Annotated in this window: 117 protein-coding genes, 1 tRNA gene and 5 pseudogenes (1 of these 123 cut by a window edge); 56 read left to right on the top strand and 67 right to left on the bottom strand. The window is 71.6% G+C overall.

All coding sequences use genetic code 11. From position 1 onward, the window contains the following. Both ABD374_RS11545 and ABD374_RS11540 read right to left on the bottom strand, forming a co-directional pair. Nucleotides 1-1160, bottom strand: partial view of a family 43 glycosylhydrolase gene (locus ABD374_RS11545; RefSeq protein ID WP_344494173.1) — the 5' portion only. 235 nt of this gene lie to the left of the window's left edge; the window shows 1160 of its 1395 coding nt (coding positions 1-1160); it begins with the start codon at nt 1158-1160; its stop codon lies off the left edge, out of view. Beyond that, entirely contained in the window at nt 1160-2656 is a 1497-nt protein-coding gene (locus tag ABD374_RS11540; protein ID WP_344494171.1) for a family 43 glycosylhydrolase, read from the bottom strand. Before ABD374_RS11540 ends, ABD374_RS11545 begins: the two co-directional genes overlap by 1 nt. A gap of 329 nt (nt 2657-2985) precedes the next feature. Here ABD374_RS11540 and ABD374_RS11535 point away from each other — a divergent pair, with 329 nt between their 5' ends. The 4 genes and pseudogenes from ABD374_RS11535 to ABD374_RS11520 all read left to right on the top strand — a co-directional run. Next, a complete protein-coding gene (locus ABD374_RS11535) occupies nt 2986-3729 on the top strand; it encodes an SIR2 family NAD-dependent protein deacylase (RefSeq protein WP_344494169.1) in 744 nt (247 codons plus the stop codon). Nucleotides 3730-4079: 350 nt separating this feature from the next. Next, entirely contained in the window at nt 4080-4415 is a 336-nt protein-coding gene (locus tag ABD374_RS11530; protein WP_344494167.1) for an ArsR/SmtB family transcription factor, read from the top strand. Then, a complete protein-coding gene (locus ABD374_RS11525; RefSeq protein ID WP_344494165.1) occupies nt 4416-5129 on the top strand; it encodes a cation efflux transmembrane domain-containing protein in 714 nt (237 codons plus the stop codon). A gap of 348 nt (nt 5130-5477) precedes the next feature. After that, a pseudogene (locus ABD374_RS11520) lies at nt 5478-5690 on the top strand (LysR family transcriptional regulator); the annotation flags it as partial. Between the two features lie 130 nt (nt 5691-5820). Here the strand turns inward: ABD374_RS11520 and ABD374_RS11515 are convergent. Next, complete coding sequence (locus tag ABD374_RS11515; protein ID WP_344494163.1) at nt 5821-6000, bottom strand: hypothetical protein; 180 nt, start codon at nt 5998-6000, stop codon at nt 5821-5823. A 239-nt stretch (nt 6001-6239) separates the two neighbouring features. Between ABD374_RS11515 and ABD374_RS11510 the strand changes: the two genes are divergently transcribed. Continuing rightward, nucleotides 6240-6881: a gamma carbonic anhydrase family protein gene (locus ABD374_RS11510; RefSeq protein WP_344494161.1), complete on the top strand. Its 642-nt coding sequence runs from the start codon at nt 6240-6242 to the stop codon at nt 6879-6881. Nucleotides 6882-6969: 88 nt separating this feature from the next. Then, nucleotides 6970-8103: an IS630 family transposase gene (locus ABD374_RS11505; RefSeq protein WP_344494159.1), complete on the top strand. Its 1134-nt coding sequence runs from the start codon at nt 6970-6972 to the stop codon at nt 8101-8103. 7 nt (nt 8104-8110) lie between these two features. On the opposite strand, the gene ABD374_RS11500 is transcribed toward ABD374_RS11505, so the two are convergent. Next, nucleotides 8111-9316: an erythromycin esterase family protein gene (locus ABD374_RS11500; RefSeq protein WP_344494157.1), complete on the bottom strand. Its 1206-nt coding sequence runs from the start codon at nt 9314-9316 to the stop codon at nt 8111-8113. Nucleotides 9317-9374: 58 nt separating this feature from the next. Here ABD374_RS11500 and ABD374_RS11495 point away from each other — a divergent pair, with 58 nt between their 5' ends. Further along, nucleotides 9375-10124, top strand: coding sequence for a TioE family transcriptional regulator (locus ABD374_RS11495; RefSeq protein WP_344494155.1), 750 nt, complete (start codon nt 9375-9377; stop codon nt 10122-10124). A gap of 119 nt (nt 10125-10243) precedes the next feature. Beyond that, nucleotides 10244-10503: pseudogene (locus ABD374_RS11490) on the top strand (SDR family oxidoreductase); the annotation flags it as partial. A gap of 66 nt (nt 10504-10569) precedes the next feature. Here ABD374_RS11490 and ABD374_RS11485 read toward each other — a convergent pair. Beyond that, nucleotides 10570-10842, bottom strand: coding sequence for a hypothetical protein (locus ABD374_RS11485; RefSeq protein ID WP_344494153.1), 273 nt, complete (start codon nt 10840-10842; stop codon nt 10570-10572). A 150-nt stretch (nt 10843-10992) separates the two neighbouring features. Beyond that, on the bottom strand, nt 10993-11328 hold the full coding sequence (locus ABD374_RS11480) for a hypothetical protein (RefSeq protein ID WP_344494151.1): 336 nt from the start codon (nt 11326-11328) through the stop codon (nt 10993-10995). Between the two features lie 220 nt (nt 11329-11548). Between ABD374_RS11480 and ABD374_RS11475 the strand changes: the two genes are divergently transcribed. Beyond that, the gene (locus ABD374_RS11475; protein ID WP_344494149.1) at nt 11549-12304 is read left to right on the top strand and encodes an aquaporin; all 756 of its coding nucleotides are present in this window, start codon (nt 11549-11551) and stop codon (nt 12302-12304) included. Between the two features lie 22 nt (nt 12305-12326). Here the strand turns inward: ABD374_RS11475 and ABD374_RS11470 are convergent, their stop codons facing one another. Continuing rightward, on the bottom strand, nt 12327-12653 hold the full coding sequence (locus ABD374_RS11470) for an STAS domain-containing protein (protein ID WP_344494147.1): 327 nt from the start codon (nt 12651-12653) through the stop codon (nt 12327-12329). 417 nt (nt 12654-13070) lie between these two features. Here ABD374_RS11470 and ABD374_RS11465 point away from each other — a divergent pair, with 417 nt between their 5' ends. Then, nucleotides 13071-13352 carry a hypothetical protein gene (locus tag ABD374_RS11465; RefSeq protein ID WP_344494146.1) on the top strand — a complete coding sequence of 94 codons (282 nt, stop codon included), beginning with the start codon at nt 13071-13073 and terminating at the stop codon, nt 13350-13352. Nucleotides 13353-13472: 120 nt separating this feature from the next. Then, nucleotides 13473-13748: a GlsB/YeaQ/YmgE family stress response membrane protein gene (locus tag ABD374_RS11460; protein WP_344494144.1), complete on the top strand. Its 276-nt coding sequence runs from the start codon at nt 13473-13475 to the stop codon at nt 13746-13748. Between the two features lie 74 nt (nt 13749-13822). On the opposite strand, the gene ABD374_RS11455 is transcribed toward ABD374_RS11460, so the two are convergent. Next, entirely contained in the window at nt 13823-14251 is a 429-nt protein-coding gene (locus ABD374_RS11455; protein WP_344494142.1) for a DUF5709 domain-containing protein, read from the bottom strand. Between the two features lie 669 nt (nt 14252-14920). Between ABD374_RS11455 and ABD374_RS11450 the strand changes: the two genes are divergently transcribed. Beyond that, nucleotides 14921-15391, top strand: coding sequence for a hypothetical protein (locus ABD374_RS11450; protein ID WP_344494141.1), 471 nt, complete (start codon nt 14921-14923; stop codon nt 15389-15391). An 18-nt stretch (nt 15392-15409) separates the two neighbouring features. On the opposite strand, the gene ABD374_RS11445 is transcribed toward ABD374_RS11450, so the two are convergent. The 4 genes from ABD374_RS11445 to ABD374_RS11430 form a co-directional block, all read right to left on the bottom strand. Next, nucleotides 15410-15814, bottom strand: a complete 405-nt coding sequence (locus ABD374_RS11445; RefSeq protein ID WP_344494139.1) for an MMPL family transporter — start codon at nt 15812-15814, stop codon at nt 15410-15412. Beyond that, nucleotides 15811-16242 carry an MMPL family transporter gene (locus ABD374_RS11440; RefSeq protein WP_344494137.1) on the bottom strand — a complete coding sequence of 144 codons (432 nt, stop codon included), beginning with the start codon at nt 16240-16242 and terminating at the stop codon, nt 15811-15813. The genes ABD374_RS11445 and ABD374_RS11440 overlap by 4 nt, the downstream gene beginning before the upstream one ends. A 46-nt stretch (nt 16243-16288) precedes the next feature. Beyond that, the gene (locus ABD374_RS11435; protein ID WP_344494135.1) at nt 16289-16480 is read right to left on the bottom strand and encodes a DUF6381 family protein; all 192 of its coding nucleotides are present in this window, start codon (nt 16478-16480) and stop codon (nt 16289-16291) included. 223 nt (nt 16481-16703) lie between these two features. Continuing rightward, nucleotides 16704-16779 (bottom strand) — tRNA-Trp (locus tag ABD374_RS11430). A 177-nt stretch (nt 16780-16956) separates the two neighbouring features. On the opposite strand from ABD374_RS11430, the gene ABD374_RS11425 reads away from it, so the two are divergent. Both ABD374_RS11425 and ABD374_RS11420 read left to right on the top strand, forming a co-directional pair. Continuing rightward, a complete protein-coding gene (locus ABD374_RS11425) occupies nt 16957-17460 on the top strand; it encodes a metallophosphoesterase family protein (RefSeq protein WP_344494133.1) in 504 nt (167 codons plus the stop codon). Between the two features lie 290 nt (nt 17461-17750). After that, the gene (locus ABD374_RS11420) at nt 17751-18848 is read left to right on the top strand and encodes a sialidase family protein (RefSeq protein ID WP_344494131.1); all 1098 of its coding nucleotides are present in this window, start codon (nt 17751-17753) and stop codon (nt 18846-18848) included. Between the two features lie 94 nt (nt 18849-18942). On the opposite strand, the gene ABD374_RS11415 is transcribed toward ABD374_RS11420, so the two are convergent. Then, nucleotides 18943-19698 carry a ZIP family metal transporter gene (locus tag ABD374_RS11415; RefSeq protein ID WP_344494129.1) on the bottom strand — a complete coding sequence of 252 codons (756 nt, stop codon included), beginning with the start codon at nt 19696-19698 and terminating at the stop codon, nt 18943-18945. Nucleotides 19699-19834: 136 nt separating this feature from the next. On the opposite strand from ABD374_RS11415, the gene ABD374_RS11410 reads away from it, so the two are divergent. Further along, a complete protein-coding gene (locus ABD374_RS11410; RefSeq protein ID WP_344494127.1) occupies nt 19835-20329 on the top strand; it encodes an NUDIX hydrolase in 495 nt (164 codons plus the stop codon). A 606-nt stretch (nt 20330-20935) separates the two neighbouring features. Further along, nucleotides 20936-22000 (top strand): fatty acid desaturase family protein, encoded by a 1065-nt coding sequence (locus tag ABD374_RS11405; protein WP_344494125.1) that lies wholly within the window; start codon nt 20936-20938, stop codon nt 21998-22000. Between the two features lie 429 nt (nt 22001-22429). On the opposite strand, the gene ABD374_RS11400 is transcribed toward ABD374_RS11405, so the two are convergent. Together ABD374_RS11400 and ABD374_RS11395 are read right to left on the bottom strand one after the other, a co-directional pair. Further along, on the bottom strand, nt 22430-23890 hold the full coding sequence (locus tag ABD374_RS11400) for an FGGY family carbohydrate kinase (protein WP_344494123.1): 1461 nt from the start codon (nt 23888-23890) through the stop codon (nt 22430-22432). After that, complete coding sequence (locus ABD374_RS11395) at nt 23887-24930, bottom strand: 2-hydroxyacid dehydrogenase (protein ID WP_344494121.1); 1044 nt, start codon at nt 24928-24930, stop codon at nt 23887-23889. Before ABD374_RS11395 ends, ABD374_RS11400 begins: the two co-directional genes overlap by 4 nt. A 179-nt stretch (nt 24931-25109) precedes the next feature. Here ABD374_RS11395 and ABD374_RS11390 point away from each other — a divergent pair, with 179 nt between their 5' ends. From ABD374_RS11390 to ABD374_RS11370, 5 genes are all read left to right on the top strand, one after another. Next, nucleotides 25110-25754 (top strand): histidine phosphatase family protein, encoded by a 645-nt coding sequence (locus ABD374_RS11390; protein WP_344494267.1) that lies wholly within the window; start codon nt 25110-25112, stop codon nt 25752-25754. Beyond that, nucleotides 25751-26524 carry a DeoR/GlpR family DNA-binding transcription regulator gene (locus ABD374_RS11385; RefSeq protein WP_344494119.1) on the top strand — a complete coding sequence of 258 codons (774 nt, stop codon included), beginning with the start codon at nt 25751-25753 and terminating at the stop codon, nt 26522-26524. The genes ABD374_RS11390 and ABD374_RS11385 overlap by 4 nt, the downstream gene beginning before the upstream one ends. 110 nt (nt 26525-26634) lie before the next feature. Beyond that, nucleotides 26635-28005 carry an MFS transporter gene (locus ABD374_RS11380; protein ID WP_344494117.1) on the top strand — a complete coding sequence of 457 codons (1371 nt, stop codon included), beginning with the start codon at nt 26635-26637 and terminating at the stop codon, nt 28003-28005. Between the two features lie 71 nt (nt 28006-28076). Further along, entirely contained in the window at nt 28077-29633 is a 1557-nt protein-coding gene (locus tag ABD374_RS11375) for an FGGY-family carbohydrate kinase (RefSeq protein WP_344494115.1), read from the top strand. A 3-nt stretch (nt 29634-29636) separates the two neighbouring features. Next, a complete protein-coding gene (locus ABD374_RS11370; protein ID WP_344494113.1) occupies nt 29637-29837 on the top strand; it encodes an antitoxin in 201 nt (66 codons plus the stop codon). A 245-nt stretch (nt 29838-30082) separates the two neighbouring features. On the opposite strand, the pseudogene ABD374_RS11365 reads toward ABD374_RS11370, so the two are convergent. Together ABD374_RS11365 and ABD374_RS11360 are read right to left on the bottom strand one after the other, a co-directional pair. Continuing rightward, nucleotides 30083-30316: pseudogene (locus tag ABD374_RS11365) on the bottom strand (TauD/TfdA family dioxygenase); the annotation flags it as partial. After that, nucleotides 30244-30507, bottom strand: a complete 264-nt coding sequence (locus ABD374_RS11360) for a hypothetical protein (RefSeq protein WP_344494111.1) — start codon at nt 30505-30507, stop codon at nt 30244-30246. The pseudogene ABD374_RS11365 and the gene ABD374_RS11360, both read right to left, overlap by 73 nt. Nucleotides 30508-30971: 464 nt before the next feature. On the opposite strand from ABD374_RS11360, the gene ABD374_RS11355 reads away from it, so the two are divergent. The 8 genes and pseudogenes from ABD374_RS11355 to ABD374_RS11320 all read left to right on the top strand — a co-directional run bounded on the left by ABD374_RS11355 (nt 30972) and on the right by ABD374_RS11320 (nt 37560). Further along, the gene (locus ABD374_RS11355; RefSeq protein WP_344494109.1) at nt 30972-31142 is read left to right on the top strand and encodes a hypothetical protein; all 171 of its coding nucleotides are present in this window, start codon (nt 30972-30974) and stop codon (nt 31140-31142) included. Nucleotides 31143-31204: 62 nt separating this feature from the next. Next, nucleotides 31205-32659 carry a glycosyltransferase family 2 protein gene (locus ABD374_RS11350; protein ID WP_344494107.1) on the top strand — a complete coding sequence of 485 codons (1455 nt, stop codon included), beginning with the start codon at nt 31205-31207 and terminating at the stop codon, nt 32657-32659. Between the two features lie 157 nt (nt 32660-32816). Then, complete coding sequence (locus tag ABD374_RS11345; protein ID WP_344494105.1) at nt 32817-33053, top strand: hypothetical protein; 237 nt, start codon at nt 32817-32819, stop codon at nt 33051-33053. A gap of 187 nt (nt 33054-33240) precedes the next feature. Continuing rightward, a complete protein-coding gene (locus tag ABD374_RS11340; protein ID WP_344494103.1) occupies nt 33241-34362 on the top strand; it encodes a hypothetical protein in 1122 nt (373 codons plus the stop codon). A 122-nt stretch (nt 34363-34484) separates the two neighbouring features. Then, a pseudogene (locus ABD374_RS11335) lies at nt 34485-35225 on the top strand (alkaline phosphatase D family protein); the annotation flags it as partial. Between the two features lie 408 nt (nt 35226-35633). After that, a complete protein-coding gene (locus ABD374_RS11330; protein WP_344494101.1) occupies nt 35634-35882 on the top strand; it encodes a hypothetical protein in 249 nt (82 codons plus the stop codon). A 242-nt stretch (nt 35883-36124) separates the two neighbouring features. After that, nucleotides 36125-37108: a glycosyltransferase family 2 protein gene (locus ABD374_RS11325; protein ID WP_344494099.1), complete on the top strand. Its 984-nt coding sequence runs from the start codon at nt 36125-36127 to the stop codon at nt 37106-37108. Continuing rightward, entirely contained in the window at nt 37105-37560 is a 456-nt protein-coding gene (locus ABD374_RS11320; protein WP_344494097.1) for a GtrA family protein, read from the top strand. Before ABD374_RS11325 ends, ABD374_RS11320 begins: the two co-directional genes overlap by 4 nt. Here ABD374_RS11320 and ABD374_RS11315 read toward each other — a convergent pair. Further along, entirely contained in the window at nt 37535-39046 is a 1512-nt protein-coding gene (locus tag ABD374_RS11315; RefSeq protein WP_425577187.1) for a DUF6056 family protein, read from the bottom strand. The genes ABD374_RS11320 and ABD374_RS11315 overlap by 26 nt on opposite strands. 287 nt (nt 39047-39333) lie before the next feature. On the opposite strand from ABD374_RS11315, the gene ABD374_RS11310 reads away from it, so the two are divergent. Continuing rightward, entirely contained in the window at nt 39334-40407 is a 1074-nt protein-coding gene (locus tag ABD374_RS11310) for a LacI family DNA-binding transcriptional regulator (RefSeq protein ID WP_344494095.1), read from the top strand. On the opposite strand, the gene ABD374_RS11305 is transcribed toward ABD374_RS11310, so the two are convergent. Genes ABD374_RS11305 through ABD374_RS11295 form a run of 3 tightly spaced genes read right to left on the bottom strand, consistent with a single transcriptional unit; the run spans nt 40391 to nt 43945 of the window. After that, a complete protein-coding gene (locus tag ABD374_RS11305) occupies nt 40391-41101 on the bottom strand; it encodes a sulfite exporter TauE/SafE family protein (RefSeq protein WP_344494093.1) in 711 nt (236 codons plus the stop codon). The two genes, ABD374_RS11310 and ABD374_RS11305, sit on opposite strands and share 17 nt — an antisense overlap. Beyond that, entirely contained in the window at nt 41098-42549 is a 1452-nt protein-coding gene (locus tag ABD374_RS11300) for an amidohydrolase family protein (protein WP_344494091.1), read from the bottom strand. The genes ABD374_RS11305 and ABD374_RS11300 overlap by 4 nt, the downstream gene beginning before the upstream one ends. Nucleotides 42550-42574: 25 nt before the next feature. Further along, the gene (locus ABD374_RS11295) at nt 42575-43945 is read right to left on the bottom strand and encodes a uracil-xanthine permease family protein (protein ID WP_344494088.1); all 1371 of its coding nucleotides are present in this window, start codon (nt 43943-43945) and stop codon (nt 42575-42577) included. A gap of 397 nt (nt 43946-44342) precedes the next feature. On the opposite strand from ABD374_RS11295, the gene ABD374_RS11290 reads away from it, so the two are divergent. The 3 genes from ABD374_RS11290 (at nt 44343) to ABD374_RS11280 (ending at nt 46861) form a co-directional block, all read left to right on the top strand. After that, nucleotides 44343-44756, top strand: a complete 414-nt coding sequence (locus tag ABD374_RS11290; RefSeq protein ID WP_344494086.1) for an SRPBCC family protein — start codon at nt 44343-44345, stop codon at nt 44754-44756. Between the two features lie 623 nt (nt 44757-45379). Further along, complete coding sequence (locus ABD374_RS11285) at nt 45380-45532, top strand: hypothetical protein (protein ID WP_344494084.1); 153 nt, start codon at nt 45380-45382, stop codon at nt 45530-45532. A gap of 99 nt (nt 45533-45631) precedes the next feature. Further along, a complete protein-coding gene (locus tag ABD374_RS11280; RefSeq protein WP_344494083.1) occupies nt 45632-46861 on the top strand; it encodes an NsdA family TPR-like regulatory protein in 1230 nt (409 codons plus the stop codon). Between the two features lie 60 nt (nt 46862-46921). On the opposite strand, the gene ABD374_RS11275 is transcribed toward ABD374_RS11280, so the two are convergent. From ABD374_RS11275 to ABD374_RS11230, 10 genes are all read right to left on the bottom strand, one after another. Then, nucleotides 46922-47389, bottom strand: a complete 468-nt coding sequence (locus tag ABD374_RS11275; RefSeq protein ID WP_425577193.1) for a YidB family protein — start codon at nt 47387-47389, stop codon at nt 46922-46924. 99 nt (nt 47390-47488) lie between these two features. Further along, the gene (locus tag ABD374_RS11270) at nt 47489-47884 is read right to left on the bottom strand and encodes a hypothetical protein (protein ID WP_093797362.1); all 396 of its coding nucleotides are present in this window, start codon (nt 47882-47884) and stop codon (nt 47489-47491) included. Continuing rightward, entirely contained in the window at nt 47881-48150 is a 270-nt protein-coding gene (locus tag ABD374_RS11265) for a hypothetical protein (RefSeq protein ID WP_344494078.1), read from the bottom strand. The genes ABD374_RS11270 and ABD374_RS11265 overlap by 4 nt, the downstream gene beginning before the upstream one ends. A 74-nt stretch (nt 48151-48224) precedes the next feature. Continuing rightward, on the bottom strand, nt 48225-48623 hold the full coding sequence (locus ABD374_RS11260) for a DUF2267 domain-containing protein (RefSeq protein WP_344494077.1): 399 nt from the start codon (nt 48621-48623) through the stop codon (nt 48225-48227). Between the two features lie 212 nt (nt 48624-48835). Then, complete coding sequence (locus tag ABD374_RS11255; protein WP_344494075.1) at nt 48836-49231, bottom strand: DUF2267 domain-containing protein; 396 nt, start codon at nt 49229-49231, stop codon at nt 48836-48838. 95 nt (nt 49232-49326) lie between these two features. Next, nucleotides 49327-49752: an Hsp20/alpha crystallin family protein gene (locus tag ABD374_RS11250; protein ID WP_344494073.1), complete on the bottom strand. Its 426-nt coding sequence runs from the start codon at nt 49750-49752 to the stop codon at nt 49327-49329. 206 nt (nt 49753-49958) lie between these two features. Next, on the bottom strand, nt 49959-50420 hold the full coding sequence (locus ABD374_RS11245; RefSeq protein WP_344494071.1) for an SRPBCC family protein: 462 nt from the start codon (nt 50418-50420) through the stop codon (nt 49959-49961). A 179-nt stretch (nt 50421-50599) separates the two neighbouring features. Further along, nucleotides 50600-51829 carry an FUSC family protein gene (locus ABD374_RS11240; protein ID WP_344494069.1) on the bottom strand — a complete coding sequence of 410 codons (1230 nt, stop codon included), beginning with the start codon at nt 51827-51829 and terminating at the stop codon, nt 50600-50602. Nucleotides 51830-51987: 158 nt separating this feature from the next. Next, a complete protein-coding gene (locus ABD374_RS11235) occupies nt 51988-52497 on the bottom strand; it encodes a hypothetical protein (protein WP_344494067.1) in 510 nt (169 codons plus the stop codon). A 446-nt stretch (nt 52498-52943) separates the two neighbouring features. Further along, nucleotides 52944-54728 (bottom strand): PP2C family protein-serine/threonine phosphatase, encoded by a 1785-nt coding sequence (locus ABD374_RS11230; RefSeq protein ID WP_344494065.1) that lies wholly within the window; start codon nt 54726-54728, stop codon nt 52944-52946. 287 nt (nt 54729-55015) lie between these two features. Between ABD374_RS11230 and ABD374_RS11225 the strand changes: the two genes are divergently transcribed. Together ABD374_RS11225 and ABD374_RS11220 are read left to right on the top strand one after the other, a co-directional pair. After that, on the top strand, nt 55016-55501 hold the full coding sequence (locus ABD374_RS11225) for a hypothetical protein (protein WP_344494063.1): 486 nt from the start codon (nt 55016-55018) through the stop codon (nt 55499-55501). A 249-nt stretch (nt 55502-55750) separates the two neighbouring features. Next, the gene (locus ABD374_RS11220) at nt 55751-56170 is read left to right on the top strand and encodes a DUF1348 family protein (RefSeq protein WP_344494061.1); all 420 of its coding nucleotides are present in this window, start codon (nt 55751-55753) and stop codon (nt 56168-56170) included. 40 nt (nt 56171-56210) lie between these two features. On the opposite strand, the gene ABD374_RS11215 is transcribed toward ABD374_RS11220, so the two are convergent. From ABD374_RS11215 to ABD374_RS11195, 5 genes are all read right to left on the bottom strand, one after another. Then, nucleotides 56211-56477 carry a DUF4235 domain-containing protein gene (locus tag ABD374_RS11215; protein WP_344494059.1) on the bottom strand — a complete coding sequence of 89 codons (267 nt, stop codon included), beginning with the start codon at nt 56475-56477 and terminating at the stop codon, nt 56211-56213. After that, nucleotides 56477-56857 (bottom strand): DUF3618 domain-containing protein, encoded by a 381-nt coding sequence (locus tag ABD374_RS11210; RefSeq protein ID WP_344494057.1) that lies wholly within the window; start codon nt 56855-56857, stop codon nt 56477-56479. Before ABD374_RS11210 ends, ABD374_RS11215 begins: the two co-directional genes overlap by 1 nt. After that, the gene (locus tag ABD374_RS11205) at nt 56854-57273 is read right to left on the bottom strand and encodes a phage holin family protein (protein ID WP_344494055.1); all 420 of its coding nucleotides are present in this window, start codon (nt 57271-57273) and stop codon (nt 56854-56856) included. Before ABD374_RS11205 ends, ABD374_RS11210 begins: the two co-directional genes overlap by 4 nt. Nucleotides 57274-57437: 164 nt before the next feature. Further along, nucleotides 57438-57986, bottom strand: a complete 549-nt coding sequence (locus tag ABD374_RS11200) for a phosphatase PAP2 family protein (RefSeq protein WP_344494053.1) — start codon at nt 57984-57986, stop codon at nt 57438-57440. Nucleotides 57987-58042: 56 nt separating this feature from the next. Further along, nucleotides 58043-59107, bottom strand: coding sequence for a YihY/virulence factor BrkB family protein (locus tag ABD374_RS11195; protein ID WP_344494051.1), 1065 nt, complete (start codon nt 59105-59107; stop codon nt 58043-58045). 154 nt (nt 59108-59261) lie between these two features. Between ABD374_RS11195 and ABD374_RS11190 the strand changes: the two genes are divergently transcribed. Next, nucleotides 59262-60110 (top strand): DUF2382 domain-containing protein, encoded by an 849-nt coding sequence (locus ABD374_RS11190; RefSeq protein ID WP_344494049.1) that lies wholly within the window; start codon nt 59262-59264, stop codon nt 60108-60110. A gap of 336 nt (nt 60111-60446) precedes the next feature. Continuing rightward, on the top strand, nt 60447-61208 hold the full coding sequence (locus tag ABD374_RS11185) for a class I SAM-dependent methyltransferase (RefSeq protein WP_344494047.1): 762 nt from the start codon (nt 60447-60449) through the stop codon (nt 61206-61208). Between the two features lie 124 nt (nt 61209-61332). Here ABD374_RS11185 and ABD374_RS11180 read toward each other — a convergent pair whose 3' ends face one another. After that, a complete protein-coding gene (locus ABD374_RS11180; RefSeq protein WP_344494045.1) occupies nt 61333-61833 on the bottom strand; it encodes a hypothetical protein in 501 nt (166 codons plus the stop codon). 185 nt (nt 61834-62018) lie between these two features. Continuing rightward, on the bottom strand, nt 62019-62498 hold the full coding sequence (locus ABD374_RS11175; protein WP_344494043.1) for a DUF2000 family protein: 480 nt from the start codon (nt 62496-62498) through the stop codon (nt 62019-62021). A gap of 49 nt (nt 62499-62547) precedes the next feature. On the opposite strand from ABD374_RS11175, the gene ABD374_RS11170 reads away from it, so the two are divergent. Beyond that, entirely contained in the window at nt 62548-63351 is an 804-nt protein-coding gene (locus ABD374_RS11170; protein ID WP_344494041.1) for a helix-turn-helix transcriptional regulator, read from the top strand. Nucleotides 63352-63877: 526 nt separating this feature from the next. Here the strand turns inward: ABD374_RS11170 and ABD374_RS11165 are convergent. The 3 genes and pseudogenes from ABD374_RS11165 to ABD374_RS34560 form a co-directional block, all read right to left on the bottom strand. Continuing rightward, a complete protein-coding gene (locus tag ABD374_RS11165) occupies nt 63878-64831 on the bottom strand; it encodes a DUF6397 family protein (protein WP_344494039.1) in 954 nt (317 codons plus the stop codon). Between the two features lie 107 nt (nt 64832-64938). After that, entirely contained in the window at nt 64939-65352 is a 414-nt protein-coding gene (locus tag ABD374_RS11160) for a roadblock/LC7 domain-containing protein (RefSeq protein WP_344494037.1), read from the bottom strand. A gap of 199 nt (nt 65353-65551) precedes the next feature. Further along, a pseudogene (locus ABD374_RS34560) lies at nt 65552-65710 on the bottom strand (MHYT domain-containing protein); the annotation flags it as partial. A 317-nt stretch (nt 65711-66027) separates the two neighbouring features. On the opposite strand from ABD374_RS34560, the gene ABD374_RS11155 reads away from it, so the two are divergent. Then, nucleotides 66028-66627, top strand: a complete 600-nt coding sequence (locus ABD374_RS11155) for a class I SAM-dependent methyltransferase (protein ID WP_344494035.1) — start codon at nt 66028-66030, stop codon at nt 66625-66627. Between the two features lie 27 nt (nt 66628-66654). On the opposite strand, the gene ABD374_RS11150 is transcribed toward ABD374_RS11155, so the two are convergent. Then, entirely contained in the window at nt 66655-67557 is a 903-nt protein-coding gene (locus tag ABD374_RS11150) for an oxygenase MpaB family protein (protein ID WP_344494033.1), read from the bottom strand. Between the two features lie 98 nt (nt 67558-67655). Here ABD374_RS11150 and ABD374_RS11145 point away from each other — a divergent pair, with 98 nt between their 5' ends. Continuing rightward, nucleotides 67656-67943 (top strand): hypothetical protein, encoded by a 288-nt coding sequence (locus ABD374_RS11145; protein WP_344494263.1) that lies wholly within the window; start codon nt 67656-67658, stop codon nt 67941-67943. Nucleotides 67944-68247: 304 nt separating this feature from the next. Here the strand turns inward: ABD374_RS11145 and ABD374_RS11140 are convergent, their stop codons facing one another. The 4 genes from ABD374_RS11140 to ABD374_RS11125 form a co-directional block, all read right to left on the bottom strand. Further along, the gene (locus ABD374_RS11140; RefSeq protein WP_344494031.1) at nt 68248-68790 is read right to left on the bottom strand and encodes an MOSC domain-containing protein; all 543 of its coding nucleotides are present in this window, start codon (nt 68788-68790) and stop codon (nt 68248-68250) included. Nucleotides 68791-68877: 87 nt separating this feature from the next. Next, nucleotides 68878-69060: a hypothetical protein gene (locus ABD374_RS11135; protein WP_344494029.1), complete on the bottom strand. Its 183-nt coding sequence runs from the start codon at nt 69058-69060 to the stop codon at nt 68878-68880. An 80-nt stretch (nt 69061-69140) separates the two neighbouring features. Next, entirely contained in the window at nt 69141-70196 is a 1056-nt protein-coding gene (locus tag ABD374_RS11130) for a fatty acid desaturase family protein (protein ID WP_344494027.1), read from the bottom strand. A 637-nt stretch (nt 70197-70833) separates the two neighbouring features. Further along, nucleotides 70834-72363 carry an SDR family oxidoreductase gene (locus tag ABD374_RS11125; protein WP_344494025.1) on the bottom strand — a complete coding sequence of 510 codons (1530 nt, stop codon included), beginning with the start codon at nt 72361-72363 and terminating at the stop codon, nt 70834-70836. Between the two features lie 59 nt (nt 72364-72422). Between ABD374_RS11125 and ABD374_RS11120 the strand changes: the two genes are divergently transcribed. Together ABD374_RS11120 and ABD374_RS11115 are read left to right on the top strand one after the other, a co-directional pair. Then, complete coding sequence (locus tag ABD374_RS11120; RefSeq protein ID WP_344494023.1) at nt 72423-72923, top strand: MarR family winged helix-turn-helix transcriptional regulator; 501 nt, start codon at nt 72423-72425, stop codon at nt 72921-72923. A gap of 137 nt (nt 72924-73060) precedes the next feature. After that, nucleotides 73061-75190 carry an MMPL family transporter gene (locus tag ABD374_RS11115; protein ID WP_344494021.1) on the top strand — a complete coding sequence of 710 codons (2130 nt, stop codon included), beginning with the start codon at nt 73061-73063 and terminating at the stop codon, nt 75188-75190. 36 nt (nt 75191-75226) lie between these two features. On the opposite strand, the gene ABD374_RS11110 is transcribed toward ABD374_RS11115, so the two are convergent. Next, the gene (locus ABD374_RS11110; protein ID WP_344494019.1) at nt 75227-76330 is read right to left on the bottom strand and encodes a hypothetical protein; all 1104 of its coding nucleotides are present in this window, start codon (nt 76328-76330) and stop codon (nt 75227-75229) included. A 310-nt stretch (nt 76331-76640) separates the two neighbouring features. On the opposite strand from ABD374_RS11110, the gene ABD374_RS11105 reads away from it, so the two are divergent. The 6 genes from ABD374_RS11105 (at nt 76641) to ABD374_RS11080 (ending at nt 82965) form a co-directional block, all read left to right on the top strand. Beyond that, nucleotides 76641-77594: an ABC transporter substrate-binding protein gene (locus ABD374_RS11105; protein WP_344494017.1), complete on the top strand. Its 954-nt coding sequence runs from the start codon at nt 76641-76643 to the stop codon at nt 77592-77594. Beyond that, nucleotides 77591-78586 carry an amino acid ABC transporter permease gene (locus ABD374_RS11100; RefSeq protein ID WP_344494015.1) on the top strand — a complete coding sequence of 332 codons (996 nt, stop codon included), beginning with the start codon at nt 77591-77593 and terminating at the stop codon, nt 78584-78586. The genes ABD374_RS11105 and ABD374_RS11100 overlap by 4 nt, the downstream gene beginning before the upstream one ends. 8 nt (nt 78587-78594) lie before the next feature. Further along, on the top strand, nt 78595-79347 hold the full coding sequence (locus tag ABD374_RS11095) for an amino acid ABC transporter ATP-binding protein (protein WP_344494261.1): 753 nt from the start codon (nt 78595-78597) through the stop codon (nt 79345-79347). Beyond that, on the top strand, nt 79344-80561 hold the full coding sequence (locus tag ABD374_RS11090; protein WP_344494013.1) for a M20 family metallopeptidase: 1218 nt from the start codon (nt 79344-79346) through the stop codon (nt 80559-80561). The genes ABD374_RS11095 and ABD374_RS11090 overlap by 4 nt, the downstream gene beginning before the upstream one ends. Before the next feature lie 105 nt (nt 80562-80666). Further along, a complete protein-coding gene (locus ABD374_RS11085; RefSeq protein WP_344494011.1) occupies nt 80667-81956 on the top strand; it encodes a cyanophycinase in 1290 nt (429 codons plus the stop codon). Nucleotides 81957-82092: 136 nt separating this feature from the next. Further along, nucleotides 82093-82965, top strand: coding sequence for a MurR/RpiR family transcriptional regulator (locus ABD374_RS11080; RefSeq protein WP_344494009.1), 873 nt, complete (start codon nt 82093-82095; stop codon nt 82963-82965). Between the two features lie 158 nt (nt 82966-83123). Here the strand turns inward: ABD374_RS11080 and ABD374_RS11075 are convergent, their stop codons facing one another. From ABD374_RS11075 to ABD374_RS11005, 15 genes are all read right to left on the bottom strand, one after another. Beyond that, nucleotides 83124-83318: a hypothetical protein gene (locus ABD374_RS11075; RefSeq protein ID WP_344494007.1), complete on the bottom strand. Its 195-nt coding sequence runs from the start codon at nt 83316-83318 to the stop codon at nt 83124-83126. 120 nt (nt 83319-83438) lie between these two features. Further along, on the bottom strand, nt 83439-84329 hold the full coding sequence (locus ABD374_RS11070; protein ID WP_344494005.1) for a phosphatidylinositol-specific phospholipase C/glycerophosphodiester phosphodiesterase family protein: 891 nt from the start codon (nt 84327-84329) through the stop codon (nt 83439-83441). Nucleotides 84330-84437: 108 nt separating this feature from the next. After that, nucleotides 84438-85100 carry an ABC transporter ATP-binding protein gene (locus tag ABD374_RS11065; protein ID WP_344494003.1) on the bottom strand — a complete coding sequence of 221 codons (663 nt, stop codon included), beginning with the start codon at nt 85098-85100 and terminating at the stop codon, nt 84438-84440. Continuing rightward, nucleotides 85093-85998 carry an ABC transporter ATP-binding protein gene (locus tag ABD374_RS11060; protein ID WP_344494001.1) on the bottom strand — a complete coding sequence of 302 codons (906 nt, stop codon included), beginning with the start codon at nt 85996-85998 and terminating at the stop codon, nt 85093-85095. Before ABD374_RS11060 ends, ABD374_RS11065 begins: the two co-directional genes overlap by 8 nt. Before the next feature lie 290 nt (nt 85999-86288). After that, complete coding sequence (locus ABD374_RS11055; RefSeq protein ID WP_344493999.1) at nt 86289-87206, bottom strand: ABC transporter permease; 918 nt, start codon at nt 87204-87206, stop codon at nt 86289-86291. Then, complete coding sequence (locus ABD374_RS11050; protein ID WP_344494259.1) at nt 87199-88164, bottom strand: ABC transporter permease; 966 nt, start codon at nt 88162-88164, stop codon at nt 87199-87201. The genes ABD374_RS11055 and ABD374_RS11050 overlap by 8 nt, the downstream gene beginning before the upstream one ends. 32 nt (nt 88165-88196) lie before the next feature. Beyond that, nucleotides 88197-89801 (bottom strand): ABC transporter substrate-binding protein, encoded by a 1605-nt coding sequence (locus ABD374_RS11045; protein ID WP_344493997.1) that lies wholly within the window; start codon nt 89799-89801, stop codon nt 88197-88199. A gap of 136 nt (nt 89802-89937) precedes the next feature. Beyond that, complete coding sequence (locus ABD374_RS11040) at nt 89938-91062, bottom strand: acyl-CoA dehydrogenase family protein (protein ID WP_344493995.1); 1125 nt, start codon at nt 91060-91062, stop codon at nt 89938-89940. After that, entirely contained in the window at nt 91059-92240 is a 1182-nt protein-coding gene (locus tag ABD374_RS11035; RefSeq protein WP_344493993.1) for an acyl-CoA dehydrogenase family protein, read from the bottom strand. Before ABD374_RS11035 ends, ABD374_RS11040 begins: the two co-directional genes overlap by 4 nt. Further along, nucleotides 92237-93205 carry an NADPH:quinone oxidoreductase family protein gene (locus tag ABD374_RS11030; RefSeq protein ID WP_344493991.1) on the bottom strand — a complete coding sequence of 323 codons (969 nt, stop codon included), beginning with the start codon at nt 93203-93205 and terminating at the stop codon, nt 92237-92239. Before ABD374_RS11030 ends, ABD374_RS11035 begins: the two co-directional genes overlap by 4 nt. Before the next feature lie 87 nt (nt 93206-93292). After that, on the bottom strand, nt 93293-93877 hold the full coding sequence (locus ABD374_RS11025) for a helix-turn-helix domain-containing protein (protein WP_344493989.1): 585 nt from the start codon (nt 93875-93877) through the stop codon (nt 93293-93295). 31 nt (nt 93878-93908) lie between these two features. Then, on the bottom strand, nt 93909-94943 hold the full coding sequence (locus tag ABD374_RS11020; protein WP_344493987.1) for a hemolysin family protein: 1035 nt from the start codon (nt 94941-94943) through the stop codon (nt 93909-93911). Next, a complete protein-coding gene (locus ABD374_RS11015; protein WP_344493985.1) occupies nt 94940-96310 on the bottom strand; it encodes a hemolysin family protein in 1371 nt (456 codons plus the stop codon). The genes ABD374_RS11020 and ABD374_RS11015 overlap by 4 nt, the downstream gene beginning before the upstream one ends. Before the next feature lie 276 nt (nt 96311-96586). Beyond that, nucleotides 96587-99271: a glycoside hydrolase family 84 protein gene (locus tag ABD374_RS11010; protein WP_344494257.1), complete on the bottom strand. Its 2685-nt coding sequence runs from the start codon at nt 99269-99271 to the stop codon at nt 96587-96589. A gap of 270 nt (nt 99272-99541) precedes the next feature. Continuing rightward, the gene (locus ABD374_RS11005; protein ID WP_344493983.1) at nt 99542-100294 is read right to left on the bottom strand and encodes a PIG-L deacetylase family protein; all 753 of its coding nucleotides are present in this window, start codon (nt 100292-100294) and stop codon (nt 99542-99544) included. 211 nt (nt 100295-100505) lie between these two features. Between ABD374_RS11005 and ABD374_RS11000 the strand changes: the two genes are divergently transcribed. Both ABD374_RS11000 and ABD374_RS10995 read left to right on the top strand, forming a co-directional pair. Beyond that, nucleotides 100506-101231 (top strand): cupin domain-containing protein, encoded by a 726-nt coding sequence (locus ABD374_RS11000; RefSeq protein ID WP_344493981.1) that lies wholly within the window; start codon nt 100506-100508, stop codon nt 101229-101231. A gap of 230 nt (nt 101232-101461) precedes the next feature. Further along, nucleotides 101462-102055, top strand: a complete 594-nt coding sequence (locus ABD374_RS10995; protein ID WP_344493979.1) for a PepSY domain-containing protein — start codon at nt 101462-101464, stop codon at nt 102053-102055. A gap of 98 nt (nt 102056-102153) precedes the next feature. On the opposite strand, the gene ABD374_RS10990 is transcribed toward ABD374_RS10995, so the two are convergent. Beyond that, nucleotides 102154-102936, bottom strand: a complete 783-nt coding sequence (locus ABD374_RS10990; protein WP_344493977.1) for a LysR substrate-binding domain-containing protein — start codon at nt 102934-102936, stop codon at nt 102154-102156. A 58-nt stretch (nt 102937-102994) separates the two neighbouring features. On the opposite strand from ABD374_RS10990, the gene ABD374_RS10985 reads away from it, so the two are divergent. The 3 genes from ABD374_RS10985 (at nt 102995) to ABD374_RS10975 (ending at nt 105073) form a co-directional block, all read left to right on the top strand. After that, a complete protein-coding gene (locus ABD374_RS10985; RefSeq protein ID WP_344493975.1) occupies nt 102995-103369 on the top strand; it encodes a DUF5997 family protein in 375 nt (124 codons plus the stop codon). 555 nt (nt 103370-103924) lie between these two features. Next, nucleotides 103925-104317 (top strand): cupin domain-containing protein, encoded by a 393-nt coding sequence (locus ABD374_RS10980; RefSeq protein WP_344493973.1) that lies wholly within the window; start codon nt 103925-103927, stop codon nt 104315-104317. 264 nt (nt 104318-104581) lie between these two features. Beyond that, nucleotides 104582-105073 carry an AAA family ATPase gene (locus tag ABD374_RS10975; RefSeq protein WP_344493971.1) on the top strand — a complete coding sequence of 164 codons (492 nt, stop codon included), beginning with the start codon at nt 104582-104584 and terminating at the stop codon, nt 105071-105073. A gap of 265 nt (nt 105074-105338) precedes the next feature. On the opposite strand, the gene ABD374_RS10970 is transcribed toward ABD374_RS10975, so the two are convergent. The 3 genes from ABD374_RS10970 to ABD374_RS10960 all read right to left on the bottom strand — a co-directional run bounded on the left by ABD374_RS10970 (nt 105339) and on the right by ABD374_RS10960 (nt 106803). Then, entirely contained in the window at nt 105339-105578 is a 240-nt protein-coding gene (locus ABD374_RS10970) for a hypothetical protein (RefSeq protein ID WP_344493969.1), read from the bottom strand. Between the two features lie 275 nt (nt 105579-105853). Beyond that, complete coding sequence (locus ABD374_RS10965) at nt 105854-106057, bottom strand: cold-shock protein (protein WP_093797454.1); 204 nt, start codon at nt 106055-106057, stop codon at nt 105854-105856. Between the two features lie 524 nt (nt 106058-106581). Next, complete coding sequence (locus ABD374_RS10960) at nt 106582-106803, bottom strand: hypothetical protein (protein ID WP_344493966.1); 222 nt, start codon at nt 106801-106803, stop codon at nt 106582-106584. Nucleotides 106804-107375: 572 nt separating this feature from the next. Between ABD374_RS10960 and ABD374_RS10955 the strand changes: the two genes are divergently transcribed. Beyond that, nucleotides 107376-107687, top strand: coding sequence for a hypothetical protein (locus ABD374_RS10955; protein ID WP_344493964.1), 312 nt, complete (start codon nt 107376-107378; stop codon nt 107685-107687). Nucleotides 107688-107856: 169 nt separating this feature from the next. Further along, entirely contained in the window at nt 107857-108432 is a 576-nt protein-coding gene (locus ABD374_RS10950; RefSeq protein WP_344493962.1) for a hypothetical protein, read from the top strand. 44 nt (nt 108433-108476) lie between these two features. On the opposite strand, the gene ABD374_RS10945 is transcribed toward ABD374_RS10950, so the two are convergent. Beyond that, nucleotides 108477-108677 carry a DUF5133 domain-containing protein gene (locus tag ABD374_RS10945; protein WP_344493960.1) on the bottom strand — a complete coding sequence of 67 codons (201 nt, stop codon included), beginning with the start codon at nt 108675-108677 and terminating at the stop codon, nt 108477-108479. A 224-nt stretch (nt 108678-108901) separates the two neighbouring features. Between ABD374_RS10945 and ABD374_RS10940 the strand changes: the two genes are divergently transcribed. Then, on the top strand, nt 108902-109363 hold a 462-nt coding region (locus ABD374_RS10940), incomplete at its 3' end, for a carboxylate-amine ligase (RefSeq protein ID WP_344494255.1).

Raw genomic sequence — 109363 nt, 5'->3', positions numbered from 1 at the left:
CGGCCGGCGGAGGCGGCGAAGACGGTGAACTCCACGAAGCTGTCGGCGTGGTCGATGCGGCCGACCGCCCTGCCGTCCAGAGCGCCCGCCGCGTCCCGTACCACCGCGTTGTTCACCCGGGCGTTCTCGGCCTGGTGGATCACCTTGCTGCCGCGCACGACGGGATGGTCGTTCGCCCAGCCGAGGTCGGCCACGTACATCGCACGCCTGGAGTAGTCGCCGCTCCAGCCGTGGAAGACGATCCGGTCACGCCCGTCCGGCCCCGTCACCACGTCCTGTCCGCCCGGTCCGCGCACGGAGCCGGCGAAGGTGTCCGTCGTCATCAGCGGGGAGGGGGCCTTGGTGTACGGGCCGTTCAGCGAGGTCGCCGTGGCGTAACCGGTCTTGTAGGAGGCGTCGCCGTAGTGGCCGGCCGAGTAGAACAGCACGTAACGGCCGCCGTGCTTGACCAGCGTCGGCGCCTCGACGAGCGCGCCTTCCCAGGAGCGGTCCTGCTTGATCAGTCCGGTGGCGGCTCCGGTCGTGCGCGTACCGTCCCAGGAGAGGGGCTGGAGGTACAGCCAGGTGTCCTGGCCGCAGCAGTTGCCGTCGTTCTTCCACAGCACGTAGCGCTGCCCGTTCTCGGTGTACGAGGACGCGTCGATCGCTCCGCCCCGGTCCCCCGGGCACACCAGCGGCGCGCCGTCGGCCGGTTGGAACGGGCCCTGCGGTGACGCGGACAGGGCCGCACCGATGCACTGCTTGTTCGTGGCCCGGTCGCGCGCGGTGTAGAGCATGGTGAAGCCGTTGCCGTTGTCGAAGACCTCGGGCGCCCAGACCAGCGAGCGTTCCGGCACCGCCCAGTTCCCCAGGCGGGGCAACGGATCCGTACCCGAGACCGACCAGTCGACCAGGTCGGTGGAGGTGGCGCGCTGGATGTTCTTGCCGTCGCCGTTGGTGGCGTAGGCGTGGTAGGTACTGCCGGCCTTGACGATGTCCGGGTCGGGGAAGTTCCGGTCGAGGGCCGGGCCGCCCACGGCGGCGGCCGCGGGAAGCACGGCGAGCGAGGTCCATGCGAGGACGAGGGCGAGCAGCGCCGCGAGGGCCCCGGCCGCCGAACGTACGGACCGCGGGTGCGCCGTTCTTCGCGGCGTCCGCTTCCGGTCTGTCGGCTGCTTCATCAGGAGTACACCTCGGCCCGGTCGATGCTGACATGAGCGGCCTGCGCCTGCGGGTTGCGTTCGCCGGTGACGCGCACCCGGAGGGTGTGCGGCCCGGCGGGCAGCTTCGGGCTCAGGTACTGGAGCACCTCACCGGCGCGGAGGGCGCCGTGGAAGTCGACGCGGGTCTCCGGGCCGCCGTCGATGCTGACGGCCGCGTAGCCGTTGCCGACGTCCTCGACGGACAGCAGGGCGATCCGGGTCCCGGTGAAGGAGAAGGTGGCGGTCGCTCCGGCGCGGTCGCTCCAGTGGTCGTCGCTCCAGAAGCACTGGGTGGCGCAGCCCGTACCGGAGTTCCACCGGCCGCCGTAGGTGACGCTCCCCGGGCCGCTGGAACGGCCGTCGTCGTTGATCCAGTAGTTGCCGGACGCCGGATCGCCGGAGGGCAGGTCCTGGGTGGCGCCGAGCGCGAGCGGCCGGCCGAAGTCGGGGCTGCCGTCGGTCCTCCAGGTGAACTTCTGCGCCCGGGTGGTGCGGTTGCCGTAGGTGTACGCCGACGTGGTCTTGGCGTGGTAGACGATCCAGTCCTCGGTGCCGTCCGGGGACCGGAAGAAGGCGTGGTGGCCGGGGCCGTACACACCCCGGTCGTCGGCGCGGGAGAAGACCGGGCCGGGGTGCTGTCTCCAGTTGCCGGGCACCAGCGGGTCGGCGGTCTGCGACAGGGACATCATCCAGACCTGGTAGTCCGGCTTGCCGGTGTCGCAGGCCGAATACGTCATCCAGGTACGGCCGTTGCGGTAGAGGAACTCCGGGCCCTCGCGGACCTCCGGGCATCCTCCGGCGGCGTCGATCGCCACGGCGTCGCCCGAGACGGTGTACGGGTCGGACATCGGGGCGATGTTCAACCCGTTGTGCTGGTACTGGTTGATCCCGCTGTACGCGAGATACAGCCGGCCGTTGTGCTGGAGGACCCCGGCGTCGATGGAGAAGTCGTCCTTGTGGTTGGGCGGAGCGAGTTTCGCCTTGAAGTGGTACGGACCGGCCGGGTCGTCGCGCTCCGACTCCAGGACGTACAGCCGGTGATGGTCGTCGACGCCGTCGTCGGCCGTGTAGTACAGGTACCAGCGGTCGCCGAAACGGTAGAACTCCGGTGCCCAGATGTTCTTGTTCCGGGAAGCGTCCGTGTCGGTCCACACGGTGACGGGGTCGGCGGTGAGGAGGGTGCTCAGTGAGGGGGAGCGCCACATCGTGATGCGGTCGTTCTGACTGCTGGTCAGGTAGTAGGCGCCCTTCCAGTGCGTCATGAACGGGTCGGGGCCGGTGTTCAGCGGATTGCGGAAGGTGCCTGCGGCAGCCGCCGCCGACTCCGGTCCGGGCGGGGCGGCCGGTGCTGCGACCGGGACTGCCGGAGCGGCCGGGACTGCCGGGGCCAGTCCGAGGAGGAGGGCGAGGAGAGCGGTCAGGAAGACGACGGTTCGAGCGGTGCGTCTTGGAGCGTCGGGTGGGTGTGGGGGCATGGTGGTCCCTTCGGCGTGGCCCCGGTGAGGGCGTGGGGAGAACACTCTTTACATCGATGTAACGGTCGGGCGTCACCGTAGGAAAGCGCAACCCCGCTGTCAACGACTGCGCCGCAAAAGACTGTTGACGGCTTCCACGCGCCACACCGCACCGCACCGCCCTGCGCGGTACCTCACTGCTCGAACACTGCGCGTGGAACACCCGAACCGGCCGCTTCTCACAAACCGGGGAGAGACGGGCCCGAGCCGCCGACCCGGATCCGGATCCGGACGGGAGCCAGGATCAATCCCGTCGACGACGCCGCACCGCGCCGCCTACGCTCGATCTCATGAGCGACAAGGGCACGGCACGGCGGCCTCTGGTCGCCGTGCTCAGCGGAGCGGGGATCTCCACGGACTCCGGCATCCCCGACTACCGGGGGCCGAACGGCCTGTGGCGGCGCGACCCGGAGGCCGAGAAGCTCGTCACGTACGACTTCTACATGTCCGACCCCGGCATCCGGCGCCGCGCCTGGCGCATGCGCCTGGACAGTCCCGCGCTGCGCGCCCGGCCGAACGACGCCCACCGGGCGATCGCCGAGCTGGAACGCTCGGGGGTCCCGGTCCGGGTCCTCACCCAGAACGTCGACGGGCTGCACCAGATGGCCGGGCTGTCCGCCCGCAAAGTGCTCGAACTCCACGGGAGCGCCCGGTCGTCGGTGTGCACCGACTTCCACGCCCGCGCCCCGATGGAGGAGGCGCTGGCACGGGTGGAGGCGGGTGAGGAGGACCCGTCGTGCCGCGCGTGCGGGGGCATCCTCAAGTCGGCCACCGTGATGTTCGGGCAGCGGCTCGACCCCGTGGTGATGGGTGAGGCACTGTCGATCGCCAAGGCGAGCGATGTGTTCGTGGCCGTCGGCACCAGCCTCCAGGTGCAGCCGGCCGCCTCGCTCGCGGGGATCGCGGCGGAGTACGGCGCGCGGCTCGTCGTCGTCAACGCCGAGCCCACCCCTTACGACGAACTGGCCGACCAGGTCGTGCGCGAGCCGATCGGAACGGCGCTGCCGGCCCTGCTGAAGCAGTTGGCTGCCTGAGCCCGGTCCGTACGGCTCGGGCCGTACGGACTTCCGGTCCCTACGGGGGCCCTCCCGGTGGGCGGCGCCGACCGACTGATGGCGCCCGGGTCGCGCGGGCCTCGGCCGACGACGATGCCGCCCACCGTGGCGCCGGCCCGGCTGCCGACGCGGCGCTCTCCCCCGGGCCTGCGCCGGACGGCCCTCGGACCGTAAGGCCGCTGGGGTTCAGCCGGTCCACCGCCGACAACCGGGACATCGAGGCAAGCGGCTACGGCTACGGCTACGGCTACGGCCCAGAGGTGCGCAGGCGCATCAGGAATCGACGATCCACGATTCCCTGAATTCAGGTTCACGTGTACTGTCCAGGTGTGCTGACAATCGCCGCTGACATCGAAGTGCTGGCGCGGTTCGGTCGTGCGCTGGCCGACCCCATCCGCTGCCGCATCCTGCTCGCTCTGCGTCAGGCCCCGGCCTACCCGGCCGACCTCGCCGACGCCCTGGAGATCTCCCGTACCCGGCTGTCGAACCACCTGGCCTGCCTGCGGGACTGCGGCCTGGTCGTCACCGTGCCCGACGGCCGGCGCACCCGATACGAACTGGCCGACGAACGCCTTGGGCACGCCCTGGACGACCTCCGGAACGCGGTGGTCGCCGTCGCTGCGGACCGTACCTGCGCGGACGCGGACGAGAAGGGATGCTGCTGAATGACGGCGACATCCCTCGGGCCGGGCCCGGTCCGCCGCGACGCGCTCTCCCGGCGCATACGGTTGCTGGTAGCCGCGACGATCACCTACAACGTCGTCGAGGCCGTCGTCGCGATCACCGCCGGCACCCTCGCCTCCTCCACCGCGCTCATCGGCTTCGGACTCGACTCCGTCATCGAGGTCTCCTCCGCCACAGCCGTCGCCTGGCAGTTCTCCGCCCGCGACCACGCCACCCGGGAAGCCCGGGAGGAACGCGCACTGCGAATCATCGCCGTCTCCTTCTTCGCCCTCGCGCTCTACGTCACCGTCGACTCCGTACGCGCGCTCACCGGCACCGGTGAAGCCGGGCACTCGCTCCCGGGCATCGTGCTCGCCGCCCTCTCCCTGGCGGTCATGCCCTTCCTGTCCGCCGCCCAGCGCAAGGCCGGCCGGGAACTCGGCTCCGCTTCCGCCGTCGCCGACTCCCGGCAGACCCTGCTCTGCACGTACCTCTCCGCCGTGCTCCTGGCCGGCCTGCTGGCCAATCTGCTCCTCGGCTGGTCCTGGGCCGACCCGATCGCCGCCCTCGTCATCGCCGCCGTCGCCGTCAAGGAGGGCCGTGACGCCTGGCAGGGCAAGGGCTGCTGTGCGCCCACTGCCTTCCCTGCGACGCCGACGGCCGTCACGGAAGCCGACCCCTGCGGCTGCCGCCCCGGATGCGACTGCTGCACCTGAGCCCTCGGGAGCCCCACCGTGCACGATGCTGACGCCATGAAGATCGAACCGCTGGTCGTGCCCCGCTGTCCGAACGCCGAGCCCGCAGCGGACCGGCTCCGCCAAGCGCTGGACGAACTCGGCCTGCACGGCGTGCCGTTCCGCACGCGCACCATCGCAGGCCAGGCCAGGCCAGGCCAGGCCCAGACCGAGGTCGAGGTCGAGGTCGAGGTCGAGGTCGAGGTCACGGATTTCACCGGCTCGCCGACGATCCTGGTCTACGGACGGGAGCCCTTCGACAAGCCCGGCCGGGCATCGGGGCCGGCCTGCCGGGTGTACCGGACCGCGGACGGTCCAGCGGGCGCACCGGCGGACTTCTTGGCGCGACTGGTCGGGCAGGGCCTCGGCATCGTCATGCTCCCCTCCGCCTACGTGCCTCAGCTCACCGGCGCAACCACCATCGAGGTCACTGACGCGCCGGCCCGCGTCGAGTAGGTGATCTGGAGCCGCGCCGGCCGCACGCCCGCGGCGACCGCCTTCCTCGCCCTCCTCGACATCCCGGCCACGCCCGACACGGAATGAAACCGAGACGACCCGCGAAGCCTTCTCGGGCTGTCCGCCACAAGTGCGCCGGTCCCGCCGAGCGGGCCGGGCACGGGACACGGAAGCAGAGCCGCTACGAGCACGCCCGGGAGAACCGGGACGCCCCCGGCTACCGCGAGACCGGCGAGGCACTGGGGCTGGGGCTGGGGCTGGGGCTGGGGCTGGGGCTGGGGCTGCTGCGGGATACCGCGGCGGTCGACACCTGGAACGCGCGGGCGGGCCGCAGGCCGGAGCCGGAGAGCGCGAAGCGGTACGCCAGGCCGTCACCGGGGGCCGTCGCGGAGGTCACCAGCCTGGCCGACGCCCGGGCGGTGCCGGCCCCGAGCGGTCGTACGCGCCGTCGACGGCCGGAACGCCTCCCGCACGTCCGAGGCGCCCCGGCGGGCCGGACCGCCGATGGTGGCACTAGGGCCGTATCAGCCAACGTTCGCCCTGTAGTGCCTCAGATCGCGGATGGCACATGTCTCGGCGAACGCGACGTCTGAAATGCGCCAGCATGCTCGCGGTCGGTCGGGCGAGAATCCGCTCATGATCGCTGAAGCGCAGGGAATCCGCATCCGGCACCGCGGGTATGAACCGCAGGTCCATCCCACCGCCTACGTCGCCCCGACGGCCACGCTCGTTGGTGATGTCCGCGTGGGGCCGAGGGCGCGGGTGATGTACGGTGCGGTGCTCGATGCCGAGGGGTCTCGGATCGAGGTCGGGGAGGCGGCGGTGATCTGCGAGAACGCGGTGTTGCGCGGGTCTGCGGTCGCCGGCGATCAGCCGGTGCTTGTCGACGATCACGTCTTCGTGGGGCCGCATGCCACGCTGCTGGGCTGTGAAGTCGGCAGGTGCGTCTATGTGGCGACCGCGGCGACGGTCCTGCAGTGCGCACGGTTGGGGGCCGGCTCGGTTGTCGCTGTCGGCGCGCTCGTCCATGCGCGCACCGTTTTGCCGGACGAGTACTTCGTGCCGCCGCACACCGTGGCGCTTGACGCGCCGGTGCGGCTGCTGGCGCCTGGCGATCCGGGCCTGGCCGAGGCCGTCAGGCGGGTGGGCTTCGCGCAGGTGGCGTTCGGCGTCGACGCGGAGTGGACCGACCGGATCAGCCGGTACGAGCACATCGCGGAGGTGCGCGTCGCCGAGTTCGGCACGCACGCGGACGATGAGGTTCTGAATCTCGGCTAGCGCCGCATCAGCGGCCCTTGTGCTGTGGTGAGGTGACGCGCCGTCCGGATTCCACTTTGGCGGCGCGCGTCCGGCAAGCTGTGCCGGTGTGGCAGAGCGCGTGCGGGTCCGTGAGATCGATGACGACGAGGGCAGGCGGCTGCCGCGGATCATCCGTAGGGGCACCGGGTCGGTGGTGACCTGGCGCCGGGCGCAGATGGTGCTGTTATCCGCGCAGAGCATGCCCGTGGCGAAGATCGCCGAGGTGACGTTCACCAGCGCGGACCGGGTCCGGGATGTGATCCACAACTTCAACGCTGACGGCTTCGACTCGCTCTGTCCGAAGTACGCGGGCGGGCGGCCGAGGACCTTCACCCTGCCTGAGCGCCGGGAGATCAAGAAGATCGCCAAGTCCAAGCCGGCCGAGCACGGCCTGCCGTTCTCGACCTGGAGCCTGGCCAAGCTGGCCGACTTCCTGGTCGCCGAGGGAGTGGTCGACGACATCAGCCACGAGGGCCTGCGGGCCCTGCTCCACGAGGAGGGAGTCTCGTTTCAACGCATAAAGACCTGGAAGACCTCCCGCGATCCGGACTACGCCGCCAAGAAGGCCCGCGTCGAGCACTTGTACGCCATCGCCGACGGCGAGGTTATACCCGAGGACGGCGAGCTGGAGATGGTGTTCTGTCTGGACGAATTCAGCCCGCTGAACCTGCAACCGCACCCGGGCCGGCAGTGGGCCGAACTCGGCGGCAGGCACAAAGACCCCGACCGTGAACCACGCCGCAGGCGGCGGGCAACCTACAACCACCCACACGGAGTGCGGCACCTGTTCGCCGCCTACGACCTGGCCAAGGACAAGCTCTACGGCCACATCAAGAAGACCAAGAACCGATCGAAGTTCCTGGAATTCTGCCGCTACCTGCGCACCCTCTACCCGCCGACAGTCCGCCTGGCGATCGTGTGTGACAACTACTCCCCGCACCTGACCACCAAGCGGTGCCGCCGGGTGACGGACTGGGCAGAGGCCAACAACGTCGAGATCGCCTGCACCCCGACCAACTCCTCGTGGCTGAACCGCATCGAGGCCCAGTTCACCGCCCTGCGCTACTTCACCCTCGACGGCACCGACCACGCCAGCCACAAAGAGCAGGGCAGCATGATCCGCCGCTACGTCGTCTGGCGAAACCGCCACACCGACGACCGGCGCCTACGCGCCGTCGTCGACAGGGCAAGCGTTGCCTGATGCGGCACTAGCTCTGCGGGACGTCCTTGACGAACACGATGCCGTCGCTGTCCGCCAGGTGAGCCGGGTCCAGCGGGGAGTAGCCGAACCAGGGGGACACGCGGGGCGCGGGCCGCGTGCCGGCGAGGGCGGTGGCCAGCCGCGGGGCGTCGATGACGCAGCGGTCCTCCGGGAGCGCGTACAGGAGTCCTTCGACGGTGTCCGGTGGCGGGGCGCCGACCCCCCGGTGCCGAATCGCGCCGAGGGCCGTGGCCAGGAAGGCGTACTCCTTCCCCAGGCGGGCGTTCACGAGCGCGCCGGCGCTCCACCACTCCAGCAGCGGCTGGTCCCACATGCGCATCGTGCTCTTGTCGCGCTGGAGATGGCTGTTGTGGGCGTGGACCAGGGTCGGGTTCCGTTCGGCTGCGGCGAGGAGGTTGCCGGCCATCATCGAGTCCCGCAGCCCGATCAGCCGGGTCATGCGGGCCGGTGAGGTGTCGGCCATCCAGTAGTGGTAGCGCAGCAGGCCGGTGGCGGTGCGCCCGTACAGGCGTGCCCGGTCCCAGTCGTCCAGCGAGGTCGCCGTGATCAGGTGCGGCGTCTGCGCGTCGAGCAGCGCCACCAGGTCGTCGGCGAGCAGCCGCAGCTGACCGGCCTCGGCCGACTGCCCCACGGACCGGGACGGGTCCGTCATCGCGGCGGGATCGGTCCACCGGGCGTCGGCGCCGAGCAGGCGGTCGAGTGTCTCCGCGGTGCAGGGGAGCAGGTCCGCGTCCACGCGGGCCGCGAGGCAGCCGTGGAGCGCGGTGAGGGCCTGCCGGGGGCTCGCGGCGCCGGTGATCTCCAGCGGGCCGTCGAAGCCGGCGAAACGGAGCCGCTCGGACGCGGGCCGGCCGTTGTTGAACGCCCGTATCCAGCGCACGAGTTCGCGGTTGGCCGCGGAGGTGCCCCAGCCGTGGCTGAATCCGTGCTCCATGACCTCGTCGAGAGTGCCCGTGCCCGAGGTGACGTAGTCGTCCACGACCAGGCCCCTCATGCAGTCGCTCTCGATCGCGATCGTCCGGTAGCCCTCCTGCTCGACGAGCTGCCGGAAGAGCTCGTTGCGCAGGCCGAGCAGAGCGTCCTCACCGTGGGTGGGCTCGCCCAGGGCGAGCAGCCGGGGCCGGGCCGGGAGCAGCCTCATGACGGCGGCGGCCTCGACGGCACGGACGGTGTCCTTGATGTCAGTAGCCATGCCGTCAACGCTATCGTTGAACCTTCGGTTGAGACTTTCCCGCGATATCGTCGGCCGCATGGGCCGAAAGCTTCAAAACGGTGAGCGACTCAGGCCGGTTGATCTGGCGCGTGCTCACGGTCTGTCCACACAGGCGGTCAGGAACTACGAGGAGGCCGGCATCCTTCCGGCCGCCGGTCGCACGCCCCACGGCTACCGCACCTATACCTCGCTGCACGCGGCGGCCCTGCGCGCGTTTCTTGCCCTGGTGCCCGGCCACGGCCACCGGACGGCGGCGTCGATCATGCGGGCCGTGAACCAGGGCGCGGTGGACGGGGCGTTCCGCCTCATCGACGAGAGCCACGTCCAGCTCCTCGACGACCGGCGGACCCTCCAGGCCGTGGAGAGCGCCCTCCGCGACCTGGACCCCGCCACGGCGCCCGGGCCCGGTGCGGGGTCCGGGCCGGCCGCGGTGTCCGGACCCGGCGGCACGTTCATCGGACCGCTGGCGGACAAGCTCGGAATCCGGCCCGCGACGCTGCGCACATGGGAGCGTGCCGGGCTGGTGCGCCCGCGCCGCGACCCGCGGACCGGGTACCGCGTCTACGACGGGGCCGACGTACGGGACGTCCGGCTGGCCCACCAGCTCAGGCGGGGCGGCTACCTGCTGGAGCAGATCGCCCCGCTGATCGCCCAGGTGCGGGCGGCCGGCGGGCTGGAGCCGCTGGAGGCCGCACTGTGCGACTGGCACGGCCGGCTCTCCGCCCGCGGGCGGGCGATGCTGACCGGGGCCGCAGAACTGGAGGCGTACCTCCGCGAGCACGGATGAGCCTCGGCCGCCGGCCGAGGAGAGGCGGGAGTCACCAGCGGTTGCGTCTCGCGTCCCGTCCCGCTCGCCGTACTCCTTCAGCACCGACGGATCAGCGGTGCTGAAGGAGTAGGGCCGGATACGCGGCCACCGAAGAGGCGCACGTGGAGCGGTTGTTCGGCCCGGACGGCATCAGGGTCAACGCCGTCGCCCCCGGCATCATCGGCACCGAGACGCATGCCGCCATGGGCGACCCCGGCCGTCCGGCCAAGGCGGCTGCCGGATCCCACTCGGACGGCCCGGCGAGCCCTCGGAGACCGCCGGCGCGGTCGCCTGGCTCCTGTCGGCCGACGCCTCCTGCACCACCGGTACGGTCCTGAGGATCTCCGGAGGCCGATAAAGCACTCCGGGCACAACGACGGCGCGTTGTGCCCGGAGAATCCTGCCGCGCAGCGGCCGTACCCGCTCACCGCCCCTGGAAGGGAGGCTGCTGGGGGTACGGGCCGGGGTGGTACGGGGGCTGGTTCGGCGGAGCAGGGGGATACGCCTGACCCTGCGGAGCAGGGGGATACGCCTGGCCCTGCGGCATCGGGTACTGCGGGGGCTGGGGCGGGCAACCCCCCTGGAAGGGCGCCGCACCGCCGCCACTGCGGTTGCGCCGGCTCAGGATCACCGCGGCGACGATGCCGATGACTACTACGCCTACGAGGCCCGCGCCGATGAGGATCATCAATACCATGGGCTGCTGCTTCCATCCTGAAGGTGCCGGCCGGAGAGGTGGCGCGGTGCCGGTCCGGTGTGACCGTGCCGACCGGCGCCCGGTTCAGGGTAGGTGATCGTCTGCCCCGGCCGATGGGGGGCTTTCCGCGGTCGGTGCCGGCGGGGACGGTCAAGGGCTGGTGATCCACCGCAGGACGGCATTGATGGTGGTGTCGTCGAGCATGCTGAGGACGCAGATGGCTTCGAGATCGCCGGGGAGCGGTGCGATCCCGGTGGTGGTCAGGGCGGCGTGAAGGTCCAGGCGGCGCCTGTCGGCGGCGCTCAGCGTGAAGGGCAGTCGTCGCTGGAGGCCCGGGGCGGGCGGGAAACAGTCCTCGTCCCCCTCGACGGCTCCCGTGTCGTCCTGCTGGTCGAAGTCCTGCAGACCGGGGAAGCGGTACGGGTCGAATGCCCACTGCGGCGTCCTGACCGGAAGTGCGGAAGCCTCTGTGCCCTTGCCGTTCATCGGAATCTCCTGGGTGTCGTCACTGACGGAACAGGACTCCCGCGGGGCGGCGCCCGGTTGCGTACGGGGCCGCCCACCACCCGTACGGCCCCCATGGCAACTCGTCACAATGCAGGACAAGCAGCACCGCGCCGGAGCCCGGCCCGGGCAAGAACCTTCCATCTTTTCCAAGATGCGGAATATATTTTCCGTTGTACTGTATCCGGGGAGGGATCGCGCCATGGACATCGAGAAGGCACTGCCACGCCGAGCGGCCGCCGAACTGGTGGGGACCGCGGCTCTGGTGACCGTCATCATCGGTTCCGGCCTCCAGGCCACCGGGCTCAGCCAGGACGCCGGAGTCCGGCTCCTGGCCAACGCACTGGCCTCGGCGATCGGACTCGGCCTGCTGCTCGTCCTGTTCAGTCCGGTCTCCGGGGCTCACCTCAACCCGGTGATCACCCTGTTCACATGGTGGTCCCGGCGGCGCGACAGGACCGGATTCAGCGGCCGGGAGGCCGGCGTCTACATCACCGCGCAGCTCACCGGAGCCGTCGCGGGAGCTCTGCTCGCCGAAGCGATGTTCGGCAGGCCGCCCGGCGTCTGGTCCACCCAAGTACGGTCCGCCGGCCACGTGCTGCTCGGCGAAACGGTCGCCACGGCCGGACTGGTGCTGCTGGTGTACGGGCTGGACCGCACAGGCCGCGCACGACTCGCCCCGGTGGCAGTCGCCTCGTACATCGCAGCAGCGATCTGGTTCACCTCGTCGGGGTCCTTCGCGAATCCCGCGGCGACGGTCGGCCGCTCGCTCACGGACTCCCTCACCGGCATCGCCCCCGGGTCACTCCCCGGCTTCATCGGTGCCCAGCTCCTCGGCGGCCTCCTCGGTACCGTCCTGGCGACGGTTCTCTACGGACCACCCACAACTCGCCCGATCCCCTCCGGCCTGGTGCTGGGCAACGGTTCGCGAGGCCGGATCTTCTCCCGCCGCGCGTGACGCGTCCTGACGCGACGGTTCGTCAGCCGTCCCCGAGCACCTCTTCCCGGTACGTGAACGCCTCGCGACTGTGCGACAGCCTCAAGAGGCGGGCCAGAAAGTCCGGGACCGCGGACAGGATCAGGTCGGCGTCGTGCGCCTCGGCCGTACGGGCGGCGCTCAACAGCGCGCCCAGTCCGGCGCAGTCACAGAACCGCAGGGCCGACAGGTCCACGGTCACGTGCCCGTACGCGGCCAGCACACCGTGCAGGGCGGCACGGACGTCCGGGGCGGTCTCGACGTCGAGGTCTCCGGCCACGGCCACCCGGCAGCCGCCGGGCCCGGTGGGGTGGACCGCGACGTCGATCATTTCGAGCACTGGGCGTCCCCTCGTGCGGTGATGCGCCTGCACTCCCAAGGGAACGCCCGAACGAACGCGCTGTCCACCACTGGCGGAACAACTTGCCCCGGCCCGGGCGAGCGGGCGGCTCAGCGCCGCCGGGCTGTCGCAGGACGTGGACACCCTCAAGGTGCCGCACGAGATCGTGGTGGCGAGGGGTCTGCTGTGCGCGGTACGGCTTCGACCTGCGTACGCGCGGGGCCGGACAGCGGTCGGCGTACGACATCCCGGGCAGCCCGAGGCGCGGCGCCCGGTGTGCGGCAGTGCTGCGGCAACGGGGGTGCGGAACCGGACCGCCCGGCCCCGGACAGCCGGACGACCCGGCCCGCGGAGCCCGCGGGAAAACGTCGGCAGGCAGCCGCCCACGGACGTGGCTAGTGTGGAAATGTGAACGGCTACGCTGCGGTATTCGAGGTCGCCATCACTGCCCAGCGGTCCCTCGGCGGCATGGGCGCAGTGGAGGACATCGGCATCGTGCACGCTGCCGAGACCGACGGGACCGGCCGGGCGCCGGAGCGGCAGACGCTGTGCGGCATGGACACCACGAACATGCAGCCGGCGCCGCTCGACCAGCCGGCCACTCCGTGGGACACCTGGATTCCGCCTCTCCCCGGCCCGGCGGAGGCCTGCCGGGAATGCGACCGGCTGGCCTCCGCGCCGCGCCCCTGAGCCGTGGCCCGTCGGCGTCCGGCACCTGCCGTGCGCGCGTCCGCATGTCTGAAGACCCGTCCGAGACCTACGCGCTCAGACGAAAACATCGTGAGCATCGTGCGAGACAAGGAGACACCCATGGGCATCATCGCTTGGATCATCATCGGACTGCTCGCCGGCCTCATCGCCAAGGCGCTGCTGCCCGGCAAGGACCCCGGAGGCATCATCATCACCCTGCTCATCGGGGTAGCGGGCGGGTTGCTGGGCGGCTGGCTCGGCAAGGTGATCTTCGGCGTCGACTCCATCGACGGCTTCTTCGAACTGTCCACGTGGATCGCGGCCATCGTCGGATCGCTCATCCTCCTGGTGCTGTACCGCTTGATCACCGGAGGCCGAAACCGGTCACGCGCCTGATCCTCCCGTCCGCCCGGTCCGTCCGGCCCGGAGTGGCTCCGCCGCCGAACCGCTCCGGCCGCAGCGACTACCGACTACAACGTCTCGTCGTCCTCCGGGGAGTCGATGTGCATCGCGGCCTCCTCGGCCGGTACCGCAGCGCCGTCCATGCCTACGTCCTGACCCGTTACGCCGGTGTCGCGCTGCGGCGCGGCCCCCTCCAAGGGCTCGCCCTCGCCCTCGGGCAGATCGCCGATCTGGTCGCCCACCGGCGGCTGCACGTCGGGCACTTCCTCCGCCAGTCGCTGGTCGAGGGTTTCACCCTCGCGCTGCTCCTCGCCCGTGGTGCCGTGCTTGGTGACCGCCAGGGGCTCGTCGGGCGGGGAGTACCCCTCCACCTGCATCTCGTCGACCCCTCGCTCTCCAAGAGCGTTCTCCATGTCGAGATCGCCGGTCGGCCGGTTGTCCGCGTCTGAATTCGCGGGCTGGTAGACGTCGTCGCCTCGCGCTGTTTCGTCGGACATCGTTGGTTCCTCTCGTGCGAAGAATGCGCGGAAGTTTTACCTGAAAAGCCGGCACAGAGGGCAGCAGCCCGAGCACCCCTCGGAGTCGGCGTGATTCTGCGCGTACCCGGCCCGATACACAACACACCACATTTCTCGCATTTCTCACCGAGCGCGCGGTGGAGCCCCCTGCGCTTCCCCCGGCGTCCGCAGCCGGGCTCCCGGCTCGGCGGACACCGGTTCACGCTGCTCGAGGATGCACGGCGGGCCCCCGGCCGCATGGGCGGGATCCTCCTGCTGCTCCCTTGCCGTCCGTGCCCCTCGGCGGCGGCAGTGTACGGGCGAGGTCGTAGCTTCCGGGGCGGCCGGGGCCGCTCCAGAACCGCCCGTACGGTGTGCTGCTGTCCCAAGGCTCGGCGCCCCGGCCCCTGAGCCCCATCCGCTGTCCGGCTCACCGGGTTTCCCAGTGATGTACCGGTGTCCGGTTCCCCCGCTGCCCAAAGCCATGCGGATGGCATCACGGTCCGGGGTCCCGCCCGGTAGTCCGCTCGCCCCGCCGCGCCGGCACGGCGGTCACTCGCTCGGGGCAATCGGCGACTGCTGCACCGTCTCCCCACGGCCGACCCCCGGCCCCGGCTGCGGAAGATCCCTGCCCTGGCCAACCAATATCACCGTACTTACGGTCGAGAGATGAACCTTCGCACCGCCGCGGCTGCCCTGGTACTGGCTGTCGCCGCCTCCGCACAGCTGTCCGGCGTTTCGCAGGCGCAGGTCGACCTCGACTGCCGGGACTTCGCCTTCCAGGAGGAGGCACAGGCCGAGTTCGACCGAGACCCGAGTGACCCGAACCGGCTCGACGAGGACCAGGGGCCGGACGACGGCATAGCCTGCGAGGCCCTGCCCAGCAGGAACAGCGTCGGCACGGCCACCGCCACCCCCCTCGACACGGCCACCGCCGCCCCCGTCCCGCCCACGGAGCCCGGGCAGGTGACCGCGGCCCCGTCCCGTGGGGTCGACGCCGGCACCGGCAGTACCGCGGGGGGCAGCGGCGGCGCCGAGACCGCGTACGGCCTCGGGCTGACAGCCGGAGCCGCCGCTCTGACCGCGGCTTACGTGGTGGCCAAACGCCGTAGGCACCACCCCAAGCGGTCGGCGGAGTAGCCGTCACGGGCCCCGACGTCATCGGCGAAGGGGCCCGCCGCTCGTGGCCGTCCGGCCCGGAAGTGCCCCTGCCCGCTCGGCGAGCGGCGACATGGCAGCCGGCAGCAGTACGCCCCGTGCGACTGTCGCGTCGACGAGGACGGCCACGGCCATTCCCGTACCCGGCATCTTGTACTCGATGGCGGACAACGTCACGAAGACCGAGAACACCCCGGTCATGATGACGGCCGCGCTCGTCACGACCCCCGCGCTCGCCGCGATGCCGGCGACCACGGCCTCGCGGGCGTCCGTTCCGGGCGACCGGCGTTCGCGCACGCGGCTGAAGACGAAGATGTGGTGGTCCATGCTCAGCCCGAACAGGATGATGAACATGAAGAGGGGCAGCCGGCCCACCACTCCTCCTACGAGGGGCAGGCGGCTCACCACTTCCCCGGACGAGGTGAAGCCGGGCACCGGCCCCAGGTGGCCCCCTGGAAGATCCGGGCCGGCACCCCGCAGGCCGCGCCGATCGACAGCAGATCGAGCGCGATCGACACCAGCGGGACGGCCAGGGAGCGGAAGGCGACGACCAGCAGGACGAACGCCGGGACGAGGACGCAGGCGGAGTCCAGCGGCGTGCGGCTGCTCACCTGACGGGCGAGATCGTGCGGCGTGGCCGTCTTTCCGGCGACGGCGTAGTCCATGTCGGGCAGGGCGACGCCGAGCATGGCCGGCAGAGTGCGGCCGCGCAGATGTTCCAGCGCCCGTACCGGCGTCGGGTCCGTGCCGGCTCCGGCGAGCGGGAAGTCGGCCCGCATGCGCAGTGCCGAGCCGGCCGCGGCCCAACGTGACCGGCCGGTGGCCTCGCGCACGCTCGGAGCGTGGGGGCAGCCACCGGCCGGTGCTGACGCAAGGGCGCTACTGCGGGGGGTAGATGTCCCCGCCGCCCATGCTGCTCGCCTGCTCGCTCTGTTCCTTGAGGCGGCGGGCCTTGTCCTTCAGCCGCTGACGCTGCTCCGGGTCAGTGGCACGCTCCGCGGCCTGCTCCACTTCCTGCGCCATCTGGCGCAGCTGCTGGGCACGACCGCCGGACTCACCTGCAACGCTCATGATCACTCCTCGGGTGAAGGGAAGAGCGGGCGGCACTAGCGAAGCAGTACGCGCGCACCGGCGCATTCCGAACGGTCACCCACCGCTATCCGCGCAGGCCAGGGGCGGGAACCCCCAGGAGCCCGGCAGCCCGGCAGCCCGGCAGCCCGGCGATAGAGAACCGCGCCGGCGCGGGCGGGAGGCTCCCGTGGCCCACGTCCGGGGTCCGTGGGCCACGTGCCGGTGGCAGGGGCGGCAGGGGTCGAACCTGCGGCATCCGGTTTTGGAGACCGGCGCTCTGGCCTCTGAGCTACACCCCTTCGACGAGCGTCAGCCTCGCACTGCCGAGGTGGGACACGCGAGTCATTTTCCCGTGTCCGCCTCCCGGCTTGACGGACGGTCACCCGATCGCAGGAAGCCGGCGTCCGAACACCCGCCCCGGGCACCCGTCCCCGGCGTCCGCGCCGGGGACGGCCGACGCGCCTACGGTGGTGTACGTGCGCCTGCTGCTGACCTCCGACACCCACCTGCCCACACGCGCCCGGGAACTGCCCGCCGAGCTCCTCGCACGGGCACGGGAAGCCGACGTCGTGATCCATGCCGGCGACTGGGTGGACACGGCCGCCCTCGACCTGCTCGACGCGCACGCGCGGCTCCTCATCGGGGTGTACGGCAACAATGACGGCCTCGAACTGCGGGCGCGGCTGCCCGAAGTGGCGCGGGCCGAGCTCGGTGGGCTGCGCTTCGGCGTCGTACACGAGACCGGAGCCGCCCGGGGGCGGGAGCTCAGGTGTGCGGAGCGCTTCCCCGACCTGGACGTTCTGGTCTTCGGCCACAGCCACATTCCGTGGGACACGACCGCTCCCGGCGGGCTGCGGCTGCTGAACCCGGGCTCGCCGACCGATCGGCGGCGACAGCCCCACTGCACTTGTATGACCGCTGTGGCCGAGGACGGACGACTGAGCGAGGTCCGCCTGCACCGCCTCCCCCGCCGCCGCTGACACCCCGAGCGGCGGCGCGGACGCCGTTGCCGTGTCCGCTGCCGCCGGGCTGCCCGGTCACCTCCTTCCGCGGGCGTGGCGCTCGCAGGCGCAGGCGTTTCCTGCCGCTACGTTCCTTCCGGGCAGGCGGGATGAAGCCTGGAACGCCATACCGGACGAGAGACGCGATGAGACTCCGTGCCACTGCCAGTCGGCGACTGGCCCTTCTGCTGACCCTGGTCGCCGGGCTGGGGGTGACCCGGGCTCCGGCACCCGCGGCACACGAGCCACCGGCGCCGTGCGCGGCTTCCGTGCCCTACCGGTCGGGGGCGTCCGGCTACCACACCTTCCGCATCCCGGCCGCGCTCCACGTGCCCGGGCCCGGCGGTGCGCTGCTCGCCTTCGCCGAGGGCCGGCGGAACTCCGCCGCCGACGACGGCGACATCGATCTGGTCCTGCGGCGCTCGCTCGACGGCGGATGCACCTGGCAGCCGATGCAGTTGGTCGCCGACGCCGGGAAGGACACGGTCGGCAACCCCGTCCCGGTGATCGACCCCCGCAGCGGAGACGTCGTGCTGCTGACCTGCCGGACGATCGGCGGTGCCACGAAGCGGCAGGTGATGTCCGGGAAGGCCGCCGCCTCGGTGCGCCGTGTGTACGTCCAGCGCAGTACCGACGGCGGCAGGACGTGGTCCGCGCAGCGGGACATCACCGGATCGGTCAAGTCCGCGGACTGGCGCTGGTACGCCGTCGGCCCCGGCCACGCGGTCGCCCTGCGGCACGGAAGCCACCGGGGCCGGCTGCTGGTGCCCGCGAACCACAGTTCGGGCACGACGGGACTCAGCGGCGCGCACTCGCTCCACAGCGACGACGGCGGGCACACCTGGCACGTCGGGTACGTGAGCGGATCGGTCAGCGGCCCGCTCGCGCTCAACGAGAGCACGCTGGCCGAGCTCCCGGACGGCACGGTCTACATCAACGCCCGCGACCACGACCGGACGGCCGAGGGCACCCGTGCGGACGCCTACAGCGCCGACGGCGGTCTCACACTGTCCGTTCCCTTCCGGCCGCAGCCCCAGCTGGCGGGGCCGACGGTCCAGGGCAGCGTGCTCCAGGTCTCCGGCCGGCCGGGGAAGGGGCCGTTGCTGTACTCCGGGCCGTCGCACCCGGACAGACGGCTCCGGATGCAGGTGCGTGCCAGCGACGACGGCGGCCGGTCGTGGCGGTCGGCGTGGTCGGTCTCGGAGGATCCGGCCGGATACTCGGACCTGGTGCAGACGGGCGCGTCCACCGTCGGCCTGCTCTACGAGACGGGGCCGCTGGCCTCCCACGACACCATCCGCTTCACACCGCTGCCCCCGGAGTCCACGGTCGCCCGGCGTGACGGCGGACGGCCGTCCGGAGGGTGAGAACGCGAAGGCGAAGGCGCGGGAGCCCGGGGTGCGGGTCCGCGGCCCGAGTCCGGGCCCGGTCATGCGTGGGACAGCACGGGCCCGGGTCCGGTCATGCGTGGGACAGCGCGAAGGACACCAGGAACCCGCTGACCGTGATCAGGCCGATCGCCAGATGGGCGTCCTCGAACGCCTCCGGGATCATGGTGTCGGCGATCATCGCCAGGATCGCACCGGCCGCCACTGCCGTCACCGCCGCCACCACCCCGGTCGGCAACCCGCCGACAACGGCGTAGCCGAGCACCGCCGAGACCGTGCCGGCGGCGGCGATCGCACCCCAGATGCCGAAGACGTACTTCTTGCTGCGGCCGGCCTTCCGCATCCCCGCGGAACTCGAAAGGCCCTCGGGCACATTGCTGATGAACACCGCCGCCACCGTCACCGTACTGACGGCCCCGCCGTCCACCAGGCTGACGCCGATGACCGCCGACTCCGGCACACCGTCCAGCAGGGCGCCCAGTGCCAGGGCCAGGCCGGAACCGGCCTGCTGGGACTCCGACGGCTGGGACTGCCGGTGCCCGGACCGCTTGCGGTGCCGGGCTCCCCGGCGCGCCAGCCATACGTTCCCCGCCGTGTAGGCCACCGCCCCGCCCACCGTCCCCAGCGCCGCCGGAACCAGCCCGGCCTGGTCGTACGCCTCCTGGACCAGCTCGAAGGAGACCGCGGACAGGAGCACCCCCGCGCCGAACGCCATGACCGAGGCCACCACCCACTGCGGGACCCGCACCCCGTACCCGAACAGCGCTCCGAGCAGGAGGGCCGACCCGGCCACCAGCCCCCACATTCCTGCCTGCACCACTTCACTCATGAGCCCCGTTTACCCCACCAGCGCACAGGGACAGCCGGAACGCGGCGCCGCGCACACCAACGGACCCGCCCGTCCGGGGACCGGCCCTTCCCGTTTCCGTTGGCTTCGCAGCGCCCCGGCACGCAGACTTGACGGCATGTCGGGCAAGCGAAGCGCGGGACTCCTCCTCTTCCGGTCCTCGGGAACGGGGGTCGAGGTGCTCATCGGCCACATGGGCGGTCCGTTCTGGGCCGGCCGTGACACCGGGGCCTGGTCGATCCCCAAGGGCGAGTACACACCGGACGAGACGCCCGAGGCGGCCGCTCGCCGGGAGTTCACGGAGGAGCTCGGCCTCCCGGTGCCCGACGGTGAACCGCTACCTCTCGGAGAGTCCCGCCAGGCGAGCGGCAAGATCGTCACGGTCTGGGCGATCGAGGCGGATCTCGACCCCGCCCTGGCGGTCTTCGGGACGTTCACCATGGAGTGGCCGAGGGGATCCGGTGTCCGGCGCGAGTTCCCCGAGATCGACCAGGTCGCATGGTGCACGCCAGAAAGCGCCCACGACCGGCTCGTGACCGGCCAGCGCGTCTTCCTCGACCGGCTCTCCCCCTACCTGCGGGACAGGCGTCCGCCGTCACCGCCGGACCGCTAGTCGCCGGTACCGGCTGCGCGGAGCCGGTACCGGGCACTCGACACGCTCCTCACCCCGCGCGGCCCGGCCCGCTTCACCCGCCCGCGGCCGCAGTACGCGCATCCCGCGGAGCCTCCGGTTCGTACACGTCCGGCAGGGGTTCTCCGCGCGGGCAGGGGGGACGGGCGCCATACGGCGGGGAGGCGCCGCCGCCCTGGACGGGTTGCTCCGCGGTGGGAACGGCAGGGTGAGAAACGGCACAGCGGGGCTCCGACCGATGTGCCTTACCGTTGACAAGAAGAAGAGCCGTCGCCTGTGCCGCTGACGGCCTGACCGGCCGGACCCAGGAGGTCACGGACGGTCCCCGGCAGGTGGACGCCGAAGACAAGGCCGCACTCCCCCCACAACCCGGCGCCGCCGCCCCGCCCGACCGATCCCCCGCCTCCCCGGTCATATCCGGCCCCCCGCCAGTGGAACGGGCCGAGAACCGCGCACGCAGCCCGCTGTGAGTCCCCGCCGCGCGCCCGCGGCCCCCGCCCGGCCGACGGCGATGCCGCCGAGCGCCGCCGAAGGCACCCGGCCACGCCGCACCCCCACTCCGCGCGCCCCACCAGAAGGGTCCTCACCATGAGTGTGCAGACTTCCGTCCACCCCCCGCCCATACCCCCTCGCCAGACCGGCAGTGACTTCGCGAAGCTGTCGAAGAAGATTGCCGCAGCCGGGTTGATGGGCCGCCGCCCCGGCTACTACACGGTACGTATCGCGGCGACAACGGCCCTCTACGTCGGCGGCTGGGTCGCCTTCGTGCGCGTCGGGGACAGCTGGTGGACCCTGGCGGTCGCCGGTTTCCTCGCCCTGGTCTTCGGCCAGGTCGCACTCGTGACCCACGACATGGCCCACCGCCAGGTGTTCCGCCTGCGCAAGGCCAGCGAGCGGTCCGGGCGGATCGCCGGAAACCTCGGTATCGGGATGGGCTACGGGTGGTGGCAGGACAAGCACACCCGCCACCACGCCAACCCCAACCACGCGGAGCTCGACCCGGACGTCCTGCCCGACGTGCTGGTCTGGTCCCAGGACCAGGCGCGCGCGGCCAAGGGGCTGCCCCGGCTGCTCGGCCGCTCGCAGGCGTTCCTGTTCTTCCCGCTGCTCACGCTGGAAGGCTTCAGCCTGCATGTGGCGGGCGTGCGGGCGCTGGCCGACCGCTCGCTCAAGAACCGTACGCTCGAAGGCACGCTGCTCTTCGCGCACTTCGCGGTCTACCTGGCCGCACTGTTCCTGGTGCTGCCGCCCGGCATGGCGATCGCCTTCCTGGCCGTCCACCAGGGCCTGTTCGGTGTCTACCTCGGGTCCATCTTCGCCCCGAACCACAAGGGCATGCCGATCCTGACCGGTGACGACCGCCCGGACTTCCTGCGCCGCCAGGTGCTCACCTCACGCAATGTGCACGGCGGCTGGTTCACCGACCTCATGCTCGGCGGGCTGAACTACCAGATCGAGCACCACCTGTTCCCCAGCATGCCCAGTCCCCACCTGCGCCGGGCCCAGGTCATCGTCCGGGACCACTGCCGGGAGCTGGGCATCGACTACCTGGAGACCAGCCTGATCACGTCGTACCGGCAGGCGCTCACCAGCCTCCACCGGGCAGGAGCCCCGATCCGCGAGGCCCGCGCCGCCGCCCTGTCCAAGGCGTAGTTGCGACCGCGCGGGTCCCCGGGGGCAGGGTGTCAGGACCGGCAGGTCTCCGGCTCGCTCGGCTGGACGGCCGGGCTGTGTTCGCGGGGCCCCGGGGGAGGGCGAGCTGGGCGCCCGGGCAGCCGTGGACGGGTTCGGGGGATCCGATGTTCCCGGCGGTGACGTTGCCGAACGAGGTGAACGAGGCGGCGGCGGGGTCGTCGGACCGAAGGGCGAAGGTACCGGTGCCGACGCGGCCGAAGGGGGCGCCCTTCGGGGGCCGGAGACGAAGTGGACGGCGGCGTACGAACGGTCGGGGGTGCCGGTCTCGGCGAGGGTGTCCTCGACGGCGGTACGCAGGAGCGAGGCGCCCCGGCGGCAGACCGGGAAGCCGAAGCTGAGCGCAAGCGGCCTGCGGTTGCGTCGGGCCGCTTGCGCTGTCGTCGTCGGTCAGCGCGGAGCGGGCCGCTCCCACTGCGCACGGGCCCCGTCGAGCGCGGAGCGGTAGGCGGCGTAGCCGTCCTCGTACACCGCGCGTGACGCCCGGCGCGGCTCCACGGTGCGAAACGACTGCGGCTTCGTCTCCGGGCCCTCGCCGAGGAAGCGGCGCGCCACCCGTACGGCGCCGAGCGCGCCCACCTCGTTCTCCAGCGGGATGCGGACCGGACGCCCCAGGACGTCGGCGAAGAGCTGCGCCCACGGCCCCGAGCGGGTGCCACCGCCGCAGGCGGCGAGGGTACCGGTGAGACCGGCGGTCTCCAGGCAGTGGCGGGCGGCGTAACCGATGGCCTCGCACAGGGCGCGCACCACGTCGGCGCGGGTGTGCGCGAGCGTGAGTCCGTCGAAGCGGCCCCGGGCCGCCGGGTCCACGAAGGGGGCGCGCTCGCCCGCGCCGGAGAGGAACGGCAGCGCGGTGACGCCCTTCGCGCCCGGCGGGCTGTCGGCGAGCAGGCCGTCGAGGTCGGCCCTGGTGGCACCGGTGAGGGCGAGGAACCATTCGAGTGCGGCGGTGCCGACCATCGCGGGCATCGCCCGCAGCCAGCGGTCGGGGTCCGGGGTGCACAGCCACATGCCGGCCGGTTCGGCGGAGCCGTCCGTCCGGACGCGGTCGGTGAGGACCTGGCAGGCGAGGGTGGTGCCGACGGTCAGCAGTCCGTCGCCCACCTCGCGCACGCCGCTGCCCGTCGCGCAGGCCGGCAGGTCGTACGGACCCGCGGTGAGCGGCAGTCCGGTGGGCAGCCCCAGCAGGCCGGCGCCGTGGGCGTCGAGGGTCAGGACGGTTCCGGGCGCGGCGGGGGCGGGCAGCAGGTGCGCCTGGTCCTCCAGTCCGCAGGCGGCGAGCGCCTTGGCCGAGTACGTGCGGCTCACCGGGTCGAGGAAGGGCAGGGTGGCGTCGGAGGCGTCCACGCTGACGCGTCCGGTGAGGCGCTGGGCGACGGCGTCCACGCAGTAACCGGCGGTGGCCGCGCGGCGCAGGGTCTGCGGCTCGTGCTCCTGGAGGTGGGCGAGGAGCGGAGCGTGGCAGCCGGGGAACATGCCGGAGCCGGTGTGCCCGTACACCTCCTGGACCGTGCCGTCCTCCAGCCAGCGCGCGACGCGGTCCGAGGCCCGGCCGTCCATCCAGGAGATGGCGGGCCGGACCGCGCGGCCGTCCGCGTCGCGCAGCCACAGCCCGTCGCCCTGGCCGGTGAGGGCGAGCGCGGCGGGCGGTCCGGCGAGTGCGGCGGTGGTTTCCCGTATGACCTCGGCGACCGTACGGACGACGTCGTCGGGGTCCTGCTCGACGCGGCCGCCGGGCAGCCGCACCACGCTGCTGCGGCGGGCGGCCGAGGCCAGCGGGGTGCCTTCGCCGCCGAAGGCGACGGCTTTGGTGACGGAGGTGCCGATGTCGACGCCGATGATCACGCTCATGGGCGCGCGGCTTCCTGGACCTCGGGATTGGCCGGGTGGGCGAGCTTCTCCCCACGTACGAAGCGGCCGGCCTCGGCGGCGGTGATGGCGGCGGCGCGGTGCGCGGTCTGCCGGGTGGCGCCGGCCAGGTGCGGGGCGGTGACGACGTTCGGGGCGTGGTGCAACGGCCAGTCGGCGGGGGGCGGTTCGATGTCGTAGACGTCGAGGGCGAGAGCGCCGAGGCGGCCGTTCCTCAGCAGTTCCGGAAGCGGGGCGTAGTCGAGGAGGCCGCCGCGGGCGGAGTTGACCAGCACCGCGCCCTCGGGGAGCAGCTCCAGTTTGGCGGCGTCGATGAGGTGGTGGGTCTCGGGGGTGAGACGGGCGTGCAGGCTCACCACGCTGCTGCGGCGCAGGAGATCGTCGAGCTCGACCGGCTCCACGCCCTCCGCGCGGGCGGCCGCCGGGTCGGCGTAGGGGTCGGCGACCAGGACGTGGGAGCCGAAGGCGCGCAGGACGCGGGCGACGATGCGGCCGATGGCGCCGTAGCCGACGAGCCCGACGGTGGCGCCGTCGAGTTCGATGCCTCCCTCGTCGTACGCGTAGAAGTCGCCGCGCCACTTTCCGCGCTTGAGTTCGGCGTCGGCGGTGGTGATGCGGCGCATGGCGGTGAGCATCAGGCCGATGGCGAACTCGGCGGCGGCGGGGGCGTTGCGGCCGGGCGCGAAGGAGACGGCGACGCCGTGGCGGGTGGCGGCGGCGAGGTCGACGTTGACCGGGCCGCCGCGGGAGACGGCGACCATGCGCAGGTCCGGGCAGGCCGTGAAGACCTTCTCGGTGAAGGGCGCCATCTGGGTCACGCAGAGCTCGGCGCCGTCCAGCGCCTCGGCCAGCTGTTCCTCCGTACCGCTCGCCTCCTGGACGTCACCGACCGGACCGAAGGGCTCGTGCGGCCAGGGCAGGGTGAGTTCGGTGATCTCCGGGGCGGAGCCGAGTTCCTCGCGCAGGGCGGTGCGCAGGAGGTCGGGGCGGACGAAATGATCACCGGCGGCAAGGATGCGCATGGGGCGGGGCCCTTCTCGGGGTCGCGGTGGCGCCGGGCTTCAGCAGCGCCGCAGCGTCATTAACACTGGCGCTGATAGATTTAACAGCATTGCCTTGAAGACGCAATGAGCCACCGGCACGGCCCCGGCCCGCGCCGGTCGCTCGCGAGGGAGACGAGGGAGACGAGGGAGAGATGTCGATGACGTCCCGGCTGTTGCTCGTACGGCACGGAGAGACCGAATGGCACGCGGAGAACCGGTACGCCGGCGTCTCCGACGTCGCACTGACCGCGAAGGGGCTGCGGCAGGCACAGGAGCTGGGAAGCTGGGCGAAGCGGCGCGGCGTCGACACCGTGGCCTGCTCGCCGGTCAGCCGCGCCCGGCTGACCGCCCGGCCCGCCGCCGAGGCTCTCGGTGTGGAGCCGGAGGTCGTCGAGGGCCTGCGCGAAGTGGACTTCGGCTGGGGGGAGGGCCGCACCATCGCGGAGATGGCGGCCGAGGACCCCGAGGCCGTACGGCGCTTCCTGGACGACGCCGAGCTCGGCGCCTTCGCCGGGTCGGAGCCGCCGTCCGAGGCCGCGGCCCGCGCCTCGGTCGCGCTGCGCGGCCTCGCGCGCAGGCACCCGGGCGGCACGGTCCTGGTGGTGGCGCACAACACGCTGCTGCGCATGGCGCTGTGCGCGATGCTCTCGATCCCGGTCGGCCGCTACCGCCTGGTGTTCCCCCGGCTGGACAACGCGGCCGTGACCGAGGTCGAGGTGACGGACACCCACACCGCCCTGCGGTCGCTCAACGTCCCCACCTGGGCACCCCTGTCCGGCGGTACGCGAAACTTGGGCACATGACGACGACCGGCGCGGAAGCCCGCAGACAGATCATCACCGAGCACGTACTGGAGCACGGGACGGCGAGTGGGGCCGAGCTCGCGGAGCTCACCCGCGTGAGCCTGATGACGGTCCACCGGGACCTCGACGAGCTGGCCAGGCGCGGGGTGCTGCGCCGCTTCCGGGGCGGGGTCTCCGCGCTGCCGTCGACGGTCTTCGAGTCGAACCTCGACTACCGGCTCGGCGTCAACACCACCGAGAAGGGGGCCATCGCGAGAACCGCCGCCGACCTGGTCGAGCCGGGCATGTCGGTGATGCTGGACGACTCCACGACCGCGCTCGCGCTGGCCCGGCTGCTGATGGACCACGCCCCGCTGACCGTGGTGACCAACGCCCGGCGGGTCATCGACCTGTTCGCCGGCCGGGAGGACATACGGCTGATCTCGCTGGGCGGGGAGTATTCGCATCCCCACGACTCCTTCCTGGGCGTGCCCTGCCTGGAGGCCATAGAGGCGCTCTCGGTGGACATGGTGCTGGTCTCCACCTCGGCGATGGACGCCCGGATGACGTACCACCAGGAGCAGGACGTGGTGCTGGTCAAGCGGGCGATGCTGGCCTCGGGCACCCGCAAGGTGCTGCTGATGGACCGCACGAAGCTGGCCAGGACCGCGCTGCACCGGCTCGGTCCGCTCGACGACTTCGACCATCTGGTGGTGGACGACGGGGTGGACGGGGACCTGCTGGCCGCACTGAGGGAGCGCACGGACGTGCACGTCGCGGCCACCGGCTGAGGACAGGGTTTCTTAAAATCTTGCGTGTTAATTTCACAGGGGTCATGATGCATTCCCATCGCGGCTGTACGTCCGCGGGCCATCGGCACCTCACTGTGGAGGCACGAGCAATGAGCAGCACCGCCGCATCCGCCGGACGCACCCCGCCCGCCGGACGTACCCCGCCCGCCGGACGCCGCGCGGAGACGGTCTGGGACCGCGTCGGCATCCCCCGGCCTCTCCTCTTCGGCTTCGTCGGCGTCCTGATCTTCATGATCGGCGACGGGGTCGAGTCCGGCTTCATCGCACCGTTCATCGAGGGCAACGGCGCCGGCAGCGAGGTCCGGGCGAGCTATGTGATCACGGCGTACGGCGTCACGGTCATGCTCGCCTCCTGGCTGTCGGGCGCCCTGTCCGAACTGTGGGGCCCGCGGCGGGTGATGCAGATGGGGCTCGCCATCTGGATCGTCTTCGACATCCTGTTCCTCACCCTCGGCGCCGCCCAGGACAACTACACGCTGATGCTGGTCTTCTACGGCCTGCGCGGCTTCGGCTATCCGCTCTTCGCCTTCTCCTTCCTGGTGTGGGTCACCGCGACCGCCCCGGTGGCCCGGCTCGGCGCGGCCGTCGGCTGGTTCTACTTCGCCTTCACCGGCGGCCTGCCCACGCTCGGCTCACTCACCGCGTCCGTCACCAACCCGCTCTTCGGGAAGTTCGGCACGCTGTGGGTCGCGCTGGCCCTGATCGCGATCGGCGGCGCCTTCTGCCTCCTCGGCGTACGCGAAAGGACCGGGTACTCCCGGCTCGCGCCGCCCGGGGTCAAGCCGGTCCAGTCGCTGGCCCGCAGTCTGTCCATCGCCTGGACCAATCCGAAGGTCGCCGTCGGCTGCGTCGTACGCGTCATCAACACCGCTCCGCAGTTCGGCCTCTGGGTGATCCTCCCGGCGTTCTTCACCGACGAGATGGGCTTCTCCGACGGCGACTGGCTGCGCCTGCTGTCGATCATGTTCGCCACCAACATCTTCTTCAACCTGCTCTTCGGGGTGGTCAGCGACCGGATCGGCTGGCGCACCACCATCGGCTGGTTCGGCGCGGTCGGCTGCGCGCTGAGCGTCCTCGCCCTGTACTTCGTGCCCAAGCTGCTGACCGACGACTACTGGGTCGCGGTCGGTGTCGGCATGGTGTACGGCGCCACGCTCGCCGGGTTCGTACCGATCTCCGCGCTGATGCCGTCGCTGGCCCCCGAGAACAAGGGTGGCGCGATGGCGCTCCTCAACCTCGGGGCGGGCGGCGCTGCCTTCGTGGGGCCCGCGATCGTCTCGTTGTTCCTCGGCCCGCTGGGCCGGGACGGCGTCGTACTGATCTTCGCCGGCCTGTACGTCGTCGCCGCCGTGCTGACGCTCTTCCTGAAGCTGCCGAGGGCGTCGGAGGAGGCCATCGTGCAGGGCAAGTCCCTCCAGGAGGCCGCCGCCGAACCGGTCGCCGCCCGCGCCACCACCTGATCCCGCCCCCGCCCCCCACACCCGCTCCCGCGTCCACCCCTGCACGCGTACACGAGAGGACCGTCCCGCCCATGAGCAGCACCGCCGGCGCACCCCGCTCCCCCGCCCCCGTCGTGGCCGGCATCGATGTGGCCACCGCCGCGGTGAGGGTGGTGTGTGCCGACGCCCGGGGGCGGGTCCTCGCCGAGGGGCGGGCGGCGCTGCCCCAGCCGGTACGCGGCGCGGGAGGCCACAGCGAGCAGGACGCCCGCGCCTGGTGGCCCGCGACCGCCGCCGCCCTGCGGCAGGCCACGGCCGCACTGCCCGGCGGTGGCCGGGAGGTCCTGGCGGTCGCCGTGTCCGCCACCTCCGGGACGCTGGTCCTGGCGGACGCGGACGGGGAGCCCGTGGGCCCGGCCCTGATGTACGACGACCGGCGGGCCGCCGGCCTCAACGCCGAGGCGCAGGGGCTGGGCGCGCCGCGGTGGCGGGCCCTGGGCCTGACCGTCGGCCCGACGGCCGCGCTCGGAAAGCTCGTCTGGTACGCGAACCGCTCCCGCCCCGGCCAACTCCTCCTGCACACCCCGGACCTGCTCGGCCGCAGACTGACCGGGCACCCGGTGGCCACCGACTGGAGTCACGCGCTCAAGACCGGCTACGACCCGCGCGCGGGCGAGTGGGCCACCGAGGTGTTCGACGCCTTCGACGTCCCCTCCGGCCTGCTGCCCGCCGTGCGGGCCCCCGGCACGGAGGCCGGCACGGTCTCGGCGCGGGCGGCGGCCGAGACCGGTCTGCCCGTCGGCTGCCGGGTCCGCCTCGGCATGACGGACGGGTGCGCGGGCCAGATCGCCACGGGCGCCGTGGAGCCGGGACAGTTCGTGGGCGTACTGGGAACGACGTACGTCCTCAAGGGCGTCACCCGGGAGCTGGTCACCGATCCGGCGGGCGCCCTCTACAGCCACCGCCACCCCGACGGCTGGTGGCTGCCGGGCGGCGCCTCGAACACCGGCGGCGAGGCCCTCGCCGCGGTGGACCCGGCCCGCCTGCCCGGCCTGGACGCGGCGGCGGACGCCCGTGGCCCGGCTTCGTACCTGGACTATCCGCTGCGGCGTGAGGGCGAGCGCTTCCCGTTCGTCCGCGGCGAGGCACGCGGTTTTCGCACCGGCGCACCGCAGGACGAGGCCGACCGGCACCGGGCGGCCCTGGAGGGCGTGGCCTTTCTGGAGCGCCTCGCCCTGGAGCACGTCCAGGCGCTGGGCGTCGAGGTGCGGGGCCCCCTGCACGCGGCGGGCGGCGGCAGCCGCAGCGACCTGTGGACCCGGATCCGCGCCACGGTCCTGGGCAGGCCGCTGCGCGTCGCCGGACGGGCCGAGACCGCGTTCGGAGCGGCCCTGCTCGCCGCCGCCGGCACCCTCCACCCGGACCTCTCCGCGAGCGCGGCGGCGATGACGGCGGCGGGGCGGCAGGTCGATCCGGTGGAGCGGGAACGGGCGGCGCTGGACGAGTCGTACGAGGGATTCGTCGCGCAGCTGCGCGCACGGGGCTGGCTGGCCCCGCTCCGGGACCAGGCGGGTGAGGGCCCTTCGGGTGCGGACCACGCGGGGTGCGGAGACCCTGGAGGGGTGGGGGCGACACAGCGAGGAGGCTGACCCATGTCGATGATGGACAAGCTCAAGCAGAAGCTGAAGGGCCACGAGGCCCAGACAGGGAAGGGCATCGACAAGGCGGGCGACACCGTCGACGACAGGACCAAGGGCAAGTACAGCGGCCACGTCGACACCGCCCAGGAGAAGCTCGGAAACGAGTTCGGCGGGGACCCGGACCGGGGCCAGGACCGGCCGCCCCAGCCCTGAGTGCACGGACGTGGCGGGCGGGGCGGCAGCGCTGCCGTCCCGCCCGCCGGTCCGCGGCCGGAACGGCCGGTCGCCCGCGAGGGCGACGCGTTCGGCGACCCGGCGGTGCGGATCGTAGGCGTCGAACGCGCAGTGCCGGGTCGCGCGGTCGTCCCACAAGGCGATGCCGTCCGCCTCCCCTCCGTCTCCCAGCGGAACCGCACCCGGTGTCCGGGCACGTGGGCCTGCTGGAACAGCAGACGCAGCAGCCGGTCGCTCTCCGCGCGCTCCAGCCCCCACGATCCGGGTGACGCCACGCCCCAGGGTGTTCGGCCGGCGGGAGCAGGTCCTGCGACGGCGACGGGCGGGAAGGGGACGAAGCCCGAAACGGAGTCGGGGACGGCGCGGGCACCGTCGATGCGGTCCTTCACCTCCTGCGGCAGGTCGTCGTACGCGGCCGCCGTGTGGGTCCACAAGGTGTCGCCGCCCGCAGGCGGCACCTCGCGATGGGTGCGGTGCGGTCGAAACGGGCCCCGTCCGGGGCGTCGCCGGTGGCGAGCAGCGGATCGCTCTCCAGCTCACCCCAGTGGCGGGTGAACGCGCGCTGCGCGTCGGAGGACAGGTGCTGCCTGCGGAAGAACAGCGCCTTCCGCTCCAGCAGGGCGCGATCGAGCTCGTACGGACGGTCCACCCGCCCCTCCGGAACCCGCCGCAACTCACGGGGCCTTCGTACCTGCCGTCGGCGGAGATGCGGCGCTCAGCGACAGAAAAAGGGCCGACGGGGCCCCACCCGGCCGCGGCGGCGCAGAAAGCCGTGGCCGCGGGGCGTGCACTCACCCGGGGGCCGCTGTGGCGGAGCCCCCCTGCACGACAGTTCGAACGCGTTCCCCTGCCCGGCGCCGCACCCCGGTCGAACGGCCGCTGTCGGACAGGTGACCTCCGCGGCACGCCAAGTCCTCGGCACCCGCGGAAAGTTCGGCCCTCGCACGACAGGTCCCCTTCCGACGGCACGGCGTAGACGACCTACGCCCAACGCATCACCGTGTGTCACACCTCAAGCGCAACATGCGTCTGGTCGTACAACTCGCACACCACCCAGCCCGTCAACCTGGTGCATTCACAGCTTCAACAAACGTCACTCCATGGGGGGATTTCATGTCCGACAGCGGGCAGCTTGCCCAGACCGGTATCGGCACGGTCGTCATCGGCGGCACCGCCTACTACATAGGTGGCTGGATGGTTCTCGCCGCGGCCGTCCTCGTCATCACGGGCGTGGTCCTGCTCCGCCTGAAGTTCCGGCCCGGGCGCGGCGTGGGCGAGAGGTGACCGGTCGTCGCCGCAGAATGCCGGTGCTGGCTGCCCGCCAGCACCGGTCGGGCACCATATTCATGGCCATCGTCGTCCTGGCCATGGCTGCCGTCTGGACCGCACACCACGCACTCGTCGCATCCGCGTACGACTCCACCACCACCGGACGCCTGTCCCTCGTATGGACCGCCCTGTTCGTCGTGTTCATGGTGCAGACGCTCATGTACCACCTGGAACGCCCGCGCCGGCTCTCCGCCCGCGGCGCACGGCAGCTCTCGGGCCTGCACGTCGCGATCCTCATGCCCGTCTACAACGAGGACCCCGGCTACCTCAAGCTCGGCCTGGAGTCCTTCCTCGCCCAGACCCGCAGGCCCGACTCCGTGCACATCGTCGACGACGGCAGCACCTCCTCGGACTACGCGGAGGTCCGCGCCTGGTGGAACCGGGCAGCCGCCGAGGTCGGCGTCGCCTTCACCTGGCAACGGGTGCCCAACGCCGGGAAACGCCACGCGCAGGCGCACGGCGTACGGGTGAGCCCCGAGGCGGACATCTACATCACCGTCGACTCCGACTCGTGCCTCGCGCCGAACGCCGTCGAGGAAGTGCTGATCCCGTTCTCCCGGCCCCGTGTCCAGTCCGTCGCCGGAATCGTGATCGCCACCAACAACCGGGCGAACCTGCTCACCCGCGTCACCGACCTGTGGTTCGTGACCAGCCAGCTGGTCGACCGCTCGGGCCAGTCCGCCGTGGGCGCCGTCATGGTCAACTCCGGGCCGCTGGCCGCCTACCGGGCACCGGTGATCCGCGACAACCTCGACAGCTACCTGAACGAGACGTTCATGGGCCGCCCCGTGATGTTCTCCGACGATTCCCTGATGACGCTCTACGCGCAGGAACGCGGGCTGACGGTGCAACAGCCGTCGGCGATCGTGTTCACCGCCATGCCCGAGAAGTGGAGTCATTTCTCCCGCATGTACCTGCGGTGGATGCGGGGTTCCACCATCCGGTCGGTGTGGCGCATGCGCTACCTGTCGATGGCCCGTCCGGCGTTCTGGCTCCATCTGCTGCGCTGGTTCCAGATGTTCCTCACGCAGATGGTCACCGTCTGGCTGCTGGTCGTCGAGCCGGTCGCTTTCGACAACCTGCCGCCGGCCTCGATGCTGTGGGTGCCGTTCATCATCGGCTGGGCCCAGGGGCTGCGCTACCTGGGCGTGATCCGCAGCGACGAGCGCATCCGCTCGCGCGCGCTGACGTGGCTGATGATGCCCGCGGCGATCGTGCTGGCCTGGACGGCGCTGCGCTGGATGCGCTGGTACGGCATCGCCACGTGTGCCCGCACCGGCTGGGGCACGCGGCAGAACGGCGCCGAGGTCTCCCTGGGTGGCGCGGGTGCTGCCGCCCCCGCGCCACCGGTCCCCGCCCCCCTCGTGGAACTCCCGCTGCCCGCCGGACGCCACGCCCGCAGCGCGCCCCTCCCGAAGCTCCTCGATCCGGGGAACGAGCAGACGCTGCGGATCGCAGTGCCCCGCAGGTAGCGGCAGCCGCGTCCGCAGCCGGGCCACACGGGTAAGACACCGCGCCGGGTCCTGGACCGGTTCCGTCCCCGGTCCCGCCCCTGTCCCCGCGAGCGGCGGGGGCAGGGGGTGGTCGCACTGACCGGCCGATCCGGTCTCCCCGCAGCGGGCTCATCTGTTGCTGGGGTACCAGCCCTCGGGGCCGGTGCCGCCCGTTCAGCCCAACCCGGCCACCGGATCGCCCTTCACACTCCTGATCGCCTGTCCGGTCGTCCTGTTCGGTTCGAGTTCCGCGATCGGTCATGTCCCGACGGCCACTTTGATGAAGTACGCCGCCGATACGTTCGACCGGCACGGCACCGGCGCCTCCTTGGCCTGCCGGCAGATCTGCGGCTTTGCGGCGATGGAAACGTGACCGCTCTTCCTGCGTCGGCCGGCGCATGGCATCCGGTCCCCTGACGGATCCGGAACCCCTCTTCGGCCCTTCCCGGATGGCGCAATAGCCCGAAATGCCTATTGGATGGAGCGAAGCGTGCGTCCTGGTGGCGCACGACAACCAGAACGGTGTGTGCCACCGGAAGTTCGGCGAACGGAGCCGCGCCATGACAACCGACCCGACCATCCCCGCTACGGCGAACAACGACGACCGCTCGAAGCCGCCCGACGCGGCCACCGCGTACGCGGCCTCCGCCCATGCGGCCGCCGCGGAAGAGACCCCTGTCCGTGAGACCGCTGCCCCCGGGGCCGCCGCCCCCGAAACCGCGGTCCCTGAGGCCGCCGCGGAGGCCGGGACACCGGACCCGGCCCAGGACGCGGGCGACGAGCCCATACGCACCCTGCTCTGGACGGCAGCCACGTACCGGCCGTTGGACGAGGTCGCCGCGCTGGTGAGTCTGCTCCACCGGACCGGAGCGGTTCCCAGCCCCGCGGACGAGGCACTGCGCGCAGCCGCCGTGGCCCGCCCCCTGGACGAAGTCCGGCAGCTGGTCGCCCTGCTGAACGAGCATCCGCACGAGGTCGACGAGGCCGGCACAACGCTGCGCGCCGCGGCCGTCGGCAGGCCGATCGAGGACGTGGCGCAGCTGGTGAGCATCCTCGGCGCCGACGACGGCGACCCCCGGCCGCCGGCCGGGGCGGCCGCCGCCCACGAGAACCGGGCCGCCCCCGGCGGTGAGAAGACACCGGACGGCCGCGCCACCGGCGTACAGGCCGCCGCGCCGTCCGCCGCACGGCCGAACAGCAGCCCGGGGTGGCCCACGGTCGCTCCTCAGGGCGTCGTCCCGGCCGTCGGCGACGTGCTCGCCGCCGGTCGGCGCGGCGACGCCTCGTCGGCCCTGCGTTCCGGACTGCGGTGGTGCGCGGCCGTCGCGCTGTTCGCCTGCGGCCTCATCCACCTGCCGACGGACTTCACTCATCTGCGCTCCGGCGGATACGCGGACGCGCTGTCCGTCGCCGTCACCGTGCTCTGCCTGGTACTCGGCGTGTGGCTGGCGATCCGGGACACAGCGCGCGTATGGGCGGCAAGCGTCGCGACCGCGATCGGCATCGTCGCCCTGCACGCGCTGGCGAGCATCGGGACCATGAACCTGCTGGAGAGCAGTCTGGGTGAGTCCTTCGCCTGGGCGGACGCCGCGGCGGTGTCCCTCGCCGCGATCGGCGCGGTCCTCTCCGCCTCGGCTCTGCTGCGCCGTCAGAAGGAGCCCGACGCGACGAACGGCATCTGACGGGCGGGCGCGGCCGGACCACCGGCCGGCCCGCGCCCGCCGGCCGTGGAGGACCGCGGCCGGCGGGCGCGGGTGACCGCACCCCTCGAATGCAGTGATCAAGGCAATCGCAGAACGGGCACATGACTCCTCATATGAAGAGTCAGCGGTCCGAGCTGCGCGCCGCCGTCCGGCACCCCCGCCGCCGCCGTTTCCCGACTCTCACCGCTGCCGCCGCCGCGTTTGCCTTCAGCACCGACCTGCCGGCCGCGGGCGCGGCGAGCGCCGCCGAGCTGGACGCCGGGAAGATCACGGAGGATCCGTTCACGCTGGGCGTCGCCTCCGGGGACCCGCTGCCCGACAGCGTGCTGCTGTGGACCCGGCTCGCTCCCCGTCCGCTCGAAACCGACAGCGGCCTGCCCGCGGAACGGGTGAGCGTCACCTGGGAACTGGACCACGACGAGCAGTCCCTGCGGATCGTCAGGAGCGGGGACGTCGCGGCACATCCCGAGTTCGGCCGCAGCGTGCACGTCGAAGTCACCGGCCTCGACGCCGACCGCCCGTACTACTACCGCTTCCGCACCGGGCCCCGGGCCGGCCCGACCGGCCGTACCCGCACCGCCCCCGCGCCCGGCACGGCGGTCTCCGGGCTGAAGCTGGCCGCCGTGGCCTGCCAGGCGTACCACCACGGCTACTGCACGGCGTACAAGCACCTGGCCGGTGAGGACCTGGACCTGGTGGTCCGCCTCGGTGACTACCTCCACGAGTACGCCGTCGACAGCGCGGGCGGCGCCCGCGGCTACACCGACCGCCGGCTGCCCGCCCCCTTCGACCGCGAGACCACGACGCTCGCGGACTACCGGCTGCGGTACGCCCTGTACAGGCACGTGCGGCGTTATCGCGTCCGCCGCGGGGGTACCCCTAACCACCGGAGGCCCGCGGAACAGGAGAGGCCGTCGACACCGAGAAGTGAGGTGTACGCGATGAGTGAGAAGGAACCCCGCAACACGGAATCCCGGAAGCCGGACCGTGCGGCCCGGCCGCGCAGGGACCTGGGCCCGGGCGCCCACTCCGGCGCGGAGCGCCAGGCTCAGGAGCGGGTCGTGCCCGGAACGGCGAGCGCGCGGGAAGGCTACCCGACGAAGGGCGGAACAGCCGGCGGCGAATCCCTCGAGGGCGTGGAATCGTCCGGCGAGAAGGGCGTACAGCGCCCCGCAGAGGGCAGTGCCACCGACACCCCCGCCGACCGCAAGCGTCCCAGGTGACCTCGGGAAACCGGAAAGGCGGTCTTCGTGATCACTGAGGAACACGTCCGGGACCTCCTGCGCCCGCGGGCGGACGACCCGACACTGGTCGTTCTCCAGGGCCGGGCACAGGTGGTCCCCGCGGCCGAACTGGGCACCGATCGCTACCGGGGCGCCCTGGAGGTGGCCTCGGCCGACGATCTCGCCCGGCGCATCGGCTCCCGTACCCCGTCCGAACAGGACATCACCGCGCTGGCGAGCACGCTGGACGCGACCGTCACGGAACTCGGCGGCTGAACGGCTCGCACCCGCGCTCCGCCCCCGCTTTCCCTCCTGCCGTTCCCGTGCGGCTCATGTGCCGTTCCCGTGCGGCTCGTTCCGGCATCCGCGCGGCCGCTCCAGCGCGTCCTCCCGCGTCTCCCGTCACCCGCGTGGCGTACCTGAGGCGGCCGTCGGCCCGCCACCACGTTCCACTGGAGACGACAGCGCAGGTACCGGGACGTGTGAACCCGGTTCACAGTGCATGGAGTGGAATGACAATGGTCCAAGTTTCGATCGTCGTGCCCTGCTTCAACGAGAGCGAGGTGCTCGGGGTCTTTCACGAGACCCTGGTCACCGCTCTCGAACCGGTCGGGGCGACCTTCGAGATATGCTACGTCGACGACGGCAGCACGGACCGGACCACAGCGCTCCTGAGAGAGCTCGCGGGAGCGGAACCGCGGGTGCGCTACACCTCCTTCAGCCGGAACTTCGGCAAGGAGTCCGCCATGCTCGCCGGTATGCGCATGTCCCGGGGCGCCGCGGTCGTCCTCATGGACGCCGATCTCCAGCATCCTCCCGAGTTCGTCCCCCGCATGCTGGAACTGCACCAGCACGGCTACGACCAGGTCATCGCCCAGCGCGACCGTGCGCACGAAGGAGCTCTGCGGACCGCGCTCTGCCGCGCCTACTACCGCCTCGTACGACGCTGCATGAACGTCGAGATCGTGAACGGGGCGGGCGACTTCAGGCTCCTGTCGCGCCGTGCGGTCGATTCCCTCCTGTCGCTCCCCGAGAGCAATCGCTTCTCCAAGGGGCTCTTCTCGTGGATCGGTTTCGACACGGTCAGCTTCACGTACGAGAACGTCCAGCGGGCCGCCGGGCAGTCCAAGTGGAGCGGCCGGCACCTGCTGAACTACGGCATCGACGGGCTGCTCTCCTTCAACAGCCGTCCGCTGCGCCTGGCGATCCACACCGGGCTCTGGCTCTTCCTGTCCGCGCTCCTCTACGCGCTGTGGATCATCGCGAACGCCGTGCTGGACGGTGTCGAAACGCCCGGTTACGCGACACTGATCACCGCCGTCGTCGCGCTCAGTGGAATCCAGCTGGCCACGCTCGGCGTCATCGGGGAGTACGTGGGACGCATCTACGACGAGTCGAAGCGCCGGCCGCACTACGTGGTCCGCGAAACGGACGAGTCGCCCGCAGCGCTCGCCTCCGGCCTCTCGCTGGAGCCCGCGGGGCAGGCGCGGCCGGAGACATGACCGTTCCGGCGCTGCGCCAGTTCGCCTCCTTCGCCGCGATCGGCCTCGTCAACACGGCCGTCTACTACGCCGTGTACGCCTCACTGAACATCTGGCTGCCCTATCTGGTCGCCCATGGTGCGGGCTACGCGGTGAGCATCGTCGGATCGTTCCTGCTCAACTCGTACGTCACCCTTCGTACGAGGCCCACCTGGCGTGCCTTCGTCCGCTATCCCCTGTCGGGCGCGGCCAATGTCGTGGGCAGCGGAATCCTGCTGTACGTCGCCGTGAGCAAACTGGGCATGGACGAGAACGTCTCGGCCGTCGCCGCCGGTGTGCTCGTCACCCCGCTGTCGTTCCTGCTCGCCCGCTGGGCCATCATCTCCGGCGCTGCCGCCACCCGGTCCTCCGGGCCGCAGGCGCGGCGGGAGCCGCCGGGGCCGAAGGTCAGGGAAGCCGATTCGAGTAAGTGACCCGGTCCAGGTGGTAGTAGTCGGCGACGCACCCGGCCGGCCAGACGTTGCGCCCCTTGCCGCCGAACGGCTCCAGCATCCCGCCGACCGACAGCGGTGTGTACGGCAGGACCTTCGCGCCCTTTGCCGCCCCGGCGCGCAGGTACTGGTCCTGGCGGTCCCACTTCTGCGCCCGTACGCGCATGTCCTGGCCCAGGTGGTGGAGCGGGACGGCCAGCCCCAGGACGGCCGCGGCGCACACCGCCGCGGCAACGGCCGCCGCCACGCCCGTGCCCCGCTCCCGCACGCGCAGCGCACGACCCAGGAGGGCTCCGGCGCCCACGAGGAACAGGACGTACAGCAGGAGGTAGTCGTTCCAGGTCCGCTGGGCGGTCATCACGCGCGCGCCGAAGACGGGGTAGGTGATGACGGTGCAGAGGTAGCCCGAGACGAGGAAGGCGACGGCTCCGAAGAACGTCCACAGGAGCGGCCGGCACGGCAGCAGGACCGGTGAAGGCCCCCGGGCGCCCCGCGCCAGCAGTCCCAGCAGCACCCCGGCCGCGAGCGCTCCGACGTACTGCCAGGTCGTGAAGACGGTCTCCAGGATGTGGACGTACCCGCGCAGCGACGCGATCAGCGACTCCGGGGCGAGCATGGAGGTGCTCTCCAGGCCGAACCGCTCGCGCCGTCTGCGCCCTCCCGGGGACAGCATCAGCACGATCGTGCCGATGACGGTCCCGGCCATGCCGGCCAGGGCCCAGTAGCGGGCGGCGGCCCTGGCCCGCTCGGTGAAGATCCAGCGGCCGAGCAGTACGACGCCCGAGAGCACCACCAGGCAGACCACCGACGTCTCTTCGGAGAGGGTGCCCATGAAGACCCCCGCCACCAGCACGACGGCCAGAGCGGCGGTCTTGCCCCGGCTGGTGCGTGCCCGCAGCAGCGGGATGGCCGCCGCGCAGGCCAGCACGGGGGCGATGGTGTGCGAGACGGAGGCGGCGGGCCAGTAGAACGTCTTGTACGTATTGGGGGTGGCGAAGAGGAAGACCGCCGTGGCCATCGCCGCCACGAACAGCGGCACCCCGCGGGGAACCGTCCGGCGGGCCCTGCGCACCACCTGGACCGTCAGGGCCCACAGCAGGGTCAGCATGAGAACGCCGCTGACCAGACCGAACCACTGGTGACCGGCGACCGGGAACTTCGCGTACGCCCCGACGAGCAGGCCGTTGCCGATCCGGCCGTTGTCGGTGAGGTAGAACTTCTCGACCATCCCCCAGACACCGAGGTCACGCACTTTGGGCAGGAAGCACCACTCGTCGGCGCTGGGACGGACGTAGCGTCCCAGCCACGAGGCCGCCACGAGCAGCCCGAGCGGCAGCAGGGAGAGCCCTGCCACCCACGTGGTCGTCGACAGCCGGAAGAGACGCAGGCCCTTCCCCCTCCCCCGCCCCGGGCCGCCTCCGCCCGGTACCGGTTCGCGCGGGATGGCGACACCCGGTGCAGCCGTCACAAGTTCTCCTGTCCTCCGCCTGGACCTGAAGGTGAAGCCCTCCACCGCACGGCATCGTGACCGGCCTCTCTTCATCCGCGCGCAGGACCACGCCGCCGGGCGCCCGTTTGCCGTCCAATGGAGCAATCCGGACGATCCGATGGAGGTTCCCGGCCGGTCCCCGCGGCCGGCCGCCGGCGACCGTGCGACGTACGTGTGTGCAGCGAAGGGCCGGTCGGCGAAGATGTGGCTGTCACCCGTCACCTGTCGTCTGTCACCCGTCAAGCGAGCGAGGAGCGTCCGCGCAGATGCCCACTTCCGGTTCCGGTACACGGCCGCCGACGATCGCCGACGTCGCCAAGGCCGCCTCGGTGTCGCGGACGACCGTCTCGCACGCCCTGAACGGGCTCGGGAAGGTCGATCCGAGGACCCGTGAGCGCATCAAGAAGATCGCCGCCGACCTCGGTTACCGGCCGAACCTGCGGGCACAGCGATTGCGGCGAGGGCAGGCGAAGGCCATCGCACTCGCCTCGTCGATGCCCTTCGCGGTGGCCGGCGGGCCGTCCCGCCTCGGCTTCTACATGGAGGTCGCCGCCGCGGCCGCCGAGCGGGCGCTCGTGCACGACTACGCACTCGTGCTCGTACCGCCCGTGCAGTCGGGTTCGGCGCTGTACTCCCTGGACATCGACGGCGCCATCGTCGTCGAACCCGACGAGAACGACGCCGCCGTGGCGCAGTTGAGGGAGCGCCACCTGCCGTACGTGGCGCTCGGCCGGCCGGTGTCGCCCGGCGACGACGCCCCGTACGTCGATCTGCGCGGCGGCCGGGTCGTGGAGCTGCTGCTGGAGCACCTGCGGGAGCAGGGGGCGCGCCGTCCGGCGCTGATCATCGGCGCCGGTGCCCGCCATTCCGCGGTCGACGCCCGCGCCGCGTTCGAGCGCGTCGCCGCCGAGCACGGGTGGGTCCCGCTCGTCGCGACGGCTCCCGAGGAGGGCGGTGAGCAGGCGGGGTACGAGCGCTGCGCCGCCCTGCTGGCCGACCATCCGGAGACCGACGCGGTGTGCGCGCTCGTGGACGCCTTCGCGGTGGGCGCCGTACGGGCGATCCGGGACAGCGGCCGGAGGATCCCCGACGACGTCATGGTCGTCACCCGGTACGACGGTCTGCGGGCCAGGACCTGCGAACCTCCGCTGACCGCCGTCGACCTGCACCTCGACCGGGCGGCCGCCGACGCCGTGGAACTGCTGCTGGGCCGGCTGGGCGGCGCGGCGGACGCCGGGGGCGGCCCCGGCGCGGACGCGACGGGCACGGGGGCCGCGACGGTGCCGGAGCCCCGTGTGATCCCCCGCGCCTCGTCGCTGCGCGTCACGGCGCGAGCATGAGCACCGCCCCGGAGACGAGGGCGAAGACCAGTACGAACAGACGCATCCTGCGGGCGTCGAAGCGGTGGTGCACCAGACGGCTCAGCCAGGCCCCCGCCGCCAGCGCGGGCAACAGCATTACCACCCCGCCCAGTTGGGACGGGCTGCCCTGCCCGGTCGCGAACAGCAGGGCGAGTGAGGCCACTTCGCCGACGAGGAAGCACACCGCGACCGTGGAGCGCAGCTCCGCGGGCGGCCGGTGCTGGTAGACCAGCGCCAGCGGCGGTCCGCCGACCCCGGTCGCGGTCTCCGTCAGGCCGGTGACCGCCCCGGCGGCGACGTACGCGCCACGGCCGGGGGTGAACGCCGGGGCGGCGAGGCTCACCACCGCGGCGAGCACGGTGGCCGCTCCGACGAACAGGCCGAGACTGCGGTCCGGGATGACCCACAGCAGCATCAGCCCGCCCGGTGTGGCGGCCAGCCGCGCCGCGGTGATCCAGCCCGCTCCGCGCAGGTCCAGGGAGTCCCGTTCGCGCCACGCGACGTACAGGTTGAGCGGGATCATCGACGCGAGGACGAACACCGGGACCAGCGTGGGATCGAGCAGTCCGGCCACGGGCGCGACGATCAGCGCGAAGCCGAGACCGCTGCTCCCCTGGACGAACGCCGCGACGGCCACGGTCGCCGCGAGGATCACCATCGTCTCCGTACTCACTGTGCCGTGCTCCGTTCGGCCCCGGCGTGCCGCGCGGCCGTGGACGTGGGGTGGACGCGGGTCACGGGGGCCCGCGACACCACGTCCCTGCTCAGTTCGGCGGCCCGCCGTACCAGGGCCGGTCCGTCCCAGTCGAGGGGCCAACCGCGCCACAGGCGCAGCCGGCCGGCGACGAAGACGGCGGTGATCTGGTCGCGGTTGCCGCGCCGTACCAGCTCCCACGGCAGGTCCCAGGACAGCCGCATCTCCGGACCGCTCACGTCCACGAGCAGGAAGTCCGCGGCGGCGCCCTCGGCTATCCGGCCGGTACGGGCGCCGAGCCCGACGGCGTCGGCGCCTCCCCCGCTCGCGTGCTCCAGCCACGTCCAGCCCGCCCCGCAGGAGGAGTCCCCGGTGGCCAGGCCGTAGGCGAGGCGCTGCGCGAACTCGGCGGCCTCGGCCAGCCGGAACGCGTCTCCCCGGGTTCCGTCCGTGCCCAGCCCGAACCGGATGCCGCGCTCGGCCATGGTGGTCGCCGGTGCCACCGCGTTGCCCTTCCAGGCGCTGGCGACGGGGTTGTAGCTCACCGCCGCTCCGGAGTCGGCGAGCAGGGTCAGTTCGCGCGGGGTGAGGAGGGTGGCGTGCGCGGCCAGCAACTGCGGTCCGAGCGCGCCCACTGCGTGGAGGTACTCCAGCGGGCGCAGCCCGTGCTGGACCAGGGAGCGCTCCACGGCGGCGAGGTGCTCGTTGACGTGGATCTGGACGACGGCGCCCGCGGCGGCGGCCAGCCGGGCGGTGTCGCGCAGGGTGCGGGCCGTCGCGGCCTCCGGGACGGAAACGGCGAGGGACGGGTGGATCAGTTCCTCGGTGCAGTACCGCACGAGGTGCTTCTCGGCACGGGCCAGGACCGTCGAGGCGTCGGCGTCGCTGTCGGCGTCGTTGCAGACGAGGCCGAGTACGCACCGGATCCCCGCGTCGCGGGCGGCCGCGGCCACCAGCTCCACGTCCACCGGCGCCCGGGTGCCCGCCTCGGCGACGGTGGTGAAGCCGCCGCGCAGCGACTCCAGCGCGGCGAGCTTCGCGGCGACGTACACGGCTTCCTCGTCGAGAGCGCCCTCCAGGGGCACCCACAGCCTGCGGAAGATCTCGGAGGGCTCACCGAAGGCCAGGGCGGCGCCGAAGGTCTGGGTGAGGTGGTGGTGGGCGTCGACGAATCCCGGCATCAGGATGTGTCCGCGCAGCCTCACGGGCGTCAGGTGCGGGTACGTACGCTCCAGCTGTTCGGCCGGTCCGACCGCGAGGAAGGTGTCGCCGCTGACGACGGCCGCGTAGTGGTCCATCGGTCCGTCGGGGGTCAGCACCACGTCGGGAGCGAGGAACAGCGCACCGTCGGGGCGCAGGCGGTCGGGGGTCGGGCCGGGCGGATGGACCGGGTGACGCGGGTAGGTCGGGTCGGGCAGGTCGGTCATCGGGCTCTTTCCGGTGCGGGTGCGGTCAGGGGTGCTGGGCGGGGGCGGGCTCGCCGGCCCCCGCGTCGGCCTGGGCCGGGACGGTGGTCATGGCGGGGGCGGGGGCTTGCGCACGCGCGAACCGCGGCCGTACGTGGTGGAAGAGGACGTTGAGTACGGCGGCGACGAAAGCCCCCACGGCGACGCCGCTTTCGAGCAGGATCCGGAGGCCGGGCGCGAAGCCTCCGTACACGCCGGGAATGAGGATCGGCAGCAGCCCGAGGGCGATGGCGACGGCGCAGATGAACGTGTTCGTGTGCTGGTCGAGATCGGCGCGCCCGAGCATCTGTACGCCGAGGACCGTGATGACGGCGAAGACGACCATCGCGGTGCCGCCGACGACGGCGGACGGGACGACGCTGATCGCGCGGGTGACGGGCGCGAGGAAGCCGATGGCGATGAGCACCACGCCGGCGGCCGCCGTGACGTACCGGCTGCGTACGCCGGTGACACGGACGATCCCGATGTTCTCGCCGCTCGTGACCATCAGCGGCAGGCCGAAGAAGCCGCCGAAGAGGGAGGTGAGCGCGTCGCCGCGAATGGTCTTGGGCACGTCCTCGCGCTTGTCGATGTCCTTGCCGACGGCCTCCGCGTTGATGACGGTCTGCCCGGTGGCCTCCGCCATGGAGGCGAGGCTGTAGAGCATCAGGGGCAGCGCGGCGATCAGGTTGAACTCGGGCGAGCCGAACGGCAGGAGCTGGGGAACGCTCAGGAGGCCGCCCTCGGCCGCGCGGCCGGCGTCGACGCTGCCGAGGGCGAAGGCGAGGACCGTACCGGCGACCAGGCCGAGCATGACGGCGAGCTGCCGCAGCACCCCGGTGGACAGCCAGTAGAAGACGACGGTGAAGCCGATCGTCGCGAAACCGAGCAGGAGGTTGGTGGTGTCGGCGAAGCCGGGCTGCCCCGGCCGGCCGGTGACGAGCAGCGCGCCGACCTTCACCAGGTTGACACCGACGATGACGATCATCGTGCCGATGACGAGGGCGGGGAAGAACGCCAGCAGCCGGGAGAAGACGGGCAGCACGACGAAGTAGAAGGCGGCGGTGATGATCACCGCGCCGCTCGCGGTCGGGAGGCCGTGCTGTTCGGCGATGGCCAGGAAGAGGATGAGCGGCGCGCCGCCGGGCAGCATGACGAACGGCAGTCTGGGGCCGAACTTCCACGGCCCGAGGGACTGGATCAGGCTTCCGATCCCGGAGAGCAGGAAGGCCGCCGAGAGCAGGTCGACGGTCAGACCGGGGTCGAGACGGAGTGTCGCACTCATCAGGAAGATCGCCGAGATGGGGGTCGCGGCCATGACGAGGACGTGCTGGACGCCGAAGAGCAGGATCCTGCCGATCGGGCGGGATTCGTCCACGGGGTGCGGCGCGGGGGAACCCGTGGAGGAACGCGTGGGAGGGGACGGGGGGAGGGACTCGGGAAGGGACGCGGGGAGGGACTCGGGGCGGGGACTGGACACGTTCGAGCTCCGTTCGGCTCGCTCCGGTTTCGACCGTGATCCGGCCCGGGACGGGGGCCACATCGATTCGGCCAAATCGATTTGGCCGCCAGTATGTAAGGGCTCCGGGGGTGCGTCAAGGGATTCGGCACAGCCCTGGCCGGCCGACGCCGGCGGACACCGGCCGGTGCCCGCCGGATGGACGCCCGGGAGGGGCGGGACCGGTGAACGGGTGGTTCTGTGGTGGCGCGGCTTCATGTCCGACAGGCCGGGCATCCGTTCGTCGAACGGTTTCGAGCCGAGGAACGGTGTGGTCATGACTGAGTACGAACGTTCACGCACGATGCCGGCGCTGCCCGAGCACATCTTCGACCAGGCGGCCAATGTCGATCAGTTGGACCAGTGGCTGCCGGAGGCACTGCATGTGCGTGCCGGGGAACTGCCCGCCGTCACCGTCCACGAGGACCGCACCGACGAGGACACCTCGGCGCTGCTGCGCGCGCGGAAGGACCAGATGCGGCTGGAATGGGGGACCAGGGACCAGGGAAGTTACACCGGGTGGCTCCAAGTGGCCGGTCTCGGCAGCGGAGCCTCCGAGGTGACGGTGCATCTTTCGTTCTTCGACGAGGACCACGACCCCGGCGAGAAGGCCGTGAACGACGCCCTCGACCACAGCCTTGAGCGTCTGGAGCATCAGGTACGGCTGCGCGTCGACGGCGCGGCCGGCTGAAGAGTCCGCCCCCGGGTCCGCCGTTCTCCCCCGCCGACTGCCGGGTGCGTTCTCGGCGGGAGCGATACGGCTGCGGATGCCGTACCGGCCCGCCGCGAGTTGCGGCGGCGTCCGCGGACTCACGGTCACCGGCCCGGCGAAGCTGCAGCGCCGCCGAGTGGCGTTTTCAGGCACCCTGCCCGCCCGTTCGGGTCCCACCCATGCGGTGCGGGGATCGAGCGCGTGGTGGGTATCCGGAGGCGGCGCGACGACGAAAGAGTCCGGCACCAGAACGCCCCCTTTCCGGGGTCAGGGCGTGCTCGTCACATTCCCGGCGGAGTACGGACACGTCCTCGGCCGGCTCCCGGGTGGGCCGGAACACCCGGGCCCACCCGGCGGCGCCCAACGCTCCAGCGCCCGTTCGGCCTTGCTGACATCGCTCATTGCCTTCCGCTGCCCCCGCGGACCGCTCCACGGGGCCCGTTCGGGTGCCCCTTGTTGCCGGATCTCGCCGGATCTCGCCGGATCGCAGGAAAGCCGCCGAGCGCCGAAAATGGCATGTGAACGGGCATAGGAACGTCCGAGAGGCCGAATGGTCTCCGCTTCCACGACTACCGGGCACTTCAGCCAGTGAGGACCATCCGATGAGCGATCAGTCACCTTCCCAGGCAGAGGGCGAACGCGACGACGAGGAGCACGAGGACGCGCGCCAGACGACCCCTTCCCAGGCAGAGGGCGAGCGGGACGACAACGAGGGGCAGGGGCCGGGGCCGGAGGACGGCGCCGCTTCCGGGTAACTTCCTCCCCGCCCCTCCGCCACCGCCCCACCCCTCTGCGGGCGGGAGACCCGCGTGCCGGACTCGACGGGAAAGGGCCGCGGCGAAGGAGGGCTCGGGATGTCCGACGGTCGCCCCGCATGGGCGCAGCGCATGGAGTCCGAGTGCGTCGCCCGGGACTGGAGCCCGCTGGACGCGGCCCGCGCGATGATCGCCCGCTCCCCCGATCCGCTTCCGGAGCCGCAGACGCTGGCCCGGGAGTGGCGTCGGTGGGAGTCCGGCGAGACCGAACCCCGGGACCACAGGGCGCTGATCTCCAAGGTGTTCGGTACGCCGACCCTCGGCTTCTTCCCTCCGGAGCGCCACCGCGGCAGCCGGCCCGAGGTGCGGGCCGCCGCGGGAACGGACACCGCTGAGGTCATCGCGCGGCTGCGCGCGGACGACGTGGACCGGGCCACCCTCGACGCCCTGGCCCTCACGGTCGACCGGCTGTGCTCGCAGTACGCCCGCACGCCGGGCGAACACCTGCTGTCGGAGGGCCGTTCCTGGTCGCGCCGGCTCTCCGGAGTGCTGCGGTCGCGGCGGCTGACCGCGTCCGAACGCCGGGAGGTTCCGGTACAGGCGGGGATGCTGGCGCTGCTGGTCGGCTGCGTGGAGTACGACTCGGGCTCCTGGGACGGTGCCGAGGCCGCCCGGCGGGCCGCGCTGTCCATGGCGAGCGAGGCGGGCCATCCCCGGATCGCCGGATGGGGGCACGAGATGCGTGCCTGGTTCGCGTTGACCCGGGGAGACCTGCGTGAGGTGATCGCCGCCTCGGAGGAGGGCATCGCGGCCGCGCCGCACACGGACGCCGAGGTGCAGTTGTGGGCGCAGGAGGCCAAGGCGTGGGCGCGGATCGGCGACCGGCGCCGGGTCGAGACCGCTCTTGACCGCGGCCGCGGTCTCCTTGAGGAGCTGGGGCTGCGGGAGAACCCGGAGAACCACTTCACCGCCGACCCCGCGAAGTGGGACTTCTACTCGATGGACTGCTACCGCGAGCTCGGCGAGGACCTGCTTGCCGAGAATCTCGCCCGTGAGGTGCTGCGGGTCGGTGTCGGCCACGACGGTACGGACCGCTCCCCGATGCGGAACGCGGAAGCGCGTATCACCCTGGGTGTCGTCGCCGCCCGGCAGGGCGCGTTCGACGATGCGGTCGCCTTCGGCATGAAGGCGCTCGGCGGCCGACGCCGTTCCCTGCCGTCCCTGTCCATGGTCGCCGAGGAGCTCGGCGGCGTCCTGGCCCGGCAGGCCCCGGGCCGCCCCGGCGTACGTGACTTCCTCGGTCACCTGCGGACGCTGCCCCGCGCCTGAGCTCGGGAACGCCGTCCTGCGTCGCCGTCGTCCGTCGCCGAGGGCCGGCCCGCCGCGGACTCAGCGTCCGGCTGCCCGCGCCTTGATCAGGTCCTCCAGCGAGGTGTCGTGCGGGAGCTGGCCTCCCGGTGTCAGCTTGTCCACCACCTCCGGCAGGACCTGGGCGAGCTGGTCGGCAGCCTCGTCCGGGGTCACCCCCGCCTCCTGGGCCACCTTCTGGAGTGTGCCCGGCGGCAGCACCTCTGCGAGCTGCGCGCCGTCGATCGGCTCGTTGGCACCCGCTCCGACCCACGTGTGGGCCTGGTGCCCCAGTCCTCGTTCGCCGAACACCGCCAGCAGACGGTCCAGCGGGTTGCCGCTCCCTGCCGTGCTGCCGCTGAGCGAGCCGAGCAGGGAGCCGAGGAGATCTGCCCTTCCGTCACCTTTCCCCAGCAGCCCTTCGAGCAGTCGCCCCAGGTCTTCTCCCGCCACGGTCAGCCCTTTCCTCGCCGGTGGAGCCGGTAGGCGTACAGCACGCCACCGGTGGATGTGCCACCCGTCTACCCCTATGTCTCCGGGCTACCCGGAAAGTCACCCGTCCGCCGCGCGGAGCGCCCCCGCGCACACGCGGTCCATGACGGAACGGGTCTACGGCAGCTCGACCGTCTCTATGCCCGGGTTCATTTTGTGCAGTTCGGCGGGCCGGTCGGTGATGACGGGCCAGCCCGGGCGCCGCAGGGCGAGGTGCGCTGCGTGGGCGGTGGCGAGGTCGACCTGCGCCATGGTGGCCAGGTCGGCGACGGCCAGGGCGGCGGGGCGGTCGAGGTCGTGGAACTCGAAGACCGGTGCGGCCAGCGCCAGGTCGACCTGCTCACGGCGGCGGGGCGAGATGTCGTGGCCGATCAGTCCGGCTGCCAGGACGGTCGTGGGGACGTAGAGCACCTGGATCTGTTCGACCGAGACGACGACCCGGGCCACCATGAAGGGCCGGCCGAGGACGAGCTGCCGGATCGCACCGGCGTCGAGGATGTACCCGCCGATCACGCGGCCGCACCCGCGTTGTTGCCGCGCCGGTCCGAGGTCTGGGCCCACTCCAGGGCTTTCGCCCACTCCTTGGGACTGGTCCGCTCGACCTCGGCGGCCCAGCCCTCGATGATGCGGCGGGCGCGCTCCTCACGCCCCAGGCGCTCTTCGACCGCTTCGGTCACGTACGCCGACACGGACTCGATGCGCTTCTCCTGGGCGAGCTTCCTCAGCATGGCCGCGCTGTCCGCCGGGATCGTGATGGTCACACGTTCCTTCTCCGTCATACGGTCAGCGTACGACCGTATGCGTCGGCGCGGCAGGGGCCGAAAGGGGCAGCCCGGGTCTTCGGGCCCGGGCCTCAGGCCGCCGGGGCCAGTTCGGCGCGGCCGAAGAGGAGGGCGTAACCCCTGGGGAGGAGGGCGGTGATGCGCCGGGTGAGGTCGTCCCCCGCGCAGTCCGCGACGACACCGAGCACGGAACCGACTCCCCAGCGGGCGGCGGGGGGCGTGAGGTCCCCGAGTCTGCCGGCGACGGCATCGACGAACTCGGGTGCGGTCAGAGGCTGGGCAGCCGGGGTCTGGCGGGCGAGGATGCAGGCCGCTTCCACCGGCAGGCACCGCGTCAGCGCGCGGCGCTCGTCGCCGGTGATGTGCGCGCCCAGCACAGTCAGCACGGCGCGCAGGACGCGCTCCGCCTCGGCGTCGGTGGTGTACTGCCCCGAGACGCGTACCTGCTGTATGAGTTCGTTCCACCGCATGACTGTGGCTACCTTCTCTCTGCTGTTTTGTTTGTCGAGTCCACGGACCGGACGGTCCGGAAGTTCTGGATGGCCTGGATGTCTTGGATGTTCCGAGTGATGCGAATCCGAAGTGGATGTCCGGATTCAGAATGCCTTCTCACCAGGGCCGCAGCACCTTGTGCGCCGCCTCGGCCGGGCCACCGGGCCGACGCGGCCGGACGCACCGGCGGTCATGTCGCTTCGGGGCGGCCGAAGAGGAGGTCGTAACCGGGGGGAAGCTGGAGCAGTACACGGCGCATCAGCTCGTCGCCCGCCGCGTCGGCCACCACGCTGAGGACGGCGCCGACATCCCACTTGGCGGTCTCTTCCGTCGCCCCCTCGATCCACGCCGCCGTCGCCCGCACGAACCGCTCCGGTCCGAGCGGTTCGGCGGCCGGGAGCGGGTTGAGCAGCAGGAGCGCACACGTTTCCGGCAGCCGGGAGGCGAGCTCCGCCCGCTCCGAGCCCACCACGTGCGCACCCAGCAGAGCGATCACCACGCGGGTGGCCCGCTCGGCCTCCTGGCGCGAGGGGTACTGGCCCCCCTCCTGGACGGCGGCCAGGAACGCATCCCACTTGATCACCATGCCGGCCCTCTCTCGTGCGTGTCGGTGTCGGCGCGCGCCCGCTCGCGGGGCGGGGCCCGGGCCGGAGATCACGGCCGGGCCCCGCCCCGCCGGGTTCAGCCGCTGATCCGCTTCTGTGAGCTTCCGCCACTGATGGCGATCTTGCGCGGCTTGGCCTGCTCGGCGACCGGAATGGTCAGGCGCAGCACTCCGGCGTCGTAGAAGGCGTCGATGCGCTCGGTGTCCAGCGTCTCACCGAGGAACATCTGACGACTGAAGGAACCCGTCGGCCGTTCCGTGATCAGGACTTCCGCGTCCTCGCTCGCGCGGGAGCGGCGCTCGGCCTTCACGGTCAGCACGTTCCGCTCGACGTCCAGGTCGATCGACTCGGGATCCACCCCGGGGAGGTCCATTTCGACGACGAAGGTGTCACCGTCCCGGAAGGCGTCCATCGGCATGGCCGTCGGACGCGCAGAGGTGCCCGTCAGCTGCTGGGTCAGCCGGTCGAGTTCACGGAAGGGGTCGGTCCTCATGAGCATCATCGGTCACTCCTTTCCCGGATACGGGATGCACATGGCGACACCACCTATATAGCTCTCCGCAGCAAAGTTGACAAGCCCCCGCTCAATCTGGACGTGGCCGATTTTCGGCGTACGACCGGAACACGGCGACGGCCCCGGCGCCGGGCGGGCGCCAGAGCCGTCACCGTGCGGTGATCTGCGGGCGTCGCGAAGAGTTCGGGCAGCGGTCAGCCGCCGGGCTTGATACGGCCGCGCCAGGCGCCGGTCTCGCCGCCCTTGTGCTCGATGTACTCCTTGAAGCGACGCATGTCGCCCTTGACGCGCCGGTCGATCATTCCCGTCATGTCGGCGGCCTTCTCCGCGACGCCGCTCGTCTCGACGTCCATCACGAGCTCGACCCGGGTGTGCGTGTCGTCGAGGCGCTCGAACCTGACCAGGCCCTTCTGCTTCGTGTCACCGCTCGTCGTACGCCAGGCGATCCGGTCGTCGGGGAGCTGGTCGATGATCTCGGTGTCGAACTCCCGCTCGACTCCCCCGATCTTCGTGACCCAGTGGTTGTGGCGGTCGTCGATCTGCCTGACTTCCTCCACCCCCTCCATGAAGTTCGGGAACTCCTCGAACTGCGTCCACTGGTCGTAGGCGGTGCGAACGGGGACCTCGACCTCTACCGTCTCCTTCACCGTGCTCATCAGCGCCTCCTCTTTCCGTGACGCGCGGCAGCGTGCCCGCCGCGCGGATCTTGGCACGTCGCCTCGGGTACCCGGTGATCGCCCGCCCAGTCGGGGGTGTGGCGGAAGAGCCGCTGTTTTCCCCCGTGAGGGTGTACCCGCCCGAGGACCGCGACGATCACGCTCCACGGACCGGACGCTCAGAGCTCCTCGGACCGTTCACCCGACCGGCCGACACGCATCCTGCCCCGGAGCCTGGCCACCAGCGGGTACTTCTCCCGCTGCTCACGGGACTGCCGGTCCAGCTCCTCCACCAGCCTCATCGAGCGTTTCTCCACGTCCAGCTCGTCCAGGATCCGGTCGATCTCGGCCAGCAGCGCTCCGTGCAGCTGCCACTGGCGCGGATGTTCCTGTACGCCGGCGAGGAGCATGTGCGCGACGATCTCACGGCTGGCGCGGCTGGCGGCGAGCTCCTTCACCAGCCGTTCCTCCGCTTCCTCGGCGTTGACGGTGACCTGCGTGGTGATCAGTACGGCGAAGCTCTCGACCGCGCGGGCCATGTGCGTGAACAGTTCCCGCAGGGCGTCGGCGATGTCCGGGGCGAAGAGCGACTCCTCCGTCCGCGCCTTGGCGAGATCGGTCATCGTGCGGCACACCGTACGGAGCACCACCGCGCAGATCTCCAGGGTGTCCAGACCGGTGCGCAGCACGATGCGGAAGAGCAGGCCCTCCTTGACGCGGGGGTTGAGCCGGAGGCTGTCCTCCGCCTGCCGCAGGGACGCGTCCACCTCGACGATGTCATGGTCCAGTCGGCGCGCCTCGTGCAGCAGGGCGGCGGCCTCCGCCACGGGGGTGTGGCCGCACACCTCGTCGCCGAGACACATCAGCAGCCCGCGCATGCGGCCCGCGAGACCTTCGATGGCCGCACTGGCGGGCTGCACCCACACCGGTGGCACGAACAGGACGTTGAAGAGCAGTCCCACGACCGCCCCGATCAGTGTTTCCAGCACCCGGTCCCAGGCCGACTCGGCGACCCGCGTCGTGACGCCCAGCACCAGCATGGCGCTGATCGCCACCTCGGGGACGAACTCACCGGCCCGTACGAAACGGCCGATCACCAGTGAGGCGAGGATGATCAGTCCCAGGCTCCACCAGGACAGGCCCACCAGGGAGCTGAAGCCGATGGCGATGACAACGCCCACCACCACCGAGTTGACTCGGCGCATGCTGGTGGTGAGGGTCGCGTACAAGGTGACCTGGACGACGAGCAGCGCCGTCAGCGGCGCGGTCAGCGGCGCCGGTTCGCTGCTCAGCATCAGGGCGACGACGTAGGAGATCACGGCGGCTACGGTGGACCGGACCGTCTGCACGACCACGGGCTCTTTGTGCCGCCGGACGAGATTCAGCAAGGGGTCGGTAACTTCAGGCACGCTCAGCCTCTTCCCCGTCTTTGCCACCACAGGCCACATCAGTGATCCATCACACGTGCGCTCGTCCTGCCCGGGTGGCGGGCTCGCCCCGCCCGGGGGAGGGAGCGGGGACGACAGCGGCTCCGCCCGTCGAACGGGCGGAGCCGGCCGGCGTGGGATCAGTCGTCGAGGCTGATGCGCAGCTTGGCGTAGTCGTCGTCGATGACGATCTCGGCCTGCCCCTCGGCCTCCGCGTACGTGCCGGTGCCGCCGGTGACCGCCGCGTCGCCGCCGTACGGGCCGGGGCCGAACATGTCCATGCTGCCGCTCATGGTGATGCTGCCCTGGTCGGTCCGCAGCACGCTCTGGCACTGGGCGACGACACCCTGGGGCGTCGCCTCGACAGCGCTGCAGTGGGTCGTGGCGTCACCGATCTTCTTGCCGGGCTTGCCCGTCTTGAACTCGTACAGGTGCGCGTAGACGGTCCAGTCGGCACCCTCGCGTACCGAGCGAGGCATGGTGTCCGAGTGCTTGTGCGCCAGCCAGTTGAGCACCTTGGCCTTGGCCGCGGTCTCGGGCAGGGGGGTCGGTGCCGCCTGGGCGGTGAAGGCGAGGGCACCGGTGGCGGCCACCGCCATGGCGGCGGTGGTCACGACGGCGGACAGCTGTCGGGCACGGGAGCGGAGCATGGAACCTCCAGAAGACGAGAGTGGGATCGCCCGGCTCCATGGAGGCGACGGGCGAAAGCGAGCCCACCTCAACGCGTGGAAACCGCTGCGGGCGATCGCCACGAGCGAAGAGTCACCCGCCTGGTTGTGCGCCGTCACTCCTTCGGCCTTCAGGAGGTCTTCCTCTTCGGCCCTCGGGAAGCCCCCACTCTTCGGCGTTCAGGAGGCCCTCCTCGCCGAGCGGCCGCGGCTCCGCGACCCGTTGCCGGCCCGCCCGGGGGCGCGCGGCGTGGTAAAGCGGCGGACGCGTGTCAGGGTCGGAACGGGGCAGCCGCCTCGACGGCGGCGTGGCACTTCTGGACCACCGGCCGCGGATCGTGTGCGTGACCGCCGTCGCCGAAGAGCTGGAAGGTGATGTACCCGCCGGCCTGCGCCCAGCCGGTGTCCGGTCGACGCTCAGCCGGCGCTCAGTCGACCTGGATGGCGAGCAGACAGGCGTCGTCGTCATGGACCGTGCGCCGGTAGTCGGCGATGACCCGCTCGACCGTCTCCCCGGGCGAGAGCCCCGGGTTGCCCGACAGGTGCCGGCTGAGGCTGGTGATGCCTTCGGTGATGTCCTCACCCCGGCGTTCGACCACGCCGTCGGTGTACAGGAGCAGAAGATCGCCCCTGTGCAGCGGAACCGGCGCGGTCTCGTACGCGTACCCGGGCATCAGGCCGAGCAGCGGGCCCAGGTGCTCCGACGGGAGAGGGGCCACCTCGTTCCCCCGCCGCAGCAGGGGCGGCGGATGACCCGCGCACGCCCAGCGCAGGACGTGGTCGTGGTCGATGTGTCCGGTGATCATGGTCGCGGTCATCGCCGAGGGGTCGCTGCACACGAGCTCGTTCAGCCAGGTCGTCATCTCGCCGGCCGACGCACCCGTCTGGGCGAGTCCGGCCAGGGCGTGGCGCTGCTGGGCCATCCGGGCCACGGCGTCGAGCCCGTGGCCGACCGCGTCACCGATGGCGACGAGCACCCGCCCGTCCGGCAGGCGCCTGCACTTGTACCAGTCGCCGCCGACGGCCGCGTCCGCCTCGGCCGGCAGATAGGCGGCGGCCACCGTCAGGCCCAGCTCCGCGAGTTCCGCGGTGTGTTTCGGCAGGAGCGCCTCACGCATGACCGAGGCGACGCGCTGTTCCGCCGCGGCCTGCTGGCGCAGCCGTTCCGTCTCGTGCCGGGTCTCCGCCAGACGGCGCCGGCTGCGCATCTGGGGTGTCAGGTCGCGTGCCACGAGGTGCACGCCCCACGGGCGCCCGTCGGTTCCCGCGACGGGCCTGCCGAGCAGGTCCAGGGTGCGTACTTCACCGAAGACACGGAAGCGGATGCGCGTCCAGGAGGGTTCCTCGCCGGCGAGGACGGAGGTGATCAGCTCGGCGAGCACCGGCACTTCACCGGGGAGCACCGCGTCGCAGAGTTCCGTCAGCGACCACGGCATCTGCGGATCGGTGCGGAAGATGCGGTGCAGCCCCTCCGACCAGTCGACGGCGCCGGAGAGCAGATCCCAGTGCCCCCATCCCATCGAGGCGATGTGCTGGGCGTCGAGGGTCAGGATCTCCGTACGGCTGCGGGCGGGAACCCAGGTGATCAGCATCTGGCCGTCGCAGGCAGCGGCGTAGTACAGGAGCGGGGCGCGGTGCAGCCGGCCGTGCCGCTCCTCCGTGTAGTCCACGGTCAGCCCCCTGAGAGCGCGCCCCGACGTGAACACCGCGATCAGCGCCGCCAGCAGTCCGCTCGCCGCGGCCCCGGGGCGGGCCTCCAGGAACCGCTTCCCCACCTGGCCGGCCGGCGCTTCGAGCCATTCCGCCGAGCGGACGTGGTTACCGGCGCGGATGACGAAGTCCGTGATCTCGCCGGTCTCGTCCTGGACCGGGGCCAGGAGCGCCGCCGAGACGGGGATGGCCGACAGGCCGGCGTACAGGCCGGCCCAGGGGTCGCCACCGGGCATGTCGCACGGGCGGCCGTCGCCGTCATCACCGCCCGGGGCTTCACCCGGCTCGGGGCCGCCGGAGATGAAGGTCTCCAGGGACCGGCCGCCGAGGGACGACGCGTGGGCGGGGGAGCTCGCGAGGGCCGGGGACGTCTCCATCCTGCGCCGTACGTCCGCCCGCAACGCGGCGATCTCGCGGTCGATGAGTGCCTTCAGACTCCCCACGTCGTCCGGCACGTCCGGCAGACCGGGCAGGCCGGACAGGTCGGGCAGAGGGAAGCTCACAAGACCGTCACCGCCCTGCCGCACCGGACGTTCACGATGATGACCTCCCGGTGTCGCACGTCAAGATCCGCCTTCCTCGATCGTAGGTTCCCCCTCGGACACGCGCGAACGCTCACCACCGTCCTGCCGAGGCCATGACTCACGAAGGTGGCGAAGGCCCCTGCCGGGCGGGACTTCCGTCCCGCGTCACTCGTGTTCCCGACGGAAACACCCGAAAGAGGCGGTGCCTCCCCGCACCGGACGGCCCGGCCGCTGCCGCGGGAGGACGGAAGGACGGAAGGACGAGTATGCGCTGGATCGCGCTGACCAGAGCTCAACTGAAGCGGACGACCGACGCGTTGTTCCCTCCCCGCACCTCGTCGGCGCCGGCCCCGGACGCGTTGCTCGTACGGGCGCCCGCCGGGGGCGAGTGCTGGAACTGCGTCGAGCGACGGCAGATCAGCTGGCGCATCACGGGGGCCCTCGACTATCCGTGCAATGTCCTGCTGGAGCGCGGGACCGGGCAGGGGCACTGGTCCCCGGCCGCGGTGCTGGCCTCGCAGGTCGACCCGCGCGCGCTCGGGACGTCCGTCGTGGTGCCGGAGCTGCCCTCGGGGCCGTACCGCGTACGCATCACCTCGCCCGAGCTGCCGTACGACGCCTGCAGTCCGCCCCTGACCATCCGTACGGTCCGGAAAGAGAGCTCTGCGCCGGCATCTCCCGCGCGGTACCGGATCCGCCGTACCCGGCGCCATGTCCGGCGTCGTATCCGCCGGTGGAGGGCGAGGCCATGAGTGTGCCCCTCGGTCGAGGCGAGGAGCGCGGGTCGCCGACCGCCGGCCACCGGCCGCACAGCGACAAGGGCGCCCTCACCTGACGCGAGGTGAGCCGCCGGACGTCTACTGCGCCCGATGCCGTGCCGGAGATCCGGCCGTCACTCCCCGGCGTGTCGCGCCTCCCTCCCCCTTGCCGGAGAACCGCTGTTCTCCTAAACTGCCCCACACAGGGGAGAATGATCGTTCTCCCGCGTGTGGGGGGGAGTCATGTCCGACAAGAGGCCGCCGTTCCCGCCGTTCACCACCGAGACCGCCCGGCAGAAGGTCAGGGCGGCCGAGGACGCGTGGAACGGCTGGGACCCCGAGCGGGTGTCCCTCGCCTATACCGAGGACTCCGAGTGGCGCAACCGCGACACGTTCCTCCGGGGGCGCGCGGAGATCGTGGAGTTCCTGCGGGGCAAGTGGGAGCGCGAGCAGGACTACCGCCTGCGCAAGGAACTGTGGGCCTTCACGGACAACCGCATAGCCGTCCGTTTCGAGTACGAGTGGCACAACCACGAAGACCAGTGGTTCCGCAGCTACGGCAACGAGACCTGGGAGTTCGACGAGAACGGCCTGATGCGCCGCCGCTACGCGAGCATCAACGACCTCCCCATTTCCGCGGACGAACGACGCCTGGTCCTCTGACCCGGTCGGCCCGGGCGCGGCGCCCCCGGCCGGGCGGGGGTCAGCCGGGCCACGTTCCGGTCAGGCGCCGCACGGCGGTGGCGCCGCCGCGGTCGACCATCGCCTTGACCGCGGCGAAGATCGCGCCCTGCAGGGTGGCGGCGATCAGGATTTCCCGCCAGCCGCGCTCCTCGTCGGTGGCGTCGGGGGCGTCCTCGTCGTGGCCGGCGACCTTCCACACCTGCTTGAAGACCGCGCCGGCGAGGACACCGCTCATGACGCCCAGGACCAGGCCGACCGGCTTGTAGACAATCTTGGACGCTTTCATCAACACCTCCTGCTGCGTCGCACGACGACGATCATGGCGAGCGCGGTCACGCCGACACCGGCGAGCACGAGCAGGTTACGGGTGGTATGCGCGCCTGCGCCCTCCGTCCGGCCTTCTCGCGAACCGGCCTGCGGGGTCTTGTCGTGGATCTTCCGCCCCAGGGTGTGGGCGGTTTCGGTCAGCTGTTCATTGGCGGAAGCGGCCTTGTCGTGCACCAAGCCCTTCACCTTCGCCGCCTTCTGCTGCGCCTGCGCTTTCACATCGGCTTTGGCGGCCAGGGCTTCGACCGTCCGGCCGAGCTCCTCGCGGGTCCGCTCCACCTGTGTCCGCAGTTCGTCGGGGTCGGGCGTGGAGCTGTTGTCCCGTGCCTTGTCCGTCATCGCCGTGCCCTCTCCTTGATCTCGGCCACGTCGGCCTTGACACTGTGGATGGCCTGCTCGGGAGCGGCGGGCGTGGCCCGGGCGACCTGTTTCTTGCCGACGGCGGCGAGTACGGCCGCCACCACGAGCAGGACGACGGTGACGGCCAGGGCGGCGAGCCACAGCGGCCAGACCAGGTCCAGGACTATGACCGCGGTGGCCGCCACTGCCTGCAGAGCGACGAAGCCGAACACACCGGCTCCACCCAGCAGACCGCCACCGAGCCCGAACCGCTTGCCCTTCTGCTGCATTTCGGCCTGCGCCAGCCGCAACTCCTGCCGCATCAGCCGGGAGATCTGCTCCGACGCCTGTTTCACCAGCTCACCGACCGATTCTCCGGTGTCCCTGGGGGGCGGGTAGTCAGCTGACGTGCTCATCGTCGTGACCTGCCTTTCACTGCTCGGCCTTCCGGTTCCTGTCCGCACAAGCGGTGGTTACAAGTGGTAGTTCTTACTGCGCCTACCCGCCAGTCGACAGCTGATCCGGCGATGCGGCGATCCAGTCGTGCGGCGACCAACCGCCCACCCGTGGTCTCGACGCACTACAACAAGGCACGCGGCAGCAGTCGCGGCGCATGGTGGACCAGCACGGCACTGCCCACGCCTATGGCGGCGCCGACCACGACGTCGCTGGGGTAATGAGCGCCGGTGTGGACGCGTTCCAGGGCCACCATCACGGTGGGAACCGCGGCGGCCGCTCCCAGCCACGGCGAGGTGAAGGCCACCGCGACAGTGAAGCCCACGGCGGCTGCGGTGTGCCCGGAGGGGAAGGAAGAACTGTCCGGCCGGTCCTCGGCGTCGTCGTGCGGGATCATCTCCACGGGAGGCCTGCGCCGGTCGTAGAGCTGCTTGCACACCGCATTCGCGATCAGCTGCGCGGTGAGCATGCCGGCCACTCCCCCGGCCGCGGCCTTGCGCTCCGAGCGCCCTCCGACGGTGGCCATGGCCAGGGCCGCGCCCCACCACAGCTTGGTCTTCTCGGCCGCGGACTCCACGGCCGGCAACGCCTGCCTCGCCCAGAGCGAGTCCCAGGAGGCGATCCGGCTGGTCAGCCGTCGGTCGACGCGACGCGCGTCATCGAGGAGTCGCACGACCGCCCGTTTGGGCCGCGCGGTACGGACTTCCCGGTTCGCATGCCCCGGCCCGGTCATTCACGGCCCATCTGCTTGCGGTCCTGATCACTCCACTTGCGGGTGTCCCGCGGTTCGACGTAGGGCTCCTCATCGGCGGGGTGACCACCGATGATGGCGCGTTGACGGAACATCTCCGCATCGAACTCCAGGCCGAGCAGGATCGCCAGGTTGGTGATCCACAGCCACACCAGGAAGATGATCACTCCGGCGAGGGTGCCGTAGGTCTTGTTGTACGAACCGAAGTTCGCCACGTACAGCGCGAAGCCCGCCGAGGCGATCATCCAGATCACGAGGGCGAGGAAACTGCCGGGGGTGACCCACTTGAAACCGCGGCCCCTGGCGTTCGGCGACGCCCAGTACAGGAGCGCGATCATGATGGTGACCAGCAGGACCAGGACCGGCCACTTGGCGATCGACCAGACGGTCAGGGCGGTGTCCCCGATCCCCAGGGCCGTACCCAACTGCCGGGCCAGCCCGCCGGTGAACACCACGATCAGCGCGCTGACACAGGCCAGGACCATCAGGATCAGCGTCAGGGCCAGCCGCAACGGTGTGACCTTCCACGCCGGGCGGCCTTCGGGGATGTCGTAGACGGCGTTGGAGCTGCGGATGAAGGCGGCCACGTAGCCGGAGGCCGACCACAGCGCGCCGACCAGGCCGACGATCGCCAGGATGGATCCGGTGCCGCCGCTGGCCTGCAACTGCTCGACCGCGTTGGTGATGATGTCGCGGGCCGCGCCGGGTGTGAGCTTCGTGAGGTTGTCCAGGATGCTCTTCGTCGCCGACTCGCCCGCGATCCCCAGCAGCGAGACCAGCACCAGCAGTGCGGGGAACAGAGCCAGGACCCCGTAGTAGGTCAGCGCCGCGGCGCGGTCGGCCAGCTCGTCGTCCTTGAACTCCGCCACCGTGCGGCGCAGCACCGCCCCCCACGACTTCTTGCCCATTCCGGTGGGCCCGTCCGGAGCCCCGTGCTCCGTCCGGGGGTCCGGCCCGGCACGGTGGCCGGGCTCCGCGTCCGCCCCGGCGCCTGTCGGCCGGTCCTGGTCGTCTCCATGCGTGGGCTGCCACTTCGATGCCATGACCTACGAGTAACCCCAAAATCCCCGTTGCGCACCTGGAGCCGAGCACGAATATTAATATTTTTTATTAGTGATTGTCCCCTGTTGAGGCGTTTCTCCATGCTTCCACCGGTTACCCGAGCCACTGACCACAGAGAGAAGCAGGAGGACCGAGATGATTACCCGAGAGCAGATCCCCGCGGTGCTGGACCACCCGGTCTACGACGCGCAGGGAAACAAGATCGGCGACGCCAAGCACGTGTTCCTCGACGATGCCACTCACCAGCCGGACTGGGTCAGCGTCAAGACCGGTCTGTTCGGCACCAGCGAGTCGTTCGTCCCCATCCATGACGCCACCATGGTCGAGGACCACCTGGAGGTCCCGTATCCCAAGGACCGGGTGAAGGACGCCCCCAACGTCGATGTCGACGCCGGCGGCCACCTGTCGGAGGACGAGGAGCGGCGCCTGTACGAGCACTACGGCATCGCATGGGACGAAGCGTGGCAGCAGGCCAACCAGCCCGGCCGAGGCGGATGGGCCCACGCCGACCCGGACACCGGGACGGCCGACGGCACCGACACCGCCGGGTACGTCGACGCCGGCGCGGCCGCCGGCGACGCCCGCGCCCGGTCGTCCGGCGATGACGCGATGACGCGTTCCGAAGAGGAGATGCGCGTCGGCGTCGAGCGCCGCGAAGTGGGTCGGGCACGGCTCCGCAAGTACGTGGTGACCGAAGAACAGCAGCAGACCGTCCCCGTGCGTCACGAGGAGGTCCGCGTGGAACGGGAGCCGATCACCGACGCCAACCGGGACCAGGCTCTGTCCGGGCCGGAGATCTCCGAGGCCGAACACGAAGTGATCCTGCACGAGGAACGGCCCGTCATGGAGACCGAGACGGTACCGGTCGAGCGCGTCCGTCTCACTCCCGAGGAGCACACGGCCCAGGAAACGGTCAAGGGCAAGGTGCGCAAGGAGCGGATCGAGACCGAAGGCGACGACGAAGGCGACGACCGCCGGCACTGACCGCTGCGACCGCGCATCCGCACACGCCCGCCTCCGGGCGCCCCGCCGGGAAAGACCCCACGCCCGCCCGGGCCTGCCGCAACCTGCGCATGTCCCGGGCGGGCACACCTCCGACGCTTCAGGTGACACTCCGGGGCGCCACCGGGACGAGCGCATCGGCCGTAGCCCCTTTTCCCGCTCGTGTACGTCCGCGGACGAGCGGCCCCGGGTGCGCCCGAGGGCGCGACGGGACGCGAGGCAAGTCGTGATGTGACGGTGTGGCGCTGTGGCGGTGCAGGGACAGCGCGCAGAAGAATTCCCTTTGACCTCACCCTTTTTCATGATGATGATCCGGGTATGTCACACACCTTCGACGAACTTGTGTCCGAGGCGGAAGCCGTCTCGGTGGACGGCTGGGACTTCTCCTGGCTGGAGGGCCGGGCCACCGAGCAGCGCCCCTCGTGGGGATATCAGCGCACGATGAGTGAGCACTTGACCCGCGCTTCCGCCGCCCTCGACATCCAGACCGGCGGCGGGGAAGTCCTCGCCGGCGCGCCGAGACTGCCACCGACCATGGTGGCCACGGAGTCCTGGCCACCCAACGTCGCCAAGGCGACCAGGCTGCTGCATCCGCTCGGCGCAGTCGTGGTGGCCGACGACGACGAACCTCCGCTGCCCTTCGCCGACGCCGCCTTCGACCTGGTGACCAGCCGTCATCCGGCGACGGTGTGGTGGCAGGAGATCGCCCGCGTGCTCCAGGACGGCGGCACGTACCTGGCCCAGCACGTCGGCCACTCCAGCGTCTTCGAGCTGGTCGAATACTTCCTCGGGCCGCAGCCCGAGGAAGTCCGCCGCGGCCGCCACCCGGACGACGAACGCCGGAACGCCGAGGCCGCCGGCCTGGAGGTTGTCGACTTGCGGTTCGAGCGGCTGCGGACCGAGTTCTTCGACATCGGCGCGGTGGTCTACTTCCTTCGCAAGGTGATCTGGATGGTTCCCGGTTTCACCGTCGACCAGTACCGCGACCGGCTGCGGGAACTGCACGACAAGATCGAGAGCGAGGGGCCGTTCGTGGCCCACTCGACCCGTTTCCTCGTCAAGGCCCGCAAGGCCGTCTGATGGTGTCCGTTACGTCCGATACGGCGACCGGCGGCACCAGGACCGGTACAACACGCCGGGCGGACTCCGGACCGGCGAGCACACGGCCGGCCTCAGGGCGTTTCTGCCGCCCTTGTCGCATCTGTCACCCGCCGAACACCCCGGCGCTGTGGAGATAGAGAGCCACTATCCCGGCCACGCAGGCAAGGACCACCCAGGAGCTGAAGCCCGTATGCCTGCCGCCCGGCCGCGGCTTGCCGGACAGCCCGGACCGTCTCGACCGCCCGGACCGTCCTGGGCGTCCTGGCCGTCCGGAGCGACCGGCCCTTGAGGGATCCGGCGCTCGCGTCGCCGCATCGGCGGCGGTCTCGGCGAGCAGGCGACGGCAGGTAGCGGCGAGCTCGCCCGTCCCGGCGGCAAGGGGCACGATCACTTCCGAACGCGCCGGGGCCGTGGTGCCGCCGTCGAGGATGCGGCCCGCGCGGACGAGGACCTCGCCCCGGCCCCCCGCAGGAGCAAGACTGATCCAGCGCCGCACGTGCTCACCCCGGATCACCACGCCCCCGGCCCGGTCCCGGTACACGGTGCGCTCCCGCCACAGCACCTCGGCCAACTCATCGGCTATGTCCTTCAGTTGCCCATTCATTTCTCCCCCTTCGCCGTACGGCACTCGATCAAGCACCGCACTCTAGCGACAGGTACACACCAAGTCCGCCGCCGGGGCCCGCCCGGGCATGGTGGTGCCGGAGCTCCGGGACCGGGCATTCAGCACCGCCGCGGGCAACAGCAACAGGCACGCACCACACCGGAACGGGCGAGGCGTGAAGCCGGTCAGGGGTGCATTCGCGCGCCCTTGAGGACCTTGTCCACCGCGTTGCGCGGCCCGTAAACGGCCATTCCCACCAGATCGAGCCGGCCCCTGCCCACGGCTCGTACAGCCGCACGGTTGTCCCGGTCGTTGCCCGTGCCGAACAGATCCGACGTGAACACGGCCCTCGGCAGCGAGCGGGACAGCGCCCGGCCGTGCGCGGCGGTCAGTGTCTCCTTCGTCCCCTCGAAGACCAGCACGGGCTGGCGGAACATCGGCAGATACGCGGTGTCGTCGGCGTCCGCGTACGGCTCGCCGATCACCTCGGGCGATGCCGTGCCGAGCCCGCTGACCAAGAAGGCCGTCACATTCAGCCGCTGCCAGGACTCAAGGTCGTCACGCAGCAGGACGGCGATCCTGGTGTCGAAGCGGACCGGCCCGCCCTCGGGCTTTGCGACGGTCCCGATCCCGGTTCCGGTCTCGATCTCATGCTCAGTTCTCATGCTGCGAGACTCCACGGTGCGCGCCTTCTCCGTCTTGTACGTTCTTTGCATGGTGCCCCGGCAGGAGATCTCCGCCTGGCGCCCGCGGGTCGCGGGCGTCGTGGAGGTCTTCCACGCCCACTTCACCGAGCACGCGTACCCCATGCACGTCCACGACGCCTGGACCCTGCTGATCGTCGACGACGGCGCGGTCCGTTACGAACTGGACCGCTACGAGCGCGGCACCCCGAGCGACACCGTGAGCCTGCTCCCGCCGCAGGTCCCGCACAACGGCTCACCTGCCACCCCTCACGGTTTTCACAAGCGCGTGCTCTACCTCGACATGACGCAGCTGGACGAGAGCTTCATCGGGCCGGCGGTGGACGGCCCGGACCTCGCCGATCCCGTCCTGCGCAGACGCGTCGGGCAGCTGCACACAGCCCTCGCGAACCGGGGCGACGAGTTGGAGGCGGAGAGCCGTCTGGCCCTCATCGGTGAGCGACTGCGCGGGCATCTGCGTCCCGGGCCGGCCGTCGGCAGGGCGGAGCCCGGCCGGGGCGTCGCCCAGAGCCTGCGTGACCTCCTCGACGAGCGACTGCGGGGAGGCATCGCCCTGGAAGAGGCCGCACGCCTGGTGCACGCCCACCCCGCCCATCTCGTACGTGCCTTCAGTGGTGCCTTCGGCATTGCTCCGCACCAGTACGTGACGTCCCGCCGCGTCGACCTGGCCCGCCGCCTGCTGCTCGACGGGCAGCCGCCGGGCGAGGTGGCGACCGCCGCAGGTTTCTACGACCAGTCCCACCTCACCCGGCACTTCAAGCGGTTCGTGGGCACCACCCCGGGCCGGTACGCCCGTACCGGGATCGCCGGCTGAGCACGGGCCGCCCGCGCCTGCTCCCCGGCGCGGTCGTCCCACCGACCGCGCCGGGCAGGGCGGGGTGCTCAGACAGCCGCTCGCTCGGCGCCTTGGAGGGGGGTGCGGTCAGGGACAGGCGGGGCCAGTGGGCGACGTCGCGGCACAAGGATCCGGATCTCGGGGACCATGGGGTTCGGACGGTTGAAGGTCCGCCACGCGTGGCGTTGAGGCCCCGCCCGGCACCAGGACCAGCTGCCCGTCACTTCTCCACCCCCGTTCGGCTGTTGATGCTGTGACCGCACACGCAGGTTCGCCAGTTGGGTCAGGCTGCGGTCTTGAGGGACCGTCGGTCCCAGCGGACGCGTTTCTCACTACCGATCCTCACTACCGATCCTCACTACCGATTCTCACTGCGGATGCGGGCGCGTCCTCGGCGTTCGGCGGCGCGGATGCCGGGGCGCCGGGCCGGGTCGGGTCGGGTCGGGTCGGCCGTATGCCACGTGGGGCGAACGCAGGCGTTCCGGCCTGTTCCGTCGACGTCTCCTCAGCCATCGAGCGAGCCCGAGCCGTGGTCGGACAGCCCATGAGCCCCGGAATCCCGTGATCGCCAAGAGGGGAGCTGATCGCCAGGGGACTTCCTGCGGTGCAGCCATGCGCGCAGGCCCCGGGACGTCTCCGGGACGGGAGGAGGCAGGGGGCGGCTGTTCTCCGGGCGCGGCGCGGGGCGGTGTTCGCGGGCCTCGTCCAGGAGCAGTGCGAGGTTCACCCGCTGCCAGAGGATCTCGTCGGGGCCGTCGGCCGGCAGCAGCCGGTCCATGGCCTCGCGCGTGGCGGGCGATTCACCGTGGCGCCCCACCAGCCCTGGCCGGAGTCTGTTGAGGTACGCGCGCTCGTAGGGGTCGTCGACGACCTCCGCGAACTGGACGGGGTCGAGGGCGGTACTGGTGATCGCCGCCTGCTCCCAGGGGTCTTCCGTCTGCCGTGTCAGCAGACCGAGGCGCCGGCCCCGCCAGTTGCGGGCACGGCGGTCCTCCCCCGCGTCGAGCAGGGCACGCATCGCCTGCGGTGACCTGCCGGTGAGCAGACCGGGCTCGCGGTCGGCGAGTTCCTTCAGTTCTTCGGCGAGGTACAGCCAGACGACCGCCCGGCAGCGGTTCAGGTGGAACTTGACGGGAGTGAGGTACCCGGTGCGGGCGAGCTTGCCGAACCGGACGGAGCTGATGCCCATCAGCTGCGCGCCCTCGGTGGTGCCTACGGTCCGGACCCGCTCACGCAGCGTTTCCTGGTTCAGGCCCGCCGCCCGGAGCCTGTCGATCTCCTCGCGGGCGACCCGGCGGTGGCTGCCGTCCGCGTCAACTGTGGTGCGGATGTGGCCCAGAAGGACCCCAAGGTCCAACTCACTCCGCTTCAAACCGAGTTCCTGGGCGGCCCGGGACGCGGACAGCGGCCTGCCGGCCCGGGCCACGGCAGTGGTGCGGTGTGCTTCTCGTACGGCCATGATCGTCTCCCCGTGAGCCGCGAATACTCTCGGTGACGACCGTAGCCCGGATGGCGCGTTGCCCGCCCAGCCTGTGGACAACTTTCGGCCGGGCGCGTACGCGCAGGTCAGAGCTCGGTGTCCCCGGCGAGACCCGGCTGCCTCGCGGCAACCCCGAGGTGTTCGCCGACTCGGTTGACGAGCAGCGTCATCTCGTACGCGACCTGTCCGATGTCGGCCTCGGCGGCACTCAGCACGCACAGGCAGCTGCCGTCGCCCGCCGCGGTGACGAAGAGAACCCCGTCCTCGAACTCGACCATCGTCTGGCGGACTTTGCCGGCCCGGAAGTGCCGGCCCGCCCCCTTGGCGAGGCTGTGCAGTCCCGAGGACACCGCGGCCAGATGCTCGGCGTCCTCGCGCGCCAGGCCGGCGCTCGCCCCGGTCACCAGGCCGTCGTTGGACAGCACCAGTGCGTGCCGCACGTGCTCGACCCGGTTCGCCAGGTCGTCCAGAAGCCAGTCGAGTCCTTTGTCCAGCGCCATGTCGCGGCCCTCCCCGTTCATTTGTTCCCCGTTGCCCCCGTTCGGGGACAAGCCTTCCCCACTGGCGTCGTCGCGGCAAGCACGGGTCTCCTTCGGTGCCACGGGCATCAGGCGCGGAGGGGGCCCGGGGTGGTTCAGCCCACCGTGTCGAGCGGCCGGGCCGTGCGCATCCTTCCGGCGTACTCGACGAGGTGTACCAGAACCCGTAGGAGACGGCGCCGTTCAGGCGCAGCGCGGCCATGCCGAGGTAGTGCATGCTCGCCACGCCCAGCCGTGTGGTGAGGCCGCCGAGGAGCAGCGCCCTGCCACGGTCACGGCCGTAGCCGACCGCGAACACCCCGGCGCCGACGACCAGCATCGCGACGAAGTGCATCGTCCAGCTGCCGGTGCCGATGGCGGACGCGGCGGTGATCAGCCAGTCGCGGCGGGAGCGTCCGCCCGCGCCCAGCGCTCGTACGGTGCGGCGCAGCGCGAGGGCGGCGCGGTCCAGGTCTCCCATGGCCGAGGGACGCCGGTCCCGCAGGGGGCGCACGCAGGGAGCGCATTTCGAAAGCTGCCGGAAGACGACAGAGGTACGTTCCCGGACGACCGGACCCAGCTCGAACATGCATACCACATCTGTGTGGGAGTCGCCGGAGTTCCGAAGAGGCGGGAGTGAGGGGAGACGATGGGCGCATGGCCGACGATCACACGCACGTTCAGGATTTCTTCACGGCCCGGGCCGCGGACTGGGACGCCCGCTTCCCGGACGACGGACCGGCCTACGCCGCCGCGGTGGCCCGCCTCGGGCTGCGGGCCGGTGACGCCGTGCTCGACGCAGGCTGCGGCACGGGGCGCGCACTGCCGTTCCTGCGCGACGCCGTGGGCCCCGGGGGTTCGGTGCTGGGCGCCGATGTGACACCGGCGATGCTGGAGGCGGCGGTGCGCGCGGGCCGCGATCGCGGCGCACGGCTGCTGCTCGCCGATGTCGCCCGGCTGCCCGTACGGACAGGGGCCCTGGACGCCGTCTTCGCGGCCGGGCTGATCGCGCACCTCCCCCGCCCCTCGGAGAACCTGCGCGAGCTGGCCAGGGCGGTGCGGCCCGGCGGCCTGCTGGCGCTGTTCCACCCCATCGGCCGCGCGGCCCTCGCGGCGCGTCAGGGACGGCAGATCACCCCGGACGACCTGCGGGCCGAGCCGAACCTGCGGCCGCTGCTGGAGCGTTCCGGCTGGCGGCTGACGTCGTACACCGACGAGAGCGACCGGTTCCTGGCGCTGGCCGTCCCCCGGGACTGAGCCAGGAGCCCCGCCGCCCCGGCCGGGTCATTCGGCGGTGGCAGCCGGGCCCTCGATGTGCGGAACCGGGCAGACGCCCGTGCCGGGCGTCGGAAAAGTCCCCAGGTTCGCGACCGTGTAGCCACCGGGGTAGCCCTTGATCTCGGGATTCTGCCGGGCGTAGTGCGGCGTGCTGCGCGGTGGCATCAGGCGGACGGCGCGGGCGCGCAGCCGGAGGGCACCCCTGACCAGCGCTCGCGCGGCGGGCGCCGGGGGGTCGTAACGGAAGGCCCGCAGGAGCGCGTCGTCGAGAAGGGCGAGGCTCGCGCCGCGCGCCAGCGACGCGAGGGGGCGCGGGTACCAGGACGCCATGAGGGCGAGGGTGGCGTCCGAGACCTTGCGTGCCCCCTCGTCCCAGCCGAAGTGCTGCGCCTCGTAGGTGTCGAGGCAGTGCTCGAACTCCTCGTAGGACTGCGGGATGTCCTTGATGCCCATGCGCCGGCCGAGCGTGCGGTAGTAGGCGGCGGACGCCCGGAGCTCGTGGTCGGACAGCCGGCGCCAGCCGTAGGAGTCGATCCAGCGCTTCGGCATGACGACGAACGTGCACAGCACATAGCGCATGTCGTCGTTGCTGATGTCGTAGCTGCGGTGCATCTGGTTGATGCGGCGGATGGCGGTCCGGCCGTCCTCGGTGTCGAAGCCGTGCTCCACGACGGTGTCCAGGAGCAGCGCGGTGTCGTCGTAGCGCTTCTGCGAACGGTCGGTCAGCTCGGCCGTCTCCGCGAGGAGGCGGCCGATGCCGGGGACCGCGTAGGTGCGGTAGAGGGCCAGCTCCAGGGCGCGCGTGTAGTCCCAGGGGAACTCGTACGTCGCGGTGAGCCGGTAGATCGCCAGGAAGTCCTTCTCCGGATCGAGTCGCCGGATCTCCCGCAGTCGGTCGTAACGCTTCAACGCACCGTCCCCCTTCTGCCGCCCGGGCTCCAACTCTACGTTGGGAGAGCACACATGGATGGGTCGTGATCGAACCCCTCAAGAAGAAGGTGGTCCGGATGCTGGACAGACTCCGGAAGCGCTTCGGGCCGCGTCGGGGCAGTGCGCCGCGGGCGCACCCGGAAACGCGGCAGCACAACATCTTCGAGGCCGCTGCGGCCTATGTGTCCGCGTGCGCGGACGACGACGAGCCGCGTATGGATGAGGCGGCGGGCTGGGTCTCGCCGGAGGCGCTCTCCTTCGGCGTCAACGAACTGGCCTGCCGCGCGGTCATCGCGCTCGCGCGGGAGCGCGGCCAATCACCGCGCACCGTGGCACGTACGCTTCTCGGCCTCCCGGCGGCCTGACCGGGGCCCGCGCAGTTCCCGGGCGTGCCCGGTGACGGCTGCCCGGAGGCCTGCGCGGCGCTCGGTCTCGAACCGTACGCCCGTCGTACGCCCCTGCCTGTCCCGCTTCCTCGGCGGGCACGACGTTGCACGGTGACCCGGGCACGCTGCTGCCGAACGGCTGCGGCCGGTCCTGCTCCGCTTCCGGGGCGCCCGTCGCGCGGGTGGAGGGCTGCGGCGCTCCGCCCGCGGGCCCGGTGATCGTCCGGGCCCGCGGGCGGTGGTGCGGTCAACTGCTGTGCGCCGAGCCGAGCCGGGCCGCGGCTCAGACACACTCCAGGGGACGGTGCGGCTCCGCCGGCAGTACGACCTCGATCCGGTCGCCGGGCCGGACCACCCCGCCCGTCCTGACGACGCTCATGATTCCGGCCTTGCGCACGATGTCGCCCTCTGCGTTCCGGCCGACGACCTGCTTCAGGAGACCGTCCTGGAAGGCGTCGATCTGCACGCAGGGGTTGCGCAGGCCGGTGATCTCGACGACCGCTTCCCCGCCGATGTGCAGCAGGGTGCCTTGCGGGAGTCCCAGGAGGTCGATTCCGCTGGTGGTGATGTTCTCGCCGAGGTGGCCGGGCTCGACGGTGAAGCCTTCCTGGAGCAGCTCGCCGAAGAGCTCCTCGTGTATGAGGTGCACCTGGCGCAGGTTGGGCTGGGTGGGGTCCTTGGCGACCCGGGAACGGTGCTTGACCCTCGTCCCCGCATGCACATCGCCTTCCACGCCGAGCCCGGCCAGCAGCGTGGTGCTGTCGCGGTTCGGCTTGGTGAACGCGTACTCGGCGTTGCTGCTGACCGCCGTGACGGTGCCGCCCATGGTGCGGAATTCCCCTCTTCCGTGCCGGTACTTGGCTACTTGGCCCTTCCGGGACCCTCTCACGGCACGGCACGGCCCGGGGCCGGGTCAGCGGCCGATCTCCTTGCGTGAGACCCGGCGCAGCCTGCGGCGCTGCGAGTTGTCCAGCATGAGATACGCCGCAACGGGCACGCCGATCATGACCAGCAGAGCGGGCCAGAACCCGATCACCCAGATCAGGGCGACTCCCACCACCACGCCACCGGTGGCGACCTTCGCGCTCTTCGACATCTTCGACGCCTCCTTCGCGGCTGTTGCCGCTCATGTTCCGGTAACGTGCGCGCCCGCGCCACAGTTCCGCCACGCGACCGCTAGACAGCGCCGCCGGTCCTGTCGGTCCTGAGAGGTTCGCCGACCTCGTGCATGTGCGTCAGCGCCTGCCGGTACGAGTCGATCAGTCCTGCCTCCGTGTACGGCATACCCAGCGCCCGGCAGTGCGCACGCACCAGCGGCTGGACGAGCCGCAGATTCGGACGCGCCATGCTCGGGAAGAGGTGGTGCTCTATCTGGTAGTTCAGGCCGCCCAGGAACCAGTCGGTGAGTATCCCGCCGCGCACGTTGCGTGAGGTGACCACCTGTCGGCGCAGGTGGCCCCAGCGCTCGCCGTCGGGGTCGGGCATCTCCATCCCCTTGTGGTTGGGCGCGAAGGCCATGCCCAGGTGGAGGCCGAACAGCGCGTGGTGCACCAGCGCGAAGGCAACCGCCTTGCCGGGCGACATGACGGTGAACAGAAGCGCGAAGTAGCCGACGAGGTGGGCCACGAGCAGCGGGCCCTCCAGCATGCGCTCGCGCACCGGCTGGCGGCGCAGGTACTGGAAACCGTAGATCTTCAGCGCGATGCCTTCGAGCAGCAGCATCGGGAAGAACAGGCGCGCCTGGTTGCGGGTGAGCCAGCGGGCGAAACCTTCTCGCTGCTCTGCTTGCTTCTGGGTCCAGACCAGCGCCCCCACGCCGACGTCCGGGTCCTTGTCGATGTGGTTGGGGTTGGCGTGGTGGCGCACGTGCTTGTCGTTCCACCACGCCTGGTTCATACCGAGCAGCAGATTGCTGTGGACCAGGCTGATCACCAGGCTCGCCCTGCGGTTTCCGGTTATCTGGGCGTGCCCCGCGTCGTGACCGACGAAGGCGGTACGGGCCCACAGCACTGTCAGGGGCAGGGCGAGCGGGAGCGTCCACCAGGAGTCACCGATGAGCACGATGCCGGTGACGACAGCGGCCAGGGCGAGCAGGTTGGCGGCGATTCCCCGTGCGTACCAGCCGGTGCGGCGCTCCAGGAGCCCCTGCTCCCTGGTTGTTCGCAGGAGCGGGGCGAAATCGCTCCCGGAGGTGCCTGTCGTGGGTTCCGCGACGGCGGCGGCCTGGGGCATGGGGGGTCTCCGGTCTGTAGGACCTGGCTCTGACCTCACGAAACTATGTACCGGACCCCTTGACGACCATGGTGTGAGCCCCCCTGTTGCGCTGGTGCGGGCCCCAGCTCACGGCAGTGGGGCCGGGCACACCGCCGGAGAGCGGATGCAGGACCCGCGGCGGCTTCGGACCCGGCCGGCCACACGTGCGGGATACGGCGTCGCTGTGCACCGGCCTCCTGCGGCAACGCTCTCCGGGATCTCCGGACTCACCCGATGCTCGGTGGCCTTCCTGCCCGCGGACCCGACACGCGTCCGTCGGCAAGGTCGCCTTCTGGGTGCGGTCGTCCTCGTCGCGCTCCAGCTCGCCGGCCGCGGGCGGCTGCTGCCGGGTCTGAGCGCCACCGGTCACGACGCCTGGCGGGCCGGCCCCGCCCTGGCCGTACGGGCCCGGGGGTACGGGCGTGCGCCGCGCTCGCCACCGCACTCGACGAGCAGCGCCCCTGGGCCACGGACACCGCCCCTCCCCGTCCTCGTTCCCCTCCCCGTCCTCGCCCGGCCACCGGCCACCCGGCTCCCACGACGAACCCGGTGGACGGGGCGGCGCTTCCCGGACTCCGGTCCACGGGGCTTCACCGGACGCGTCCGGCTCACCGGCTCAGGGCGCGAGGCTGTGGTCCACCGGCCTCTCCGGGGGCTGTCCGGCCGCGGCAAGGGCGATGTTGCGGGCCATGCCGCCGAAGACGACGGCGTGGAACGGCGAGACGCTCCACCAGTACGCGTGGCCGAGCAGACCGCGGGGGTGGAACAGGGCCCGCTGGCGGTAGCGGGTGCGGCCGGCTTCGTCCTCGTCGGCGTACATCTCCAGCCAGGCAAGGCCCGGCAGCCGCATCTCCGCCCGCAGCCGCAGCAGACGGCCCCGCTCGATCTCCTCGACGCGCCAGAAGTCCAGCGAGTCGCCGACCCGCAGCCGGTGCGCGTCCCGGCGGCCGCGCCGCAGCCCCACCCCGCCGACCAGGCGGTCCGCCCAGCCCCGCACCGCCCACGCGAGGGGGAAGGAGTACCAGCCGTTCTCGCCCCCGATGCCCTCGATCACCCGCCACAGGGCCTGCGGTGTGGCCTCGACGGCCAGTTCCCGCCGGTCGGTGTAGAGGCTGCCGCCGGACCAGTCGGGGTCCGTGGGCAGGGGGTCGCTGGGGGCGCCGGGCACGGACGCGGAGGACCAGCGGGTGGTGACCTGGGCGTCCTGGACCCGCTGGAGCGCCAGGGACAGTGCCGTGTCGACGCCGATCGGGGAGCCCGGCGGATCGGGTACGTAGGAGGCGATGTCGTGTTCGTGGCAGATGACTTCGTGGCGCAGCGATTCGGCGAGCGGCCGGGCGATCGCGCGCGGTACCGGCGTGACCAGGCCGACCCAGTGGCTCGAGAGCCGGGGTGTCAGGACCGGCACGGGGACGATGAGGCGCCGGGGCAGCCCCGCAACCGCCGCGTATCTGCGCATCATGTCGCGGTAGGTGACGACGTCGGTGCCGCCGATGTCGAAGGCACGGTTCACTTCGGCGGGCATGGAGGCGCTGCCGACGAGGTAGCGCAGGACGTCCCGTACGGCGATCGGCTGGATACGGGTGCGCACCCAGCTGGGCGTGATCATGACTGGCAGCCGCTCGGTGAGGTAGCGGAGCATCTCGAAGGAAGCGGAGCCGGAGCCGATGATGACGGCGGCGCGCAGTACGGTCGTCGCCACCCCGGAGTTCAGGAGGATCTCGCCCACCTCGGCGCGCGAGCGCAGATGCGGCGACAGTTCCCGGTCCGGCACGCCGTGCGGGGTGAGCCCGCCGAGGTAGACGATGCGGCGGACGCCTGCGGCGCGGGCCTGCTCGCCGAAGATCCTGGCGGCCAGCCGGTCGGTGCGTTCGAAGCCGGGTCCCGTACCGAGCGCGTGGACCAGGTAGTACGCGACGTCGATGCCGCGCATCGCCTCGCGCACCGACTCCTCGTCGGTGACGTCGCCGCGCACCACTTCGGCACGGCCGGCCCAGGGGTGGTCGCGCAGTTTGCCCGGGGAACGGGCCAGACAGCGCACCTGGTGGCCGGCGGCGAGCAGTTCGGGGACCAGCCGGCCGCCGATGTAGCCGGTGGCCCCGGTGACCAGGCACCGAAGGGCGGGTGCGCCGTTCTCGTGTGTCATTGTCTTCCGCCTGTTCAGGGGTCCGTGGATGTGCCGTCGGGCTTCTATAGGCTGTTCGTGTGGCCAGTACAGGTGAGCGGGAGTCCGGTGACGGTGGCATTGCCCCGAGCGGTCCGACGGCGGATCTTCAGGCGTTCGCGGTTCAGCTGCGCCGCATGAACGGCGAGATCAGCCGTCTTGCCCACGGTTTCGCTCTCGGCCAGGGGCTGCACGCCACGGACATCCAGGCGCTGGCGGTGATCCTCGACAGCACGGAGCCGGTGACACCGGGCCTGCTGCGCGAGCATCTGGGTCTGACCTCGGGGGCCGTCACCGCCTGCCTGGACCGCCTGGAGCGGGCCGGGCATGTCAGGCGCTCGCGCGAGAGCGCGGACCGCAGGGTGGTTCATGTCCATTATGTGGAGGGAGCGCGGGCGGCGGCGCGTTCGTACTTCATGCCGCTCGCCACGGCCACCGACCGTGCCCGCCGGCGCTTCAGCGAGGAGGAGCTGTCGGTGGCCCTGAGGTTCCTCACCGCCATGAACGAGGAGCTGGGCGGGTTGCGCGTACCGCGCCGCTGAGAATTCTCCGGACGGCGTGGGCCCGGAGGGCTTGTCGGCTTGCCTGCGGCCTATCTTTATCTCAATCATTAAGATTGTTTTTCATTGAGGTACTTTTCACGTACCAGACATGCCCCAGCCACGTCCCAGGAGTTCTCATGTCCACCACCGCCCGGCGGATCCGCTGGCTGCTCCCCGCCGTTCTGATCGTCGCCTGGCTGGCCGTCGGCGGCATGCTCGGCCCGTACGCCGGGAAGCTCGGCGAAGTCGCCACCAACGACCAGGCCGCCTTCCTTCCCCGCAGCGCGGAATCGACGAAGGTCGTCGATGCCCAGAAGGCATTCCGTCAGGGCGAGACGCTCCCGGCGATCGTCGTGTGGACCTCGGACGACGCGGGCGGCGCGGGCGGGCGGCTGAGCCGGGAGCAGCGGGGTGCGGCGACCCGGGCCCTGGCCACGCTCGCCGGCAGTCCCGGGGTGGCGGGCGAGGTGTCCCCCGCCGTTCCGTCCCGGGACGGTCAGGCACTGCAAGGGGTCGTGCAGCTGAAGCCCGGCCTCGGTGAGGAGCTGCCCGCCGTACTGGAACGGATCACCGGGGCCGCCGAGTCCGTACCCGGCACCACCGTGCAGCTCGCCGGCCCCGCGGCGAGTCAGGCCGACCTCTCCGACGCCTTCGCGGGCATCGACGGCCTGCTGCTCGGCGTGGCCCTGGTGACCGTGCTGCTGATCCTGCTGCTCGTCTACCGCAGCGCGCTCCTTCCGCTGGTGATCATCGCGGGAGCGGTCTTCTCGCTGGGCCTGGCGTGCGCTGTCGTGTACGTCCTCGCCGACCACGACGTAGTCCGGGTGGACGGCCAGGTGCAGGGCATCCTGTCGATCCTCGTGATCGGCGCCGCCACCGACTACGCGCTGCTGCTCACCGCCCGCTTCCGTGAGGAACTGGCCGCGGGCGCCGACCGGATCGCGGCCATGCGCGCCGCGCTGAGGCAGTCCTTCGGTCCGATCACGGCGAGCGCCGCCACCGTCGCGCTCGGCCTGCTCGCCCTGCTCCTGAGCGACCTGACGAACAACCGGGCCCTGGGGCCGGTCGGCGCGATCGGCATCGTCTGCGCCGTGCTGAGCGCCCTGACGTTCCTGCCCGCCGCCCTGGTGGTCCTCGGCCGCGCCGCCTACTGGCCGGCGAAACCCCGGCCCGCCGGGGACGGGAGCGGCGGTCACGGCGTCTGGACGCGGATCGCGGCCCTGGTGGACCGCGCGCCCCGCAAGGTGTGGGCGGTCACCCTCGCGGCCCTGCTCGCCTGCGCCGCCTTCGCCCCGACCCTGAACTCCAAGGGCGTGCCCCTGGACGAGATCTTCGTCAACGACGCCCCGTCCGTCGCCGCCCAGGAGACGCTGGGCAAGCACTTCCCCGGCGGATCCGGGAACCCGGCCGTCGTCATCGCCGAGGCCGGGGCCCTGCGGCAGGTGACGGCCGCCGTCGAAGGCACCGAGGGGGTGGCATCGGCCGCCCCGGCGACGGCCTCCGGGCGCCCGGGAGGCGGCGAGCCGCTCGTCGTCGACGGCAGGGTGCGCATCGACGCCGTCCTCGCGGACGCGGCGGACACCGACGCCGCCAAGGAGACCGTGGCGCGGCTGCGCGACGCCGTGCGCGCCGTACCGGACGCCGACGCCCTGGTCGGCGGCTACACCGCTCAGCAGTACGACACCCAGCGCACGGCGGAGCACGACCGCTCCCTCATCGTGCCGGTGGTGCTCGCGATCATCCTGGTCATCCTGGTCGGCCTGCTGCGCTCGCTGCTGATGCCCGTCCTGCTCGTCGCGACGGTGGCCCTGAACTTCCTCGCCACTCTGGGTGTCTCCTCACTGGTCTTCCAGCACCTGCTCGGCTTCAGCGGCACCGACTCGTCCGTTCCGCTGTACGGGTTCGTGTTCCTGGTGGCCCTGGGCGTGGACTACAACATCTTCCTGATGTCCCGGGTCCGCGAGGAATCACTGCGGCACGGCACCCGGGAAGGCGTTCTGCGCGGACTGACCGCCACCGGTGGCGTCATCACCTCCGCGGGCGTCGTCCTCGCGGCCACCTTCGCCGCGCTCGGTGTCATCCCCCTGGCCTTCCTGCTGCAGATCGCCTTCATCGTCGCCTTCGGCGTCCTGCTCGACACCCTCGTCGTCCGCTCCCTGCTCGTTCCGGCCCTGGTCCGCGACATCGGCCGCACCGCCTGGTGGCCGGGGGCGCTCAGCCGCAGGACCGGACCGGAACGCGGCGCGGCGCCGGCCGGCACGCCGTAGAGGGCGTCCGGACAGCGCCGCCGCCCCGGCCGGGGCTCAGGACTCGGTGGGCACGCCACCCGTCGTGCAGCCGGTCACCGGAGTTCCGTCGTAAAGACCTCTGTCAGCGACGCCGTTGACGACACTGCGGAGGTAGTAGCCGCAGGCGGGACGGTTCTTGAAGTCGAAGGTCCGGCCGGGGCGCAGGCGCCAGATCTTGTAGTCGTAGTACGTCAGGGGCCGGCCGGGGTCGGCCCGTTCGGGGCGGTGGTCTCCCAGCACGACGTAGGCGTCGGCACCGGTCACGGTGGCCAGGCCGTCGCGGTCGATGAACAGGGAGCCGCCGCCCTCCTCGACGCCGACGCCCCACGCGGCGCCGTCGGTGGTGAGGCCGTCCTCGATCGCGCGGGCGACGAAGGCCATGGTGCGGCCCATGCGGTCGCGGGTGACGAAGTGGGAGTCGTTGACCGTGTCGGCGTAGTGGGGCCAGGCGAACATGCCGGTGGTGAAGGTGATCGCCGGGTCGTACGGGTCGTGGAGGGCTTCGTCCGAGGTGACGCTGCCGTCGCAGGCGTCGTAGACGATCGGGCTGTTGACGTGGTGGCCCGCGCTGCCACCGCCGGAGCCGCCGCCCTTGGCGACCACGGACCGTACGGAGGACTGGAGGGCGGTGCCCTTCCAGTCGGCGTAGTCGCACTGGTCGCCGCCGGCGAAGTAGACGAACTCCGCGTTGCGGATGTCGGTGTTGGCGGCGCTGTTGTTGCCGTCGTTACGGGTGGTCAGCGTCCAGGTCGTACAGGAGTTGACGCCGGCGAGGCGGGTGATCGCGTCGCACTCCGGCGTGGCGCTTCCCGATGTCGGTGACGATCCCGCGAGGACGACGACGTCCAGGGTGCCGGCGCCGCCGCGAATGGCGTCGATCGCCCTGGACATGGTGGCGGGCACGACGGCGCCGGCGCCGTTCATCGTGTGGGCCGGACCCGACCAGTTGCCGCGGCTGACGTCCGTGGAATTGCCGAGGCGGATGCGCTTCGCCGCGGCGTGGGCGGGCTCGCCGACCACGAGAGCGGGAGCCAGGAGCCCCAGGGCGGCGGCCAGGCAGGTCGCGAAACGCAGCGCGGGGCGCCGGCTCGGCGCGGGCGTGTCGGAGTGGGAACGCACGGAGTCCTCCTGGAAGCCATGGAGAGTCGCGGAACGCGACGCCAAGGGGGCCTGAGTCGACCGAGATGGAAAGTACATATGACCGAGCGGCAGCGCTAGGTGTAACGCAGACCTCGGGAAACGCTCCCTTGGTCATCAGCTATTTTCCGGCGGAATCTACGGCCCGTGCACCAGGTGACGACCAGGACGAGCACGTTACTCATACGTAATGGGCATTACATCTAGCCATCCCCTTGCCCTGTGTGTAACTTCTGGGGCGAGCCGGCAGTGGATGCATCCGCCGGCTGAAGTCCTCCGGGAGGGAACGACCGTGAAGTACATCTGCCTGCCCCGACGCGCGACGGCCGCCGCACTGACGGCGGCGGCCCTGGTGACGCTCTCGGCATGCGGCGGCGACGACACCGCCGCCGGAATGCCGGCGGACACCGAGGTCGCCGGTGTGGACATCGAGAAGGATCCGGAGCTGTACGACACGCTTCCGGACACCGTGAAGAAGTCCGGCACCGTGCGAGTGGCGACCGACGTCCCGTACCCGCCCTTCGAGATGTTCGTCAAGGAGGGGGAGAGCGAACTGACCGGTCTGGACTACGACCTGGGGCAGGCACTGGGCGCACGCCTGGGAGTGGAGTTCGTCTTCACCCCGCAGAAGTTCGACGGCATCGTGCCCGCGATCCAGGCCGGCAAGTTCGACGCGGCGATGTCCGCCATGACCGACAACAAGGAGCGGCAGAAGGTCGTCGACTTCGTCGACTACTCGGTCTCCGGCTCCGGGATCATGGTCCCCAGGGGCAACCCGGAGAAGATCACCACCCTGGACGACCTGTGCGGCAAGAAGGTCGGGGTACAGGCCGCCACGAACCAGCTGGACCTCCTCAAGAGCCACCAGGGGGCCTGTGAGAAGGCGGGCCGGGACGAGATCGCAATCCAGACCTTCCCGAAGGACTCCGACGCCCAGCTCGCCCTGCGCGCGAAGAAGGTGGCGGCGCAGGTGCTGACCAAGCCGGCGGCAGGGTGGACCGCCAAGACCGCTGACGGCGGCAAGGCGTTCGAGGTCGTCGACGACCCGGCCGCGACCGGCGGTTACAACGCCTCGCCCAATGGCATCGCCGTGTCCAAGAAGCTGCCCGGCCTCACCGATGCCGTCCAGAAGGCGTTGCAGTCCCTGATCGACGACGGCACCGCCGCCAAGATCTTCGAGAAGTACGGCGTCGCCTCCATCGCCGTCCAGGAAGCCACCAGGAACGCGGCGGTCGACCAGAGATGACCACCACCACAGCAACCGCGAACACTCCGCACAGGAACAGCGCACCGGCCGGCGGCGAACTCACGGTCGTTCCCGTACGCCACTACGGCCGGTGGATCGCCGCTCTCGCCTCGGTCCTTTCGCTGACCGGGCTGATCGGCTCCCTGGCCAAGAACGAGAACCTGCACTGGGACATCATCGGCACCTATCTCTTCGCCGGCCTGATCTTCGAAGGGCTGGCCACCACGCTGTGGCTGACAGCCGCGGCCATGGCCCTGGGCCTCGCCCTGGGGACACTCCTCGCGGTGATGCGCCTGTCCTCCAACCCGGTGCTCTACGGCCTGTCGTCGCTGTTCGTCTGGGCGTTCCGGGGAACGCCGCTTCTGGTCCAGATCATCTTCTGGGGTTACGCGGGTGCCCTCTACCAGAGCGTGCTGATCGGCATCCCGTTCACCGACATCACGTTCTTCCGGGCCGAGACCAACTCCCTGCTCACTCCCACCGTCGCCGCGCTGCTCGCGCTCGGTCTGAACGAGGCGGCGTACGCGTCCGAGATCGTCCGGGCCGGCATCCAGTCCGTCGACACCGGCCAGGCCGAGGCCGCGCACTCGCTCGGCATGCGCCCGGCGCTGACGATGCGCCGGGTCGTGCTTCCCCAGGCCATGCGGGTGATCATCCCGCCGATGGGCAACGAGACGATCAACATGCTGAAGATGACGGCACTGGTCTCGGTGATCGCCGCGCACGACCTGATGTCGAACATCCAGGACGTGTACGCGCAGAACTACCAGGTCATTCCCATGCTCGTCGTCGCCTCGCTCTGGTACCTGGCCCTGGTCAGCCTGCTGAGCGTTCCGCAGGCCTGGCTGGAGCGCCGCTACGGACGCGGTGCCGCACGTAGTGGTCATGCGTCGCCGCTCCGCCGCCTGCTCGCGGGTGCTCTGCCCCGCACGACCGGTTCGGCCCGTACGGCCGAGGACGCCGGCACGAACACGAAGGAGAAGGGCCGTTGAGCGCCCCCATGGTGCATGCCCAGGGCCTGCGCAAGCGCTTCGGGAAGCTCGAGGTCCTCAAGGGCATCGACCTGACCGTGGAGCGCGGCCAGGTGTGCTGTCTGCTGGGCCCGTCCGGTTCGGGCAAGTCCACCTTCCTGCGCTGCATCAACCACCTGGAGAAGATCGACGGCGGCAGGCTCTCGGTCGACGGCGAACTCGTCGGCTACCGGCAGCGCGGCACCCAACTGCACGAACTGCGGGAGAGGGAAGTCGCCGAGCGCCGACGCGACATCGGCATGGTCTTCCAGCGCTTCAACCTCTTCCCGCACATGACGGCGGTGCAGAACGTCATGGAGGCACCGGTCAGGGTCGGCGGCGCCACACCGGCAGCGGCCCGCGCGGACGCCCTGCGCCTCCTCGGCCGAGTGGGGCTGGGCGACCGGGCCGGCCATTACCCGGCACAGCTCTCGGGCGGCCAGCAGCAGCGCGTCGCCATCGCCCGCGCCCTCGCGATGAAGCCGAAGCTCATGCTCTTCGACGAGCCGACCTCCGCGCTCGACCCGGAACTGGTCGGTGACGTCCTGGACGTGATGAGGCAACTGGCCGCCGACGGCATGACGATGGTCGTCGTCACGCACGAGACCGGCTTCGCCCGTGAGGTGGGCGACACCGCGGTCTTCATGGACGACGGTGTGGTCGTCGAGGCCGGAGATCCCCGGCAGGTGCTGGTCGAGCCGCGGCACGAGCGCACCCGCGCCTTCCTGTCGAAGGTCCTGTGACCGCCCCCTCGCGGCAGCGGCCGCGCGCCGTCGCACTGCTGCCTTACGCCGAGGAACGGCTCGGCCGCTTCCTGTCGGACCTGGCCGAGCTCGTCGCCGTCGACTCCGGTTCGTACAGTCCCTCCGGAGTGAACCGGGTCGCCGACTGGACAGCCGCCCGGCTGGCCGCCATCGGCTTCACCGTGGAACGCGTCACCCCGGCGCGCACGGCCGACGGGAGGCAGACCGGAGACGTACTGGTCGCCCGGAAGACCGGCAGGCTGTCGGCCGGCGCGGGCGGACGCCGGATCCTGCTCGTCGCTCACATGGACACCGTCTTCCAGGACGGCACCGCCGCCGAACGCCCCTTCGCCGTCCGGGGATCCCTCGCCCACGGCCCCGGTGTCAGTGACGACAAGGGGGGCCTGCTGGCCGGGCTGACCGCGCTGGAGATCCTCGCGGAGACGGGTGTGGAGGAGTACGGGGAGCTGGTCTTCCTCGCCACTCCGGACGAAGAGATCGGCTCTCCCGCCAGTCGCGCGGTCACCGAGCGCGCGGCCCGGGGTGCGCACTACGCGCTCGCCCTGGAGTGCGCACGCGAGAACGGCGACCTGGTGATCGCCCGCAAGGGTGTCGCCGACTTCCTGCTGACCGTCACCGGCCGCGCCGCCCACTCCGGCATCGAGCCCGAACGGGGTGCCAACGCGGCGCTGACCGCGGCCCACCTGGTGGTGGAGTTGCAGGCGCTGAACGGACGCTGGGACGGGGTGACCGTCAACGTCGGAGTGGTACGGGCGGGCACCCGCACCAACATCGTCTGCCCGGAGGCGGAACTGCGGGTCGAGGTCCGCTCGGTCACGGCGTCGGGCATCGTACGGGCCTGGAAGGCCATCGAGGAGGCCGCCGCGCGGCCCGCCGTGCCGGGTACCGGCGTCGAGGTGGAACGGCTGGACCTGTGCCCGCCGATGGAGGACACCGTGGCCTCGCACCACGTCCTGGCCCACGCACGCGCTCTGGCCGCCGAACTGGGCATACCGCTGGGGGCGGTGGCCACGGGTGGGGTGGGTGACGCCAACATCATCGCCGGCGCGGGCGTACCGACCCTGGACGGGCTGGGGCCTGTCGGCGGAGCGGACCACACCCCCGAGGAGTGGCTGGACACCGCCACCGTGCCCAGCCGCATCGCCCTGCTCGCGTCCCTCGTCGCCACCCTGGGCGACTCCCGAAACGGCTGACACCGGCCTGCCCGCTCCGATCCGCTGCGGCCGTTCCCTGCGGCCGAACCGCTGCGGCCGATCCCTTCCAGCCGATCCCTTCCGGCCGTTCCCCGGAGGCACCACATGCGCATCCCGTACGCGTCACGCCGCGCCGCTCTCGCAGGAGGTACGGCCGTCCTGCTCACCCTGGCCCTGTCCTCCCAGTCCGGGGCCGCCCCCTCGCAGACACACCGCGACGGCGGCTCACTCGTCCTGATCGGCGGCGGGCTCAAGGCCGACAACGCCCAGGTCTACGGCGAGATCATCGGCCGGGCGGGCGGCGCCCGGGCCCGGATCGGTGTGATCACCGCCGCCTCGGTCCCCGCGAGCCAGGACCCCGACGCGGACGATCCCGGCACATGCGGCAACTCCGAGTGCAACGGGGACTACTACGCCGGCCTGTTCGAGCGGCACGGCGCCGCCGACGCCCAGTGGATCCCGGTCGACCTCGACCACATCCCCAACGCCGACTCCGACGAGGTGGTGCGCCAGATCGACTCGATGACCGGGTTCTTCTTCGGTGGCGGCGACCAGTACCGCTACATCACCACCCTGCTGCACGGGGCGGCCCACACCGACTCCAAGGTGCTGGCCGCCATCCGCGCCAAGCTCGCCGGCGGCGCCGTCGTGGCCGGATCGAGCGCCGGGGCCCAGATCATGGCAGGAGCCGACATGGTCACCGGCGGCGAGTCGTACCAGGGGCTGCGCGATGGCAGCGGCCCCGGCTATTTCGACGACCCCACGCGCCTGGGGCACCTGCCCGAAGGCGGCTTCGGATTCCTCGGATCGGGCCTGATCGACACCCACACGGGCGCGTACGGGCGCGAGGGCCGCGCGCTGCGGCTCGCGGCCGACACCGGGCACGACCGGGTCTACGCGCTGGAGGAGAACACCGCACTGGTCGTCGACCGTCCAGGTCACGCGGACGAACGGCTGCGCGTCCTCGGCCCCCGGGGCGTGGGCGTTTTCGACCTGCGCCGGGCCCGCGTCACCACCAGCGCCAGGGGGTGGTCGCTGAGCGGCGCCCGCTACAGCTTCCTCACCGACGGCGACCGTTACGATCCCCGCCGCTGGCGCACCCTGCCCGCCGCGGGCAAACGCCCCTTCGCGCCCGGCGCCGCCACGCCGGTGCCCGCCAACACCGACGTCTTCTTCTCCGCGGCCAACCCGGCAGGAGTCCCGTACTCCTTCCTGAACACCGCGCGCGCCCTGGCGGCCACCGGAGCCCAGCGCACCGCGCGGGCCACGACGTTCGAGGACGGGCCGCGGTTCACGGTCACCTTCGCCAAGCAGCCGGGCTTCACCTCCTGGACCGACGACGGTGTCACCGCTCGTACGCTGACGGAACTCCGCATCGCCGTCGCACCGCAATAGCAACCAGCAACCAGCAACCAGCAACGACAAGGGGTGTGCGGACCGGCCCGCCCGGCGGGCCCGGAGCCCGTGGGCGGACAATAGGCTCGCTGTCCACCCGCCCCGGGCCCCGAACCACCCCGAAGGGAAAAGCCCCATGGCCTCTGGCGCTCTCGCCGACGAGATCCGGCGCAAGCTGGGCGAGCTCAGTCCGGCCGAACGCAAGGTCGGCCGGGTGCTCCTGGCCGGCTATCCCGCAGCCGGGTTCGAGACCATCGCCGTTCTGGCCGAACGGGCCGGCGTGAGCGCGCCCACCGTCATCCGCTTCGTCAACCGCCTCGGCTACCGGGGCTTCCCGGGCTTGCAGGCCGCGCTGCGCGAAGAGCTCGACGAGCGCAACGCCTCGCCGCTTTCCCTGTACGAGTCCACCGGCTACAGCCACGTCCAGGAAGGCGACTGCACCGACTCCGCACTGCTCCGGCGCGGCAGCGAGGTGTTCACCACCGCGGTGGCCAGGACGCTCGCGGAACTGCCCCCGCACGATCTGGAGCACGCCGTACGGCTGTTGTCCGACGGCAAGCGCCGCATCACCCTGGCCGGCGGCCGCTTCACCCACCTGCTCGCCCGGTATCTGGGCCTGCACCTGATGCAGTTGCGCGACGACGTGCGGTTCCTGCCCGACCGTGACGTCGAGCGCACGGCGGTGCTCGCCGCGCTCACCCGCCGCGATGTCCTGGTCGTCTTCGACTACCGCCGGTACGAACAGGACAAGGCCGTCATGGCCGGGCTCGTCCAGGAACACGGCGGAAAGGTGATCCTGTTCACCGACACCTGGCTCTCCCCCGCCGCCACGCATGCCGAGGTGGTCCTGCCCAGCCAGGTGGCCGCCCCCTCCCCCTACGACAGCCTCGTGCCCACGCTCGCCGTCCTGGAGACCGTCGTCGCGGGCGTGATGACGGCCCTGGGCGAAGACGCCCACCGGCGTATGCAGCACGGCGAGGACACCGCACGACGCGTCGGCCTGTACTGAGCGGGCCCAGGAGTCTCGCGTCGGCAGGCGTCATCCGGCGCCGCGTTCGGGGCGGGCCCGGTCCTGACGACGCCCTGCACCGGTGTTACGCCTCGTACCTGGTCGTCGGCGCGGTCAAGGCGTGAGCGGGGTGGGACGGGCGTACGCGTGGGCGGTGGTCAGGGCCTGAGGCCGCCGACCACTTCGGCGGTGGCGGCGACCCCGTTCTGGATGGTCGGCCCCATGCTCGTACCGGCCAGGAAGAAGCCGAGCAGCACGCAGACCAGCGCGTGCGAGACCTTCAGCCCCCCGTTGCGCAGGAAGATCACCGCGAGAATCAGCAGAAGCAGCACCAACGAGATCGAAATGGCCATGGTCAACCTCCTCCGCCGCGCCTGGATTGCGGCATTCGGCCGTCAGTCTGGCGTAGCGGAGGGTCCATTCGGGCGGAAGACATGTCCGCCGTACGGGTGTTGACTGGCGGTGACGGCCGACTACGCGCCGCGCGTACGGTCGTACGTACGAAGGAAACGCTCCAGGCCCGCGAGGTCGTCGGTGTTGACGTGGTCCACGTCGGCGGCGAGGAGTTCGGTCCAGACTGCGTCCCGCGCCGGCCCCGGCAGGTCGGGCGTGGCCCAGAAGCGGACGCGCTGCCCGCGCCGGTGGGCGGTGGAGACGACGGCGTGCAGCTTCGCGCGTTCGGCGGCGGGGAACGGGCCGTCGCCCTGCCAGGTGAAGCTGTGCGTCCAGTTGCCGCTGATCAGGGGGATGAAGGAGGCGGGGGCCGGATTCGCGGCGCCGGGGCCGGCCAGGTCGTCGAGACGTCCGTCGTAGAAGGCGTGGCGCACGCGCTGCGCCTCCATCGGGGCGCGGGCGGCGCGGTGGCCGGAGATGACGGGGGTCACCGCGCCGGGGCGGACGCGACCGTACGCGTACGTGCTCAGCATCCGGCGGTACCGGCGCAGTTGGCGGTGGAGTTCGGGATAGGTGGCGGCGCCGTCGGTCTTGATGTCGATCAGCAGCTGCACGGGACGGCGGTATCCGCGGTGCACGGAACCGTGGTCGGCCCCGACCCTGGCCGCCAGGGGGGCCAGGTAGAGCGATTCCAGGGTGCGCGACGGATCGAGGCCGGCCGGGTCGTGGGCGACGAGGAGCTGTCCGTCGACGAGGTGGATGTCCGCCTCCACGCTCGTGAAGCCGTGGGAGAGGGCGTCCAGGAGGGGGCGCGGGTGCTCGTAGTCGTTGTGCGCGTGCGCGCGGCGCAGGGGGCTGTGGCCTGGCTTCCGCTCGGCCGCCCGGGCGTACGAGGGAACGGCGACGGCTCCCGCGAGGGCGGCGGTGAGAGTGGTGACGGCTCTGCGGCGGGTGGGCGCGCTGACGGCCATGGTGCCTCCGGAGGTGTACGGGGCGTCGGTGACTCCGTCGAGTATCCGCCCCGTACCGCCTCAATGGGCAGGCCCACCACAGGAGTTCGGACGATCGTCGCCCCCGGTTCAGACCGCCGCGGCGACGTCCTCCCAACGGACCGTGCGGTCGCACCAGCGCTCCAGGAGGACACGGTCGTGGCCGACGGCCAGCAGGCCGGCGCCGTGTTCGCGCCGGTACTGCTCGACCACCGCGACCAGGGCCGCCGTCGTCGACGCGTCCAGCATCGCCGTCATCTCGTCGCAGACCAGCCAGCGCGGGCGCAGCACCAGGGCGCGGGCCAGACAGGCGCGTTGCAGCTGGCCGTCGCTCACCTCGTGCGGGCGCCGGGTGAGGAGGTCGTCGCCGAGCCCCACGACCCGGGCCAGCTCACCGACGGCGGTGGCCGCTTCGTCGCGCCGCCCGGTGGCGCGCAGTGGTTCCGCGATCAGGTCGCGCAGGCGCAGGCGGGGGTCGGCGGACAGCCGGGGCTGCTGGAAGACCACGCCGATCGCCGTGCGCTGTTCGCGCGGGGCGCGGTGGCGCCAGCCGGTGACCGTGCGGCCGTCGAGGGTGACGGTGCCGGTGTCGGGGCGGTGGAGCAGGGCGGCGACCCGGGCGAGCGTCGACTTGCCGCAGCCGCTCGGCCCGAGCAGGCCGACCGCTTCGCCGGGTCCGACGGTGAGGTGCGCGTCCCGCACGACGGGCTTGCCGCGTTCGTAACCGGCGGTGATCGCTTCGAGTTCAAGCACGTGCGCTCTCCTGGGCCGGCGGGTGGTGGCAGGCGACGCCGTCCGCGAAGTCCGGCCGCAGGGCGCAGGACTCGGTGGCGTACGCGCAGCGGGCGGCGAAGGCGCACCCCGCAGGCAGGTCTCCGAGCTCGGGCGGCATGCCGGGGATCGGCGCGAACGCGCGCTCCGGAAGGGCGTTCAGCAGGCCCCGGGCGTACGGGTGCCGGGGGCCCGTTCCCCGGAAGAAGCGCGTGGCGTCGGCGAGTTCCACGATGCGTCCCGCGTACATCACGGCGACGCGGTCCGCGACGCGTTCGGCGGCCGCGAGGTCATGGGTGATCATCAGCAGCGCGTGGCCGTCGTCGACGTGCCGGCGGAGCTCGTCGACGGTGCGGTCGACGAGGTCGCGGTCGAGGCCGGTGGTCGGCTCGTCCGCGAGCAGCAGGGGCGCGTCGCCGACGAGTGCGAGGGCGGTCGCGGCGCGCTGCGCGAGTCCGCCGGACAGTTCGTGCGGGTAGCGGTCGAGGTGGTCCACCGGGAACGCGGCCCGCTCGGCCGCCGCGCGGGCCGCCTCGCGCACGTCCTGCTTCCGCGTGCCGGTCAGCTCGCGCAGCGTCTCTTCGAGCTGCGCTCCGACGGTCCGCACGGGCGTGAGGTGGGCGGCGGGACTCTGCGGTACGAGTCCGACACGGCGTCCCCGCACCGTACGCGCCAGGGTGCGTTCGTCGGCGGTGAGCAGATCGACGTCTCCCAGGAGCGCGGATCCCGCCGTCTGGGCGTTGCCGGGGAGCAGTCCGAGCAGCGCGGAGGCGAGCACGGACTTCCCGCAGCCGCTCTCCCCGACGAGGGCCAGGCACTCCCCCTGCGCGAGGTCGAAGTCGGCGTCGGCGACGGCGGCGATGTGCCGCCCTCCACGCATCCGGAACCGTACGGAGAGCCCCCGCACGGACAGCAGGGGCGTCCGGCGGTGCGCGGGACGGTCCGCCTTCGCGTCGCTTCCCGTGTCGGCGTCCGACGCGGAACGGGCCGCGTTGCGAACGTTCCCCGGAACAGGTTCGTGAACGTTCCCCGGAACAGCGTGATGAACGTTCCCCGGAACGGACGGGGATGTCACGAGGGAACGCTCCGAAACCGCTTCTGCGTCGTGCGGGCCGGCCGCGGCCGGGGTCTGCGCGGCCGCGGGAACCGGCTTCGCGTCCTGGGGCGGTGTCACAGCATCAGCTCCGATCGGCGACGCGGGTTGATCCGTTCCCGCCAGGAGCCGGCCAGGCCCGCGATGGCGAGGGTCGGGATGATCAGGAGGAGACCGGGGAAGAGCGTCGGCCACCAGTCACCGGCCAGCAGCGAGCTGCGGGCCGACTGGACCAGGTTGCCCAGGCTCGCCTGGTGCGTCGGCAGGCCGAGGCCCAGGAACGAGAGCGCCGACTCGTGCCACATCGCGTGCGGGACCATCAGGACCGCCGCGAGCCCCGCCTGCGGCAGTACGCCCGGCAGCAGATGGCGCACCGCGACCCGCCACCGCGACGCGCCGCCCGAGACCGCCGCGTCGATGTACGGGCGCGAGCGCAGCGAGAGCACCTCGGAGCGGACGATGCGGGCCGTGGACAGCCAGTGCGTCAGGGCAACCGACACGATCACCGGCCACACCCCCGGCCGGAACATCGCGACGATGAAGATGCCCAGCAGCAGGTGCGGGATGGACGAGAAGGTGTCGACGAGCCGCATCACCACACGGTCCGTCCAGCCGCCGAACGCCGCTGCCGCCGCACCCACCGCCGTACCGATGAACGTGGCGACGAGCGCCGCGACCAGGCCGACCATGAGGGAGACGCGCAGCCCGTACACGCAGCGCAGCAGCAGGTCGCGCCCGACGTCGTCCGTCCCGAACGGGTGGGCCAGGGACGGCGGCTGGAGCTTCATCGACAAGTCGACGGCCTGCTGGTCGAGGTCGGCCAGCGGCGGTACGACGAGAACGGCGAGCACCACCGCCACCACGATCACGACGGAGGCGCGGACGCGGACCGTGCGCGTCGAGCGGCGGGTGCGCCCGTGCGAGCGCCACACCGCGGGCTCGGGGACGGGCCCGGGGACGGGCCCGGGGACGGGCCCGGAAGCGAGTTCAGCCATCGAAGCCCACCCTCGGGTCCGCGAGTCCGTACAGCAGGTCGGACAGCAGGTTCCCGGCCAGGACCGCCGCCGTGGCGAGCACCGTCAGCGCCGCCAGCAGCGGGAAGTCCACCGAGGTCGCCGCCTGCACGGTCGCCGCCGCGATGCCCGGCCAGCTGAAGACCGTCTCGACGAGCAGCGCACCGGTGATGAGTTCGGGCACGCGCGAGCCGATGAGGGTGAGCGTCGGCAGCATCCCGGAGCGCAGGGCGTGTCCGAGCAGCACGGTACGTTCGTTCAGCCCGCGCGCGCGGGCGCCGCGCACCGGATCCTCCTCCAGCGCGTCGGCGACACCCTGGCGTACGTAGAGGAAGAACCAGGGAAGCTGCGAAACACCGAGAACAGCCGCCGGCAGCACCAGGTGCGTGGCGACCTGCCCGAAGGTGACCACGTCGCTGCCGGTGTCGGTCAGACCGCCGGCCGGCAGCACTCCCAGCCTGAGCGCGAAGAACCACATGGCGAGCAGGCCCAGCCAGAAGGCGGGCGCCGCTTCCAGGGTGTACGCCGCCGAGCTGACGGCCCGGTCCAGCCAGCCGCCCTGCCGGCGCGCGGCCAGCACGCCCAGCGACGTGCCGAGCAGGATCGCGACGAGGAACGCGGTGACGGCGAGCAGTACCGACCAGCCGAGGCGTTCGGCGATGACGTCGGTGACGGGCTGGCGCATCACGCTGGAGTCGCCGAGGTCCCCGGTGACCGCCGAGGTCAGCCAGTGCCACCATCGTTCGACGAGCGGCTGGTCGACGCCGAGGTTGGCGCGGAGCTGGTCGAGGTTCTCCTGCGAGGCGGTGAGGCCCGCGGTGCCCGCGTAGGCCTTGACGGGGTCGAAGGGCGAGGCGGCGGCGACGGCGAAGACGCCGAAGGTCACCACCAGCAGGACGGGGGCGGCGAACAGGAGGCGTCGCCCCGCCATCCTCGCCATCGGCCCCCAGGGGAGCTTCCGGCTCAGGTGCATCACTTCTTCGGCGTCCAGTCCTCGACGTTCCACCACGGTCCGGAGGCCAGGCCGTGGTCGTGCGGCTCGATCTGCGTCGTCAGCCCGGACCACTTTTCGTCGACGACGTACAGGTGGTCGATGTGGGTGAGGAAGGTGTAGCCGGGGTTCTTCACGAGCTCGCGCTGGACGGTGTCGTACGCGGCCTTGCGGTCGGCCTTCTCACCGCTCTCGCGTCCGTCCTTGAGCGCCTTGTCGACGGCCGGGTTGTCGTACCACGCCATGTTGTTGAAGGCGTCGCCCGCCAGCGAGGACCGGAGGAGCGTGTACTGGTCGAAGTCGGGGTCGCCGGGCGAACCGCCGCCCGCGAGCACCGCGTCGTGCTTCATGCGCGGCATGATGACCTCCCAGGTGCCGGCCTGGGTCCTGATGTCGATGCCGGCCTTCTTCGCGTCGGACGCGTAGGCGAGGGCGTGGTCCTGGCGGAGCTTGTCGCCGGAGAGGTACCAGAGCGGGAACTCGGCGCGTACGCCGTCCTTGACGCGGATGCCGTCGGCGCCGGGCTTCCAGCCCGCTTCGTCGAGGATCTTCTTCGCCTTCGCGAGGTCGTGGACGCGCTCGGTGCCCTTGGCGAACCAGGGGCTGTCCGTCGGGACGGGACCGTAGGCCGGCTTGCCCGCGCCTTCGAGGATCTTGTCGACCATGGCCTGGCGGTCGACGGCCACGTCGAGGGCGCGCCGTACGCCGGTGTCGCCCGTGACCTCGTTGTGGGTCGGCAGGGTCACGGTGCGGTAGTCGAAGGACTTGGCGGCGTACGTCGTCCTGCCGGCCTCGTCCTTGAAGGTCTTGGCGAGGTTGGGCGGCAGGATGGCACCGTCGAGGTCGCCGGTGCGCAGCCGCGTGGCGCGCACGTCGTCGTCCTTGATGATCGCCATGGTGAACTTCTTCACCTTCGGCGCGCCGCCCCAGTAGCCGGGGTTGGCCTTGAAGCTGAGCTTCTCGCCCTTGGACCAGCTGGTGAGGACGTACGGTCCCGTGCCGACCGGCTTCGTCGTGAAGGAGCCGCTGTTGACGTCCTGCTCGCCCGCGACGTGCTCGGGAGCGATCGGAAGGACGGTGCGCTCGGCGAACGGCGCGTACGGGTACTTGAGCGTGAAGACGACCTTGTGGTCACCGTCGGCCCGGACGTCCTCGACCGCGTCGAGTTCGGTCTTGGAGGCGTTGTTGGTCTTCTCGTCGAGGATGGTCTCGTAGGTGAAGACCACGTCCTTCGACGTGAAGGGCTTGCCGTCGCTGAACTTCACGCCCTGGCGCAGGGTGTACGTGTACGTACGGCCGTCGTCGGTGACTTCGGGCAGCTCGGCGGCGAGCGCCGGCTGGAGCTTCATCTCGTCGTCGAAGGTGAGCAGCCCGTCGAAGATCTTGGAGTTGCCGTCCTTGCCGTAGCCGAGGAGTGGGCTGAGCGTCTCGGGCTCGTACGCGATGCCGACGACCGCGGAGTCCTTGGAACCGCCGGATCCGGATCCGGTCCCGGACGCGCCCGGCTTCGAGCAGGCCGCCGCGGTGAAGGCCAGTGTTCCGGCCAGCGTCGCGGCGGCCGCCCCACGTATCGATCGGGACAGCATGGCTCTCCACACCCCTAATAAAGATCAACTGTTATTGCGAACCGGTCGCAATTAAACCGTATGTAAAGGGGTGCGTGCTCCACTGCCCCTTACCGGGGCAGGCAGGGTCCCGCACCGCTCCAGCGCGGGACCCGTGCTACTCGGGCGCGGGCAGACCGACGAGCCGCGCCACCGCCTCCGTGTGCCGGCCGGGCGCACCCAGCGCGATCGAGTCCGCCTTGGCCCGCTTGAGGTAGAGATGCGCGGGGTGCTCCCAGGTCATGCCGATGCCGCCGTGCAGCTGTACGCACTCCTCGGCCGCGTGCACCGCGACCCGGGAGCAGTACGTCTGCGCGACCGCCACCGCGAGGGGCGCGTCCGCGCTGCCGGTGGCCAGGGCGTCGGCGGCGTTGCGGGCGGCCGCCCGCGCCGAGACGACTTCCAGCCACAGCTGCGCCATGCGGTGCTTGAGCGCCTGGAAGGAACCGACCGGGCGGTTGAACTGCTTGCGGTCGCGCGTGTAACGGACCACCTCCTCCAGGCACCACTCGGCGAGCCCCAGCTGCTCGGAGGCGAGCAGCCCGGCCCCCGCGAGCAGTCCGCGCCGCACCGGAGCCTCGGCCGAGCCGGCGAGCCGGCGGCCGCGGGCCCCGTCGAGGGTGACGGTGGCGAGCGGCCTGGTCAGGTCGAGCGGGGTCAGCGACTCCACGGTGACGCCGGGCGCCCCCGTCTCCACCGCGTACAGCCCGTCCTCGGCCGGTACGAGCAGGACCGCGGCGGCGGCCGCGTCCGCGACGCCGGTGACGCGTCCGCTGAGCGAGCCGTCACCGTCCGCCCGTACCGCGCCGGAAAGCCCGCTCCCGGGAGCGGCGGACAGCGGGACGGCGAGCGCCACGACCGTGCCGCCGCCGGCGAGCGCGCCGAGGAGCTCCCCGACCGCCCCGTCCTCGGCGTCGCACCCCAGCAGGGTCTCGGCTGCGACGACCGCCCCGGTGAGATACGGCACCGGGGCGACGCTGCGGCCCAGTTCCTCCAGCACCACCGCGGCCTCGCGGTGGGTGGCGCCCTGGCCGCCGAACTTCTCGGGCACGAGGAGCCCCGCCAGGCCCATTCCGGTGGCCAGCGATCCCCACAGCCGCGGGTCGTACGGCGTGTCCGACTCCGCGCGGGTGAGGACGGCCGCGTGGTCGCAGCGGTCGGCGAGGAGGGAGCGCACGGCCGCGCGCAGGTCGTCCTCGGCCTCGGAGTACAGCAGGTCGGGCTGAGCAGTCCGTGCTGTCATCGGGAGAGGTCCTTCCAGGCGATGTCCTTGTCGCTGCGCGGCTCGGACGGCAGGCCGAGTACGCGTTCCGCGACGATGTTGAGCAGCACCTCGCTCGTACCGCCTTCGATGCTGTTGCCCTTGGAGCGCAGGTAGCGGTAGCCGGCGTCGCGGCCGGTGAAGTCGACGAGTTCGGGGCGGCGCATGGTCCAGTCGTCGTACAGCAGCCCTTCCGCACCGCGCAGTTCCACCTCCAGGCCGCTGATCTCCTGGTTGAGGCGGGCGAAGGCCAGCTTCATGCCCGAGCCCTCGGGGCCCGGCTGGCCCGCGACGAGCTGCTGGCGCAGCCGCTCGCCGGCGAGGCGGGCGACCTCGGCCTCGACCCAGAGGCCGAGCAGGCGCTGGTGCAGGTCGTGGGTGCGCAGTTCGGGGCGTTCGCGCCAGGTCCTGGCGACCGGGCCGATCATGCCGCCCTCGCGCGGGATGCGGGAGCCGCCGATCGAGACGCGCTCGTTCATGAGGGTGGTCTGCGCGACCTTCCAGCCCTCGCCGACACCGCCGAGGCGCCGGCTGTCGGGGATGCGTACGCCGGTGAGGAAGACCTCGTTGAACTCGGCCTCACCGGTGATCTGGCGCAGCGGCCTGACCTCGACCCCGGGATCGGTCATGTCGCACACGAAGTACGTGATGCCCCGGTGCTTGGGCAGGTCCGGGTCCGTACGGGCGATGAGGATCGCCCAGCGGGCCACATGGGCGCTGGACGTCCACACCTTCTGCCCGTCGACGACCCAGTCCTCGCCGTCGCGCACCGCGCGCGTGCCGAGCGCCGCGAGGTCGGAGCCCGCGCCCGGCTCGCTGAACAGCTGGCACCACACCTCCTCCCCGACCCACAGGGGCCGCAGCAGGCTCTGCTTCTGCTCGTCCGTACCGAAGCGCAGGATGGTCGGCGCGGCCATGCCGAGGCCGATACCGATGCGCCGCGGGTCGTTGTCGGGCGCGCCGGCCGCCGCCAGTTCCGCGTCCACGACGGCCTGGAGGGAGCGGGGCACGCCGAGTCCGCCGAGGCCCACGGGGTAGTGCACCCAGGCGAGTCCGGCGTCGAACCGGGCCTTGAGGAAGTCCGTACGGTCCGTGGTGGCCGGCGGGTGCGCGGCGAGCAGCTCCTGGGTCAGCCTTCGCACTCCGGCTGCGTCGGTCATCGGTTCGCCCCCTCCGGTACGACGACCACGCGTCCCGTGGTCGTGCCGTCCGCGACGCGCTGGACGGCGTCCGCCGCGTCCTTCATGGCCACGCGCTCGCTGACCAGGGGCCTGATGGCGCCCTCGGCGGCCAGCCGGGTGAGCTCCTGGTGACAGGCGAGGACCGCGGCCGGGTCCATGGTGTTGTAGAGGCCCCAGTGCAGGCCGACGATCGAGTAGTTCTTCACCAGGGCGTGGTTGAGCCCCGGTGAGGGGATCGTGCCGCTCGCGAAGCCGACCACGACGATGCGGCCCTCGAAGGCGACGCACTTCACCGACTTGGCGTACGCGTCGCCGCCCACCGGGTCGTAGACGACGTCGGCGCCGCGCCCGCCGGTGGCTTCCTTGACCTTGGCGACGATGTCCTCGCCGCGCCGGTCGATGACGAGGTCGCAGCCCAGCTCCCGGGCGGTGCGGGCCTTCTCGGGGCCGCCGACGACACCGATGACGGTGGCGCCGGCCGCCTTGCCGAGCTGTACGGCGGCGCTGCCGACGCCGCCCGCCGCCGCGTGCACCAGCAGGGTCTCCCCCGCCTTCAGGTGCGCCCGGCGGTGCAGCCCGAACCACCCCGTCTGGCAGCCGATGTGCAGGGCGGCCGCCTCGGCGTCGTCCAGCGGTTCGGGTGCGGGCAGCACACCGGCCGCGTCGACGACGACGTACTCGGCGAAACCTCCGTGCGGCAGCGCCGGGGTGGCGATCACGCGGCGGCCGTCCTCCGTCTCGCCGCAGATCTCGACGCCCGGGGTGAAGGGCAGGGGCGGCCGTACCTGGTACTGGCCGCGGCAGAGCAGGGCGTCGGGGAAGTTGATGTTCGCGGCACGCACCTTCAGCAGGAGCTGCCCTTCGCCCGGCGTGGGTGTGCCGACCTCGTCGAGGCGCATCACCTCGCCCGGCTCGCCGTTCTCGTGCACTCGCCATGCCTGCATCCGAGCTCCTCCACAACACCGTAGGCATTACCGCGCTCGGCGCATACTAAGCGGTCGCTTGCCTCGATGGGAACAGCTTCGGCACCATCATCCCGACTTCGGCCTGGCCCGTACGTGCATCCGCTCCCCCTGGGGACCGAAGAGACTCAGGACCTCCACGGGCCCCTCCCCCGCCGGGCCGAACCAGTGCGGCACCCGCGTGTCGAACTCCGCCGCCTCGCCGGGGCCGATCTCCAGATCGTGCGGACCCAGCACCACCCGCAGCCTGCCCGACAGGACGTACAGCCACTCGTAGCCCTCGTGCGTACGCGGCTCGGGGTCCCTGCCCTTCCGCCGGTAGACCACCTTGTACGCCTGGAGGCCGCCGGGCTGCCGGGTCAGCGGCAGATACGTCCGCCCCTCCCGCTCGATCGGCTTCATCCGCACCCGGGGGTCTCCGACCGGAGGCGCGCCCACCAGCTCGTCGAGCGGCACCTGGTGGGCGCGGGCGATCGGCAGCAGCAGCTCCAGGCTCGGCCTGCGGCCGCCGGACTCCAGCCGGGACAAGGTGCTCACCGAGATCCCGGTCGCCTCGGAGAGCGCGCCCAGGGTGGCTCCGCGCTCCTTGCGCAGTGCGCGCAGGCGCGCGCCCACACCGTTCAGTACGCCGTCCAGGTCCTTCTTCTCATCCATGACGACATTGCAGGATCGGCAAACCGTTTTGTCAAGGAGTGGCGGCCCCGTCTGCCGCCGCGGGGCCGACGAGTTCCTCCAGTACGTCCTCCATGGTGACGAAACCGATCACGGTGCCCCTGCCACCGGTGACGGCGGCCAGGTGCGTGCCCGCGGCCCGCATGGCGGTCATGGTGTCGTCGAGCGGCGTGTCGATCTCGACCCGGATCACCGGGTGCAGCGCGGAGCGCGGGAACGGCCGGGTGCGCTCGGTGACGCCGAGCCCGTCCTTAATGTGCAGGTAGCCCAGCACCTCGTCGCCCGGCCCGGTGACCGGCAGCCGCGAGAACCCCCGGACCGCCGCCGCCCGCTCCAGTTGCTGCGGGGTGGTGGTGTGGTCGACGGCGACGATCCTGCTGAGCGGCACCATCACCTCGCCCACCGGCCGGTTGCCCAGCCCCAGGGCGTCGCGCAGGCGCTCGCCGTCGGCCGGCGCCAGCAGCCCCGCCTCACTGGAGTCCTTGACCAGGCGGACGAGCTCGTCGTCGGTGAAGACGGAGGCGACCTCGCCCTTCGGCTCGACCCTGAGCAGGCGCAGCAGCGCGTTGGCGAACGCGTTGACGCCGAAGACGACCGGCCGCAGGGCGTGGGTGAGGGCCACCAGCGCCGGCGCCAGCGCCAGTGCGGACGGGACCGGAGCGGCGAGCGCGATGTTCTTCGGCACCATCTCGCCGACCAGCATGTGCAGGTACGTCGCCAGCGTCAGCGCGATCACGAACGCGATCGGGTGGATCAGCGCTTGCGGTACGCCGACGGCTTCGAAGGGCGGTTCCAGGAGGTGGGCGATGGCCGGTTCGGCGACCGCGCCCAGGACGAGCGAGGAGAGGGTGATGCCGAGCTGGGCGGTGGCCATCACGGCGGACAGGTGCTCGATCCCCCAGAGGGTGCTCCTGGCGCGACGGCTGCCACTGACGGCCTGCGGTTCGATCTGGCTGCGCCGTACGGAGACGAGGGCGAACTCGGCTCCGACGAAGAACGCGTTGGTGACGAGGGTGAGGGCGCCGACGGCGAGCTGGAGGGCGGTCATCGGACTTCCTCCGCGGTCTGCCCCGCGGAAGCGGACGCGGGAACGTTCGGGGGATCGCCGACCGGCACGGGCGCGATGATGCGGACCCGGTCCGCCCGGTGGTGCGCGACATCGAGGACGGCGAGCTTCCAGTCGTCCACGTCGAGCCGGTCGGCAGGGGCCGGGATGCGTTCCAGACGCGTCGCGATGAGACCGGCGAGCGTCTCGTACGGACCGTCGGGCGCGCGGAAGCCGATCTCCTGGAGCTGGTCCAGGCGGACACCGCCGTCCGCCTCCCAGACCGGGTGGCCGTCGTCCGACGGCTCGCCGGCGGCGAGGTCGGGGCGTTCGTCCGGATCGTGCTCGTCGCGTACCTCCCCGACGACTTCTTCGACGACGTCCTCGACGGTGGCCACTCCCGCCGTACCGCCGTACTCGTCGATCACCACGGCCATGGTGCGGCTGCGGCGCAGCTGCTGGAGCATCCGGTCCACCGGGAGGGAGGCGGGCACCAGCAGGGGCTCGGTGGCGAGGTCGGTGACCGGGGTCCTGCCCCGCTCCGCCTCGTCCAGGGCGAGGACGTCGCGGATGTGGACGGTGCCGATCACCTCGTCCAGGGCGTCGCGGTAGACGGGAAACCGGGACAGGCCGGTGGCCAGGGTGAGGTTGGCGGCGTCGGCGGCGGTGGCGCGGGCCTCCAGCGCCTGGACGTCCACGCGCGGCGTCATGACGTTCTGCGCGGTCAGTTCGCCCAGATGCAGGGTACGGACGAACAGTTCGGCGGAGTCCTGCTCGATCGCGCCCTCGCGGGCGGAGTGCTGCGCCAGCGCGACCAGTTCCTGCGGCGTACGGGCGGTCGCCAGTTCCTCGGCGGGTTCCAGGCCGAAGCGTCGCACCAGGCGGTTCGCCGTGTTGTTGAGGTGGTGGATCAGGGGCCCGAAGGCGGCGGTGAAGGCGCGCTGCGGGCCGGCCACGACCTTGGCGACGGCCAGCGGGCTGGAGATCGCCCAGTTCTTCGGGACCAGCTCGCCGACCACCATCAGCACCACGGTGGACACGGCGACTCCGAGGAACGTGGCGACGGCGGACACGGCCCCGGCGGGCAACCCGGCCGCTTCCAGGGGGCCGCGCAGCAGCACGGCCAGGGACGGCTCGGCGAGCATGCCGATGACCAGAGAGGTCACGGTGATGCCCAGCTGGGCGCCCGAGAGCTGGAAGGTGAGGCGCTTGGCGGCCTTCAGGGCGCTCACCGCGCCCCGTTCGCCGGCCCGCGCGGCCCGCTCCAGTTCGCCGCGCTCGATCGTGGTCAGGGAGAACTCGGCCGCGACGAACACCGCGCACGCCAGCGTGAGCGCGAGGGCGAGGAGCAGAAGGAGGACTTCGGTCACCGTGTCACCTCCGCCCCATGGTCCGGCGGGACGGAAAAGACACGGCTCGTACTGGGAGGCTCACCCATTGCGGGACCGCAGCTCCTTCTTCGGTCGGGTGGTCGTTCGGTCGGATGATCCGATGTTCCGGGCGGGGCGGAAACCCGCCCCTCACAGCCCCCCATAGTAAAGGGGGAGCAAAGCAATGTCAGGTGACGGCGACCGCGGCCACCGGACGGGCGGACACGACGCGGCTCCCGGACCGGCTGCCCGGGGGCCGCGTCACCACCGCGTTCCCTACCGCACGATCACCTCGGCCACCTGCGGCGCGCTCCCGCCCCCGCTCCAGAGCAGGCGCACGGCCGAGGCCAGTTCGTAGTCCACGGTGAGCTCCTCGTAGCCGCCGTCGACCCGGCCGACCGTGAGCCAGGTGCCGTCGTCCTCGCGTACCTGCACAGCGGCCTGCGCGGAGCCGCCCTCCGGCTGGAGGACGGTCACGGACGTCACCTCCGACGTCCCGCCCAGGTCCACCTGGAGCGCCTCGCCCTGCTCGGGCGCGCGCGCCGCGCGGTAGACGCGGCCGACGTCTCCGTCGGCCGCCGCACCCAGGCTGCTGCCGGCCGCCGGTGGTGGTCCGCCGCTCACGGCCGCGTCCTTGGTCTCCACGGCGAACTCCCGCACGACGAGCCAGTTCGTCTGCCCCGCCGTGGCCCGCGCCCGTACGTAACGGGCCTCGGTGCCGGCCGGGGCCGTCGCCGTCACGACCGGCTGACCGGAGAACGCCGCTAGCTGTTTCCAGGAAGTGCCGTCGGACGAGTACTCCAGCACTCCCTGACGCAGGTAGTCGTTCGCACTGCCCGGCTTGCCCATGGCGAGTGAGACACCGCCGACCTGGCGTTCCTTGCGCAGGTCGACCGTCACCTGGTCACCGGCGGCGGCGGCACGGCCGCTCCAGAAGAACGTGCTGTCGTCGCCGTCGACCATCCGGGCGACCGTGTTGCCCTGGTAGGCGGGCAGGCTGGTCAGGCCCCTGATCCCACCGGTGACACCGAGCAGCCGGTCGTGCTCGGCGGCCGCGTCCTCGGTGAACTTGTCGAGCACGCCTTCGCCCACGGCCACCGGGATCTTGCGTCCCTCCAGGTCGGTGTACGTGAAGGACTTCGCCGCGGCGACGAGCCCGGGCAGCCGCTGCCGCTGTTCCCAGGCGCGCTCGCCGTCTCCGTCGCGGGCCAGCGCGACCAGCCGCAGTGCGGCGCGCGTCGCGACGCCCCACGCCTCGGCCGCGTCGAGCCACGGTTCGCTGTCGTCGATGAACTCCTGTTCGGGGAGACGGTCGCGCAGGACGTCCGGCGACTTCTGGAGATCCGCCAGCGCGCCGTCCAGGCTCCGCTCGTCCTCGGACTCCCAGAACCGCTCGATCTCGGCGGCCAGGTCGGGTGCCTGCTGGGCGTTGATGCGGGAGCTGTGGTTGACGTCGGAGAAGACCCGCAGGGCCTTCTCCGCCTTCGCGTCGCCGCCCGCGTACTCGGAGATCGCCGTCTGCCAGGAGGTGCGCGGATCGTAGGCCGCGTCGTTCCACGTGTAGTCGGCGATGGTGATCAGCGGGATCTTCGAGGCGTACGCCTGGTTCATCGGGTTGGCGGTGATGCCGGAGCCGAGCTCCGCGGGCATCCCCTCCTCCCGGCCGTTGTAGGGGCCGAGCAGCAGCCGGTTGGTGACGTAGTCGTTCACCGGGTAGTTGTCCCAGAGCAGGATCGGGTGCGCGAAGACGTCACGCGCGGCCCTCGCCTGGGCCACCGTGATCACCGGCGCGATGACGCCGACGCCGGTCCACTCGACCACCACGTCGTCGTCGAGCTGCTCGGCGAGCGCCTTCTTGTACGGGGACGGAGTGACGTTGTAGTACTCCGTCGGCACCATCTGGAGCGGCGCGGCGCCCGGGTGGGCGGCGATGAAGTCCTGGTTGACCCGGTTGAGGAGGTATGCCTGGGCAGCGCCCGCGGCGGCCGCTCCCGTCCCCCACTTGTCCTGGTCGGCCTGGCAGTTCCACCTGGTGTAGCTGATGTCGTCGAGCGGCACGGCGTAGGTGCGGACACCGAGGTCCCAGACCGTCTCGAACTTGTCGGTCAGCGCCTTGATGTCGGCCTCGGAGCTGTAGCAGACGCTCAGCCCGGGCGACAGCGCGTAGGTGAACTCCACGTGCCGGGCGCGGGCCCGGTCGACGAGTTCCTCGATCTTCGCGAGCTGGGCGGCGGGGTAGGGCTCGCGCCACCTCTCGCGCAGGTACGGGTCGTCCTTGGGCGAGTAGACGTAGATGTTCATCTTGTGCTCGCCGTAGAAGTCGAGCTGGTCGAGACGGGCGGCGTGGGTCCACGGGATGCCGTAGAAGCCCTCGATGACGCCGCGGACCGCGGTGCCGGGCCAGTCACGGATCTCGACGCCCGCGACCTTCGCCCCGGGGCCGCCGCGCTCGGGGAGCAGCAGGCGCAGTGACTGGGCCGCGTAGTACGTACCGGCCGCGTCCTTGCCGGAGAGCGCGACAAGGTCCTCTCCGACACCCAGGACGTAGCCCTCGGCGGGGAGGCCGGCAGGGCCCTCGATGCCGAGGTCGGCGAGCGCCTCGGCGGTCTGCGGGGTCTCCCCCGGGCCCCCGACGTAGACGGTGAGCCGGTTCCTGACGGGGCGCTCGCCTCGTACGACCTGGCGCGCACCGGCGTCGAGGAGCGCCTGCCGGGTCACCTTCAGCGCGGCGGCGTCGGCCTCGGCGCCCGCGACGACCGTCACCGTCGAGGTGATGGCGGCCCGGTCGTGACGCTCTTCGACGTTCCGCGGTCTCGGGGTGATGGCGGAGGCTGATCTTCGGGCGCTGCCACTCGGCGGGTCGGTGGCCGAGGGGGTGGCGGCCGTCGGGTCGGCAGGCGGGTCGGCGGCTGCCCCGACGGCCGGAACTCCGAGCACCAGGGCGAGAGCGGCAGCGAGCATGGCGAGCGGGCGCAGGCGGAGCGTCACACGTCCTCCAGAGGTCCCGGCGAAAACTGTGGGCAATCACGCGTCACGACGCCACAGAATCCCCCCGGGGCCTGACAGGCTGTCAATGGCGCGCACGTCTCATCCAGACGATTCCGCAAGTCGCCCGTGCCGATTCATCTTTGAGCCGGATAGCCGTACCGGCCCCGAGACGCTGCCGCCCGGCACGCCCGAAGCCGGCACGGTGCCCGCGGCCGGCTCCGCGGCGTACCCCCTCGCCGGGGCTCAGCGGCTGAAGACCTCGAAGGTGACCGCGGGCTTCCCGCCGAAGCTCTCCGCCGCGCGCTGCGCGTTCTGGGTGAGGAACGTGCGGCAGTACGTCTCGGGGTCCTCGTCCGTCAACGCCTCGATGTAGGCCCGGTGTTCGAGCAGGGACCGTACGGAGCGCTCCAGACCTGGCGCCGCCTCCACGGCATGGGTGGGCGTCGCCGAACCCGCGACGGCGACCCACCGCACCCCGTCCCAGGGCGCGAGCCCTTGTTCGGTCAGCTCGGGAAAGATCCAGCGGTTGCCGGCGTCGCCCGCCGCGTCCAGGGTGGCCCGGCCCACCGCCCGGTGGTCGGGCGTGTTCCAGGCGACACCGCCCCAGGTGTCGCGGTGGTTGAGGGTGATGACGAGTTCGGGGCGGTGCTTGCGGATGGCGGCGGCGATGTCCCGGCGCAGCCCGGTGCCGTACTCGATCACGCCGTCCTTGTAGTCCAGGAACTCCACCGTGGTGACCCCCACCACCGCCGCGCCGGCCCGCTGCTCCTGCTCCCGCAGCGGGCCGCACTTGTCCGGCTCCAGGGTGTCGATCCCGGCCTCGCCCCGGGTGGCGAGCAGGTACGCCACTTCGCGGCCGCCGTCGGTCCATCCCGCCACGGCTCCGGCGCACCCGTACTCGAGATCGTCCGGATGCGCCACCACGGCGAGGGCCCGCTGCCAGTCCGAAGGCATCGGCTGGAGCTGCTGGGACTGCTGTGTCGGCTCGGTCGTCATGCGCGCAGAATAAACGGCGAGTCATCTGTTCCGGTTCGGCCCGGGACTGCTGCGGCGTCAGGTGCGGCCGCGCGTCAGGGCGATCGGCTTCTCGTACGAGGAGCTCGACGCGCTCCCCCGACGGGTCGGGGGGCCGGTGCGGGCGTGCTCTTGACCGCAGTCGCACGCACCCCTAGGTTGCGGCGGGGAAAGGGCTTACCGAGGAGCTTCCGTGGGGACCGGATACGAGGGACTGCCCGGCGGTGTCGGTGTCTCGCTGCTGAGGGTGTACGACTGGCCGGCCGCCGACGGACTGCGCGGCGGCACACCCCACCTCCATCTCACCTGTTCCGAGGGTTACCTGGTGACCGGCGGCCGGGGCTCGGTGCAGACACTCACCGCGTCCGGCTTCCGGCAGACGCCCCTCGCCGAGGGGACGCTGGTGTGGTTCACGCCCGGCACCGTCCACCGGCTCGTCAACGACGGCGGCCTGACCATCGTCGTACTCATGCAGAACCGCGGCCTGCCCGAGGCGGGCGACGCGGTACTCACCCTCCCGCCGAGGCTGCTGGCCGACCCTGCGGCGTACCGGGCCGCCGCGACGCTGCCTCCGGAAGGCACCGAGGAGGAACTGAGCCGCGCGGCCCGGGTACGCCGTGACCTGGCCGTCGAGGGATTCGCGGCGCTCCGCGAGGCGGCCGGAGCGGATGACCCCGGGCCGCTCGCCGCGTTCCACCGGGCGGCGGCCGCGCTGGTCGGACCGCTGTCCGGGGACTGGCGCGAGCGGTGGCGGAACGGCGCCGCGGCGGCGGCCGACGCGACGGGGGCCCAGCTCGGCCGACTGGAGGACGGCGACTGCGGGTACCTCGCACAGGCGGTCGTACGCTCCGAAGGGCCCGCGGTCCGCGGAAGGTTCGGAATGTGCGGACGGCTGGACGTCTACCGCGCCGACGGCTGACCCGAGGCCGCGCAGGGCGGCCACGGTGCGGACTGCCGGCCGAAAACGCGTGCCGGTCAGGGGCCGGGCAGTGGAGTGGTCCTTGGCGCCGCAGGGCATGTCGGCGCGGTTTCACGGCTAGGGGTGCCGGTATGAACTACGAATCCTGTCGCGTGAGGCCGGCCACCCCACGCTACCGATGGGGCCGGGCCGGGTCCGCCCTGTGCGCTGTCGCCGCCTCGGCGGTACTGATGAGCGGGTGCGGGGACGACAACGGCGGTGGAGGGGAGGCATCCCCCGGCACCACCGCCGGGAACACGGCGGCGTCGAGTCCGGCGCAGACGAACAGCCCGACGAACACCGGAGGGCTCACCGAGGACCAGGCCGAGCGCAAGGCCCTGCTCCCGTCCGCCGAAGTCAGCTACGACAAGGCTGCCCGTACGGCGGTGGGGGAGGTCCCGGGAGGGAAGCTGACCGGGATCGAGCTGAGGAACGGTCCGGAATGGACTGCCGAGGTCGCCGCGGAGGACGGCACCGCCCACAGCGTCCGCATCGACGCCGTCTCGGGCAAGGTGACCCGGTCCGGCGCGGAGGCCGACCAGGACGCCGACGACAAGCGTGAACTGGCCGACCGGCTGGCCGGGGCCAAGCAGACCTGGCAGCAGGCGGCCAGAACCGCCACGGGGAAGAAGAGCGGCACGGTCAGCTCCGTCCAGCTCGACGACGACGGCGGGGCCCTCATCTGGTCCGTCGATGTCGTGACCACCGGCGACTGGGACAAGACCACGTTCGACATCGACGCGGCGAGCGGAAAGATCGTGCGCGAGCACGTCGACCGCGACTGATGCGGCAACCGCTGGTTCGCTGCCCCCGTTACTGGATGTCCCGGGCCCTCGCGTGTCCGCCGGCCCGGCCGACACCGGGGTCATGAGCCGGCGGCGGGTTACGGCCGGCGGCGGGGTTTGCCGCGCTTGCCGCCCTTGGGGCCGCCGGAACCACTGGAACCGCTCCGGGCGGAGCCGCTCCGCGGGTTCTTCCCGGCCCCCTTGCCGGACGTCTTGCCAGTCGGCTTGGCGGCCGGCTTGCTCTTGCCCTTGGACTGGGGCGGGGCCGGCGGCCGCCCCCGGGTGCTGTTGACGGTGCGCCCGCGGACGATGCCGATGAACTGCTCCACCAGGTCCGTGGTCGCGTCCTCGGGCCACGACAGCGCGATGCGCGACTCGGGCGTGCCCGTCACGGGCCGGTAGGTGAGGTCCTTGCGGTGGTGCAGACGGGCGAGCGACTGCGGGACGACCAGCACGCCCACGCCCGCCGCCACCAGCTCGACGGCGTCCACCGTCGTGGCGGGCCGCTCGATCGCGGGCCGCCCGGGCGGACGCTCCCAGTCGAGGACGTCGTCGAGGGGGTGCAGCACGATCTCGTCGGCGAGATCCTCGGCGGACACCTCGTCGACCGCCGCCATGAGGTGGTCCTTGGGGACCACGACGACCGTCGTCTCCGTATAGAGGGGGATCGCGCTGAGATCCGTACGGTCGACCGGCAACCGCACGAAACCCGCGTCGGCGCCGCGGGCCCGCAGCACGTCGAACGCTTCGGCGGCGGAGACCGCGACGAGGTTCAGGGGGACGTCGGGCAGCCGCTCGTTCCAGATCCGCACCCACTTCGTGGGCGTCACCCCGGGGACGTAGGCGAGCCGGAACGAAGGAGGTACTTCCGAGCCTGTCACTCCCCCAGGTTACCGGCCGTGGTCGGAGGTAGCGCACATGCTCGATACCCTTGACACCATGACGTCGCACCAGAGCACCCAGACCATGAAGCCCGCGACCGCGGCGAAGAAGCTGGGTGTGTACCTCGAGGCCACCCCCGCCGAGTTCCAGGAGGGTGTCGTCTCGCGCACCGAACTGAACACGCTGCAGGCCGATCCGCCCGAGTGGCTCCAGGAACTGCGGCGCAACGGTCCGCACCCCCGGCCGGTGGTCGCGGCGAAGCTGGGCATCTCCATCTCCGGTCTCGCCCGTGGCGGAGTCACCGACGCCCTCACCACTGAGCAGATCGACGCGCTCAAGAACGAGAACCCCGAGTGGCTCCAGAAGGAGCGCGCCACCCAGGCGGAGGTCCGCAAGGAAGCGGTGCGTATCAAGGAGAAGAACGCGGAGTGAGGTGTCCCGCCCCGGTCGCCGGAGGCGCGCCTCGAATCCGCCTGTGCGTTTCGGCCCGATGAGGTGCTCCCCTCGGGGGAGCACCGGGGCGCACAAGCCGTAATCCCGATACGTGTATGCGACGCGGGTCTCTCGTCACACCAGCGCCCCGTCTCCGGCTGTCTGCCGCGCGCTTGTCGACGCAGTCGCGATCGCGAGGTGGAGAGTCCCCAACCGATATGACCAGCCATGTGCGTGGGCTTGTCACCCGCGAAGGCGGCTCGTCCCGGATTTCCCCCACGTTCGATGCGCCGAACGGAATCGGAAAACCGGCGGCACCGATCTCCCCATCGTGCACGAAGGAATTCCCGGCAGCCTTCCCGCCACCGGCGACGAGACCGGTACGCGAATGGCACCGGCACATCTCGCCGAGCCCGTCGGGACCGGCTGGCGCATTGCTCCCAGCCACTCGTCGACAGCTGCGACCAGCCCCGCCGCCCCGCTGCCTCCTGTGGCGGAAGTGCTGCCCACCGGACCTACGGGCGCCGATGTGAGCGGGTGGTACCTTCCGGAGCCATGAACGACAGCGTGTACGTGGGTAATGCGGGCAAGGACGCAGCGCTGGACCGGGGGTGGCTCCTCGGGCACTTCAAGGACGTCTCCGACCCTCGGCACAGCGAGGCCGTCGAGATCAAATGGGGCGTCCACCCGCAGGGCGACGAACGGGCGCAGTGGGTGACCGGCGAGAAGCGTACGGCCCTGTTGGTCCTCATCAGCGGTCGCTTCCGTGTGGAACTTCCCGGGCGCAGTGTTCTGCTGGCCCGGCAGGGGGACTACGTCGTGTGGGGCCGGGGCGTCGACCACTCCTGGTACGCGGAGGAAGAATCCGTCGTACTGACGGTTCGCTGGCCGTCCGTCCCCGGCTACAAGGTGGCTGATGAGGAGGACCGTGCCGGAGTGCTTGCCTGACACCGTGGTGAGTGCCGGGCAGAGCCACGCGTGCGGGCGGACGGCTGTCGGACCAGGTCCGGTCGGCAAGCGGGAAAGCGTGCGAACAGGGCCGGAAGGGGATCAGTGGCAGGCGCCGCTGAAGGCATCCCGCCGGACCGGGTGCGCCCTGTGCGACCGGAGGGCCGGCCCCCTGCGTCCTCGTCGCCGTGAAGCAATCATTTCCGTGTCCTGGGCGTCGGCCTGGTGGGGTGGAGGCTGTTCTGTGTGAAGGAGGAGGCGCCGGTGCGGAAACTCTCGGGCGGCGCGGGCCTGGACGTGGCCGTACTCGTCGGACTGCAGGCTTCCGGGAAGTCCACCTTCTACGAGCAGCGCCTCGCCGGCCGTTACACGCTGGTGAGCAAGGACCTGTTCCCTCGCGCCGCGCGGAACAAGCAGCGGCGGCAGATGCGTCTGGTGGAAGAGGCGTTGACCGCCGGGGAATCGGTGGCGGTCGACAACACCAACCCGTCGCCGCAGGAGTGGGAGCCCTTGGTGGCCCTGGGCCACGCCCAGGGTGCGACGGTGACGGCGTACTGGTTTCCCCCGGACGTCCCGGGCTCGCTCCGGCGCAACGCCGCACGGGAGGGACGGGACCGCGTCCCCGACGTGGGCGTCCATGCCACACTCAAGCGGTTGAGCGAGCCGTCGCTGTCGGACGGGTTCGACAGCGTGCTGGAGGTGCGGTTCGACGGCCACGGCGGATTCGAGGTACGGCGGGGCCCTGACGCCGGGTGACTGACTGCCTCGGAGCCGGCCTCCTGGCCCTGCACTTCACGGCCGGCAGGAAACCGCGTTCTGCCGGGCACCCGCCCTGCCATCACCGCGGTCCTCGTCACCGCCGCCTTCACCTGGGCCCCGCGCACCCTGTCCTTCGCCGCCCTCACCCCGCTGCGCCCGCTCGCCTCCTGCCTGGCGCCCGTCGACACCGCCAACGGCATCGCCCTACGCCGGCCGGTCCACTCCCCCGGTCCCTTCGGCGAGCGGTCGGTCGAACCGGCGTTCACCGCGTACCGCCGGCAGGGCCGGCCGTACGACGCCGAACCGCCTCGGGCTGCGCCACCCCGGCTCCGCGTACGCCGCCTCTGTCCACCACCTCCTGGCCGGGCACCGCGGGCGGGAGTCCGCCGTCGCCCGTCTGGTCCGTGCGGCGCGGGAGGATGCGGGGCTGCGGATCGACAGTGGCCAGGTCGAGTTCGTGCACGCCGTGCACCTGGTCGGCGGTGAGGGCGACGCCCCTCACGTCCAGATGGTCTTCCGCGCGCGGCAGTGGACCGGTGAACCTCAGGTCCGGGAGCCGGACACCTGTGTGAGCTGGTCGTGGTGGCCCGCCAGCGCCCCGCCGGAGCCGCTGGCGCCCCACGTACGGGCCGCGATCGAGGCGGTCCGGGCCGGCCCGCCTCCACACGGAGACGGGCGGGGGCTGACAGCACAACGGGCCGGGCGCCCGCATCGGCGCCCGGCCCGGCCGCGCTCCGGGCGCCCACGAGGTGAGCGCCCGGAGCGGATAGGAACCATCTATTCCGGAACGATGTTCTCCGCCTGCGGGCCCTTCTGGCCTTGCGTGACGTCGAAGGACACCCTCTGCCCTTCCTGGAGCTCACGAAAGCCCTGGGCGGCGATGTTCGAGTAGTGCGCGAAGACGTCGGGCCCGCCGCCGTCCTGCTCGATGAAGCCGAAACCCTTCTCGCTGTTGAACCACTTCACGGTGCCCGTAGCCATACCGGTCTCCTGGAATCAAAGGGGCGGATACCGCACAGCACGGCACCCGGAGGTGATCGCCGGGCCCATGAAGACTCTGAACAGCATAAAGTACTGTGATCGCGATCACAGGCGAACAGGGTTCGGAACCACGACTGCTATGACATCGACCGTACCCGAGCAGTGCTCGCACCGCTATGCACCGCGACGCGGAATCCCCACCTGCACCGTAATGGGGTAAGGCTCCGCGGGATTCGCCCCCACCGGGAAAGCCGTGCAGGTGGCACCGAATAGCTGCGGACGGCCGTCTCTCCCGTCACGGAATTCAAAATGTTGAACGAGTAACCGGTCGTTCGCTCGGACGGCAGCGGCAGTATTGGATTTCGCGTGAACGCGATCGCCGTGAAGGCTGCTCCCCCACACCGGGTCCCTCCTCGGGCGGGTCGGCGCACCGGATGGCCGGCAGAGGTCATCCGCCGACCGCCCCCTCGGGCAGGGTCGGCGGATGTGCCCGTGGGCCTTCTCTCCGTCGGCAGTTCGGCCGGTCAGCGGGCGTCGCTCTGCATGGCCGAGCCGAATGCGGACATGCAGGGGTGGCAGTAGCGTTCGGCGGCCGCCTCGCCGGGCGGAGCGGCGAGGGGTGGAGCAAGGCGACTTCCGCAAAGAGTGCTGGCGGGTGCGTCCTTGGCAATGACGTGCCAGACCAGTTCGCCTCTGTCCACGGTGGGCTCGGCGCGCATCTCGTACATGGGCGTGCCTTTCTTCATTGCGGAGAGGGAGGGGACCCGTCCGCTGCCCATCAGAGCCCCTGACGGCCGAAAGGGCCAACGGACGTAGGCCGACAGGGGGAACCAGGGATGCCGGAGGTTTACCGGCACGCGTCCGTCGGCCGGACGGCGCACAGCCCAGGGACCCGCGACCGAACCGCGAGAAGACGTGGCGGGACAGGCGCGGGGCGCGGGGCCCGGCCCGGAGGCCCGCGGCCTTACCCGGAATCCGAGCTCTCGGCTTTTCGTCATCCCGTAGCGGAAGGGCCCGAGAACGGAGAAAACCCTGAGATATGAAGAATTCGCTCCACGCGTGCGGGATACGGGGAGAACGCCCACCAGGACAAGGCCGTGCAGGTCACAGCCGTTGCACTGCGGGTTCTCGCCCACCGCAGCACACCGGGCGAGGTCATGGGGCCGGCTTTCTCCGCCTTCCGAATCCGCGAACCTGTTCGGAGAACCCGGCCCCAGCGACTAAATCCTTTTGTACGCCTTTAACGGCTCGGTGACGGCGCGATTGCGGAACGGCCCCTGGGCGCTTCCGGTGGTCGGGGCCGGGCGTTGGAACGGCCATGGAGCTTTTCAGCAGCAAGCCGGTCACGGCGCCCGGTCCTCCGCCGCGCGGCGCGTACCGGCCCGACTCGCCGCTGCACGCACGGGAAGGCTGCGTGCAGTGGGTGCGGACGCGCCAGGCCGAAGCCCGGAACACGCACGCCACCGGGGCAGCCGGGCCGGGTACGTCCCGGTTGCCGGCTCACCGCACTGTGCCAGGTGCATGGCCGAAGCCCGCGGTCGACCGGCTGGCGGGACCGGCGCGGACGGTGATACTCGCCGTCGCCGTGTGCACGATCCTCTCGGCGATGCTCGCCGTCTCGCTGGTGTGACGCCGCTCGCAGGGTCCACGTCCGGGTTCCCTCCCGGCCGTCCCCGGCCTTCTCCACTTCCGGCAGCTCATTCGGACCACCTGCGGTGGTGGCGAACGGCGTTCTGACCACACGGTGGGTGAAGGGTCGCGAACCGGCGACACCCGAAGCACTTCCAAGGAGCCGTCCCATGTCGGAACGCAACACCGCCCTGCGCAGCCTTCACGACGTGGGCCTGGCCGCCTGGTTCGGCGGCTCGCTCATGGGAGCGGTCGGGTTGAACGGCGCGGCCGGGGACGAGGGCGGCACCGAAGCGACCACTGCCCGCATCGCCAGCTCCGGCTGGTCGAAATGGACGCCCGTCAACGCGGCCGCGATCGCCGCGCACCTGGTCGGCGGCAGCGGCCTGCTGGCGGCCAACGCCGCCCGTGTCGCCGGTCAGCAGGGGGTGGGAGCCTCCACCCTGGCCAAGACCGTCCTGACCGGCGCGGCTCTGGCCGCCACCGCCTACGCCCGGGCGCTGGGCAAAAAGGTGGAGGCCGCGTCCTCACCCCAGTCCGAGTCCGAGAACGGACATCGGATCTCCAGGCACCCGGCCGACACGGAGAAGGTGAATCACCGGTTGGCGCGCATGCAGTGGGTGGTGCCCGCACTGACCGGCGGCCTGATCCTTCTCAACGCCCTGCACGGCGAGCAGCAGCGCCCCGAGCAGCAGGCGGAGGGCATGTGGCACCGCGCCGTGGGCCCGCTGCCCCGGCACTGTTGAACACACGAGTGGCAGGCCGGAACGGGCGGGACCGGACAGGCCGGTCAGTCGCCCGCGGCGGCCAGCCGCGCGCGGGCCACAGCCAGTGCCTGATCGGGGTGACGCGTTCCGGTGATGACGCACAGCGTGTAGGCCGTGTCCTCCAGCCTGCGCTTCAGCTCGGCCGAGGCGGACGAACCCTCTGTGGCCGTACGCAGGGTTTCGTATCGCGACACCAGCTCATGAAGGACAGTTGAGTGGGCCATCAGCATGAACGTTTCCGCCTTCCCGCTCGCCAAGGAATGGTGGGAGGGCGGTTCGACCTCCCTGAGGCCGGGGTCCACAGACGCCGGGCCGGGACCGCCCGTCCCGAAGTAGGTGTGCCCCGCGCCCGGCCGCGCACACACCACCGTGATGCAACCGTGACGCGGTTCGTGGTCCGTCCGGTACGAACCCGGAGCACCGTGCGGCCTCCGGGCCGCTTCTCCCCCTGGTTCGTCAGAAGTGGTCGGGGGTAGTCACGGANCCGGTGCCGCTGGCCGAGGAGGTGCGGGGGTCGTCGGGGCTGGAGCCGGTGGTGGGCCGGGGGGAGGTGCAGGCCGAGCTGTTGCAGGCGCAGGTGGAGGTGGCCACTCCGGTGTGTACGGATCTGGAGGAGGTGGGGGGTCATCTGCTGCGGCTGCGTCATGCGGTGGGTGCGGCGGCCGAGGAGTTCGGGTGCCGGCTGGCGACGTGTGCGGCGGCGCCGTTTCGGCGGGCGGCGCCGGTGCCGGTGAGCCGCAGGCCGCGGTATCTGGCGATGGAGTCGCAGGCTCCGCAGCTGGTCGCGGAGCAGCTGATCAACGGAATGCATGTGCATGCGGCCGTGCCCGATCCGCAGATGGGTGTGGCTGTGGTGAACCGGATCCGGGTGTGGCTGCCGGTGCTGGTGGCGATGTCGGCGAACTCGCCG

It is taken from the genome of Streptomyces enissocaesilis (assembly GCF_039533765.1).
Lineage (GTDB): Bacteria > Actinomycetota > Actinomycetes > Streptomycetales > Streptomycetaceae > Streptomyces > Streptomyces enissocaesilis.
The sequence above is the reverse complement of the archived record's forward strand: the minus strand, read 5'-3'. Positions and strand labels throughout refer to the sequence as shown.

What these genes read in the sequence shown, in the direction of transcription:
- ABD374_RS11540 (WP_344494171.1), bottom strand. Translation starts at nt 2,656, where the DNA reads ATGCCCCCACACCCACCCGACGCTCCAAGACGCACCGCTCGAACCGTC.
- ABD374_RS11535 (WP_344494169.1), top strand. Translation starts at nt 2,986, where the DNA reads ATGAGCGACAAGGGCACGGCACGGCGGCCTCTGGTCGCCGTGCTCAGC.
- ABD374_RS11525 (WP_344494165.1), top strand. Translation starts at nt 4,416, where the DNA reads ATGACGGCGACATCCCTCGGGCCGGGCCCGGTCCGCCGCGACGCGCTC.
- ABD374_RS11510 (WP_344494161.1), top strand. Translation starts at nt 6,240, where the DNA reads ATGATCGCTGAAGCGCAGGGAATCCGCATCCGGCACCGCGGGTATGAA.
- ABD374_RS11500 (WP_344494157.1), bottom strand. Translation starts at nt 9,316, where the DNA reads ATGGCTACTGACATCAAGGACACCGTCCGTGCCGTCGAGGCCGCCGCC.
- ABD374_RS11495 (WP_344494155.1), top strand. Translation starts at nt 9,375, where the DNA reads ATGGGCCGAAAGCTTCAAAACGGTGAGCGACTCAGGCCGGTTGATCTG.
- ABD374_RS11485 (WP_344494153.1), bottom strand. Translation starts at nt 10,842, where the DNA reads ATGGTATTGATGATCCTCATCGGCGCGGGCCTCGTAGGCGTAGTAGTC.
- ABD374_RS11480 (WP_344494151.1), bottom strand. Translation starts at nt 11,328, where the DNA reads ATGAACGGCAAGGGCACAGAGGCTTCCGCACTTCCGGTCAGGACGCCG.
- ABD374_RS11475 (WP_344494149.1), top strand. Translation starts at nt 11,549, where the DNA reads ATGGACATCGAGAAGGCACTGCCACGCCGAGCGGCCGCCGAACTGGTG.
- ABD374_RS11470 (WP_344494147.1), bottom strand. Translation starts at nt 12,653, where the DNA reads ATGATCGACGTCGCGGTCCACCCCACCGGGCCCGGCGGCTGCCGGGTG.
- ABD374_RS11460 (WP_344494144.1), top strand. Translation starts at nt 13,473, where the DNA reads ATGGGCATCATCGCTTGGATCATCATCGGACTGCTCGCCGGCCTCATC.
- ABD374_RS11455 (WP_344494142.1), bottom strand. Translation starts at nt 14,251, where the DNA reads ATGTCCGACGAAACAGCGCGAGGCGACGACGTCTACCAGCCCGCGAAT.
- ABD374_RS11450 (WP_344494141.1), top strand. Translation starts at nt 14,921, where the DNA reads ATGAACCTTCGCACCGCCGCGGCTGCCCTGGTACTGGCTGTCGCCGCC.
- ABD374_RS11435 (WP_344494135.1), bottom strand. Translation starts at nt 16,480, where the DNA reads ATGAGCGTTGCAGGTGAGTCCGGCGGTCGTGCCCAGCAGCTGCGCCAG.
- ABD374_RS11415 (WP_344494129.1), bottom strand. Translation starts at nt 19,698, where the DNA reads ATGAGTGAAGTGGTGCAGGCAGGAATGTGGGGGCTGGTGGCCGGGTCG.
- ABD374_RS11410 (WP_344494127.1), top strand. Translation starts at nt 19,835, where the DNA reads ATGTCGGGCAAGCGAAGCGCGGGACTCCTCCTCTTCCGGTCCTCGGGA.
- ABD374_RS11405 (WP_344494125.1), top strand. Translation starts at nt 20,936, where the DNA reads ATGAGTGTGCAGACTTCCGTCCACCCCCCGCCCATACCCCCTCGCCAG.
- ABD374_RS11400 (WP_344494123.1), bottom strand. Translation starts at nt 23,890, where the DNA reads ATGAGCGTGATCATCGGCGTCGACATCGGCACCTCCGTCACCAAAGCC.
- ABD374_RS11395 (WP_344494121.1), bottom strand. Translation starts at nt 24,930, where the DNA reads ATGCGCATCCTTGCCGCCGGTGATCATTTCGTCCGCCCCGACCTCCTG.
- ABD374_RS11390 (WP_344494267.1), top strand. Translation starts at nt 25,110, where the DNA reads ATGACGTCCCGGCTGTTGCTCGTACGGCACGGAGAGACCGAATGGCAC.
- ABD374_RS11385 (WP_344494119.1), top strand. Translation starts at nt 25,751, where the DNA reads ATGACGACGACCGGCGCGGAAGCCCGCAGACAGATCATCACCGAGCAC.
- ABD374_RS11380 (WP_344494117.1), top strand. Translation starts at nt 26,635, where the DNA reads ATGAGCAGCACCGCCGCATCCGCCGGACGCACCCCGCCCGCCGGACGT.
- ABD374_RS11375 (WP_344494115.1), top strand. Translation starts at nt 28,077, where the DNA reads ATGAGCAGCACCGCCGGCGCACCCCGCTCCCCCGCCCCCGTCGTGGCC.
- ABD374_RS11370 (WP_344494113.1), top strand. Translation starts at nt 29,637, where the DNA reads ATGTCGATGATGGACAAGCTCAAGCAGAAGCTGAAGGGCCACGAGGCC.
- ABD374_RS11355 (WP_344494109.1), top strand. Translation starts at nt 30,972, where the DNA reads ATGTCCGACAGCGGGCAGCTTGCCCAGACCGGTATCGGCACGGTCGTC.
- ABD374_RS11350 (WP_344494107.1), top strand. Translation starts at nt 31,205, where the DNA reads ATGGCCATCGTCGTCCTGGCCATGGCTGCCGTCTGGACCGCACACCAC.
- ABD374_RS11340 (WP_344494103.1), top strand. Translation starts at nt 33,241, where the DNA reads ATGACAACCGACCCGACCATCCCCGCTACGGCGAACAACGACGACCGC.
- ABD374_RS11325 (WP_344494099.1), top strand. Translation starts at nt 36,125, where the DNA reads ATGGTCCAAGTTTCGATCGTCGTGCCCTGCTTCAACGAGAGCGAGGTG.
- ABD374_RS11320 (WP_344494097.1), top strand. Translation starts at nt 37,105, where the DNA reads ATGACCGTTCCGGCGCTGCGCCAGTTCGCCTCCTTCGCCGCGATCGGC.
- ABD374_RS11310 (WP_344494095.1), top strand. Translation starts at nt 39,334, where the DNA reads ATGCCCACTTCCGGTTCCGGTACACGGCCGCCGACGATCGCCGACGTC.
- ABD374_RS11300 (WP_344494091.1), bottom strand. Translation starts at nt 42,549, where the DNA reads ATGACCGACCTGCCCGACCCGACCTACCCGCGTCACCCGGTCCATCCG.
- ABD374_RS11290 (WP_344494086.1), top strand. Translation starts at nt 44,343, where the DNA reads ATGACTGAGTACGAACGTTCACGCACGATGCCGGCGCTGCCCGAGCAC.
- ABD374_RS11285 (WP_344494084.1), top strand. Translation starts at nt 45,380, where the DNA reads ATGAGCGATCAGTCACCTTCCCAGGCAGAGGGCGAACGCGACGACGAG.
- ABD374_RS11280 (WP_344494083.1), top strand. Translation starts at nt 45,632, where the DNA reads ATGTCCGACGGTCGCCCCGCATGGGCGCAGCGCATGGAGTCCGAGTGC.
- ABD374_RS11265 (WP_344494078.1), bottom strand. Translation starts at nt 48,150, where the DNA reads ATGACGGAGAAGGAACGTGTGACCATCACGATCCCGGCGGACAGCGCG.
- ABD374_RS11260 (WP_344494077.1), bottom strand. Translation starts at nt 48,623, where the DNA reads ATGCGGTGGAACGAACTCATACAGCAGGTACGCGTCTCGGGGCAGTAC.
- ABD374_RS11255 (WP_344494075.1), bottom strand. Translation starts at nt 49,231, where the DNA reads ATGGTGATCAAGTGGGATGCGTTCCTGGCCGCCGTCCAGGAGGGGGGC.
- ABD374_RS11250 (WP_344494073.1), bottom strand. Translation starts at nt 49,752, where the DNA reads ATGATGCTCATGAGGACCGACCCCTTCCGTGAACTCGACCGGCTGACC.
- ABD374_RS11245 (WP_344494071.1), bottom strand. Translation starts at nt 50,420, where the DNA reads ATGAGCACGGTGAAGGAGACGGTAGAGGTCGAGGTCCCCGTTCGCACC.
- ABD374_RS11235 (WP_344494067.1), bottom strand. Translation starts at nt 52,497, where the DNA reads ATGCTCCGCTCCCGTGCCCGACAGCTGTCCGCCGTCGTGACCACCGCC.
- ABD374_RS11225 (WP_344494063.1), top strand. Translation starts at nt 55,016, where the DNA reads ATGCGCTGGATCGCGCTGACCAGAGCTCAACTGAAGCGGACGACCGAC.
- ABD374_RS11220 (WP_344494061.1), top strand. Translation starts at nt 55,751, where the DNA reads ATGTCCGACAAGAGGCCGCCGTTCCCGCCGTTCACCACCGAGACCGCC.
- ABD374_RS11215 (WP_344494059.1), bottom strand. Translation starts at nt 56,477, where the DNA reads ATGAAAGCGTCCAAGATTGTCTACAAGCCGGTCGGCCTGGTCCTGGGC.
- ABD374_RS11210 (WP_344494057.1), bottom strand. Translation starts at nt 56,857, where the DNA reads ATGACGGACAAGGCACGGGACAACAGCTCCACGCCCGACCCCGACGAA.
- ABD374_RS11205 (WP_344494055.1), bottom strand. Translation starts at nt 57,273, where the DNA reads ATGAGCACGTCAGCTGACTACCCGCCCCCCAGGGACACCGGAGAATCG.
- ABD374_RS11195 (WP_344494051.1), bottom strand. Translation starts at nt 59,107, where the DNA reads ATGGCATCGAAGTGGCAGCCCACGCATGGAGACGACCAGGACCGGCCG.
- ABD374_RS11190 (WP_344494049.1), top strand. Translation starts at nt 59,262, where the DNA reads ATGATTACCCGAGAGCAGATCCCCGCGGTGCTGGACCACCCGGTCTAC.
- ABD374_RS11185 (WP_344494047.1), top strand. Translation starts at nt 60,447, where the DNA reads ATGTCACACACCTTCGACGAACTTGTGTCCGAGGCGGAAGCCGTCTCG.
- ABD374_RS11180 (WP_344494045.1), bottom strand. Translation starts at nt 61,833, where the DNA reads ATGAATGGGCAACTGAAGGACATAGCCGATGAGTTGGCCGAGGTGCTG.
- ABD374_RS11175 (WP_344494043.1), bottom strand. Translation starts at nt 62,498, where the DNA reads ATGAGAACTGAGCATGAGATCGAGACCGGAACCGGGATCGGGACCGTC.
- ABD374_RS11170 (WP_344494041.1), top strand. Translation starts at nt 62,548, where the DNA reads ATGGTGCCCCGGCAGGAGATCTCCGCCTGGCGCCCGCGGGTCGCGGGC.
- ABD374_RS11165 (WP_344494039.1), bottom strand. Translation starts at nt 64,831, where the DNA reads ATGGCCGTACGAGAAGCACACCGCACCACTGCCGTGGCCCGGGCCGGC.
- ABD374_RS11160 (WP_344494037.1), bottom strand. Translation starts at nt 65,352, where the DNA reads ATGGCGCTGGACAAAGGACTCGACTGGCTTCTGGACGACCTGGCGAAC.
- ABD374_RS11155 (WP_344494035.1), top strand. Translation starts at nt 66,028, where the DNA reads ATGGCCGACGATCACACGCACGTTCAGGATTTCTTCACGGCCCGGGCC.
- ABD374_RS11145 (WP_344494263.1), top strand. Translation starts at nt 67,656, where the DNA reads ATGCTGGACAGACTCCGGAAGCGCTTCGGGCCGCGTCGGGGCAGTGCG.
- ABD374_RS11140 (WP_344494031.1), bottom strand. Translation starts at nt 68,790, where the DNA reads ATGGGCGGCACCGTCACGGCGGTCAGCAGCAACGCCGAGTACGCGTTC.
- ABD374_RS11135 (WP_344494029.1), bottom strand. Translation starts at nt 69,060, where the DNA reads ATGTCGAAGAGCGCGAAGGTCGCCACCGGTGGCGTGGTGGTGGGAGTC.
- ABD374_RS11130 (WP_344494027.1), bottom strand. Translation starts at nt 70,196, where the DNA reads ATGCCCCAGGCCGCCGCCGTCGCGGAACCCACGACAGGCACCTCCGGG.
- ABD374_RS11125 (WP_344494025.1), bottom strand. Translation starts at nt 72,363, where the DNA reads ATGACACACGAGAACGGCGCACCCGCCCTTCGGTGCCTGGTCACCGGG.
- ABD374_RS11115 (WP_344494021.1), top strand. Translation starts at nt 73,061, where the DNA reads ATGTCCACCACCGCCCGGCGGATCCGCTGGCTGCTCCCCGCCGTTCTG.
- ABD374_RS11100 (WP_344494015.1), top strand. Translation starts at nt 77,591, where the DNA reads ATGACCACCACCACAGCAACCGCGAACACTCCGCACAGGAACAGCGCA.
- ABD374_RS11095 (WP_344494261.1), top strand. Translation starts at nt 78,595, where the DNA reads ATGGTGCATGCCCAGGGCCTGCGCAAGCGCTTCGGGAAGCTCGAGGTC.
- ABD374_RS11085 (WP_344494011.1), top strand. Translation starts at nt 80,667, where the DNA reads ATGCGCATCCCGTACGCGTCACGCCGCGCCGCTCTCGCAGGAGGTACG.
- ABD374_RS11080 (WP_344494009.1), top strand. Translation starts at nt 82,093, where the DNA reads ATGGCCTCTGGCGCTCTCGCCGACGAGATCCGGCGCAAGCTGGGCGAG.
- ABD374_RS11075 (WP_344494007.1), bottom strand. Translation starts at nt 83,318, where the DNA reads ATGGCCATTTCGATCTCGTTGGTGCTGCTTCTGCTGATTCTCGCGGTG.
- ABD374_RS11070 (WP_344494005.1), bottom strand. Translation starts at nt 84,329, where the DNA reads ATGGCCGTCAGCGCGCCCACCCGCCGCAGAGCCGTCACCACTCTCACC.
- ABD374_RS11060 (WP_344494001.1), bottom strand. Translation starts at nt 85,998, where the DNA reads ATGCGTGGAGGGCGGCACATCGCCGCCGTCGCCGACGCCGACTTCGAC.
- ABD374_RS11055 (WP_344493999.1), bottom strand. Translation starts at nt 87,206, where the DNA reads ATGGCTGAACTCGCTTCCGGGCCCGTCCCCGGGCCCGTCCCCGGGCCC.
- ABD374_RS11050 (WP_344494259.1), bottom strand. Translation starts at nt 88,164, where the DNA reads ATGGCGAGGATGGCGGGGCGACGCCTCCTGTTCGCCGCCCCCGTCCTG.
- ABD374_RS11045 (WP_344493997.1), bottom strand. Translation starts at nt 89,801, where the DNA reads ATGCTGTCCCGATCGATACGTGGGGCGGCCGCCGCGACGCTGGCCGGA.
- ABD374_RS11040 (WP_344493995.1), bottom strand. Translation starts at nt 91,062, where the DNA reads ATGACAGCACGGACTGCTCAGCCCGACCTGCTGTACTCCGAGGCCGAG.
- ABD374_RS11035 (WP_344493993.1), bottom strand. Translation starts at nt 92,240, where the DNA reads ATGACCGACGCAGCCGGAGTGCGAAGGCTGACCCAGGAGCTGCTCGCC.
- ABD374_RS11030 (WP_344493991.1), bottom strand. Translation starts at nt 93,205, where the DNA reads ATGCAGGCATGGCGAGTGCACGAGAACGGCGAGCCGGGCGAGGTGATG.
- ABD374_RS11025 (WP_344493989.1), bottom strand. Translation starts at nt 93,877, where the DNA reads ATGGATGAGAAGAAGGACCTGGACGGCGTACTGAACGGTGTGGGCGCG.
- ABD374_RS11020 (WP_344493987.1), bottom strand. Translation starts at nt 94,943, where the DNA reads ATGACCGCCCTCCAGCTCGCCGTCGGCGCCCTCACCCTCGTCACCAAC.
- ABD374_RS11010 (WP_344494257.1), bottom strand. Translation starts at nt 99,271, where the DNA reads ATGCTCGCTGCCGCTCTCGCCCTGGTGCTCGGAGTTCCGGCCGTCGGG.
- ABD374_RS11005 (WP_344493983.1), bottom strand. Translation starts at nt 100,294, where the DNA reads ATGACGACCGAGCCGACACAGCAGTCCCAGCAGCTCCAGCCGATGCCT.
- ABD374_RS10995 (WP_344493979.1), top strand. Translation starts at nt 101,462, where the DNA reads ATGAGCGGGTGCGGGGACGACAACGGCGGTGGAGGGGAGGCATCCCCC.
- ABD374_RS10985 (WP_344493975.1), top strand. Translation starts at nt 102,995, where the DNA reads ATGACGTCGCACCAGAGCACCCAGACCATGAAGCCCGCGACCGCGGCG.
- ABD374_RS10980 (WP_344493973.1), top strand. Translation starts at nt 103,925, where the DNA reads ATGAACGACAGCGTGTACGTGGGTAATGCGGGCAAGGACGCAGCGCTG.
- ABD374_RS10965 (WP_093797454.1), bottom strand. Translation starts at nt 106,057, where the DNA reads ATGGCTACGGGCACCGTGAAGTGGTTCAACAGCGAGAAGGGTTTCGGC.
- ABD374_RS10960 (WP_344493966.1), bottom strand. Translation starts at nt 106,803, where the DNA reads ATGAAGAAAGGCACGCCCATGTACGAGATGCGCGCCGAGCCCACCGTG.
- ABD374_RS10955 (WP_344493964.1), top strand. Translation starts at nt 107,376, where the DNA reads ATGGAGCTTTTCAGCAGCAAGCCGGTCACGGCGCCCGGTCCTCCGCCG.
- ABD374_RS10950 (WP_344493962.1), top strand. Translation starts at nt 107,857, where the DNA reads ATGTCGGAACGCAACACCGCCCTGCGCAGCCTTCACGACGTGGGCCTG.
- ABD374_RS10945 (WP_344493960.1), bottom strand. Translation starts at nt 108,677, where the DNA reads ATGGCCCACTCAACTGTCCTTCATGAGCTGGTGTCGCGATACGAAACC.